Here is a 115,343-nt window from a genome sequence, read left to right on the forward strand (position 1 = left end):
GTCATTTTGAATTGGTCACTCAGTTCATCGATAAATCTTTTTGACTATCAGTTCACGAGTGCCCACACAGATTGCATGGTCAAATTGTTAAAGAACTTTTCTTTCACGTCGCTGGCTTATCTCGCCGTGCTCCGTGTCAGTGAGGCGGCATTATAGAGAGATTAGTTTTCTGCGCAACCCCAATTATCAAAAAAAATGCCCCACACGAACCAACCGAACAAAAAACAATCACACCTACCTTTTTATGCTTATTTTCATCTCATCAGGGCATTCACTTTCGTCAAAAACAGCTTTATGAGCATTTATCATTAGCTAACGCAAACTTCACCGCGAATACCCCAATGCCGAATAACAGAAATGGAATCGCGGCAGCCAAATACTCAACCCACAACTTGTCAGCCAGGCTTTTTGCCAGAATGAGATGCCCAATGACCAGCAGTGCCGCACAAATTAATGAAACCGCAATGAGTTTTACTTCCGACCGTTCGTTTGTTTTTAACATATAGCCATGTCCCTTCTCTTATTAATGAAGGCGCAATTGCAACATGGCACAACACAATGAAGGTAGTACAGAGCAAAGGGTTAACCTCTAGAACAGTGAGGTCTTAATTTGAACTGGATTATTGTTCCAGGCACTGCTGGCGCAAAAACTCAGCCAGAACCAATAAGGCTTGTTCTGTTTTTTCACTCCAAGCGTAAGATCCGTTTATTCGCAGACAGTGACGATATCTGGCATCTGATGAAAATAACGTACCGGGTGCGATACTAATTTGATGTATCTGCAATACAATCGATAAAACCTGTGAGGTATCTACTCGTTGGTTCGGTAACTCGACCCATAAAAAATAACCTCCGCTGGGTTGAGTCACTTGAGTTCCATCGGGAAATGCCGCAACGATGGCCTGACGCATTTGTTTCAGTCGCTGCATCAGTGTACGGCGTAATTGTCTGAGGTGGTTGTCGTACCCGCCATGCTGAACATACTGAGCTAACGCATATTGATTGGGCACCCCGACCGAAAGCGTTGACATAAATTGCAGCTCTTCAATTTGCTTAGCATACCGCCCTGCCGCCACCCACCCGACGCGAAACCCCGGCGCCAGGCATTTAGAAAATGAGGAGCAATGTAAGATCAGCCCTCTGTCATCCAGTGATTTGATGGGAGCTGGTTTTTCTTTCCCAAAATACAGCTCGGCATAAACATCATCTTCTATTAAAGGAACATCATTCTTGGCCAGCAGCTCATAGACAGCTTTTTTCTTTGTTAAAGACAGGCTGGCACCAAGAGGATTCTGAAACTTGCTCATCAGCCAGCAGGCTTTGACTGACTTATCAGAAAGCGCTGCTTCTAGCTCCTTGATCGAAACTCCCGAATAAGGATCTGTCGGCAGCTCAATCGCCGTTAAGCGAAGCCGCTCAATCGTTTGTAACGCGCCGTAAAAAACCGGTGATTCAATCAGCACTGTGTCACCCGGCTGAGTGACGGCCGCCAGACTTAACCCCAATGACTCCATTGCACCAGAAGTGATGACGATATCATCCAGACTTACCGGCACTCCTTCGCGCAAATAACGTTGCGCCAACACCCGTCGTAGCTCTAGGCTGCCAGGCGGTAAGTCCACCAACCCACTGTTAGCAGGTAACCCCTTACAGGACTGACTGAATATTCGGCCCAGTTGTTGAAGCGGAAATAGATTGGGATCAGGGAAGGCGGAACCAAAGGGCATGACATCCGGCTGCTTGCAGGCACGTAAGACATCAAAAACATGTTTATTAATGTTAATGGAGCGGTTTACCCGCTGCGGAATGCTCACATCCGGTGAGGGCAAGCGATTAAAATGAGGTGACACAAAATAGCCAGTCTTGGCTTTGGCATGAATCCAGCCTTCACTTTCGAGATACTCATACGCTTTGAGGACCGTCATTACACTGACCCCGTGCGCTTTACTCATTTCCCGGACAGAAGGAACCCGTTCGCCCGGTCGCCAAATCTTTTGCTGAATTTCAGATTTCACCCGTTCGACAATGCTGCCGTAGCGGCTGTTAGCTAATCGCGAAGACAACGTCCCTGCTCTCTTAAATAATTAAAAAGAAAGATGTATTTTAGCGGGATATTGGTCCGATTCAGAGCTGAAGTAGAATGATCACAGGTTAATTGTGATAAAGAACAAAAATGGGGGAGAAAATGAGGCATGGCAGAAACAACAAAGCCCCGACTTTCGTCGAGGCTTTGTTGTTTGAAATTGGTGCCCGGGGCCGGACTTGAACCGGCACAGTTATTCACCGGCGGATTTTGAATCCGCTGCGTCTACCAATTTCGCCACCCGGGCAGATGGCGCTCATTATACGTATACGGATTTGATATACAATTATTTTTCTCGCATTTCACGCTGCTGCACGTTCAATCGCTGAAATTTTCCGCAACGGGCAACAAAACTCAGCGTAGTCTAAGTTGAGGGGCAAAGTGTTGGGGGCCCCAGAAGCTGGTATCATTGATTTTGCTAATCAATAATTTAACCGCTGATTGGGCCATTTCGCTGAGAGGAAAATACACTTCGGACACTGGAGGATAAAGCCCCTGACACAAATCCACACTGTCAAAGCTAATCAGGGCGACCTGACGAGGGATATCAATCGCGTGCTCATGGAAATACAACACCGCTCCCAGCATCATTTCTTCATTACAGGAAAACAGAGCCGAAAACGTCATCCCGGTCTGATACAGCTCCCGAACCGCCTGATATCCGCTTTCCCGTTTGTAATCACCAAACACAGTCAGCCCTGGGTTAACCGGTAACCCGGCTTCCTGCATAGCCAGTAGGTAGCCCTGGTAACGCTGTTGGCTGCTGATTCTGTCCATCGGGCCGGAAATACAGGCGATATTCCGATGCCCCTGCTGAATCAGATGCTGTACAGCCATTTTCGCGGCCAACGTATGATCAAACGTGATACAACGATCCTCTAACCCTTCGACCAGGCGATCCAGCAATACAAAGGGTGTGGACTCGGCAGCCAGCTCTCTCAGCTCGTCATCACTTAAATAACGGCTGTTAAGCACGTACCCCTCACAGCGCAAAGCGTGGAAGCGATCAATCGCCTCTCTTTCTCCATCAGCACTGTGGTGTCCCTGCGCAGTAATCAGAAATTTTTTGTGCAGATCCAGTTCATTCTGTACCTGCTCCATCATCTCACCAAAAAAGCCACCGGTGTAATAGGTCACCAACAAACCCGTCATGTTCGAAGATGCGGTCGCAAGAGAGCGGGCTATTGCACTGGGACGATAATTTAGCGTCGCCATAGCCTGCTCAACCTTGCGTCTGGTATCAGAACGAAACTTTCCTTCGCCATTAATAATGCGCGACACTGTTGAACGATGCACACCGGCCAGACTGGCCACATCCTGAATACTTGCCATTCTTTACATTTAGCTCCCTGAGACCGCTTGCCACTTATTGCTATGATAGATACCTGTGCCAAAGGGCACTGTTTATTCCCTGACGATGGTATTCAAAACCACACCCGTCCAGCCAAACTTCAGCACTTTACAAAACACGCTCGGCAAAATCGACCCGCCTGCCGTAAAGAACCGCAAAGCCCCCCAAGAAAGGGTAAGCCGCCGGTAACCTGTGCCTGCAAAAGGGGGAAAGGCCGGTACCGGCAGCTTACTTAACCTGACATCATGTCACCAGTTCGACAGCGCCCGATTCAACGGTGATTGTAACGTCAACGCTGATAGTGCCTGTGATCTTGGCGACCATGTTCACGAATAGCTCACAATTTTGCCGCGCTTCTGTTCAGGGCGTTTGCAGAACATTTGCCGTAGCTTGCCACGCCTTACCGTACAAAGGTATCCGCTCCACCCCATTCAGACATCTCTGAGCATCATCGGGGGGGATCAGAATAATGACGAATAATCCGCAACGGTTATTCCCCGCTGCTTCAACAATTCAGGCAAACGAGGATCCGTCAGGACCGCCAGTTCACGGGTACGGGCGATGTTGTACGAGCTCAGCTCGAGCAACGACTGATCAACCAGAGCCGGGTGGGTCATGACTTCCAGCACATCACACCGCCCCTGATGGCCATCAAGCAGTGCCGTCAATCGGGACAAGGTCAGCTCTTCGCCATAAAAACCAGACTCAAAGGCATAACGACACGTACTTCCGGCTAACCCGCTTCCCCTGAGCGGTACCCGATACCCCTGCACCACTTCCTCAATAACCGGCAGCAACTCAGGATGCGTATGCGCATGATGATGGCTGTCAACATGGCTCAACGCTAACCCCTGCGCCAAAAAGTGCTCAATTTGCGCCGTGGTTTCGTCAGCGATTTGCTGCTGGGACATTCCCTGATGCGCCCAAAACGCCGAGTAAGGTAAGAACTTTCCCTGCTCGTTCACCAGGCTGGATGCCGCCGTGAGTGGCGAGCCTGCGGTAAAACGCAGATGCACCCCGACTTTTAATGCCGGTGTGTTGCCCGCCAGCTGCACAGCCTGCTGCTCCGCGGGCATCCCAACCATTAGGGTGGTTGAGCGTACGACCCCGGCAACACATGACTCCACAATGCCTAAGTTCACTCCTAGGGTAAGCCCAAAATCATCGGCATTAAATATGACGTGCATCTTTCCTTTACTCCTTGTGATGGATGGCACCTTGATAGATAGGGTCTTGTAACCCATGGCAACCGCGACACCTTTGCAACACCTTTGCGACACTTAGCTATACCTGACTACTGTGGCATTACATCAGGGCCTTGTTGAACCTAAAACACTAAGCCACGGCCTTGCTCAGCCAGCATGAAACTGAGGTAAATAGTCGTGGTTTTCTCTGAGGATGTCGTCCAGGATTGCTTTGGCACGATGGATATCCGGAACCAGCGGGTTATTCGCCAGTGCCATCAGTCCCTGGTTATAGTTACCATGAACAGCCGCCTCAACCGTTAACTGTTCATAGGCTTTCACCTGACTGATCAAGCCCAATACTGCCGGGCTCAGGCTGCCCACCGTGATTGGTTTGGCTCCCCAGCTCCCGACCACCGCACTGCACTCAATCACGGCAGCATCTGGCAGCGCAGAGATAGTGCCGTTATTGCGGACATTCACCACATGTACGGTTTTACGATCGTTGTAAATCGCATCCACCAAGTTCAGGGAAGCATCCGAATAGTACGCACCTCCCCGGTTTTCCAGCTGAGCTGGTTTTTCTGCCAACGTTTCATCCCGATAGAGGTCAAACAACTCCTGCTCGGTTTTCATCACCTGCTCGGCTCGGGTACCTTCAGTCTGCGCCGTCGCTTTTTCTTCCGCTAACATGGCATCCGGCTGATAAAAATAGCGATGATAAGGGCACGGGATCGCGCCTAATGCATTCAGGAAATCCGGATCCCATGGCTCTTCTGCAATATTCTTCATGGTATAGCCGGCACCATCACCGACTTTTTGCAGCACTTCCGCCGTTACGTCCTTACCGTTCAACCAGGCGCGATGAGCCCACACCAGGTGGTTAAGCCCTGCGCATTCCAAAGATAATTCATCAGGCTCACAATCCATCATTGCCGCGATCATCATCTTCATGGATACCGGCACGTTACACAAACCAATCGCTTTCACCTTGGTGTATTTCAGAACCGCTTCTGTCACCAGACCGGCCGGGTTTGTGAAGTTCAGCATCCAGGCATCAGGAGCCAACTCCTCAATGTCCTTACAAATATCCAGGATCACGGGGATCGTCCGCAATGCCTTGGCAAAACCGCCCGGCCCCGTGGTTTCCTGACCAATAACGTCATACTTCAGCGGGATCCGCTCATCACGGGCTCTGGCTTGTAAGCCGCCCACCCGAAATTGGGTCATCACAAAATCGGCTCCGGCGATGGCTGCCCGGCGATCTAACGATGCCGTTACAGTGATGTCCGCCCCGGCTTTGGCAATCATCCGTCGGGTCAGCGCGGCAATGATCTCCAGCTTTTCCAACCCGGCTTCGACATCCACAAAATGGATTTCACTGACCGGTAACTGCTCCCGTCGTTTCAGCACTCCTTCCACCAACTCCGGGGTATAACTGCTGCCGCCCCCGATAATCGCAAGTTTGATCGGTAACTTTGCCATGCGTCTATCCTCTGTCTGCAGCCATGTTTTCGTACATTGTCACCATTTCCGCTACCAGTTCATGGGCCAGAATGGTGGTCATCAGGTGATCCTGAGCATGTACCATCACCAGGGTCATTTTGACTTTCCCCTCTCCCTGATCCGCTTCAATCAACTGGGTCTGGGTCAAGTGTGCCCGGTTAAGACAAGCTTTGGCCTGCTGCAAGTGCTCCCGGGCAAGCGGGTAATGCTGCTGGCGAGCAGCTGCCAGCGCTTCATAGCACAGGCTTCTTGCTTCACCCGCGTTAACAATAATGTCCATCACGACTGCTTCCTGATCCAGGTCTTGCACCATACTGTTTCTCCTTTAATACAATGCTTAAATGCGATGTCGGCTGCAGCCATCCCGCAGCCGACAAATGTTACAAATGTTATGCCGTTACCCCAGTTCCGGCTGTGGTTTTGGCCTTCGCCGGTGGTTCCGACACCGCGCGCTCTTGTTCCAACAGCTGTTTTTCAAACATGCGGAAAAACGGCAGGTAAATCAGCAGGTCAATGATGAGCAGACCGATCACCAACAGCACCGGGGTCAATGTCCATCCGGCTCCCCAGGAAGCACCAATAATGGCCGGCGTTGTCCACGGAGTGGTTGCGACTCCCATCCCGACAAACCCGACCTGAACGGCAAAATACGCAATTACAGCATTCACTATCGGGGCAAAGACGAACGGGACAAACAGCAGCGGGTTCAACACAATCGGGGCCCCAAAAATAACGGGCTCATTAATCTGGAAAAATCCCGGCACAGCACTCATACGTCCGAGGCTGCGCAAATGAACCGAGCGGCTGAACACCATCAGAATCGCCAGCGCCAGCGTGGCCCCGGAGCCGCCAATGAAAATGTAGAAATCCCAGAACGGCTGGGTGAAAATATTCGGAATCGGCTCACCAGCAACAAAGGCATCAATATTGGCACCGATATTGGTGAGGAAAATCGGCGACAACAGTCCCACCACAATGGCCGCCCCGTGAATACCGGCAAACCACAGCAACTGGGACACCAGTAATGCCCCAATAATTGCCGGCAGTGTATTCGATGCGCTAATCAGCGGGCGGAACATCTCCATCACGGCATCCGGGATCAGCATGTCGTGCTGAGACTGGATATACAGACTCAGGGGATAAAGGGTCATGAACACCACCAAGACCGGGATCAACATTTCAAACGAGCGGGCAATAGCGGGCGGAACCTGCTCAGGCATCCGGATAGTGATGTTGTGCTTTTTCAAAAAGCGGATCAGTTCGACCGAGAAAAAGGCACAGATCACTGCGGTAAAGATCCCCGTTCCGGCCAGATGACCAGTGGGCAGCCCCCCGTCTTTGACTGGCGAAGCCACCAGAAGAAAGCTCATCAGCGCCAAGGCAGCGCTGGTGATCCCATCCATCTGGTAGGATCGGGCCAGGCTGTACGCAACGCCGAGCGAGACAAAAATGGTCATGATCCCCATCGTCATATTGAACGGCATCATGATGGTATCGAAATGGGTGGTCGCAAATGACAGCCAGGCTTTACCAAATCCATTCTGGGTGTCTTCAGCAAAAGGAGGAAAAGCGAAAATAAGAATAAAGCTGCCCACAATAATAAATGGCATCGCGGTAATAAAACCATCACGCATTGCACGAACATGTTTTTGCGAACCCACTTTCGCCGCCATTGGGGCAATATAATGCTCCACAACATGCATGACTCTTTCGTAAATCTTCATAGGTAAATCCTTTTATTTGGCAATAAGGAGCCTTACCCTATTTATGAAAATAAATAGAGAGATGATTTATTTCTTAAAAATGAAAAAACCAACAAATATTCATTTGTTGGTTTCGGAATTATTCGGTCATTAGCGATAGCGCCTGATCAAGCACTTCATCCCCTTTCATCATGCCGTACGCCATTGGGGGAATCGCTTCAACGGGCTTGCCGTAAATTCCTGCAGTTTTACGCAGTTCTTCCAGTTGAAACCGGACTTGGGGCCCCAGCAGGCAGACATCATACTGCTGGATTGTCTCTTCAAACGTACTGACCGGATGCGCGTCTATCTGACAGGCAAGGCCGCGTTCCTGCGCCGCTTTTTGCATTTTCTGAACCAACATACTGGTTGACATTCCGGCACTGCAACATAAAAGAATCTTTTTCATTTTGCTCTCCATTTCTCACATCCATAGACTTTTTACATGACAAAAAAATTCTATATGAACATGGTGAAAACAGAAAGCGCAACCGGTTGCATTAATCGTGAAGAATATCTCAGTTTAAAAAGTAAACAGCGAAAGTTTGATTTGAATTCGGTATTTGTATTTTTCGGAGTAACGTTATTTCATGAAATAATGTCAGCCATAAAATCAAGAGTGAGATCTCACTCGAAAACCACAGTAAATAAAAAAGCCCCAGCTTTTGCTGGGGCCAGGTACTTAAAATTTAATACTTAGTGCTTGATGTCAGGTGCTTAATGTCAAGTGCTTAAGGTTCCCCCGACAATTTAAGTCACGGCATTCGTGCTTTCTTCCTGCTCCTGCTTTTCCTTTTCAACTTCCAGATCCCTCATTTTGAACTTCTGCAGCTTACCGGTCACGGTCATCGGGAAGTTATCCACAAAACGGATCACTTTCGGGATCTTAAAGTGGGTCAATTGCCCCTGACAGAAGGTTTTCAGCTCATCTTCGGTCATTTCTTCTCCCGGATGCAATTGCACCCAAGCCACCACTTCTTCCCCATAAAAGGCATCCGGTACCCCAAACACCGCAACCTGCTGAATTTTGTCATTGGAGTACAGGAATTCTTCAATTTCACGCGGGTAGATGTTCTCACCGCCCCGGATGATCATTTCTTTGATCCGACCGGTAATGCGGACATAACCTTCTTCGTCCATGACCCCAATATCGCCGGAGTGCAGCCAGCCCTGCGGATCAATCGCCTCACGGGTGGCCTCTTCATTCCCGTAATAGCCTCGCATCAGGTTATAGCCGCGGAAACAGACTTCACCCGGTTGCCCTAACGGTACCGTGGCCCCGTTTTCCACATTGATCACTTTGACCTCCTGATGCGGCAGGTTCCTGCCCACCGTTTCTGTCCGGCGCTCCAGGGAATCATCAATTTCCGTCAAATGGCTCAGTGGCGCGGCTTCGGTCTGCCCGTAGCCGATCAGGATTTCACGACAGTTGAGTTCCCCCATCACTCGCATCATTAAGGCTGGCGGACAAGTCGCCCCGGCCATGATCCCGGTGCGCAGTGAACTGACGTCATACTGTTTAAACTCAGGATGATCCAGTTCCGCGATAAACATGGTGGGTACCCCATGCAAGGCGGTACATTTTTCCTGATCCACGGCTTTCAGCACCGACAGCGGGTTGAAATGCTCAGCCGGTATCACGATACAAGCCCCAACCGACAGGCACAGCAGGTTTGCCAGCACCATGCCGAAGCAGTGATAGAAAGGAACCGGCACGCACAGACGGTCATTCTCGGTAAAGTGCATCGCCAGCGCAGAGAAATAGGCATCGTTTAGAATATTAAGATGGCTGAGTACAACGGCTTTCGGAAATCCGGTGGTGCCCGAGGTGTACTGAATATTGATGGGATCATCGCAGTCCAGGCTATCCGTCACGGCCTCCAGCTGCGCATCGGAAATGGCGCGACCGGCTTCGATAATGTCAGACCAGACCGCAAACCCCTGCGCCGGGCGGGCGGTCTGCATCGGTTGCTGCGGGTCGTACACCACCACATTTCGCAGGAAAGGGAAATCCGGGTTGCCCAGCGGTGAGGCCAGATCACACGGTCGGCTTTTCAGTTCAGGCAGTAATTCCGTCAACATCCCGATGTAGTTGCTGTCGCGGAAAGAAGGAATAATAAAAATGCCCTGCACTTCTGAACATTGCAGGGCATAAGCCAGCTCGCGGGTACGGTAGGCCGGGTTGATGTTAACCAGGACAATACCAACACGCGCGGTGGCCATTTGCATCAGGATCCACTCCAGGTTGTTGGTCGACCAGACCCCCACCCGATCACCTTTGCTGAATCCGGCGGCCACTAATCCCTTGGCCAGAAGGTCAATTTCATCAGCCAGCTCGCGATAGGTTACCCGACGCTGCTGGGGAATCGAAACCACCGCTTCGTGATCCGGAAATGCAGCGGCAACTTCCGAAAACTGCTGCGAGATTGTTTTTCCGAGTAACGGCTGGTTTCCGCCACGATGAAAGTAACTTTTAGCTACCATATTATCTCCCTTATTGTGGTAGGCACGTTGTCAGACTTTTGCAGTGCGAATACAGCAAAGCCCCGGCTTCTCTCGCACTCGGGTACATAAGCGGTACGGCTGGTCGAACAGCTTCCATGGGCAAGCCTCCCCTGCTTTGAGTGAGTTTGCTTCTGTTCTGGCAGGCACGCAGACAAGCGGCAGGCATTCGGCAACCGTGTATAGAAAACATAGCCAGCTTCTAACGGGCTGGGAGGTCGGCTCTGGCAGGGAATGTCGAAAATATGAGCCTGATGGCAAACCCGTTATTTTCACAGGAAAAATAAAAAAAACAGGCTACGTTGCCTGCATTGGTCGACAAGATAACTTTGAAAAACAAGACAGTTTGATAGATAAGGCAGGATTGATAAACAAGCGTGCTTTGGCCAACAAGAAAGTTTGAACAAAAACGACAAAAGCCAGAGTGAACACGGCAACGAGATCCGGTTCAGTAGCGAAGGCAAGCAACGCTGAGAAGGTGCAGATACAACAAAGCCCCGACTTTCGTCGAGGCTTTGTTGTTTGAAATTGGTGCCCGGGGCCGGACTTGAACCGGCACAGTTATTCACCGGCGGATTTTGAATCCGCTGCGTCTACCAATTTCGCCACCCGGGCAGTTCGGCCAATTATACGTATCCGCAGAAGCAGCGCAATAGCTGTTCGTGAGCTTTCGATAAAAAGTATCATTGTTGATTTATATTTGACCAACAATGACTTATTTTTCGCTTTCACGGCCATGCCCCACCTCAAGCAACGCAGGCAGCCTCTCATTTCCGGCCCACCGGCCATTTCCCGCCTACCTGGAAGTTGTTACACTGCGCCCAGTCTTTTGTGATTAACTATTGGACGCACTTGTGAAAACGAAAAAACAACAGGACGTTTCTTCTGCCAAACAGTATCCCAGCCTGTTCCGCCGTATTGCCGCCTGGTTGTACGACAGCCTGGTCGTTGCCGCGGTTCTCATGCTGGCCGGAGGCCTGGCAATGGGGATAATGGCGATTCTGCTGTCAACCGGCTTGGTGGACATTACCGGTTACGAAGATGTCAGTGACTACATGACTCGCCATCCGGTGGTGGGGGTGATTTACCCGGCCTACCTGGCAACCGCAGTGATTAGCTTCTACACCTACTTCTGGTGCGTGGGCGGGCAGACACTAGGAATGCGCGCTTGGAAACTGCGGATTCAGAACAAAGACGGTTCAAACATTCGTCCGACTCAGGCTCTGATCCGAATGGCCACATCGGCCTTTGGCCTGGGCAACCTGATTGCGCCATTCAGCAAAGAGAAACAGTCGTTCCAGGACATCATGGCCGAGTGCGAGATGGTGGTCATACCCAAAGTGAAATGACGGCAACACTTCCGCCTGCCATCGTTACGATGCATCTTCTCAGCCTGATACACCAACAAAAAAGGAGCCCGAGGCTCCTTTTTTGTTTAGCTTGTGCAGCGTTCAGACCGACCGCTTTACCGCTTCAGCGACAACTTACAAACCACTTCAGCGACAAACTACAACTTGCGCCGCAGCAGATAAAGGGTGATAAACAGGAACACCAGACTTGGCCCGAGAGCACCGACAATCGGGTGCAGTCGGTAAACAATACTGAGTGGCCCGAACACCTCATTCGAAATGTAGAAACCAAAGCCGAAGATCACCCCGGACAAGACCCGCGCCCCCATCGTAACCGAACGCAGCGGCCCGAAAACAAAGGACAAGGCCAGCAACATCATCACGGCAATAGAGACCGGCTGCAGCGCTTTGCGCCAGAAAGCCAGTTCGTAGCGCGAGGCATCCTGCTTCGAGGCTTTCAGGTAAGATACGTAATCATAAACACCTGACAGCGCCAGCTCTTCCGGCTTCACCGTCACCACCGCCAACTTATCGGGCGTCAGCGTGGTCTGCCACGGCAATTGCTTGAACGTCTCATTACTTTGCTGAGTGGTACTCAGCGTGGTGACCGTGACATCTTCCAGTACCCAGTTCTGGTTCTCATCGAACTTCGCGGTTTCCGCAAAGGTCGAGGTTTTCAGATTGTCCTGCTCATCAAATTCCCAGATGTTGACGCCAAACAGCTTCTTCTGCTCATGCACCCGGCCGATGTAGATAAAGTCGTTGCCATCTTTCGCCCAGACCCCACGCTGTACCGACAGCATGTTCCCCCCGGAGGTCCACAAGGCCCGCAGTTCACGCGCGGCTTTCTGGGCTTCCGGTGCGCCCCACTGGCCCAACAGGGTAACCACAATCATCAGCGGCACCGCGGTTTTGAGCACCGACAGACCAATATCAAGCTTAGAGAAACCCGCCGCCTGCATCACAACCAGCTCAGAGCTGGAAGCCAGCATCCCCAGGCCAATCAGCGCGCCCAACAGTACCGCCATCGGAAAGAACATCTCGATGTCACGCGGCATGCTCAGCAGCACATACACCAGCGCTTTCCACAAATCGTAGGTGCCGTCACCGACTTTACGCAGCTGCTCCACATATTTGATGATGGCCGACAGACCAACCAGCGTGGAGAGTGTCAGGGCCGAAGTCGCGATGATCGTTCGGCCAATGTATAAATCCAGAATCTTAAACATCAGCCGCGTCTCCGAAATTTTTCTCTCAGTTGCCGAACCGGCAGCGTATCCCAGCTGTTGAGCACAATCGCCACCAGCAGCATCGCTGCGTTGATCGACCACAGGCCGATGTACGACGGCAGGCCGCCGTCTTCCACTGCGGATTTCGCGGCACTAATGGCCAGGAAGTACGCCAGATAAATCAAGACCGCCGGAACCAGTTTGGCAAAGCGTCCCTGACGCGGATTAACCGACGACAGCGGCACCACCACCATGGTCAGCAACGGAATACAGATAACCAGCGACATCCGCCACTGGAACTCTGCCTTAGCCGCCAGTTCAGGACGCTGCATCAGCTCCAGAGTCGGCAGTGCGTCCCAGTCACGATCTTTTTCACGTACCGCACGCTGGCCAATCAAAGCCTGATAACCATCAAACTCGGTGATCGAATAATCCAGTCGCGTCGGCAGCCCTTCGTACCGGGTCCCTTCTTTCAACTCCAGGATCTGACGACCATCAGGCAGCTCACTGACATAGCCGCGATCGGCCACCAGCACGCTCGGGCGCAGTGCATCCTGCGCGGATAGCTGAGCGACAAACACTTTATGCAGACGGCTGCCGCTGTCAGTGATGTCATTGACGAACACCACCCCTTTGCCATCCGGGGCCGCCTGAAACTGACCTTTCACCAGCAGCTCCAGGCCGGAATCCGCTTCAACCTGCTCCATCACCCGGGTCTCCTGCTCGGCACTCCAGGGAGACAGCCACAACGCATTAAACGCCGCAATGGAGCCGGTAATGATCGCCAGCCACAATGCGGCCTGGATCAGGAATTTGTTCCCGATCCCGGTCGCGTTCATCACTGTAATTTCACTTTCCGCATACAGACGGCCGAAGGTCAGCAAAATACCGATGTAAAGACTTAAAGGCAGCATCAATAATGCCATTGACGGCATGTACAGCCCCATCAGGGTCAAAATCAGATCGCTGGGGATAGAGCCTTCGGTCGCAGAGGCTAGTATGCGAATAAATTTTTGACTGATAAAGACAAGAAAAAGAACAAAAAGCACCGCAAATTGGCTTTTTAATGTCTCACGTGTCAAATACCGAACAATAATCACGCTTTATTTACCCATAGAAAACTTGTTTTTTTACCGGAATCACTATAATTTTTCGGTTAATTATGTATTTTTTAATCTTTCGGCTATTTGTTAACCCGTACTTTAAATCCTATACCGAATCTGCGGTCCAGCAAGTAAGTGCGGCATTATCTAACATTTAGCTTTAATTGTCTTTATTAGGATGTAGGAGTACGCATGGAGTTCAGTGTTAAAAGTGGTAGCCCCGAGAAACAGCGAAGTGCCTGTATTGTCGTGGGCGTTTTTGAACCACGTCGCCTTTCTCCCATTGCCGAACAGCTAGACAAAATCAGCGAAGGCTATATCAGCTCTTTGCTTCGTCGTGGCGATCTGGAAGGTAAACCTGGCCAAATGCTGCTGCTTCACCATGTACCAAACGTATTATCTGAGCGTGTATTACTGGTTGGTTGTGGTAAAGAGCGCGAACTGGATGAACGCCAGTACAAACAAATCATTAAAAAAACCATCAGTACCCTGAACGAAACCGGTTCAATGGAAGCAGTCTGCTTCCTGACTGAGCTGCACGTTAAGGGCCGCGATACCTACTGGAAAGTGCGTCAGGCAGTGGAAACCACCAAAGACAGCCTGTACACCTTCAACCAGTTTAAGAGTAACAAACCTGAAACCCGTCGCCCACTTCGCAAGCTGGTATTTAATGTACCGACCCGTCGCGAACTGTCACTGGGTGAGCGTGCGATTGCCCACGGTCTGGCTGTCGCCTCTGGCGTCAAAGCCGGTAAAGATTTGGGTAACATGCCGCCAAACGTGGCAAACCCGGCTTACCTCGCATCACAAGCGCGCCGTCTGGCGGATGACTTTGAATCTGTGACCACCAAAATCATTGGTGAGCAGGAAATGAAAGAGCTGGGCATGACGTCGTACCTCGCCGTTGGTCAGGGCTCCAAGAACGAAGCCATGATGTCAGTGATCGAGTACAAGGGGCATCCTGATCCGCAGGCGAAACCTATCGTACTGATCGGTAAAGGACTGACCTTCGATTCGGGCGGTATCTCTATCAAGCCATCGGCCAACATGGACGAAATGAAGTACGACATGTGCGGCGCGGCGACCGTGTTCGGTGCCATGAAAGCGCTGGCCAAACTGAACCTGCCGCTGAACGTGGTTGGTGTTCTGGCAGGCTGTGAAAACATGCCGGGTGGCGGTGCTTACCGTCCGGGTGACATCCTGACAACGATGTCGGGTCAGACAGTAGAAGTGCTGAACACTGATGCGGAAGGTCGTCTGGTACTGTGTGATGCCCTGACTTACGTCGAACGCTTCGAGCCTGAAGCGGTGGTTGACGTGGCAACACTGACCGGTGCTTGTGTCGTGGCACTGGGTAACCACATCAGCGGCCTGATTTCGAACCACAACCCGCTGGCACACGAGCTGATCAATGCATCTGAGCAAGCCGGTGACCGTGCATGGCGTCTGCCAATGAGCGACGAGTACCAGGACCAGCTGGCGAGCCCGTTTGCTGACATGGCGAACCTGGGTACGCCGGGTGCCGGTACGATCACGGCAGGTTGCTTCCTGTCACGCTTTGCCAAGAAATATAACTGGGCGCACCTGGATATCGCCGGGACGGCCTGGGTCGGTGGCAAAGACAAAAGTGCCACCGGTCGTCCGGTTCCATTGCTGGTCCAGTTCCTGCTAAACCGCGCTGGTCAGGACGCCGTCGAATAACAACGACACAAGGGGGCCAGACGGCCCCCTTGCTTTATAGAGTAAACACCATGACTCATGCTACTTTTTATATAATCGATGAGACGCACCTTGCCGCCGATAGTGATTATCAGTGGCATTTTGCCTGCTCACAAGCAGCACTGAGTTATCGCCAGGGCCACAAAGTCTATCTGCTGGCTGACAGTAAAGCGCAGGCAGAACAGATAGATGAGTACCTCTGGCAACAGGACCCGGACAATTTTGTGCCTCACAACCTGATTGGCGAAGGCCCCCGCGGCGGCTCACCGGTTGAAATCGGCTGGCCGGGACGGCGGCACAGCGGCCGACGCGGCGTACTGATCAATTTGGCTCAGGAAGCACCAAATTTTGCCGTTACCTTCTCACAAGTGGTAGACTTCGTCCCTTGCGATGAAAAACTCAAGCAGTTGGCGCGGGAACGCTATAAGCAGTACCGGCAAGCTGGCATCCAGCTGAAAACCGCCGCTGCCCCTGAGACGCCCTAATTCCACATAGATCCTTCTAAGAGCGCTATGGAAAAGACATACAACCCACAATCAATTGAAAAAGCGCTATATCAGCGCTGGGAAGAGGCCGGTTATTTCAAGCCTCACGGTGACACATCAAAAGATGCTTACAGCATCATGATCCCACCGCCAAACGTCACGGGTAGCCTGCACATGGGCCACGCGTTCCAGGATACCATTATGGATACCCTGATCCGCTGTGAGCGTATGAAAGGCAAAAACACGCTGTGGCAAGTCGGTACTGACCACGCGGGTATCGCTACCCAAATGGTTGTGGAGCGTAAGATTGCAGCGGAAGAAGGCAAAACCAAACACGACTACGGCCGTGATGCTTTCATCGATAAAATCTGGGAATGGAAAGGCGAGTCTGGTGGCACCATCACCAAGCAGCTGCGTCGTCTGGGCGCGTCAGTAGACTGGGATCGCGAACGTTTCACCATGGATGACGGCCTGTCGAATGCCGTGAAAGAAGTTTTCGTGCGCCTGTACGAAGATGACCTGATTTACCGTGGTAAGCGCCTGGTAAACTGGGATCCGAAACTGCACACTGCGATTTCCGATCTGGAAGTTGAGAACAAAGACAAGAAAGGCCACATGTGGCACTTCCGCTACCCGCTGGCGGACGGTGTGAAAACGGCTGACGGCAAAGACTACATCGTTGTAGCCACAACCCGTCCGGAAACCATGCTGGGTGATACCGGCGTAGCCGTGAACCCGGAAGATCCACGTTACAAAGATCTGATCGGCAAAGAAATCATCCTGCCAATCGTGGATCGTCGCATCCCAATCGTGGGTGACGAACACGCTGACATGGAAAAAGGCACCGGCTGTGTGAAAATCACACCGGCGCACGACTTCAACGACTACGAAGTTGGTAAGCGCCACAGCCTGCCAATGATCAACATCCTGACGTTCGATGCCGCTATCCGCAGCAGCGCCGAAGTGTTCACCACCAACGGTGAACCTAGTGACGCATACAGCACCGAAATGCCAGCGAAGTACCAAGGTATGGATCGTTTCGATGCGCGTAAAGCCATCGTGGCAGAATTCGACGAGCTGGGTCTGCTGGACGAAATTAAAGATCACGACCTGACCGTGCCTTACGGCGACCGCGGCGGCGTAGTGATCGAGCCAATGCTGACTGACCAATGGTACGTGCGCACTGCCCCTCTGGCAGAAGAAGCCGTGCGTGCCGTTGAAGACGGCGACATCAAGTTTGTCCCTAAGCAGTACGAAAACATGTACTTCTCCTGGATGCGTGATATTCAGGACTGGTGTATTTCCCGTCAGCTATGGTGGGGCCACCGTATTCCGGCATGGTACGACAACAACGGCAATGTATACGTAGGTCGCACCGAAGAAGAAATCCGCGAAAAACACAACCTGGCACCGGTTGTGGTTCTGCGTCAGGACGATGACGTACTGGATACCTGGTTCTCATCTGCCCTGTGGACCTTCGGTACTCAGGGCTGGCCTGAGCAAACAGATGACCTGAAGACCTTCCACCCGTCTGATGTGCTGGTCACCGGTTTCGACATCATCTTCTTCTGGGTTGCGCGCATGATCATGATGACCATGCACTTCTGTAAAGATGAAAACGGCAAGTCTCAGGTTCCGTTCAAAACGGTATACGTCACCGGTCTGATCCGTGATGAGAACGGCGACAAGATGTCGAAATCCAAGGGTAACGTTCTTGACCCAATCGACATGATCGACGGTATCGATCTGGAATCTCTGGTAGAAAAACGTACCGGTAACATGATGCAGCCTCAGCTGGCTGCGAAGATCGAGAAGAACACCCGTAAGACATTTGAAGACGGTATCGAACCATACGGTACTGACGCCCTGCGTTTCACGCTGGCGGCAATGGCTTCAACCGGCCGTGACATCAACTGGGACATGAAGCGCCTGGAAGGTTACCGTAACTTCTGTAACAAGCTGTGGAACGCCAGCCGCTACGTGCTGATGAACACCGAAGAGCAGGACTGCGGCTTTGCGGCAGGGGCGGAACTGGAGTACTCCCTGGCCGACAAATGGATCGAGTCTCAGTTCGAGCTGGCAGCGAAAGAGTTCAATGCGCACATTGAAAACTTCCGTCTGGATATGGCGGCGAACACCATCTATGAGTTCATCTGGAACCAGTTCTGTGACTGGTACCTGGAGCTGACTAAACCGGTTCTGTGGAAAGGCAGCGAAGCGCAGCAACGCGCCACTCGCCGTACCCTGATCACCGTACTGGAAAAGACACTGCGTCTGGCTCACCCGGTTATTCCTTACATCACTGAAACGATCTGGCAGAGCGTGAAGCCGCTGGTAGACGGTGTCGAAGGCGATACCATCATGCTGCAGGCACTGCCTCAGTACGACGAAGCCAACTTCAATGCCGACGCACTGGCTGACATTGAGTGGGTGAAGAACTTCATCACCAGCATCCGTAACCTACGTGCCGAGTACGACATCGCGCCGAGCAAGCCGCTGGATGTGATGCTAAAAGCCGCTGACGAGAAAGACGCAGCGCGTCTGGAAGCCAACAAAGCAGTACTGGTGTCTCTGGCGAAACTGGAAGACATCCGCGTGCTGGCTGCTGGTGAAGAAACACCTGCGTGTGCTACCGCCCTGGTCGGTAAGTCTGAGCTGATGATCCCAATGGCTGGTCTGATTGACAAAGACGCTGAGCTTGACCGCCTGGCGAAAGAAATCCAGAAGACCGAAGGCGAGATCAAACGCATCGAAGGTAAACTGGGTAACCAAGGTTTCGTTGCAAAAGCGCCAGAAGCCGTTGTTGCCAAAGAGCGTGAGAAGCTGGACGGCTACAAAGAAACCCTGACCAAGCTGGCTGAACAGCAAGCGACGATTGCAGCGCTGTAAGCTGTCGTTCGGCAGGTAACTCTGCATTCCTCTCCAAGGCCGGCGTTTATCGCCGGCCTTTTTCTTTTGGCCACTGTGCTGTCTTCGCCATACCTGCCACCATTCAATAGCTATTACCTATTGATATAATAACAACAATCGATTTTAATTATTGATAATCATTCGCAATACTATAGGTATCCAAGTGAGGAGCCTGTTATGAAAAAGACTATCAGTTTTGCTGCCATTCATTTTACCGTTGCGTTTAGTGTCGCTTACCTGCTGACCGACGATATCCTCATCGGTAGCCTGATGGCGATGATTGAACCTATGGTCAACACAGTGGCTTTCTACTTTCACGAAAAAGCATGGCAGACTGCGCCGCTGAAACGTTCCCAGTTCAACCAACCGGGGCGCAAAACCGCGAGTTTCGCCGTGGTACATTTCAGTGTGGCGTTCACGGTTGCTTATCTGCTGACCGGTGACATTCTGATCGGCAGTATTATGGCCATGATTGAACCTGCCATTAATACGCTGGCCTATTACTTTCATGAGCGTGTCTGGCAGCGCCGTGAGCAAACGCACTCAGCATTAAGTATGATGGCTTGCCACCATCACTGAGCGACAGACACTGGCACAAAGCATCCATATCAGCCCGGACGTCAATCACACCCGGGCTGAAACCGTTTTGCTGCCCTGCCTTTTCCTCTTATCCACTTCGACTTCTGGCACAGCGCAGTCCTTCCTCTCTCAAGTAACACGCCTTCTTGCTTTATTCAGTTATCCAGATAACGAGTGTGTATCACCTTGACATGGTTGCGAGTTACAAATACATTAAGTTGCGACACACAACAAGATTATTAAGACAACCGCCGACACAAGGATGCTTCCATGGACGCCCATTCACTTCGCCATCTCTCCCGCCAGCTGGTTCGCCAGCTTGGCATGTTGCACAACCAGTGCGGTGCCATGGCCCTGACACCGGTTCAGGCACACTGCCTGATCGAGCTGGAGCAAGAAAACGCAACGGTCAATGAGATGGCGGTAAGGTTGCGGGTGGATAAGTCCAACGCCAGTCGTACGCTGGCCTGCCTGCAAAATCAGGGGCTGGTTGGCGCTACGCCACACCCTGATGATAAACGCAGTCAGATTTTCCAGCTCACCGCTGATGGCAGAACCAAGCTTGAAGCTCTCCACCAGCAGCTCAATGCCGAGGTCAGTGAGTGGCTCAAACAGCTCGACACTGACGAAATCTGTCAGCTGGAAACCAGCCTGACTCGCTACAGCAAGGCCATTGAGGCCGCTGCCAATCAGAGCAACTATGAAATCCGGCCCCTGACGCCGCTGGACAATGCAGCCATTGCCGCGGTCATTCGCCGGGTGTCCGCAGAATACGGTTTGACGGCCGATAAAGGATACGGGGTGGCCGACCCGACGCTGGATAGCATGAGCGAGGTGTATCAGCCTGCTGGCAGCGCGTACTGGGTGATCGAACATCAACACCGGATTCTGGGCGGCGGAGGCATTGCGCCGCTGTCCGGAGAAGAGGGCGTCTGTGAGTTGCAGAAAATGTACTTCCTGCCCGAACTGAGAGGACGGGGACTGGCCCGCAGGCTGGCCGTTCAGGCCCTGAAGGAAGCCCGCCAACTGGGCTACCGCGCCTGCTATCTGGAAACCACCGCCAACCTGACGGAAGCTATCGGGCTATACCGTTCGCTGGGCTTTGTCCATATTTCGCACGCGATGGGCAATACCGGGCACGATGCGTGTGAAATCCGAATGCTGAAGACTTTCTGAACCCCTATTTCCTGACGATCAACATACCGACCAGCAGGGAATCTGACCGGAAATATGAGCACAAAAAAAGCTGGCCTGAGCCAGCTTTTTTGCAACTAAGAACGGTTTCGCAAGAAGGGATGATCTCACGAGACAATAATCATGACACCAGCATTGGAGCCGGATCGTTATTGATTACTCTTCGTCGTCTTCGAAGTCATCTTCGTCGTCTTCACCAGACTCGAAGTACGTACCCCAACCGTCGTAATCAATGTTGTATTTTTCAGCCAGCTTGATCAGCTTTTCTGCTTGCTCATCAATCACGTCGGCGTTCAGGGCTGATTCCATTACAGCATCAAAGCAGACAACCATGCCGCCACCGTCTTCCGGTGCCAGTTCCAGCTCTTCAGCATCCAGCACTTCAAAGCCCATCTTAAACGCTTCTGCTGCCGCCGCTTCCAGCTCTTCAAATGTATCCGCTGAGAAGTGGTGCTCAATGCTGTAAAGGGCATCAGGATCGCTGCCATCTTCCAATAGCGCAGCAATAATATCGCGTGTTTCTTCCTTCTGCTCTTCAATCAGTTCTGCATAAGACATGGGGTAACTCCACCTATGGAATAAATTCGAAGGCAAATATCGCACGGATTCAGGCAAAATGCCATGTGAAATATTACCCCCGGAGAAAGGGGCAACGCATATGGCTGAAAAGGGAAATTGATATTTATCAAACTAATGTCAGTTTCCTGCTGATACGGGCCAACACGCCAAATTGCATAATATTCCCGGTTATGCGCTTTCATCGAATACTTCTAAAGCGGTAGAAAGCATATTCACCCATTATTTCCAGAGAATTACCCTGCCACGAAAAATTCGGGCTCATCGCTGCCCAATGCAGTCCCGGAAAAGTGTGAACAACCCCAAAGTTAAACCGATGCGGGCAGCATAAAATCCACCTGCAACAAACAAAAAGAGCCGCAGCAATGACTGCAGGACACATAAGCATTAGAGAGATACGATCATGAGTAACTTCTACCAAGGCCTTGAGCCAGGGCGACGGCGCCGCAGTTCGTTGCGTCGTCCCCGTAGAGCACTCACCAACCTGACATCGGCCCTGAGCCACCCGGAATCGGGCGCGGCATCAGTCGGTTATGTGTCGGGCAGTGAGTGTACGGCTATGACACCTCACCCCGCGTTGGCTCCCTTATCCCCCACACAGGGATAACGCCACCCTACCCCAGCCACTTGCCCGGCAATCGCCAGGCCTGACAAACAACCGGAGTTAATGCCGGCGGGTCGTGTCATGCCAATTTCCGGGTCTGGTAGATGAACCCTCTGCCCTGAGCGCAGAGGCAAGGAGAAAAATTATGACAACCGAATCCATCAAACAGGAAGAAAAAGGTGGCTTCTTCGCCAACTTTAAATTCCCATCCGCCTATACCATTTTATTCACCCTTATCGCTTTGGTGGCATTGATGACCTGGATCGTTCCGGCCGGTCAGTATGACCGCGTCATGAACGAAGAACTGGGTAAAGAAGTGCCGGTAACCGGGACCTACCATGCCGTTGAAAGTAACCCTCAGGGTGTGGTCGATGTCCTGCTGGCGCCAATTGACGGTTTCTACGACCACAACAGCTACGAAGCCGCTGCGATTGACGTTTCCCTGTTTATTCTGGTGATCGGTGGTTTCCTGGGCCTGGTAACCAAAACCGGGGCCATTGACGCCGGTATTGAACGGGTAACAGCCCGCTTGCAGGGACGGGAAGAACTGATGATCCCAATCCTGATGGCGCTGTTTGCCGCTGGCGGGACCATTTACGGGATGGCGGAAGAATCGCTGCCGTTCTACACCCTGCTGGTACCTGTCATGATGGCAGCCCGCTTTGACCCTGTGGTAGCAGCAGCGACTGTTCTGCTGGGTGCCGGTATCGGTACTCTGGGCTCCACCATCAACCCGTTTGCGACAGTGATTGCCGCCAACGCCGCCGGTATCCCATTTACTGACGGTATCATGTTGCGCGTTGCCATGCTGGTGATCGGCTGGGTGATCTGCGTGGGCTATGTGATGCGCTATGCCAAAATGGTACGTGCTGACAAAACCAAGTCTATCGTTTACGACAAGTACGAAGAAAACAAAGCCCACTTCCTGGGCAACCAGACTGGCGAAATGCTGGAGTTCACCACCACTCGTAAAATCATTCTGGGTATCTTTGCCGCGTCATTCGGTATCATGATTTACGGTGTGGCGGTAGTCGGTTGGTGGATGGCTGAAATCTCTGCCATGTTCCTGGCTTCAACCATCATCATCGGCCTGATTGCCCGCATGAGCGAAGAAGAGTTTACGTCCAGCTTCATTGACGGTGCCCGTGACTTGCTGGGTGTAGCCCTGATCATCGGTATTGCCCGCGGTATCGTGGTCATTATGGACCGCGGTATGATCACCGATACCATCCTGAACTCGGCCGAACATGCCGTCACCGGTCTGTCTTCTATCGTGTTCATCAACGTGATGTACTGGCTGGAAATCCTGCTGTCATTCCTGGTGCCTTCATCATCCGGTCTAGCAGTACTGACAATGCCAATCATGGCACCTCTGGCTGACTTCGCCGGTGTGGGTCGTGACCTGGTTGTAACCGCTTACCAGTCTGCCTCCGGTATTGTCAACCTGATGACACCAACCTCGGCGGTGGTAATGGGTGGTCTGGCTATTGCCCGCGTCCCTTACGTCCGCTGGGTAAAATGGGTGGCACCACTACTGGGTATTCTGACTGTACTTATCATGGTGATGCTGAGTGTCGGCGCCATCATGGCCTGAGTATCTCACGCTTCCCTTGCATTATCTTCCTAACGAACAAGGCCGCCTGACGCGGCCTTGATTTTTTTACTCGGTAAAGCGCCCGCCACACACCTCACAGATTCGTCCCGTCACACTGTTCGTTTCAGCCTGCATCACTTCAGATTTCCAGCCAATGCCCCACCGATTCACTCCCGCTGCCACGAAGAAACATTGTGCGTATGTTCCGTGGTATCGAACAGCTCCTATCTTCAGGCGAACCGGCATGCTCAGGGAGCGAAATACTGAGAAAATTAAACACTCAGAACTTGGAAACCCGAATAACCAGCAAGAGGAAATCGAGTAAGCAATGAGGATCGGGCCTCGGATCCCAAGCCCCAACCTAGCTCTATAGCAGATAAATCTCTCCAGCATATAAAATGCACTAGCCTCAGGAACGCTCTACCTTCTGCGACCTCTTTCCACCCTTTCCACCAGCTGCCGTGGCACCACGCGACTCACCGGCCTGGGGACATCTCGCCCCCGCAAGTACTCTTGGCATCCGTGCTTCACGATTTGGATGAGAGCCGTGTTGATACAACTGGCTTTTAGCGTTTTCTGCTCGTCGATCTTCTCATCGATCGGCTCGCGATAAGGAAAAACACCTATCCCCAGTCAGACGAGTTGGCATGAAAAAATACGCCCCTCGTTACTTTAAAAATTAAGATCCATATAATTTTTACTGTGATAAAAAGCCAAGAGAAAATCATATATCCACGTTATTTCGCCAAGCCATAAGAACCATAAGAACCATAAGAACCATAAGAACCATAAAAATTAAATCCAAATGACATATAAAATAGAATTTTGACTCTAAAAACCGAAATCAAACAATAAATTAATTGAGTGAAATCGTTGTTCCTAAATTACAAAAAACAATTAAACAAAAAATAAAAGGAAAAATATTTGTTACCAATAAGATAATATTAAGCAAGAATTCATATAGACAAACACATTAAGTGCATAAGATTAGTTTTGTCACATCAAATCAACAAAAATAAATCTGCATAAACTTCCACAAGAAAAACAAAAATCAATATTAAACAGCAACTTAAAATGAATGAAAACCATCCCCACCCAACTAAAGCACATAAAATCCCATTAATGAAAACTAATAACAGCTGAATTAAAAATGTTAATAAATTTAATTAGATAGGTTATAGGAACAATATAAAAAGTGTGATGAAACTCTAAGACTCTGAGGCTTTAAAGCGTAGAATAAAACTCAGAAACCAAAGCGAAGAAATAAATAATAGCTTCGCAAAAAATAAATAAGTCAGGAATCTGACTTCAAATAATAGAGAGATACGATCATGAGTAAGTTCTATGTAGGTTCAGAAATAGGTCAATTACGTCGCGTACTTCTACACCGTCCAGAGCGCGCGCTCACTCACCTGACTCCTTCAAACTGCCATGACTTGCTGTTTGACGATGTACTTGACGTTGAACGTGCAGGCAAAGAGCATGACGTATTTGCCAACACACTGCGTGAGCAGGGCGTTGAAGTTATGCTGCTGAAAGATCTGCTGGCTGAAACTCTGAATGTTCCAGAAGCCAAAGAATGGTTGCTGAACACTCAGCTGTCTGACCACCGTTTCGGTCCGACTTTCGCTAACGATGTACGCTGCTTCCTGAGCGACCTGCCTCACGCTGAGCTGGCATCTATCCTGCTTGGTGGCCTGGCCTACTCTGAGTTCCCTGTACAGTCTTCTTCTATGATGCAAGGCTTCAATGCACCAAACGATTTCATCATTGAACCACTGCCAAACCACCTGTTTACCCGTGACACGTCTTGCTGGGTTTACGGCGGCGTATCAATCAACCCAATGGCGAAAGAAGCCCGTCAACGTGAAACCAACCACGTACGCGCTATCTACAAATGGCACCCAACCTTCGCCCAAGGTGACTTCCACACTTACTACGGTGCGGACAGCAACATCAACTACGACAACGCGACCATTGAAGGCGGTGACGTTCTGGTTATCGGCCGTGGCTCAGTGCTGATTGGTATGTCTGAGCGTACAACTCCACAAGGTGTTGAACAGCTGGCTTCTAACCTGTTCAAAACTGGCCAGGCAAAACAAGTTATCGCGATGGAGCTGCCAAAACACCGCTCTTGCATGCACCTTGACACGGTAATGACGCACATGCGTGAAGACACCTTCTCTGTATACCCAGAAGTGATTCGCAAAGATGTGAAATGCTGGAGCCTGACTGGCGATGAGTCCGGCACAGTGAAAGCCACCGAAGAAAGCTACTTCGTGAATGCCATCGAAAAAGCCCTGGGGGTGGGTCAGCTGAACCTGATCACAACAGGTGGCGACAGCTTCGAAGCTGAACGTGAGCAGTGGAACGATGCTAACAACGTACTGACTGTGAAACCTGGCGTGGTTGTTGGTTACTCTCGCAACACTTACACCAACGAGAAATACGACAAAGCCGGTATCACTGTTCTGCCAATCCCTGGTGATGAACTTGGTCGCGGCCGTGGTGGTGCTCGCTGCATGAGCTGCCCAATCGAGCGTGACGATATCTAACGGGTTACCCACCCGTACTGACGGCCGGTGCTCGGCACCGGCCACACAACAGAAAACCCTCTCAGACTTTACAGGCCAAAGAGCCACTACAAACACAATAACACTGAGAGTTGACCAAGAGAGACGATCACATGACTAAGCAAACTGTCGTAGTAGCACTTGGCGGAAACGCCCTGCTTCGCCGCGGTGAACCGCTGGAAGCAGATACTCAACGCAAAAACATTGCTAAAGCCGCACAGACGATTGCTGAAATCGCCAAAGAATTCAATGTAGTACTGGTTCACGGCAACGGCCCACAAGTTGGTCTGCTGGCGCTGCAAGGACTGGAATACAAAAAAGTTGCGCCCTACCCGCTGGACGTACTGGGTTCAGAAACTCAGGGCATGATCGGCTACATGCTGATGCAAGAGTTGAAAAACCTACTGCCGGAACGCGACGTATCCTGCATGCTGACTCAGATGACAGTGGATCCAAACGACCCAGCCTTCGCTGACCCAACCAAGCCAATCGGTCCGGTATACGAAGAAGCCGAAGCCCGAGAAATGGCAGAAAAATACAACTGGACCGTTAAACCGGATGGTCAGTACTTCCGCCGCGTCGTCCCTAGCCCACTGCCAACCGGGATTGTCGAAAGCGATGCCATCACCACCCTGATCAAACAGGAGCACCTGGTGATCTGTACCGGTGGTGGCGGTATCCCGGTTAAGAAAGAAAACGGCAAGTTGACCGGTGTGGAAGCGGTAATCGATAAAGACATGTCGGCCGCTTACCTGGCGCAGCAACTGCATGCTGATGCCCTGCTTATCCTGACCGATGCCGATGCTGTTTACCTCGACTGGGGCAAACCAACCCAGAAAGCACTGCGCAGCACAACACCACGTGAACTGGCACAGTACGCATTCGACGCCGGCTCCATGGGACCGAAAATTGATGCATCCTGCGAGTTCATCAACAAAGGCGGCAAGCTGGTTGGTATTGGCTCCCTGGAAGATGGCCTGGCCATTCTTAAAGGTGAAGCTGGAACAAATATTATTGCAGAATAACGGAATAGTTATTCACAAACACTTCATAATACGTTAAACAATATAAAAACCCTCCGGCTGCGGTGAGAAGCCTAAAACAGAAGCTTCTTCCCGGTCGGGCAGAGAGATACAGATTCAGAGAGGATAACATCATGGCTTTTAATCTTCGCAACCGTAACTTCCTAAAACTACTTGACTTCACTCCACGTGAAATTCAACACCTGCTGGAGCTGTCTGCTGAGCTGAAAAAAGCGAAGTACAACGGTTACGAGCAACCACGCCTGACTGGCAAAAACATTGCCCTGATCTTTGAAAAAACCTCAACACGTACTCGCTGTGCGTTTGAAGTCGCGGCATTCGACCAAGGCGCACAAGTGTCTTACCTTGGCCCATCTGGCTCTCAAATTGGTCACAAAGAGTCAATGAAAGATACCGCTCGCGTACTGGGTCGTATGTACGACGGTATCGAGTACCGTGGCTTTGGCCAGGAAATCGTGGAAGAGCTGGGCAAATATGCAGGCGTGCCAGTATGGAACGGTCTGACTGACGAATTCCACCCAACTCAAATCCTGGCTGACTTCCTGACAATGCAAGAGCACGGTCGTGGCAAACAACTGCATGAAATGAAGTTCGCTTACCTGGGTGATGCCCGCAACAACATGGGTAACTCTCTGATGGTTGGCGCAGCGAAAATGGGTATGGACATCCGCCTGGTCGCACCAAAAGCTTACTGGCCGGAAGAAACCCTGGTTGCACAATGCCGTGCTATCGCAGAAGAAACCGGCGCGAAAATTACGCTGACTGAAGACGTTCAGGAAGGCGTGAAAGATTGTGACTACCTGTACACTGACGTGTGGGTATCTATGGGTGAAGCGAAAGAAGCATGGGCTGAGCGTATCAACCTGATGCTACCTTACCAAGTCAACATGGACATGCTGAAAGCAACAGGCAACCCACATGTGAAATTCATGCACTGCCTGCCAGCGTTCCACGGTGAAGACACCACAGTAGGTAAAGAACTGGCTCAAGAGTACCCAGTACTGAAAGACGGCGTAGAAGTTACCAACGAAGTGATCGAGTCTGAACACTCTATCGTCTTCGACGAAGCAGAAAACCGTATGCACACCATCAAAGCTGTTATGGTGGCAACCCTGGGTCACTAATGACTCTCTTGGATTCAGGGGCAAGCACTCCGATAGTCCCTGTCTCTCACTTCATACCGGCCTGCGGGCCGGTATTTTTATGCCTGTCTTTCCTCCTTTTTTAGCCTATCCCAGCCCACGACAAAGTCAGCGAAATCACGCAGTTAAAGCTACTAAAAACCCTCGGGAAGTAGCCCGAACTTTACCCCGAAAAATGCATAAACTTCCGGAAAATGAATACTTTAGGCAAACGCTTGCGTTAGCGAAAAATGGGGGTATAATCCTTCGCAATTTGTCCAGAGAGAGATAAAAAATGCGCCGTTTCGTTCAGTCAAACCTGATGAAAATCCGCCGATTTACGGCGAGCGTGCCGTTTTTTGTTTTTCCTGTTTGTATTCAAAAGAGCCTCCTTTTTTAAGGGGGCTTTTTTTTGTCTGCTACTCACAGCAGCAGGCAAGCGTCGTTCATCATAGTGATTTAAGAGGGAAGAGAAGCCATGGCGAATTCGCTGTTCAAAAAGCACATTATTTCCATCCCGGAACTGAGCCGTAATGAGCTTGAGCTGGTTGTTGAAACAGCCGGTAAACTGAAGGCCGAGCCAAATCCGGAGCTGCTGAAAAACAAGGTGGTTGCAAGCTGCTTCTTCGAGCCATCAACCCGTACCCGCCTGTCATTTGAAACCGCTGTTCAGCGCCTGGGTGGCACCGTGATCGGTTTCGACAACGGCGGTAACACATCACTGGCGAAGAAAGGGGAAACGCTGGCGGACTCCGTTCAGGTGATTTCTTCTTACGTTGACGCCTTTGTCATGCGCCACCCTCAGGAAGGTGCAGCGCGTCTGGCTTCTGAGTTCTCGCATGGTGTACCGGTTATCAACGGCGGTGACGGTGCCAACCAGCACCCAACCCAAACCCTGCTTGACCTGTTCTCTATCTACGAAACTCAGGGCCGCCTGGATAACCTGAATGTGGCCTTCGTCGGCGACCTGAAATACGGCCGTACCGTGCACTCCCTGACTCAGGCTCTGTCGAAGTTCAACAATGTGAAGTTCTTCTTCATAGCACCTGAAGCGCTGGCGATGCCGGATTACATCTGTGAGGATCTGGACGAAGCCGGTATCAGCTACAGCCTGCACACCAACATGGAAGAAGTGATTCCTGAGTTGGATATCCTGTACATGACCCGCGTCCAGAAAGAGCGTTTCGACGAGTCGGAATACGCCCACATGAAAGCGGCGTACATTCTGACAGCGACCATGCTGGAAGAAGCGCGTCCGAATCTGAAAGTGCTGCACCCGCTGCCACGTGTGGATGAAATCACGGTCGACGTTGATAAAACCCCATACGCTTACTATTTCCAGCAGGCTGAAAACGGCGTGTACGCCCGTGAAGCCCTACTGGCACTGGTACTGAACGAAACAATCTAAGCAGGAGACGCGATATCATGACTAAAGAAACTCAACTACAGGTCGAAGCGATTAAAAACGGTACGGTAATCGACCACATTCCTGCGAACGTTGGCTTCAAGGTACTGAAACTGTTCAACATGCACCAGACGAACCAACGCGTCACCGTTGGCCTGAACCTGCCGTCATCGGCACTGGGTGCAAAAGACCTGATCAAGATTGAGAATATCTTTATCAACGAAGAGCAGGCAAACCAGCTGGCCCTGTACGCACCAAAAGCGACCGTCAACCAGATTGAAAACTACGAAGTGGTGAAAAAACTGACGTTGTCTCTGCCTGAGCAAATCAACGCGATTTTCAAATGTCCGAACAGCAACTGTATCTCCCACGGTGAGCCGGTCGACAGCAGCTTCAAAGTCATCATCAAGCACGACGACGTGCAACTGAAGTGTAAGTACTGTGAAAAAGTGTTCTCGCGCGAAATCGTGACTGAACACAACTAAAAACGGGCTTTTGCCTGTCTCATTCGGGGAAAACCCTGCCCCGAACCTAAGAAAGCCGGCTCACACCTGAGCGGGCTTTTTTTTTCTCACTTCTAGAGCGGGAAACCGCTTTTTCCCTCACTACCTTTGAATCTATGTTTCGGTATTCGGTACCGGACATACCGGAAACAAGCCCGTCGACTGAGTGTTTGGCTGCGGGTTTCGACGTCTGCGAATTCATCAAAGGTCAGTAGCATGATGTACATTTTTAATTGGTATGCTAACTGTGTCCGTTTTCTTGTCTCCCGACACCCGCGAAGGAACGGGGTGATACTCTGCGCCGCACTGCTGGCCGGGTGTGTCACCAGTAACGGCACCATCAACAACAGCCAGCCAAACAGCGCCAACCAGATGGTGATGATTGGTGTCCCGTTATTGCTCGGCGGGTTTGGCTCCGCAGTGCCGGTCAGTCATGAATACATGCTGACGGCCAAACATGTCGCCCAGCTGTCCTGGGATCTGGATGTTATCTATCACCCCTATTGCGATCTCGCCCTTATCCGGCGCCCCAGTCAGCAAGTCCCGACCTGGGGACTGATCTATCCCGACCAGCCGGTCACGCATCAGGGGCATTCTTTACTTGGAACCAGCATCAGCGGCAACGGCAAATACCTACAGGATATTATCGACACCAACACCGACTGCCTGTATTCACTGAGCGATGCCCCGGTGATGTCCGGCATGAGCGGTGGCCCGGTGTTTAATGCCCGGGGAGAAATCGCCGGGATCACCGTCGCGATCGTCCAGAATCCAGAAGACCTGCGTAACCTGCGCCCGGCAGAACGCTACAGCCAGTTTGTTCCGTCGACTTTGATTTTTGACTGGCTGCATGCGCTCGGCATCCGCGCCGAGTCGGCCAGCCAAGATCTGGCAGCCATTCAAGTAGCAGAATACGTAACCGCGCTGAATCGACATCAAAGGCCTACCCAACAGCCACGGCGGCAATCCACCCAGACGACTCCAACGTCTGCTCCATCCTCTTCCGGACAGAGTACCCTTGTCGCCAACCGCCCGGCTCCCGGGCTCGACAACACCCGTGCCAGCTCACCGCTTGGCCGCTATCGCACCCCGGTCAAAGCGGCTTATCCCGCGGCAGGGGCTCCCGGCAACAGCCGCGGCGGCGATGAAAACGGGTTGACGCCCGATGACGACGAAGGGGCGCTGACAGCACAAAAACGGGACTGGTTAAAACCTCGAACCCTGCTGGATCAATCGGGATTTAATTCGTCATATTAAGCCCCTACTTGGCGTATTGTTTTGGTGATTGGGGTCAATAAATTACGTTGTTTTTGTTGTTATGATGCTCCTGCAAGATTATGCAACAGAAGTATTATCTCTTGCGATCTTCGCCGGCTCATCGCACCCCGTTACCAGGCAATAACCTATTCAATAAACCAGCCTTACGGAGCTGCCTGAGTCGGTATTTGGATACGATCACCTATACCGAATAGAACTACAAGGAGTTGCCCGTGAGTGGATTCAGTATGCACGGCGCGATTGATGCTGTCTGCCATGAAGAAAGCATTACTACGGCCTGTAAGCGGCTGTTGCAACAGCAAAGTTTTTCAACGCAGGACGACATTCGCCATCGTCTGATTGAAATGGGCTTTAATGATGTCAGCCAGTCAACGGTGTCCCGCCTGCTGTCACGCCTTGGCGTGGCGAAGGTGCCGAACGCCTACGGCAAGAAAGTCTACTGCCTGACGGTCGAAAACGAGCCGGTTCAAGTAAGCTCGTCCATTGCCTCCCAGATTGAATACATCACCCATAATCAGCTGGTTGTCGTCGTGAAAACCCACCCGGGTGGCGCCCAACTGGTCGCCCGTCTGATTGATATCCAGCCTCATGCCGAGATCCTGGGCACTGTCGGCGGTAACGACACCGTGATGGTCGCGCCGCGCGATATCACTCGCATCGAAGAGTGCGAGAAAGTCGTCAAAGCCCGGCTGGGAATCGCCGTTTAGCAGGACTGAACCGGCCGCAACGATTACTCTGAGTAATGCGTGGAATGTCATGAATGTGGCATTCCGCAACCTTTTGGCCCGACAAAGCGGAAACTCTTTGACCTAAATCAACTTGGGCTGCAAACTAACTGCTCTGACTTTTCTAGCCCAATCAGTAAGGATTAGTAATGACTCAAGTACTTCACACAGATCAAGCACCTGCAGCTATCGGCCCATATGTACAAGGCGTAGACCTGGGCAATATGGTACTGACTTCAGGTCAGATCCCGGTGAACCCACAAACCGGTGAAGTGGCAGAAGATATCGCAGAGCAAGCGCGTCAGTCTCTGGAAAACGTGAAAGCTGTTGTTGAAGCGTCTGGCCTGAAAGTGGCTGACATTGTGAAAATGACTGTTTTCGTGAAAGATCTGAACGACTTCGGTACTGTTAACGAAGTGTACGGTAAATTTTTCGACGAGCACAACGCACCTTACCCTGCGCGCTCTTGCGTAGAAGTTGCCCGTCTGCCAAAAGATGTGAAGATCGAAATCGAAGCCATCGCGGTTCGTAAATAATTCGACCTGGCAAAATGACCACTGTGGTGGTCATCAGAAACAAGAAGAGCTGCCCCTGGCAGCTCTTTTTTGTGGGGCAAACCCTGGCGGTAAGCCTCAACCAATATGCTGAACAGCATGCGCAAGCACTTGCGGCAACCAGGCTGTAAATTGCGTTGGCTGCTGCGCCACAGCCTGCTCCAGCTCCGCTTCCGGCCACCAGCGATAAGCCATCACCTCATCCGGGTTGGGATGAATTTCCAGCTCAAGGACAGCGGCCACCAGCACATGATCCAGTTCGTGCTCCACCAGCTGGTTATCCAGCTCGGCCCGATACACGAAATGCGCAATATCCTGCAACGCCGCAACACCGGTGATCCCCATCTCTTCGGCCAGACGGCGAATACCCGCCTGTTCCAGAGTTTCGCCCTGACGCGGATGCGAACAACAGGTATTCGTCCACAAGCCGCCGCTGTGATACTTGTCCGTCGCTCGCTGCTGCAGCAGGTACTCACGCCCGGTGCTGCCGTCACGGTACAGCAGTACCGAGAACGCTAAATGGAGAGCCCCCTCGCGGTGCGCCTGCATTTTTTCCTTCACGCCAAGCGCTCTGCCCTGCGAATCGACTAAAATCACCTGTTCTTCAATCATGGCTTTTCTACTGCTCAAATAAAAAGGACACGCCACAGCATGTCCTTATTGTCGGTTCCGGCCAGCGTCCGTTATTTCGCAGAGCGACGCGCTGCCTCTTCGTTCAGGGCATTAAGCTTGCTTTCCATGATGTCGCGGCAACGTTGCGACAACTCTCGTACATCTTCCTTGGTCAGCCCTTCGGTCGATACCGGCGGCATGATTTCCACAATCACGACCCCGTTATCCCAGCGGTTAAGTCTAACATGTTCCGTGCTGCTGCACACGATCGGCACCACCGGCACTTTGGCACTGATGGCCGCGTGAAATGCGCCGGTTTTGAACGGCAGCAGGCCACGACCGCGGGAACGGGTGCCTTCCGGGAACATCCAGACTGACACGTTACGTTCTTTGATCTTTTCTACCACCTGGCCAATCGTTCCGACCGCCTTGCTGCGGTTAGCGCGGTCAATCAAGATATTACCACTCAGCCAGTACAGCTGGCCAAACAGCGGCATCCACGCCAGGCTTTTCTTACCCACGGTCACGGTACGTGGCATCACCGCCCCGGAGATAGTGAACAAATCGTAGTTATTCTGGTGGTTTGCCACATACACACTCGGGCCGACCTCTTCCGCGCCTTCCGGAATACGGATCTCCAGCTTGATCCCGAACACGCGGGACATCTTGCTGAACAGGCGACCGAACGTACAAACGTGTTTCGGGTTACGCGGGCTCAGCAGACAGTAAGCGCAACCAAATACAAACATGACAACAGCAAAAATTGCCACGGCAATCATGCGCAATACAAAAATCATTTACTTCTCCTCAGCGTACAGGCGTGCGCTAGTATACTCAGGATGCCGGAAAAAACATCCCTTATGTGCAGAAATTAGACCACTGAACCAGTGGGTTTCTCGCCACACAGATAAAGAAAAGCCCTCCAAAATGGAGGGCTTGCTGCAGATTATTCTTCTTCTGCCGAGGTTGGCGAGTCAATCTCCAGGCGGGTAACCCGCTGCAGCCCGCGCGGCAGCATACTGCCACGACGACCACGCTCACCCCGGAAGTTTTCCAGATCCGACGGCTTGAGCCCCAGCTTGCGCTTACCGGCATGCAGCGTAATGTGGCTGCCCGGCGGCAAGACCGCCAGGTAGGACAGGAACTCTTCCCGGGCTTTGGCTCGCGCAGCCGGGATATTGATGATCTTGTTACCCTTACCTTTGCCCAGTTGCGGCAGGTCTTTGACCGGGAACAGCAGCATCCGGCCTTCGTTAGTAATAGCCAGAATTTCATCCTGATCCAGATCCTGCACCGGTTGTGGCGCAATCACTTCGGCATTTTCCGGCACCGTCAGCAGCGCTTTACCATTCTTGTTCTTCGACACCATGTCGCTGGCTTTGCAGACAAAGCCGTAACCGGCATCCGAGCCCAGCAGCCACAGCTGATTGTCTTCAGCCATGATCACCTGGCGCATATGGCTGCCCGGTGTCAGGTTCAGGCGGCCGGTGATCGGCTCACCCTGGCTGCGCGCTGACGGCAGGGTATGGGATTCCAGCGCATAGCTGCGCCCATCAGAGCCAAGGAAAATTGCTGGCTGACTGCTCTTACCACGCGCGTGGGCGAGGTAGCTGTCACCGGACTTGTAGCTCAGTGACGACGGATCCACATCATGGCCTTTGGCATGACGGATCCAACCTTTGTCAGACAGCACCACAGTGATAGGTTCAGACGGGATCAGCTCACGCTCAGTCAAGGCTTTCGCCTCTTCCCGCTCGACCAGCGGAGAACGACGGTCATCGCCGTATTTTTCCGCATCGCTCTGAATTTCTTTTTTGATCAGGGTGTTCAGGCGACGCTCCGAGCCCAGCAGTTTTTCCAGCTGTTCACGTTCTTTGGACAACTCGTCCTGCTCACCACGGATCTTGATCTCTTCCAGCTTGGCCAGCTGGCGGAGTTTGATTTCCAGAATCGCATCGGCCTGAATCGTGCTCAGGTCAAAGCGAGCCATCAGCACCGCTTTCGGATCATCTTCAGTACGGATGATCTCAATCACCTCATCGATGTTGAGGTATGCTGCCAGCAAGCCTTCCAGAATGTGCAGCCGGGCGATGACTTTATCCAGTCGGTATTGCAGACGGCGACGCACGGTTTCGCGACGGAAGGTCAGCCATTCAGACAGAATTTCCACCAGCCCCTTGACCTGCGGGCGGCCGTCCAGCCCCAGCATGTTCAGATTCACCCGGTAGCTGCGCTCCAGGTCGGTTGAAGCGAACAGGTGGTTCATCAACTGCTCACAGTCAATCCGGTTCGAACGCGGCACTACCACGATACGGGTCGGGTTTTCATGATCCGACTCGTCACGCAGATCTTCCACCATCGGCAGTTTCTTAGCCCGCATCTGCGCTGCGATCTGCTCCAGCAGTTTGGAGCCCGAGACCTGATGCGGCAGCGCGGTGATCACGATATCACCGTTCTCTTTGTGCCAGACTGCCCGCATTTTGATCGAACCACGCCCGCTGCGGTAGACCTTTTTCATGTCCGCTTTTGAGGTGATGATTTCCGCTTCAGTCGGGTAATCCGGCCCCTGCACAAACGTCATCACCTCATCCATATCCGCTTTTGGGTTGTCGATCAGATGCACCGCCGCGTTTGCCACTTCGCGGGCATTGTGCGGCGGAATGTCCGTCGCCATCCCCACTGCGATACCGGTTACCCCGTTTAGCAGGATATGCGGCAGGCGGGCAGGCAGCATTTTTGGCTCTTTCATGGTGCCGTCAAAGTTCGGCCCCCAGTCCACGGTGCCCTGGCCCAGTTCGTTCAGCAGCACTTCCGAAAAACGCGACAGGCGGGATTCGGTATAACGCATGGCCGCGAACGATTTCGGGTCATCCGGCGCACCCCAGTTACCCTGGCCGTCAATCAGCGGGTAGCGGTAAGAAAACGGCTGCGCCATCAGAACCATGGCTTCGTAACAGGCGGAGTCGCCATGCGGGTGGTATTTACCCAGCACGTCACCCACGGTACGGGCAGACTTTTTGTATTTCGCCGTGGCTGACAGGCCCAGCTCAGACATCGCGTAAATAATACGGCGCTGCACCGGCTTTAAGCCGTCGCCGATAAACGGCAGGGCACGGTCCATGATTACATACATGGAATAATTCAGATAAGCGTCTTCGGTAAACTTCCGTAGCGGAAGCTGCTCTACGCCATCCATTGAGACATCAGTCATCGTCGGGTATTCCGTTCTATCTTGTGCGGTACAGGCCGGCACTATGCTGCCCGCCTGCCCATTGTGTCTTTCTTGTTCAGCAAACGCTTACACGTCCGCTTTATCGCCTTTGCTCTGCAGCCAATGACGACGGTCTTCCGCGCGCTTCTTACCCAGCAGCATGTCCATCATCTGAGTCGTCTGCTCATCGTCATCAATGGTCAGCTGTACCAGACGGCGGGTATTCGGATCCATGGTGGTTTCACGCAGCTGCATCGGGTTCATCTCACCCAGACCTTTAAAGCGCTGTACATTCACTTTACCGCGCTTGCTGCTGAGGCGCTCCAGAATGCCTTCTTTCTCGGCGTCATCCAGGGCGTAGTAGACTTCTTTACCCAAGTCGATACGGTACAGTGGCGGCATCGCGATATACACGTGACCGGCACGCACCAAGGCTTCAAAGTGCTTTACGAACAGGGCGCACAACAGCGTGGCAATGTGCAGACCATCGGAGTCCGCATCGGCAAGCACACAGATCTTACCGTAGCGCAGGCCACTCAGATCGTCGCTGTCCGGATCAATCCCCAGCGCCACCGAAATATCGTGCACTTCCTGAGAAGCCAGTACCTGATCGGCAGAAACTTCCCAGGTGTTCAGGATCTTACCACGCAATGGCATGATGGCCTGGAACAGACGATCGCGCGCCTGCTTGGCTGAACCACCCGCCGAGTCCCCTTCCACCAGAAACAGTTCGGTGCGGTTCAGGTCTTGCTGTGAACAGTCAGCCAGTTTACCCGGCAGCGCCGGACCAGAGGCAATCTTCTTACGCACCACTTTCTTGCTGGCACGCATCCGGCGATGGGCGTTGGCAATACAGACTTCCGCCAGTTGCTCGGCCAGTTGCGGACGCTCGTTCAGCCACAGGCTGAAGGCATCTTTCACCACGCCGGAGACAAACGCCGCACACTGACGCGACGACAGACGCTCTTTGGTTTGCCCGGCAAACTGCGGATCCTGCATTTTCACTGACAGCACGTAGGCACAGCGTTCCCAGATATCATCAGCGGTCAGCTTCACGCCGCGTGGCAGCAAGTTACGAAATTCACAGAACTCACGCATCGCATCCAGCAGGCCCTGACGCAGGCCGTTGACATGGGTACCGCCTTGGGCAGTCGGGATCAGGTTAACGTAACTTTCCCCGACCAAATCACCGCCTTCAGGCAGCCACAACAATGCCCAATCCGCCGCTTCCGTCTGGCCGCTGAACGAACCAGTAAACGGCTCTTCCGGTAGCAAGGTGAAACCTTTTACGCCTTCGGCCAGGTAATCTTTCAGACCGTCTTCGTAACACCAGGTCAGGGTTTCATTGTTCACCTTGTCAGTGAAAACAATTTCCAGCCCCGGACACAGCACAGCTTTGGCTTTCAGGTTGCTCTTGAGGCGAGAAACCGAGAATTTCGGGCTGTCAAAGTACTTGGCATCCGGCCAGAAATGGACGCGTGTCCCGCGGTTACGACGACCACAGGTACCGATCACTTCCAGCTCAGAGACTTTGTCGCCATGTTCAAACGCGATCTGGTAGATCTGCCCATCGCGTTTTACCGTGACTTCCACTCGGTTCGACAAGGCGTTAACGACCGAGATCCCCACCCCGTGCAGACCACCGGAGAACTGGTAGTTCTTGCCTGAGAATTTACCCCCGGCGTGCAGTTTGCAAAGGATCAGTTCGACCCCGGAGACCCCTTCTTCAGGGTGAATATCTACCGGCATCCCCCGGCCATCATCAATGACTTCCAGGGACTGATCCGCATGGAGGATTACCTCCACCTTACGAGCATGGCCAGCCAGGGCTTCATCGACACTGTTGTCGATCACTTCCTGGCCGAGGTGGTTTGGCCGAACCGTATCGGTATACATCCCCGGACGACGGCGGACGGGCTCGAGGCCATTCAGAACCTCAATGGCTCCGGCGTTATAGCTTTGATCTGTCATAATTACGGAAAGTTACGGAAAATTTTTGCCACAATAGTCAGAAACCCCGGCTCGGTTGTCAAGCCAGGGCGATATTTGTGCCCCACATTTTACGTAGGGGATGAATCCAATTGGAGCTTACAGCTCAAGAAATCGGATGATTTGGGCAGGATAGCGGTCAAATCCGACAAAACTATGATCCCCCAGCGGTTCTACCGTCTGACGGCATGCCGCGTACTTGTCCACGGCCTGGCGGTAATCCAGCACTTCGTCACCTTCCTGCTGCAACAGCCAGAACTGTTCCGGCCGGGCTAGCTGAGCCACATCCAGCTGGCAAAGTTCCGCCATGTGTTTCGGCTCCAGCAGGTAACGCTGGCCGGTATACGGGTTTTCCTGCTCGCCAAGATAATCCTGCAGCAGCTCATACGGTTTAACGGCCGGGTTCACCAGCACCGCCGGCAACTGGTGCCGGGCATTCACCCAGGTCGCCAGATATCCACCTAGAGAGCTGCCGACCAGCCCAATGCGATACTCATGTTTAAGCGACTGGATCAGCGTCTCAATAAAATCTGCGGCATCCGCCGGGTAACACGGCAGCTGCGGAATTTCGACCCGGATATCCGGGCGCGCCTGACGGCAGTAATCCGCCATCAGCGTGGCTTTGAGTGATTTAGGTGAACTGTTGAATCCGTGAAGATAAAGTAACAGCGGCTGCATTTAATACCCTGCTGCATCAAACTGGGGCGTGAACTGACGCCCGGTCAGACGATAAACCTGTGTGTCAATCTGCCCGTCCGCCAGCAACTCAAGGATACGCCACCCTGGATTATTGTTATCCAGGGCAAAATCGTGCGAATCCGGCTGGAACTGAATGCAAGTTGAAGGCGTGGCCATAACACGTACCCCTTGGTACAAACAATCCAGCTCCTGATGAATGTGGCCGCACAGCACCGCTTTAGCCTGCGGATGACGCGCCAGCACCGCCCAGAACGCGTCGGCATTATGGAGCTGATGCTGATCAAGCCAGGTGCTGCCCGCAGGCAGCGGATGGTGGTGCAATAATACCAGCGCGTGACGCTGAGGGTGCGCGGCCAACGCCTGCTCCAGCATGGCGAGCTGACTGTCACTCAGCTCGCCGTGCGGCACGCCTTTGACCTGGCTGTCGAGCAGGATAACCTGCCAGTGCTCACCGGCCAGCACCTGATGACACGACTTAATTTGCGGGGACGGCAGCACAGACTGCATGCTCGGCTGATAATCATGGTTTCCCGGCAGCCAGAAACACGGCTGCGGCCAGCGGGCAATGCCGTCGCAAAAACGCTGATAGGAGGCTTCCGTGTGATCCTGAGAAATGTCCCCGGTTGCGACAATGGCTTCAAACGGGCGCGCAGCTGCCTCTACCGCATCCAGCACGGCATGAAAACTGTCTTTCGTCGCGACGCCCAGCAAGCTTCCGCCATCATCGGCAAATAAGTGGGTGTCGGTAATTTGAAGAAGAACCACGCGATCCGGATCCTTCTGTGGCAGATCAAACTTCTGCAAAACGTCAAAAACCTTGATATCTGTTATTGTTAACAAACCGACTGTCTGCTGATTCCATTCTTCAGGCAATGAGCCAACCAGTCTCCCAGAAAGCGGTTTACCTGATGTTTTTCGTCTTTCTGGTACATCCGCAAATTGGGGTAATCATAGCGTGGCTTCCAGCGGGAAGTCTGTTGAGCGGCACACACTTCTGCCACCCTGGCGTCATGGTAAAGCCGGATGGTCATGCGTGGGATCAGGTATTCCGGCATGGCGTTCTCAGCCAGCAGGCGTAACTCAACCACCGTGGTATAACGGGTGGATTCGGTGATGGTCAGGCAGTATTCCTGCTCTGACACGGCGTATACACACTGGTCACCGACCTGATCGCTTTTTGGCAACAATGGAAGCAACTTCGCATAGTTGGTCTCGTAAAGCCGCATAATGTCTGCCAAATCAACAGTGTATCTTTTATTCAATCGGTATCCTTAGCGCCGGTGCATGGATGATGTTCGGGGTTACAGGCGTTTATGGTTAAGTTGCAACCATTGTAGCGCAATGATAGAGGCCGCATTTTCAATTTTACCAGATTCTACCCACTGGTAGGCCTCTTCCCTGGACACCACCCGTACCCGGATATCTTCACCCTCATCGGCCAGACCGTGAATGCCACCAGCCTGCGTGCTGTCCACCAGCCCGACAAAGATATCCAGGGTTTCCGAGCAGCCGCCTGAACTGGACAGATAGCGGGTGATCTTATGCAGCTCCCCCACCTCCAGTCCGGCTTCTTCCACGGCTTCGCGACGAACGACCTCGTCCGCCGATTCACCCGGCTCAATAATGCCGGCCACGATTTCCAACTGCCACGGGGTACACTCGGCGGCCAGGGCGCCAATTCGGAACTGCTCGACCATCACCACACTGTCGGTGGCCGGGTCATACGGCAGCAGTGCCGCCGCATGGCCACGCTCAAACATCTCGCGATCCATCGGTGCGCTCCAGCCACCGGCGAACAGACGATGGCGAAAACGGTACTTCACCATCCGGAAAAATCCTTGGTAGAGCGTGTCCTTGGCCAGCACCTCTACATCCTGAGCCGAAAATACGACCGGCTCATTGCCTTTGGTGTGTGACTTTGTCATGCAATTTTTTATCCCTGAATCCGTCCACAAAATAGGACAATGGCTGACAAAACATGTCATGTGCCTATTTTTCCATCTTCTTCAAGGCACAACAATGACGTGATTCAACAATTATGACAATTATTGTTAATTAATTTAAGTCAAAATTTAAATCTGTTTAGATTACAATCACACATACAACAGTAAACATCGTAAAATAAGGTAAAACTGTTGAATGATCAGTTTCACGCAAGGAAACATACGTTAAACTGGAGCCTTGCTCATATTTTTGTCAGGACCAGGAAAGGCATACATGAAAAAATTGCTTCCGCTTATTATTAGCGTTGCGCTTGGCGGCCTCAGCCAGTCAGCAATGGCCGATGACCTCGCCGAGATCTACGAACAAGCCAAACAGAATGACCCGCAGCTGCTGCGTGCCGCTGCTGATAAAGATGCTGCTTTTGAAGCAATCAACTCAAGCCGAAGCGCGTTACTGCCTCAAATTAACCTCACCGCCGGCTACAATGTCCTGCGCTTGGACGGCGATACTGAGGGCTTCAATGGTGGTGTCACCCTGGATCAATCCATCTACAACCGCTCAAGCTGGGTAAGCCTGGACATCAGTGAGAAGCAGGCGCGCCAGAGCGATGCGGCCTATGCATCGACTCAGCAGAACCTGATCCTGCGCGTCTCTACAGCTTACTTCGATGTACTGCGTGCTATCGATAACCTGGAATTTGTCCGCGCCGAGAAAGCCGCCGTGGGCCGCCAGCTGGAGCAAACCAAGCAGCGTTTTGAAGTCGGTCTGTCCGCAATTACCGACGTACACGATGCTCAGGCACAGTATGACAGCGTACTGGCTGATGAGATTCTGGCGCAGAACACCCTGACAAACAGCTACGAAGGTCTGCGCGAGATCACTGGCCAAGAGCACACTAACCTTAACATTCTGGATACCAAACGTTTCTCAGCCAGTGCGCCACAAGCCCGTGTGCTGGATCTGATCCAGGATGCCGAAAACGAAAACCTGAGCCTGCTGACGTCTCGCATTACCCAGGATATCTCCCGCGATCAAATCGCCCTGGCGGAATCCGGTCACCTGCCGACGCTGTCGTTCAACGCCGGTTATGAATATGACGATAAACAGTCCTTCACTGACGAAGGTACACTGAACGCCGGTATCAACCTGAAACTGCCGGTTTACACCGGTGGCCGTACGACCTCGGAAGTGAAACAGGCTCAGTTCGCGTATGTTTCCGCAAGCGAAGGGCTGGAAGCCAGCTACCGCGGCGTGGTACGTGACGTGCGTGCGTTCTACAATAACATCAACTCTTCAATCGGTGCCATTCGTGCATACCAGCAGGCCGTAGTCTCTGCCCGCTCAGCACTGGAAGCGACCGAAGCTGGTTTCGATGTGGGTACCCGTACTATCGTTGACGTGCTGGATGCGACCCGTCGTCTGTACGATGCTAACCGTCAGCTGTCGAATGCCCGTTACGATTACATCATCAGCCAGCTTCAGCTGAAACAGGCTGTTGGTTCGCTGAACGAGCAGGATGTACTGGATATCAACGCCGGTCTGGTAAAGGCTCGCTGATTCAGGCCTGACCGCAAGCCAATAAAAAAGCGCCATCCTTGATGGCGCTTTTTGTTTATCCGCAGGCTGAGTAATTAACCGCCACCGTGTAAGTCCCGTCGATGACGATCTCGGACAACTTATCCTCGTCCGCCGCGGATCGCTTCGATGATTTCCGTGGTTGAGCAGCCATCTTCAAAGTTCAGCACCCGAACTTCCCCGCCCGCGGCAATCACTTCCTGTCCACCAGCGATCTGCTCAGGTTTGTAGTCACCACCTTTGACCAGCAGCGACGGCAGAATCTCGCTGATCAGACGCTGCGGCGTTTCTTCACTGAAGGACACCACCCAATCAACGGCGCCCAACCCGGCCAGCACTGCCATCCGGCGATCTTCCGGGTTCACCGGACGCCCCGGCCCCTTCAGCGCGCGAACCGAGCTGTCAGAATTCACCGCCACAATCAGGCGATCGCCCAATTTGGCCGCCTCATTGAGGTAAGCCACATGGCCGGCATGCAGAATATCAAAACAGCCGTTGGTCATGACCACTTTCTCCCCGCGGGCACGAGCAGCCTGTACCGCCAGCTTCAGCTGCGCTTCGCTGATCACCCCAAAACCACTGTCCTGGCTGCCGTGAATCGCTTCGGTCAGCTCAATGGTCGACAAGGTCGAAGTGCCCAGCTTGCCAACCACTACACCGGCCGCGGCATTCGCCAGTTTACAGGAATCCGACAGGGACTTACCGGCTGCCAGCGAGGCTGCCAGTACCGAAATCACCGTATCACCAGCACCGGTCACGTCGTACACTTCTTTGGCCTGGGTTGGCATGTGCAGTGGTGCCTGGCCTTTTTGCAACAGGGTCATCCCGTGCTCACTACGCGTCACCAACAAAGCTTCAAGCTCAAACTGCTCAATCAGCGCCATGCCTTTGGTTTCCAGCTCTTCATCGGTGCGCGCACGGCCAACCACCGTCTCAAACTCTGACAGGTTCGGGGTCAACAGCGTGGCACCGCGGTAACGTTCAAAATCAGCCCCTTTCGGGTCAACCATCACCGGCAGACCGGCATCACGCGCCGCCCGGATCATCACCTGAACGTGTTCCAGCGCCCCTTTGGCGTAATCAGACAGTACTACCACTTTGGCTGAGGGCAATGCCTGCGCCATGCGTGGCAGAATCATGTCCACCGGGACATCGTGGAAACCTTCCTCAAAGTCCAGACGAATCATTTGCTGACCACGGCTCATGACCCGCAGTTTAGTGATGGTCGGATACTCCGCCAGAGTCACAAAATCACAGCGTACATCCAGTGACGTCAGTTTTTCGGTCAGCGCTTTGGCTGGCTCATCAATCCCGGTCAAGCCAATCAGGCGGGCATGGCCCCCTAGCGCCGCGATGTTCATCGCCACGTTTGCCGCGCCGCCCGGGCGCTCTTCGACCTGATCAACCTTCACGACTGGCACTGGCGCCTCTGGCGATATACGCCCGGTTGGGCCATACCAGTAGCGATCCAGCATGACATCGCCTACAACCAGCACGCCTGCTTGATCATAATCAGGAAGGGTCAGTTTCATTTTTTTCTCCGGGATTGTGATAACCCCCAAATCTTAACACAAAGCCAATTTCTCGTGCATCTGACCTGGGGGCTCAGTTCTGGTATTCCGTGGTTCCGGTTTAATAGGGAACTCAATTTTAAGGGCTAAGGGGCTATGACTCAGCCGCTGTAACCAAGCAGCTATAACTAAACCGCTATAACTAAACAGCTATGGATAAACCGCTATGACTTAACCTCAGGCTCCAGCCATTGTTGCCACAAAGCTTCCACCGCCTGACGTTCGGCATGACAGGCTTGCTCATCAACATAAGCAGGCAGCCCCAGCAAGCTGAGACGGTGGATTTCATCACGCAGGGTACAATAGGCCTGCTTGAGCAGCATCGCCTCTTGTGGCGAAAGAATGTCGTAATCCGCCATGGTTTCAAAAATCCGGACATTGTCCGACCAGCGGGTCAGCGCCGGCTCTTCGGCTGAGTGACGCAGCACCAGATACTGGGCCAGAAATTCTATGTCGGTGATCCCGCCTTTGTCCTGCTTGAGGCCAAACAGACCGGGTTTCTTGCTCCCGAGGTGCTGACGCATTTTATGGCGCATAGCGACCACTTCCTCACGCAGCGTGTGCTCGTCGCGAGGACGGGTCAGGATCTGATGCCGCACCTGGGCAAATGCCTGTTGTAACTGGCTGTCACCGTAAATCATCCGGGCACGCACCAGCGCCTGGTGTTCCCAGGTCCAGGCTTCCTTCTCCTGGTATTCCGCGAAAGCCGCAATGGGGCTGACCAGTAGGCCGGATGCACCGGACGGACGCAGCCGGACGTCAACCTCGTAAAGCACCCCGGTTGCGGTGCGGGTAGAAAACAGGTGGACAATACGCTGCACCAGCCGCAGATAGAACTGGCGCCCGTCAATCTCTTTCGGGCCGTTGGTGTAGACGTTGTCCGGACAGTCATGAAGGAAAACCAGGTCGAGATCAGAGCCATAGCCCAGCTCCCAGCCTCCGACTTTGCCGTACCCCAGAATCCCGAAGCCACGGCCGCCCCGCTCCGCCAGATGAGTCGGCTCGCCGTATTTTTCGACCATTTGCAACCAGGCCTGATTGACCACCGCAGCGACTATCGCTTCAGCCAGATAGGTCAAGTGGTCGCTGACCTTCATCAGCGGCAGGGCACCGGCAATGTCCGCGGCGGCGATACGCAGCAACTGGGTCTGTTTGAACTGACGAATGGCTTCCATCTGCTGCTCCATGTCCTCTTCCGGGATACGGGCAAGGTACTCACGCAGCTCGTCAGCGTAGTTCTCCAGTGGCGTCGGGTTATACAGGTGTTGCGGGTCAATCAGTTCATCAAGCAAGATCGGGTACTGTGCCAGCTGTCCCGCGACCATAGGGCTGGCGGCACACAGCCGGATCAACTGCTCCAGTGCCGCCGGGTGTTCGCCCAGCAGCTCCAGATACGTGGTACGGGTGGCAATGCGCACGATCAGTTTACTGATCCGCTCCATCACCGCGACCGCATCATCCCGGGTCACCACCAAGGCCAGCACCGCCGGCATCAGTCTGCTCAGCACTTCCCGGCCACGCGGACCGAGGGTACGTTTGGACAGTTCAGACTTCATGTTTTCCAGTACGCCCGCCAGCGCCGACACATCCGGTGTGGCCAGTTCGGTCAGAATATCGCGCAGCACCTCCGGCTCTTTGAGCATCTCCCACAATTCCTGGTACTGCACCGGTACATCATTGTGCGGCTCATCCTCTTCCGAGCCGACGATAGTGGCAAACACCGCATGGACGGCGCTCATCTGCTCATGCACCGCCTGTGACAAAGCTGGCCAGTCCGCATAACCCATTGCCAGTGCCAAACGACACTGATCCAGCGGCTTGTCCGGCAAGGTCTGGGTCTGTTTGTCATCAATTGCCTGCAGCAGATTCTCCAGCCGCCGCAGGAAACCATAACCCTGTTCCAGCACAGCGACCTGATCCGGCGGCAATAAGCCATGTTCGCGAATTGCCGCCAGGGTTTCCCGCAGACCGCGACAACGCAGATCCGGTGTTCGCCCACCCCGAATCAGCTGGAAGGACTGGGCGATAAACTCGACCTCGCGGATCCCGCCCGGCCCCAGCTTGATGTTATTGTTCAGTCCGCGACGACGCACTTCGGTGCTGATCATCGATTTCATCCGCCGCAGCGACTGAATGGCGCTGAAATCAATATAGCGGCGGAACACGAACGGACGCAGCATCTGACGCAGCTCATGGTACTGGGCATAGCTCTCCCGCCCCATGACCCGCGCTTTGATCATCGCGTACCGTTCCCAATCACGTCCCTGCTCCTGATAGTAGTCTTCCAGTGCCGCAAAGCTCATCACCAGCGGGCCGCTGTCGCCAAACGGCCGCAGTCGCATGTCCACCCGATAGCAGAAGCCATCGAAGGTCTGTTGATCCAGCGCCTTGATCAGCCGCTGACCTAACCGGGTAAAAAACTGGGCATTGGCCAGACTCCGGCGACCGCCCTGGGTCTCGCCGTTTTCCGGATAGGTGAAAATCAGATCGATGTCGGAGGAGAAATTAAGTTCGCCGCCACCCAGCTTACCCATTCCCAAGATCAGCATCGGCTGTGGGTCGCCGTCCGCATTACAGGGGGTTCCCCACTCTTCGCAACAGCGGGCATACAGCCAGTTATAGGTTTCCACTATCATGGCTTCGGCCAACAGAGAAAGGTGAGACAGAGTCTGGTCGAGCGTTGCCGCGCCGGTAAAATCACGCCAGGCAATCCACACCATTTCCCGGCAGCGGAAATGACGCAGCACCCGCATCAGCCCGTTATCGTCGATCACGCCGGCCAGCAACTCCGCCAAGGCCGGGCGATAGCTGTCGCTCCGCGTCTCCTGCTCAAGGTGCTCGGCCAGCCACGGCAGCAGGGTGGCATCCCGGACAATCGAGGCGGTGATAAAGTCGCTGTAACCCAGCACTTGCTTCAGCGCGGCAGCCAGCGGAGCAGGCCATTGCGCCAGCGCATCCGGATGCGCCTGTGCGACCTTCTCCCAGGCCAGTTCCGAAGCGGCGTTGATGTGATCTTGCGGAGTCATAATATGTCCTTGTCTGTCTCTGCTGCGGTGACGATGAAAAATCACCTTACGATAGCACAACGCCCGCAAATGCGGGCGTTGAAATCAAGTGAAAGTTATTGTCGGATCACACCGTAAATGCCTGGATTTTTTTCTCCAAATCAGTGGCATGGTTCTGCATCACATCGGCGGTTTCCGTCAGCTCCGTCACCACGTTCACGGATGCCTGAACCAGCTCCCGGACATTGGTCAGGTTCTGGTTCATTTCATCCGCAACGGCACTCTGCTGCTCCGCCGCCGACGCAATCTGGAAGTTCATGTCATTGATCAGACGCACCTGCTCGACAATCTTATCCAGCTCGCCGCCAGCACTGGTGACCTGCTCGACCCCTTCTGCCGCTTCCACCACACTTTGCTCCATCAGTTGCACCGCTTGCTGCGCACTTCCCTGCAGCTGGCTGATCATTTCCTGAATCTCAATGGTCGCGGTCTGGGTACGCTGCGCCAGGTTGCGCACTTCATCCGCCACAACCGCAAAGCCACGTCCCGCTTCACCGGCCCGGGCCGCTTCAATGGCCGCATTCAGTGCCAGCAGGTTAGTTTGCTCTGAAATTCCCTGGATGGTCACAATCACGCTGCCGATCTGCTCGACCCGCTCTTCTACCTGATTAACCGCATGGGCGGACTGGGTGATGTCCTGCGACAGCAAGTTGATGATGTTAATCGTCTGGGACACAAACTGCTGACCCTGCTCTGCCTGAGCCGAGCTGCCTTCCGTTGCCGCCGACGCTTCACGGGCATGCTCTGCCACCGTTTGCACTGTGGAGCTCATTTCACTCATGGCTGAAGCCAGCTGATCAATTTCGTTGAACTCTTCCTGCGCCGATGCCTTGGTTTCCATCATGCTGACTGACATCACTTCCGCCAGCTCAGACAGCTCACTTGCCGCCTCGCGCTGATTGCAAATAACCTCACGCAGCTGGCGCCGGGTCTTCTCCAGCTCACGGGCCAGATCGCCGTACTCATCCCGGCATTCCATCTGGATCGGCTGTGACATGTCACGTGCCGCCAGGCGCTGAATGTTGTCCGCCAGGTAACGGGTCTGGCGCAGCATTACACTGGAGCCCCCCAGCAGAATAACCATAAAAGAGACAATCATCAGTCCGGTCTGCCAGGCCACCTGCATCAGATACTGCTGGTAATACGTTTCAGCTTCCGAAGCCGGCTGAGACGCCACCACCACCCAGTTCAGCGCCGGCAGCTCAACGGCGTATTCGAACCGTGACTGGTCAGCCAGAATCAGACTGGCCGCACCGCGGTGCTGCTGCAGTTGCTGACTAAGGCTGGTACCGTTTTCCACCTGCGCGGTCAGATCCGTGAGACGACGAGCCTGCGGATGCCCCAGCACCTTCTTGGCGTCGCGCTCGACCAGATACACGTAGGCACCCGCATTCATCGCCTTGGCCTGAGCCGTTACCAGTTGCTCGACCAGCAGACTGTCACGGGTATTGTCACTGAGGATACTCCGAATCCCGGCCGCAGTAGCTTCGGCTTGTTCTTTGGCCCGATCCTGCTGGATCTCCACCACAGAGTGATAAAACGTATTGGCGTCCCAGAGCTGCTTGCATACCAGCAAGACGGTACTGAATACCATCAACAGCACCAGCTTGGGGACCAGCTTAATATTGGTTAACCCTTGTTCCCATGGTTTGAAAACCATTTTGGTCATGTGGAATCTCCATATATAGTTCTACCTTCCTTCGACTCGGCATCTGAGCCTTCAGGAGAGCGTTTTTTTATTCTTGCCGCGCTTTAGATGAGTTATTTTTTGCACTAAAACAATATGAGTCATTGTATCTATCGACTGGGGACCATAAAAATTTAATGAAGAAAAAGCACGAAGCCATCAAATATGAACTCAACCCCATGAGCCTGATGGCGCTGGTACTGTCCTTCGCGTCACTGACGATTGTGACCACCATGATTTTTGTGCCACGCCAGAGCAACAGTTACCACCTGCTGCTGGCCATCGATACCATGATTTGCCTGGTGTTCTGGCTCCAGCTGCTGACAGATCTGGTTCGTTCTGATAATAAACGCGCCTACCTGAAGGCCCACTGGCTGGACTTTCTCGCCAGCATCCCGGTGATCGAACCTTTCCGCTTTGGCCGGCTGCTCCAAATTTTCCGCGTCATACGCCTGATCCGCTCCAGCCGCCACGTTATAAACCAAATCCGCAGTCACCGGCGGGAAGCCACCCTAGCCAGTATTTTCCTGCTGCTTACCGTGTTGATCTCGGTCGGTTCTGCGATGATGCTAATCATTGAGGGGAACGTGCCGGAGTCAAACATCAAAGATGCCTTCGATGCCCTGTGGTGGGTTATTGTGACTATCTCAACGGTCGGCTACGGCGACCATTACCCGGTGACTCTGCTGGGCAAAATGCTGGCAACGGTGATGATCATTTGTGGGGTGGGTCTGTTTGGTATGGTCGCCGGTCTGGTGACGTCCTTTATTTCTGATCCAGAGCACAGCCAGCAACGGAATGCCGAACGCCATGAAAAAGAGTGGCAGCAAATGCTCAGACATCAGGAAATGCTGCTGAACCGGCTGGAAGCACTGGAACAGCGCCTGAGCCAGCGAGAACAGCAGGATAAGCAGGACAATTAAAAATGCCCGGCTACATGCCGGGCATTTTTTACGCATTAAATCTTACGTATTAAAGCGCTGCGTCACACCGCGCATTAAGGCCAGTAAGGCGTCAAGTCAATGCCAATCTGGCGAGTCTGATCCATGGCATGGATCAGCGAGTCTTCCTGACGGGACAGCCATTTTTCAACCTGACGACGATCTTCTTCATCGTCCTGCAGGGCAGCCAGTTCACGTACCGGCTCCAGCTGACGCAGGTCTTCAATCCCTTGCAGCAAATCAAGCCAAGGCATCCGGAACATCCGGCGTTTTTCCTCGTCATACAACGCCGCAAAGCTCAGGCCGCTCAGCAAATTGCGGGTCAGGCGCGGCTGCTGATCGAGGTAGTCAACCCGGTTGAGCTGACGCTCGGCCGGAAACACATCCAGCAATTCCTGCCAGGAGCGGGACAGGGTTAGATCGGCAAAGCCTTTCAGCGGGCTACTCAGCCGGGCACGGGCTTTGTCGTCCAGAAACGGCTGCCAACCCCGACTCAGAATCCAGCGGCTCAGGTCAAGCAACAGGCCACAATAACGTGACGACTGGATCAGCTGCAGCATCTCCCATTCATCCGGCAGATCGGCCTGACGGGCTTCTAACTGCTTCATCAGCGCTTTACGGGCATTGAGTTTTTTCAGGGCGTAACCTTTTTCGGCCAGCAGGTAATCAATGCCGGAAGCCTCGGTCAGCCACTCCAGCTCACCTTCCAGCCATTGCACTTCCTGGCGCACCAATGCACTGGCACGACGCGGGATCATCCCGCCAAACACCACCAGCGACTGCCGCAGCAGTCCCAAAGCCTGCTGAATCTGGATCAGTGCCGCGCGTTCCTGACGCTCGGCGTAAATCTGCTCATGGTAATGCCAGTGTCCCAACGCGTGTTCAAGGGTTTTGACAAACGCGCTTTCCACATTGTCTTCATCTGTGACCGGCACGTGGTCGAGCGGTTTGACGTCATCCCCCTGGTAACCGGCGGCAAGGCGGTAGCCACGGGCCGCCTTGCTCAGGTTACCCAGGCGCATCCCACCTAAGGCACACAGCTCTCGGGCCAGAATAAACAGGGCATCGGTCTGACCGGATTTCAGCTCCAGCTCGACTTCGCAAATCGGATCGGTATTGCCGTTCGCTTTGACTTCGCCTTGGTCGAAAGCCAGCTCAATCTGGCTGCCGTCCGGCATCGCGATCAGCCATTGCTGGCGGACAAAGTCCGTTGAGAATATGGGGGTCAGTTGCTGCTGTACCTGGCTGACGTTCAGCGTCTCCGGCCAGGCATCCGCAGGATGCAGGGAAAGATCAGGATCGGTACCATTGGTTTCAGCATTGTATTCCGGGCGCTGGTGCAGTCCTGCGACCACGCGACCTGCTGTCTTCAATGTCTGAACAAAAACATCATCAAAACGACGAACCCGAAGGCCGATGTCGTGCTGGCGAAGAATTTGGTCTGGCGTGTCGAAGTAGATGTTGCCTAACTCACGACGACTTTGCTGCAGAATTTTCGCTTCGGCGATTTTAGCCAGTAATTGGTTCGAAAATTCTGGTGAGACGAAAAACTTCAGTTCTATCTCGGTTTCCATAGTCCTACCTATAAACAGTGGCAAACCAAGGATATTGGCAATTTCCTTTAGGGGCAAGCACGAAATATAAACAAAACCTTGATCAAAATTAGTTCCCCTATACTTACTTATGCGTTACCATGCGCGCCTTAATGACCATCGAACAAGAATTCGCCAATATCGGCTCTTTCTAGGTTATTCGGCTATGCCAGTAAATACGATTATGGGGCTCTTTGCTAAATCCCCGATTAAACCGCTGCAACGTCACGTTACTCGTGTAAATGAATGTTGCGATCTACTTGTCCCGTTCTTTGAGGCTTGTAAAGCCGGAGATTGGGAGCAGGCTACGGTCGTGCGCGAGCAAATTTCCCAGCTTGAAAAAGATGCGGATGTGCTCAAACGCGAAATTCGCCTGAAACTTCCTCGTGGTCTGTTTATGCCAGTCGACCGGACTGACATGCTCGACCTCCTCACTCAGCAGGACAAACTTGCCAACCTGGCCAAAGATATCGCAGGCCGTGTGTTGGGACGCCAGCTGCAAATTCCTACCGAAATGTATCCTGACTTCCTCGCTTATGTTCAGCGTTGTCTCGATTCCGCCAGTCAGGCGAACCGCGTGATCAACGAACTGGACGAGCTGCTGGAAACCGGCTTTAAAGGCCGTGAAGTCACCCTTGTGGCCGAAATGATCAACCAGCTTGACGTTATCGAAGACGATACCGACAGCATGCAGATCAGACTACGGCAACAGCTCATGTCCATCGAAGACCAGCACAGTCCGGTGGATGTCATGTTCCTATACAAAATCCTCGAGTGGATTGGCGCAATTGCTGACCAAGCACAACGCGTCGGCTCGCGCCTGGAAATCATGCTATCGCGTTCTTAAGCGAAGGTAACAAAAACAAGGTTTTACAATGGAAATCCTGGCTAACTACGGCACCATGATCATCTTGGTGGCGGCTTTCTTTGGTTTTTTAATGGCTATCGGTATTGGTGCGAACGACGTTGCCAACGCCATGGGTACCTCTGTAGGTTCGAAAGCGCTGACCGTTAAGCAAGCAATCATCATTGCGATGATTTTCGAATTTGCCGGTGCTTACCTGGCGGGTGGTGAGGTAACAGACACTATCCGTAAAGGGGTCATCGAAACTTCCCATTATGCCGCCAATCCGGAAATCCTGGTGTACGGTATGATGTCAGCTCTGCTGGCGGCTGGTACTTGGCTGCTGGTTGCTTCTTACATGGGCTGGCCGGTTTCAACCACTCACTCAATCATTGGTGCCATCATTGGTTTTGCCTGTGTGTCAGTGGGTACTGAAGCCGTTGACTGGAGTTCGGTACAAGGCATCGTCGGCAGCTGGATCATTACTCCGCTGATCTCCGGCTTCTTTGCCTACGCCATTTTCATCAGTGCCCAGCGCCTGATCTTCGATACTGATAACCCGCTGATCAACGCCAAGCGTTTCGTCCCGGTTTACATGTTCATCACCTCAATGGTGATTGCACTGGTAACCATTAAGAAAGGTCTGAAGCACGTTGGTCTTCACCTGTCTAACGGCGAAGCCTGGCTGGCAGCAATAGCGGTTTCAGCTGTCGTCATGATCTTCGGCTACATCTACATCAGCCGTAAGTACACTGACGATGGTTCTTCTATCGACAGTAACGGTTACGCGGGTGTTGAGCGAGTATTCAGCCTGCTGATGGTTGTGACAGCCTGTGCGATGGCTTTTGCACACGGTTCGAATGACGTAGCTAACGCCATTGGTCCTCTGTCTGCCGTTGTGTCAACAGTTGATCACCTGGGCCAAATTGCAGAGAAAAGTGAAATTGCTTGGTGGATCCTGCCACTGGGTGGCATTGGTATCGTTGTCGGTCTGGCCACCATGGGCCACAAAGTAATGGCAACTGTCGGTACCGGTATCACTGAACTGACCCCAAGCCGCGGCTTTGCTGCTCAGCTGGCTACTGCGTCTACCGTAGTACTGGCTTCAGGTACGGGTCTGCCGATTTCTACCACGCAAACTCTGGTCGGTGCAGTATTGGGGGTGGGCTTTGCCCGCGGTATTGCCGCCCTGAACTTGGGTGTAGTACGTAACATCGTGGCTTCTTGGGTCGTTACCCTGCCAGCCGGTGCTCTGCTATCCGTCATATTCTTCTATGTGATGCAAGCCCTGTTCAGTTAAAACCTGTCAAACCGGAGTCTGGTTCACAAAAGAGGGAGGCTATGCCTCCCTCTTTTCTTGCACCGGGAAGCCAAAGTTTTTAGTATTTGTGCTCCCAAGAAAACAGGCTCCCGCAAGGAATCAAATTGTGAAGCAACTAATCAGCTTACTTGTACTGGCTTTTGCGGTAATTACGCTGCCAGCCAAAGCCGAACAGACTCGCTATATCTCGGATGATCTGTTCACATACATGCACACGGGCCCTAGTACCCAATACCGTATTATGGGCAGTGTGAACGCAGGCACGAAAGTGGACCTGCTAGAAGTAAACCGCGAAACCGGCTACAGTAAAGTCCGCGATGACCGAGGCCGCACCGGCTGGGTGAGCAACGACTTCATTTCCAAGCAGGTGGGTCTGAAAGAGCGTGTTCCTGCGCTGGAAAAAGAGCTGACTCAAGTGAAAGCCTCACTAGCAGATGCATTGCAGTCAACGGATGAGAAAACCGCAGGCATGCAGAAAACTCTGCAACTGCGCGCCAAGCAGGTAACCGATCTGGAAACCCAGAACAGTCAGCTCAATGAGCAACTGATGGCGTCGCAAACGGAAATCCGCGAACTGCGTGCCAAGCTGGATACTCAGAAAGATGACCTGCTGATGAAGTGGTTCACATACGGCGGCATGGTGGCCGGCGGTGGTCTGCTGTTTGGTCTGATCCTGCCGCACCTGATCCCACGTCGTCGTAAGCGTAACAACGGCTGGGCTTAATTGTCGCGCGAGCCATCAGCGCTGGCGGAGTACTAAAGCATTGTCCCCCGTCAGAACAACACGATAAAAAAGCAGCCTGTTGGCTGCTTTTTTATTTGGGCGCTGGGCCGACTTACCAGTCGGCTCGATTATCGTTTACTGGCGTGACGTCGTGCTCGACAAAACAAATTTGCAAACCAGCAAACCAGCAAACCAACTACCATTCCGACAGCGCTGGCATAGCCACCAGGTAGGCGTCAAAATCGAACACCACCTGACGCGGTTCGATCCGGCGCAGTACCACTCCCGGCGCAATCTCATCCCCTTCATAGGCTTCACGACCATTCACTTTGACCCAACGGCTGTTCGCCGTGGAGGCGTAGATATGGGTCTGGAAATTCAACGTCGGGATCCGTTTTTGTACCGAAGCCGGTAAATCGCCAATTGCGATCGGCTCAGGCTCAGTTTTTACCGGGGCCGGTGCCACCTCATCAACCACCATTTTCTGTGCATACCCAGCGGATGTTTCATCGCCACGGGTCGCAGCAATCGCCGATCGCAGATGGGCAGCCAGCTCAGGAGAGACATCGGAATAATCCAGGCCATCCAGATCCCAGCTGTCCGCGGCTGGCTCCGCCTGGGACAGGGTGTCATCGGCAGGCAGCGCTTCCGCATACGGATCAACATACGGGTTGTCAGCATCAGCCTGGGACGAGGCGCTTGGCGCGTACCGATACGATTCGTCAGCAGCCAGGCTCAGGCGAGGCAGCGGCTCCGTATAAAACTCCGGGTAAGGTAAGCGTTCAATGCCTGCGGGATACGTTCGGCTCCCTGCCCCTTCCAACATTGCCCCGGCGACGGTGTCATCCGGGGCAGACAATGCTGGTGCTGGCTCCGTTGCTTGCGTCATTGGCGAAGACACATCAGCGGCAAGCTGAGGCACACCGCCAGCCAGCCAGCCCTGCGTATACCCGGTATAAACCAGCATCCCCGCTACCGGGAGCAGAAAGCTCAGCAGCGGCAGACCCCAGCGTCGTACCGGCGGTTCAGTGACGACCGAACCGCTCGTGCGGGCCCGGCTGAGTGACGGTGAACGCGGCTGGCGCTGGGCTTCGGACTGGGCAATGGCAGATAATAACTTGGACATTAACTTCTCTCCGGTTGCAGCGTCGGGCCCGGTAAATTCAGAGCGGCATCAATCACCATCAGAGTCCGGGGACCGGCGATGCCGTCGGCAGACAAATCCTGTGCGCGCTGGAACCGGCGCAGTTTATCCAGCAACCTCTGCTCGAAGGTATCCTGCCCGCTCTGCGCCTCACCCAGAATACTGCTCAGCTGACGATCCAGCCAGCGGACTCTCGGCCCCTGTTGGCCATAGCGGATCGCACTCTTATCCCCCAGCGGCGGCCGCCATAACAGGGTGTACTCCCCGTTCCAACGAGCATTCAGCCAGTTCGGGCTGACCGCAATGCGCTCCCCCGCCAGCAACAACTCAACCTGATCACGCCCGATAGCGTATAAGGTGGCGTAATACGCGGGGCCAGCTGGATCGCTGAGCGACAAAATGGCCGGGCGATTGGTAATCCCCAACTGCTCCAAATCACCTTTGCCGCGGAAACAGCTCATGGCAATCAGGCTGCCGGATTCACAGTTCGCCTGATTCAGGTTGGTCTCATAGCCCCACAGGCGAAACAGCTCCTGCATCGCCTGACGCTCTGAATCAGCCAGGCGGATCAGGTGCTGCCAGCGGGCGTCAGCGGTGGCTGTCTGCATCGCAAGCGACGTTGACGACGTCTGCTGTGCGGTCACCGGTATTGCCGTTTCTGTCACGGCTCCTGTCGATATCACTGGCTGCCCGGCAGACACAGACGTTGCCGGTTTGGCCATGGATGCGGATAGCAGCTTCGGAAACGGCGCACTGACGCCCGGAATAGCGCCGAGCAGATACGCGCCGCCCAGCGCCACAGCCAAGCCAGCGGCCAACGCCAAGCTGGCCGGACGACCTGTGGGTTTGGCCGCGCCTGACATCGCTTCTGCCGGTTGTGAGGGCAATTGCCAGCTCAAAACCTCATCGCACGCTTTCGCAACCACATCACGGCTGAGCTGGTGCATACTGTGCTGGTGTCCCAGCTGCATCGCTTTGTCACACACCAGGTTAATCAAGCGCGGGATGCCACCGGTCGCCTTGGCAATTTGCTGGGCCTGCGCTGGCGCAAACACCTGATGTAAACAATCCACCGCCCGCAGGCGGTAATTAATGTATTCGCACACTTCCTCACCGGTCAGCGGCAACAGGTGGTAACGGGTGGTGATCCGTTGTGCCAGCTGACGCAATCTTTCCTGTTGGAGCAACTGTTGCAGCTCCGGCTGGCCGACCAGCACCACCTTAAGCAATTTGGTACTGTCCGTTTCCAGGTTAGTAAGCAACCGCAGTTGTTCCAGCACATCTGGCATCAGATGCTGCGCTTCATCAATCAACAGCAGGGTCTGCCGACCGTTGCGGTGGTTTTCCAACAGATGCTGATAAATAGCGTCAGTCAGCTGCTTGAGATTGGCATCAGCCGGATAGCTGATAGCCAGCTCATCGCACAGGCTGGCCAGCAGATCACGGGTCGACAGCGAAGGGTTCAGTACGACGGCCACCTGAGTTTCCTGCGGCAACCGAGCCACCAGGGAACGCAGCACCGTGGTTTTGCCGGTACCGACCTCACCGGTTAGCAGGCCAAAACCGCCGCCTCCGTTCAGGCTGGCCAGCATATGCGTCAGTGCTTCACGGTGGCGCTCGCTCAGATACAAAAAGCGTGCGCTCGGCACAATTGAAAACGGCGATTCCGATATGCCGTAGAATTCCTGGTACATGCCATCAGCTCTCATCAATGGGCGTAAGGGGAAATAGGGTTACGTTACCTGTACCCTGCCTGAATGTATAGCCCCGACCCCCTGTGATCGCCGTCATTTCATAACGGATCACAATCAGTTAAGCCATTCGTGTTCAGTGCCCGGTTTGATATACTTGAAAATAAAAAGTTCAGCGCAATTCGCGTTTCAGTCCGCGAAACAAGAGGAAAAGACATTGCAGACATATTTGGTTGGCGGGGCCGTTCGAGATGCCTTACTCGGATTGGCAGTGAAAGACAAAGACTGGGTGGTGGTCGGTGCCACTCCGGCACAAATGCTGGAGCGGGGCTATACCCAGGTCGGCAGCGACTTTCCGGTCTTCCTGCACCCGAAAACCAAAGAGGAGCACGCCCTGGCCCGCACCGAGCGGAAATCCGGCAAAGGCTATACCGGTTTTGTCTGCTACTCCTCCCCCGATGTGACCCTTGAACAGGATCTGATGCGGCGCGATCTGACCATCAATGCCATTGCGCAGGCCCAGGACGGCAGCCTGATTGACCCTTACCACGGCCAGCAGGATCTGGCGCAACGGCTTCTGCGCCATGTTTCTCCGGCCTTTGTTGAAGACCCGCTGCGCGTGCTGCGGGTGGCCCGCTTTGCTGCCCGGTTTGCGCATCTGGGCTTCAGCGTTGCCCCGGATACCATGGCACTGATGCAAGAAATGGTGGTGGCCGGCGAGCTGGAAGCGCTGACCCCTGAGCGGGTCTGGATGGAATGGGAAAAGTCACTACAGACTCCGAACCCGGAAGTTTTCCTCAAAGTCCTGCGCCAGTGCGGGGCTCTGGCGGTGATCATGCCGGAGATTCACAACCTGTTTGGCGTTCCGCAGCCGGAAAAATGGCACCCGGAAATTGACTGTGGGATCCATACCATAATGGTGGCCAAGCAGGCCGCGCTCCTCAGCGAGTCGCTGCAGGTGCGTTTTGCCGCTCAGGTACACGATCTGGGTAAGGCACTGACTCCGCCGGCGGAGTGGCCAAGCCATAAGATGCACTGCCAGACAGGACTGGGCGCAATCAAGCAACTGTGCCAGCGCCTCCGGGTTCCGAACGAATATCGGGACACCGCCCTGTTTGTCTGTGCCCAACACACGAAAGTGCACCACGCCAACGAACTGCGTCCGGCCACCTTCGTCACTTTGTTTGATCAGATCGATGCCTGGCGCAAACCGGAGCGGGTCGAGCAACTGGCGCAATGCTGCCGCGCAGATATCCGCGGCCGCACCGGGTTCGAGCAGGATCCGTACCCGCAGGCTGACTGGCTGCTGGCCGCTTTTTCGGCGGCACAGGCGGTCGAGGTCAAACCGATTGTAGAAGCAGGTTTTCAGGGTAAGGCGATCAAAGAGCAACTGGCACTGCGCCGGGCCGAAGCGATAAAAGCCGTTCTGGCCCCGCTCCGGGGATAACTCCAGACAGGCAGTTCATCGCCAAACTGTCCGCCGCACCCGCATAAACAAAAAGCCCGGCAAGATGCCGAGCTTTTGCAATGTTGTGATCTGTCGTTTGTAACTTGTCTTGGTACGTTGTGACGACGCGATAGCGTGCCTAATCAAACAAGCCTCAGTTACTCATCAAGAAGGCCAGCAGACCCACACCCAGCAGCAGGCGGTAAATCACAAACGGGAACATCCCTAAACGCGTCACCAGCTTCAAGAACACGTGAATACACGCGTAAGCACTGACAAACGACACAGCGAAGCCAATCCCCAGCGCGCCGACCTGAATAGGCGCACCGCTGGTCACCAGTTTGGTACCCAGGTAGCTGCCCGCCAGCAGAATGATCGGAATCGACATCAGGAACGAAAAGCGCGCTGCCGCTTCACGGGTAAAGCCCAGGTACAGCGCCGCAGTCATGGTCGCCCCAGAACGCGAAGTGCCCGGGATCATCGCTGCGGCCTGTGCTAGGCCAATAAACAGTGAACGTTTCCAGTCAGCCGCGTACTCGTCAACCTGCTGGCTGGCACGCTTATCCACCCACCACAACAGCAGGCCAAATACGATGGTGGTGATCGCAATCACCCAGGCCGAGCGCAGGTAGAGTTCAATAAAGTCTTTCATCATCAGGCCGAAAATACAGGCCGGAATCGTCGCCAGCACAATCATCCATGCCAGCTGAGATTCCGCCGTATGCTTGCGGCGGAAGATCGAACCCACCCAGGCACTGAGCAGGGTCACCACTTCCTTACGGAAATAACCGATCACCGCCGCCAGCGTCCCGACATGCACAGCCACATCAAAAGCCAGTCCCTGATCTTCCCAGCCCAGTACGGCCGACGGCAAAATCAGGTGAGCAGAACTTGAGATCGGCAAAAATTCCGTCAACCCCTGGATCAGGGCCAACACAAAGGCTTCAAAATGACTCATTAACTGTCCTTAAAATACAAAATCTTCCACAGGCCACAACGCCTGCTCAAACGTGCTTACCTGCCACAGCTGAGCAATGGTCCGACCGTCACCGGGGATTGTCAGCTCAGGGCTCAGCTCTGCCAGCGGCTGTAAGACAAACGCAAACCGAAAAATATCCGTACGCGGTAAAATTGGTTGGCTTTGTTGAATGGTGTCGCCGTACATCAGCAGATCCAAATCCAGCGTCCGGCTCTGGTATTTGGCCGCCTCCGGTGAGCGGCCATACTTAATTTCCAGTTGCTTGAGCGTCTGGTGCAGCTTATCCAACGATAACGACGTTTTCATGGCAACCACACAATTGTAAAAGTTCGGTCCGGAGAAACCGACCGGCTCAGCCTCGAACACGGTCGAAACCTGAAAATCCGCACCGAGTTTTTGCAATTCCGCGATCGCAGCCTGAATATGGTATTCCCGCTCGATATTCGAGCCCAGGCTGATATACACAGTGGTCACTTAGTGCCTCGTTCAATCACCACACCGACACCACGGGCATTAGCAACCGCGCCAGGTTTGGTCACTCGTACCCGAAGCCAGGGCACGGAAAATTGGGTCATGATCAAGCCGGCAATTTCCTCTGCCACTCGCTCCACCAGCAAGAAACGGCCATTCTGAATATGGTCGGTAACCGCCTGGCTAACCGCCGCATAATCCAGGGCATAGGCCACATCGTCACTGTCTGCTGCCGGACGGTTATCGTGAGCCATCTCCAGATCTAGCACCAGCTTCTGTTTGATTTCCTGCTCCCAGTCATACACTCCAATAGTGGCAATGACTTCAAGATGTTCGATAAATACTGAATCCATGTTCAATCGCTAATTTTGTTAGAGGTCGGATACCTAATTTGAGCTAAAACGCGTATTATCGGGTCGAAATCGTCGATATAATACGTTGTTGATTTCAAGCTCACCCAGTTGCCTATGTGAGGCGGGCTAGCACTATACCATAGGCCGGCCAATGAGTGAGTAAGGATTTAATCAGCGCGGCGCGCTGGCAAACGGAGCCCTGCATGACCCCACTTGTTCTCTTGATCATTATCGGCGCCTATCTGCTTGGCTCAATATCCAGTGCGGTATTGATCTGCCGACTGTACGGCCTGCCCGATCCGCGAGAATCAGGCTCCGGCAACCCCGGTGCAACCAATGTGTTACGGCTGGGCGGTCGCGGTGCGGCGGCAATGGTGCTGCTGTGCGATATCCTCAAAGGTATGCTTCCGGTCTGGCTGAGTTACCTCATCGGGGTGAATCCGTTTCTGCTGGGTTTCATCGGCATCGCGGCCTGTCTGGGCCACATCTACCCTATCTTTTTTCATTTTCGCGGCGGGAAAGGGGTGGCGACGGCGTTTGGTGCCCTCGCGCCAATCGGCTGGGATCTGAGCGGGATGCTGGCTGGCACCTGGCTGCTGACGGTACTGGTCACCGGTTATTCATCCATGGGGTCAATGGTCACGGCACTGGCAGCGCCGCTGTTTACCTGGTGGGTCAAACCGGAGTACACCATGCCGGTAGCAATGCTGTCGTGCCTGATTGTATTTCGTCATCACGACAATGTCCGGCGCTTGCTAGATGGCAAAGAATCGAAGATCTGGAAAAAATTCAGCCGCACCGGTAAAACCACGCCCCCTCAGGAATAACCGCTTCCCGGATAGCGCCGCTTACTCAGTACGGCCGTTTGGTCACTGCCGTGGCAGGTACACGCGACAGCGCAACTCAGTTGTCGATGGGCTTTAGCTGATCAATCGGCCAACGCGGATGAGCTTTCACGCTCAGATCAGAGCTTTCCTGATTTTTCAGACGCTGCATCCCCGCATACGCAATCATCGCACCGTTGTCGGTACAAAACTCAGTCCGCGGGTAGAACACTTCCCCGTTCATTTTGGTCATCATGGCTTCCAGCTGCTCACGCAGGTGCTTATTCGCACTGACCCCACCGGCAATCACCAGACGCTTAAAGCCTGTCTGCTTCAGAGCACGCTTGCATTTGATTGCCAGAGTATCCACCACGGCCTCCTGGAACGCGTAAGCGATGTCAGCACGTGTCTGCTCATCGTCACCGTTGGCACGGATGGTGTTGGCAGCAAATGTTTTCAGGCCAGAAAAGCTAAAGTCCAGCCCCGGACGGTCGGTCATAGGACGCGGGAAGGTGAAACGCCCCGGCATGCCTTTCTCTGCCAGACGAGACAGCAGCGGGCCCCCCGGATAATCCAGTCCCATCAGCTTCGCCGTCTTATCGAACGCTTCACCGGCCGCATCATCAATTGATTCACCCAGAATCTGATACTCACCGATAGCACGTACTTCCACCATCATGGTGTGTCCGCCGGAAACCAGCAGTGCCACAAACGGAAAGGCTGGCGGATTGTCTTCCAGCATCGGGGCCAACAGGTGGCCTTCCATATGGTGAACCGCAACCGCAGGCAGGTTCCACGCATACGCCAGGCTGCGCCCGATGGTTGCGCCAACCAGCAGTGCACCGACCAGGCCCGGCCCCGCGGTGTACGCCACACCATCCAGATCAGCCGGTGTCAGGCCAGCGTTTTTCAGCGCTTCTTTGATCAGCGGAATGGTCTTTTTGACATGGTCACGCGAAGCCAGCTCAGGCACCACACCACCGTAGTCAGCATGCAGTTTTACCTGGCTGTACAGCTCGTGGGCCAACAGGCCTTTTTCATCATCGAAAATCGCTACACCTGTTTCGTCACAGGAGGTTTCGATGCCCAGTATACGCATAACAACCTCTATACTTATGGTAATTGGAGGCCATACTACCGCTGTTGACAGAAATTAACCAGTTCAGGGTTGTAGAATGCTTTACAAACGCCCCCAGATCAGATTAGAATTTCGCACCATTTTTAATCAGCTGACACTTTATTGAACGTCAGCGTTAACCGAATCACTCTGAGGTGAGTATTACATGCCAGTAATCAAAGTACGTGAAAACGAACCGTTTGACGTAGCACTACGTCGTTTCAAGCGCTCTTGCGAAAAAGCAGGTATCCTTTCTGAAGTTCGTCGTCGTGAGCACTTCGAAAAGCCTACTACAGTACGTAAGCGCGCTAAAGCAGCGGCTGTTAAGCGTCACCTGAAGAAATTGGCTCGCGAAAACGCGCGTCGCGTTCGTCTGTACTAATCTCTGAGATTAACAGAAGGAACGTGTTATGACCCTGATTGAGCGTCTTAAAGACGAACAAAAGGCGGCAATGAAGGCGAAAGACAAACCTCGCCTTGGTGCCATCCGTCTTGCTATGGCTGCCATTAAGCAGCGTGAAGTTGACGAGAAGATCACTCTTTCCGATGACGACGTGCTGGCAGTGCTGACTAAGATGGTCAAGCAACGCCGTGACTCTGCAGCTCAATACGAAGCTGCCGAGCGCCAAGATCTTGCTGATGCCGAGCTTGCTGAAATTAAAGTACTGGAAGAATTCATGCCTCAACCACTGAGCGAAGACGAAGTCGTTGCTCTGTTGGATGCGGCAATTGCTGAAACCGGTGCTGCCAGCATGCAGGACATGGGCAAACTGATGGCTGTGCTGAAGCCTCAGATTCAGGGTCGTGCCGATATGGGTAAAGTTAGCCAACTGGTGAAAGCCAAGCTCGGTTAATCCCTCTACCCAGTTTCTGCAGCAAGCCGTGCTATCCGGTTTTTCGGAATGCGCGGCTTGTTTGTATATTTCAGTCAGGCTTTTCCCTGACATCAATTCAAAGCGCTGTTGCCCCCTCTCCACGCTGGTGCGAACGTTTTGACTTGATTCTGTTCCATTGAATCTCAGGTAACACGCACTCTATGGCAGGAAAAATCCCACGTACATTTATCGATGATCTCATCGCCAGACATGACATCGTAGATATTGTGGATGCCAGGGTGAAGCTGAAGAAACAAGGCAAAAACTTCGGTGCCTGTTGCCCTTTCCACAACGAGAAAACCCCTTCATTTTCAGTCAGCCAGGAAAAGCAGTTTTATCACTGTTTCGGCTGTGGCGCGCACGGTAATGTCCTTGATTTCGTTATGGCGTTTGACCGCCTGGAGTTTGTCGAGGCCATTGAAGAACTCGCGTCCCAGGTCGGGCTAGAAGTACCTCGCGAACAGGGCAGCGGCGGTGGCCGTCCCGGTGCACGCAGCCAAGAAAAGCTCAGCCTGTACGAGATGATGGGGCAAATCAGCCAGTTTTATCAAACCCAACTGCGCGGCAGCGAAGGCAAAGTTGCCATCGACTACCTGAAAAACCGCGGGCTGTCCGGCGATATCGTGCAGAAGTACGGGATTGGTTTTGTACCGGATCAGTGGGACCAGGTTCGTAACCGTTTTGGCCGTGACATGGAAAGCCAGCAGGCGCTGGTCACAGCCGGAATGCTCATTGAGAACGACAACGGACGCCGCTACGACCGCTTCCGCGGCCGGGTTATGTTCCCAATCCGCGACCGCCGTGGCCGGGTGATCGGCTTTGGTGGTCGGGTACTGGGTGATGGCACCCCGAAATACCTGAACTCACCGGAAACCCCGATTTTCCATAAAGGGCGCGAGCTGTACGGCCTTTACGAAGTGCTTCAAGCACATCGCGAGCCGGAAAAACTGCTGGTCGTAGAAGGTTATATGGATGTGGTGGCGCTGGCACAGTTCGGCGTCGACTACGCTGTGGCTTCACTGGGTACTTCTACCACGGGTGACCATATCCAGACCCTGTTCCGCCAGACCGGCACCGTGGTGTGCTGTTATGACGGTGACCGGGCCGGCCGCGAGGCCGCTTGGCGGGCAATGGAGCAGGCGCTGCCGTACCTCAACGATGGCCGTCAGCTGAAATTTATGTTCCTGCCGGATGGCGAGGACCCAGATACCTATATCCGCCAGTACGGCAAAGACGGGTTTGAGCAGCAGATTCAGCAAGCCATGACCCTGTCCGAGTTCATGTTCAGTACCCTACTGCTGCAAGTTGATACCAGCAGCCGGGAAGGACAGGCTAAACTCAGTACGTTGGCCGTGCCGCTGATCGACAAAGTGCCGGGCGGTACCCTGCGGCTGTACCTGCGTGAAGTCCTGGGACAGAAGCTGGGTCTGCCGGATGAGGCGCAGCTGCAACAGCTCATCTCCCGTCAGGGAAATGAGTCTCAGAAGAAGCTCGGCCAGCCGGAGATTAAGCGAACCCCGATGCGGGAAGTGATCGCCCTGCTGATCCAGAATCCAAACTTTGTGGACAGCCTGGAATTTGATGCTGCTGCATTTGAAGGGATTGACATCCCTGGGCTAAATTTATTATTGGCCATAGTTGAAAAATGTCGAACTAATCCCAATATCAGAACAGGCCAGCTCCTCGAAAGCTGGCGTGGAAGCAAGAGCGAAGCCATGCTGGCCCGTCTGGCCGCCTGGGAGCTTCCCCTCACTCCAGATGAGGACAACACCCTGGACGTATTTCTCGACGCAATGGACAAAGTGATTGACCAGTGCGTCAAACAACAAATCGAAAAGTTGCAGGCTAAGTCAAGAAGCGTCGGCTTATCAGTCGAAGAGAAGCGGGATTTGCAGTTGTTGTTGCTCAACCGTCCCGGCTAATAAGTAGTCATCAATTAAGAAATTTGTTATAATCGCTGGTTTGCATCTCTGCATACTATATTCTCAATCAGACCCTAAGTTGGATATCGTCTATGGAGCAAAATCCGCAGTCACAGCTGAAGTTACTTGTTGCTAAGGGCAAGGAACAAGGCTATCTGACCTACGCCGAAGTAAATGACCACCTTCCGGAAGACATTGTCGATTCTGATCAGGTGGAAGACATCATTCAGATGATTAATGACATGGGTATTAAGGTAGTTGAAACTGCCCCTGATGCCGATGATCTGATGATGACAGAAGACAATGCGGACGAAGATGCGATTGAAGCCGCGGCTCAGGCCCTTTCCAGCGTGGAAAGCGAAATTGGCCGTACAACCGACCCTGTGCGTATGTACATGCGCGAAATGGGTACTGTTGAGCTGCTGACGCGCGAAGGCGAAATCGACATCGCAAAACGTATTGAAGAGGGTATCAACCAGGTACAGTGCTCCGTAGCCGAATACCCGACCGCAATTGCTCACCTGCTTGAGCAGTTTGATAAAGTCGAAGCCGACGAACTACGCCTGACTGATATTATCTCAGGCTTCGTTGATCCTAACGAAGAAGAAACAACCGCTCCAACAGCAACGCACATCGGTTCTGAACTGAGTGAAGCAGATCTTGAAGACGAAGACAAAGATCTTGAAGACGATGACGACGACGATGACAGCTCTGATACTGAGGAAGACTCAGGTATCGACCCTGAAGTAGCGCGTGAGAAGTTTAATGAGCTGCGTCTTGCTTATGAAAAAATGGCCGTTGCCATTGATTCTAAAGGCCGTAACGACGCGGAAACTATTCAGGCTATCGATGAACTGTCTGAAATCTTCAAGCAGTTCCGTCTGATCCCGAAACAGTTCGACAAGCTGGTCAGCTCGCTGCGTGATGCCATGGATCGAGTGCGCACTAACGAGCGCCTGATCATGCGTATGTGTGTCGACAACAGTAAAATGCCGAAGAAAACTTTCGTAAACCTGTTTGCCGGCAACGAAGCATCAACCGCGTGGATCGATGAAGCGCTGAATTCAGGCAAGCCTTACGCTGAGCGTCTGAAGAACTACGAAGAAGAACTGCGTCGTTGTGCGACCAAACTGCGCATGCTGGAAGAAGAAACCGGCCTGAGCGTTGAGCGTATCAAAGACATCAGCCGTCGTATGTCCATCGGTGAAGCGAAAGCGCGCCGTGCGAAGAAAGAAATGGTTGAAGCCAACCTGCGTCTGGTTATCTCGATCGCGAAAAAGTACACCAACCGTGGTCTGCAATTCCTGGATCTGATTCAGGAAGGTAACATCGGTCTGATGAAAGCGGTTGATAAGTTCGAATACCGTCGTGGTTACAAGTTCTCGACTTACGCAACATGGTGGATCCGTCAGGCAATCACCCGCTCTATCGCCGACCAGGCACGTACGATCCGTATTCCGGTTCACATGATTGAAACCATCAACAAACTGAACCGTATCTCACGTCAGATGCTTCAGGAGATGGGTCGTGAGCCACTGCCGGAAGAGCTGGCAGAGCGCATGCAGATGCCGGAAGACAAGATCCGTAAAGTGCTGAAGATCGCGAAAGAGCCGATCTCGATGGAAACCCCAATCGGTGATGATGAAGATTCACATCTGGGTGATTTCATTGAAGATACCACGCTGCAGCTACCAATGGATGCAGCAACCGCGACCAACCTGCGCGCTGCAACTAACGAAGTGCTGGCTGGTCTGACGCCGCGTGAAGCGAAAGTGCTGCGTATGCGTTTTGGTATCGACATGAACACCGATCACACCCTGGAAGAGGTCGGTAAGCAGTTTGACGTTACCCGTGAGCGTATCCGTCAGATTGAAGCCAAAGCTCTGCGTAAGCTGCGCCACCCAAGCCGTTCAGACGTGCTGCGCAGCTTCCTGGACGAGTAATCGTCAGGTACAGATGCGATATATGAAAACGGGCCTATGGCCCGTTTTTTATTCACTTTTTTCTGCTACACCCTACCAGCCTTTCAACCAATTGCGTATTTTGCAACGCCAGCCAAAAACCCGCCTTAACTGTCTAAAAAGCAAACAAAACCACCACTTTAATCGCTAGACAAGATCCCCCCCTTCCCATATAATTTCCCGCACTTGGCCCCTTAGCTCAGTGGTTAGAGCAGGCGACTCATAATCGCTTGGTCGACAGTTCAAGTCTGTCAGGGGCCACCAACATTCCAGAAGGCTTGTGGAGAAATCCACCAGCCTTTTTTCGTTTTAGCCGGTTGGGATACCAGTGCAAAACGCTATCTCTCAGTTTATTGCGCGGCAATGCGCAACAAAGTACTGAACGTATCAGTGCGCAAAATGAAAGAGTTCTCCTCCACCGCTCATCACAACCTCAGCCGGTATCACTCACCTCGCCACAGACGTTTTAGCCATCGGGACGTTCCGTGGAATTTGATACCGGTGGAATGACAACCCCCTCCTTTCTTTGCACAGCCGGAGTAAAGTATCGTCCGACGCCTGTGACAACCCACCGTCCAAGATCCCAATTCAGGACGTCCTGAATCGTGTTTCAGGTCGTTCAAAGCCCATTAATTCGGATAATGACCTCACATTCATCAACTCAGAGGTCACCCATGCAACAACTCCGGTTCACCCTGATCGCTCTCCTGCTGATCAGCGGTTCTGCTGCGGCGTCAAATGAAGCGCGCGTAGCAAATCACGTCCAAACATCCGAGCTACACGCAGCCCCAGAAAACGACATCGGCTTCCAGCAAATCCGCCTGCACGATGACCAGCGGCCACTGACCGTCAGCCTCTGGTACCCGGCCCAGCGCCATTCCGGCACGCCCACCCGGCTGGGTGACAATCCGGTGTTCCACGGTGTTCCGGTTCTGAAGGAAGCCCGGCTCTCAGCCTCCAAACCGCTGCCGCTGATCGTGATGTCGCACGGTTACCGGGGTAACTGGCGTAACCTAAACTGGCTGGCGGCCACCATTGCCCGACAAGGCTATTTGGTTGCAGCCCCCGATCACCCAGGCACCACAACGTTCGACACTGACCCGGAGCAAGCCGCCCAGTGGTGGCAACGCCCGAGGGATCTCTCGCGCACCCTTGACTGGCTGCTCGCTAGCCCGGCATACGGCAGCCATATAGATCCCCGCCGCATCGGTGCCATTGGCCACTCTCAGGGCGGCTGGACGGTGGTCAGTCTCGCCGGTGGTCAAGTCAGCAGTTCCCATCTGGCCCACCAGTGCCGGGAGCCTAGACTGAGTAATGGTTGCGGCTTAATCACGGAATTGGGGCTGTCGCAGGATAGCGACTTACAAGGGCGAAGCCGGAATCTCGGGCTGCACGACCCGCGGGTCACCGCCATCATCAGTTTAGATTTGGGCCTTGCCAACAGCTTCACGCCGCAGAGCCTGGCAGCCATCACGGTGCCGACCCTGCTCCTGGCCGCCGGAGTCAATAACCACAACCTGCCGCAGGCGCTAGAGTCCGGCTATCTGGCCAGGCATTTAGATCCGCGCCTCACCGATTACCAGGTGCTGGCCAACGCGACCCACTCAACTTTTATGGGCCGCTGCAAGCCCGGCGGCAAAGCCATTGTCGAGGAAGAAGCGCCTGGTGAGGGCAAAGTGTGTGATTCCGTACCGGGTACCACCCGCGCACGTGAACATCAGGCCATTGCACGGCATGTGACGGATTTTCTCGCCCGACACCTGTAAGGCTCTCAATCTGTCGAGCGGCGATAGGCGCTCGGCGTCATCGTCGTGATACGGGAAAATTCACGGTTAAAGTTAGATTTGGTGTTGAACCCGGCCATACCGTAAATCTCGGTAATGCTGAAATCCGTCTCTTTCAGCAATTGCCGGGCTTTTTCAATGCGGTACTGATTAATCAGCTGCGAGACATTGAGCCCGGTTTGTCGGTTCACTGCGGCAGACAACTGCCGGTTCGGGACCCCGGTTTTTCGGGCCAGCACAGCCAGCGTCAGATTCGGGTCCAGATAGAGAGCCTGCTCCTGTAGCAATGTCGTCAGAGCCTGCATAACCCGGGCGTCTTGCGCCTCAGCTTGCACCTCTACTTGAGCCTCCAAATGGCGAGCAGCATCATCTGGCGAGTCTTCAACGCCTTCATCAGGCGCAGAAACAGACGCAGCCGCGTGCACCTTCGGGACTAAGATTGGATTAGAAAATGGAAGTGTCCCTATCGTCGAGTCCTGTGTCTGCGTCACGGGCAGCTCAGCCCCGCCGCTGATCCGGCTGACAACTACCACAGCATAACTCAGCCCGGTGACAACCAGGCATTGCGATATCGTCAGGATCCAGATGAGCGACTGACCCTGTCCCAGCCAAGCATCCAGAGCGATCGCAAGATCGGTCAGCACCGAAAACAACAAAAACAGCCCGGCCCCGAGACACAACCGCGGCACAGTATGGGACTGGCTGAACGTCACCTGAGAATACTCATCGCTCGAGCGGTGGGAAAGCCGGAACAGCAGTGCGGCATGACCGAGATAGCTGAGGCTAATCAACACATCCAGTCCCAGTCGCCAATCGACCGGCCCAAGCAACAGCACCGGCACCAGCCCCACCGGCAGCCAGCTGAGCAGCCGCCAAGGTGCCGCATAGCCAAGGGTTCGGGTAAAACAGAGCCACAGCAGCGAGGGCAGCGTCACGGCCAACATGGGTTGAATCATCGCCATCGCGGACCACTGATAATGCCAGCGCAGCCCGACGCAGGAGACCACTAAGGCACAGAAACTCAAAAAGACGACGGCTAGCTTAGCCGACTTTCCCCGCTCACGGGGTAACTGCGCGGCCAGGAGGATTAGGAGCAGCGCTATCACAAAAGGCAGCGGGATCGCAGGCATCACGTTCTCATCATTCCCTTGATATCAATCAGGTTGCAATCATAAGCAATCGGCTCGCGACCGCCAAGGTGATTGCGCTACCGCAGTACCGTCGAGTGAGATGAAAAACGGGCACCAAAGTACGGACCGGATCCAAAATTGCGCCACCTGGTGTAAACACTGAATTTACAGGAAGAAACAAAGAGCTAACCTTTCTTTGTTTTCCGGCCAGAAATAAACCAACTATTGATACACAACAAGAAAAATCTGTGAAAGATGTAGATAATTTCAACCTCTGGCTTATTAGCAGAGGAAAAAGTTGCTCGTTATCACAAGGTGATTAAAGAGTTGGACTATGCTAGTATACAGCGCTTGTATGTCAGGGTGATTTATGCCTAGTCACCATGAAAACGTCATGCAACTGCCTTACACTTCGTAATACCTGAAACGGTACTGAAACCGCATAAGCAAGGTGTTGCCTTACAAAAGCAAGCAGATGCTTTTGTAAGGCAAAATTTTTGACATTTATTTGTATTACCACCGTAACCTGTGGGATGAAAGTTACAAATGTTTGACCAAGGCCTCATTTTGCAGGCTTTTTTCAACATTATTGGAGCATCATTTTCGGGTATAACACTGTGATTAAAATTTCCCTTGGGTAAAAGTTCGTCCGGAGACCATCCTCAATGAAAAAGACCAAGATCGTATGTACGATTGGACCGAAAACTGAATCAAAAGAAATGCTGACCAAACTGGCTAACGCTGGTATGAACGTGATGCGTCTGAACTTCTCGCACGGTGACTTCGCTGAGCACGGCCAGCGTATCCAGAACCTGCGTGACGTGATGGCAGAAACAGGTAAGCAACTGGCGATTCTGCTGGACACCAAAGGTCCTGAAATTCGTACAACCAAACTGGAAAACGGTCAAGACGTGTCTCTGGTCGCTGGCCAGGAGTTCACATTCACGACTGATACGTCAGTTGTAGGTAACCACGAGCGTGTTGCCGTGACTTACCCTGGTTTCGCGAAAGACCTGAACAAAGGCAATACCGTTCTGGTTGACGACGGCCTGATCGAAATGGAAGTGTTGGAAACCACAGACACTGAAGTGAAGTGTAAAGTCCTGAACAATGGTGACCTGGGTGAAAACAAAGGTGTTAACCTGCCAGGCGTTTCTGTAAAACTGCCAGCACTGGCTGAAAAAGACAAAGCTGACCTGAAATTCGGTTGTGAGCAAGGCGTAGACTTCGTTGCGGCTTCTTTCATCCGTAAAGCAGAAGATGTAAAAGAAATCCGTGAGCTGCTGAATGCAAACGGCGGCGAGAAAATCCAGATCATCTCGAAAATCGAGAACCAGGAAGGCGTAGACAACTTCGACGCTATTCTGGAAGCTTCTGACGGTATCATGGTTGCTCGTGGTGACCTGGGTGTAGAAATCCCGGTTGAAGAAGTTATCTTCGCGCAGAAGATGATGATTGAGAAATGTAACCGTGCCCGTAAAGTCGTTATTACTGCGACTCAGATGCTGGATTCTATGATCAAGAACCCTCGTCCGACACGTGCGGAAGCGGGTGACGTGGCTAACGCCATCATGGACGGTACTGACGCTGTTATGCTGTCTGGTGAGTCAGCAAAAGGTAAATACCCTATCGAAGCTGTGACTATCATGGCGCAAATCTGTGAGCGTACCGATGGTGCCCTGAAGGCCGAGCTGGGTTCTCGTCTGGACAGCTCACGTCTGCGTATCACCGAAGCGGTATGTAAAGGTGCAGTAGACACGTCTGAGAAACTGGGTGCACCACTGATCGTTGTTGCCACTGAAGCTGGTAAATCTGCCCGTTCAGTTCGCAAATACTTCCCAACAGCTAACATTCTGGCTGTGACCACCAATCCAAAGACAGCGGCTCAGCTGACTCTGACGAAAGGTGTTACGCCGGTTATCATTGATGAAATCGAAAGCACTGACGCTTTCTACGCACGCGGTAAAGAGCTGGCGCTGGAAACGGGTCTGGGCGCGAAAGGCGATATCGTAGTGATGGTATCTGGTGCACTGGTTCCATCGGGTACCACTAACACCGCATCAGTACACGTACTGTAATCTGCGATTACCACATATCGTTTCAAACGGGAGCCTCTGGGTTCCCGTTTTTTTATCCGTTAATTATCGCTCCTGTGACTTGGGCTTGTCCCGTCATACGCGGTTGGTCAGGGAGCACTCTTCCCGCCACCCTTTTCCCCAGCCAAGCCAATACCTACTCAAAAAGGCAAGGGATTCATCTCTCTAGCCACAGAGAAAGCGTGGTAATGACTCACACTTCTGACATCGAACAATCGCGGTAAACTTTCACTCTCAGTATACTCAACGCGCAATTCATCCCCTTTAAGAATATTAAAAGACACTGCCGTAACTGAGTGAGGAGTACCGTGCCCAGCCCAACCCTTTCCGATAAAGTCATGACGCTTATCCGTCAGGATATTTTGACCGGCGATCTGCCTCCCGGCCATAAGCTGGTTGTGGCTGACCTGAAAGCCCGTTATAACGTTGGCGCCTCTCCGATTCGTGAAGCCCTGGTGCAGTTGTCCTGGCATAAATACGTGCATTTCGCGCCGCAGAAAGGTTGCTGGGTGGCACCGGTCTCAGCCAGTGAACTGGAGGATCTGTTTGATACCAGTCTGGAGCTGTCCAGAATTTTGCTTCAGCGAGCCATCAAATATGGTGATGAGGCTTGGGAGTTGAACGTACTGACTAGCTACCACAAACTCAAACGCCTCAATCCGGCGGATCCGAAATCCGACTTTACCGAATGGGAACAGCGTCACGGCGAATTTCATCAGGCATTGCTGGCTGGCAGCCGCTCACCCAGTTTGCTGGCGCTTCACCGTCAGGTGTATGAGCAGGTGGAACGCTATCGCCACATCTGGGTCAACCGCCACCGTCAATACGAAGAGCGCTACCATGAAAATGGGGAACATGAGGCCATCATGAATGCCGTGCTGGGACGTAACAGCCAGCAGGCCCTGAGCTTGCTAAATACCCATTCTCAACGGGCGATCGACATGATTAAGCGCTACCTGTAGCCGACTGGCTACCAGAATATTTCTTTGTGGTGGGTATTGAGCAACAGGACTGCCAGCAGAAAATAAATGGCATTGATATTAAAGCCGAGCAATAGCAGGCTCAGCACGGTTAACCGTGGCAGAAACTTTGCGTTCATTGTCTGTCCCCCACATCTTTCCTACGGGCGAGTTCGACCATCTATTAGACTTTAGTCTAATACCGGAAAAATGCCGTTCGGCAGCAAGACAAAAACGGGACAAAAAAACCGGCGCATGAAGCGCCGGTTGATGTTCTGAACTGTATTTTAAAACTGCATTAGTGCATTAGAATGACTTCAGGCTTTCAGGGCTCTTTCACCACGAGCCATGCCGACTACCCCGCTACGTGCCACTTCGACAATGTCCGTCGCCTCGCCTACTGCAGCAATAAAGGCGTCCAGCTTCTCACTGGTACCGGCCAGCTGAATGGTATAAATCTGGCTGGTAACATCGACGATCTGACCGCGGAAAATATCTGCCGTGCGCTTAACTTCCGCGCGGGCAAAGCCGGAGGCTTTCACCTTCACTAACATCAGTTCACGTTCAACATGATCACTTTCAGTCACATTGCTGACCTTAAGGATATCAATCAGCTTGTGCAGTTGCTTTTCAATCTGCTCGAGCGCCGCTTCATCCTCAACATTGGTGGTGATATTGAGGCGAGACAGGGTCGCATCATCGGTCGGTGCCACGGTCAGTGACTCAATGTTGTAACCACGCTGAGAAAACAGGCCAACTACCCGGGATAATGCGCCTGGTTCATTTTCTAGAAGTACTGATACAATCCTGCGCATTAGGTTCTCTCCGTTTTGCTTAGCCACATTTCACTCATTGAGCCACCCCGGATCAGCATCGGGTACACGTGCTCAGTTTCATCCACACTGATATCAATAAACACCAGACGATCTTTCATCGCCAGCGCACGCTCCAGTTCACTGTCCAGCTTCGCCGGATCCGAAATTCGGATCCCGACGTGGCCATACGCTTCCGCAATGGCAGCAAAGTCCGGTACCGAATCCATGTAGGAGTGGGAGTGGCGCCCCTGGTAAATCATGTCCTGCCACTGCTTCACCATCCCCAGGAAACGGTTGTTGAGGTTGATAATCTTAACCGGGATGTCATATTGCAGCGCGGTGGACAGCTCTTGGATATTCATCTGGATACTGCCGTCACCAGTCACACATACCACTTCGGCATCCGGCAGGGCAAACTTGACGCCCATCGCGGCTGGCAGGCCAAAGCCCATGGTGCCCAGGCCTCCGGAGTTAATCCAGCGACGCGGCTTGTTGAACGGGTAATACAATGCTGCAAACATTTGGTGCTGGCCGACATCAGAGGCAACATACGCGTCGCCATCGGTCAGGCGGTACAGCGACTCAATTACCTGCTGTGGCTTGATGCGCTCGTTATCCGAGGCATAGCTCAGGCATTTGCGGGCACGCCAGGATTCAATTTCACTCCACCAGCTGTCCAGCGCATCGGCATCATTGTGGCCGTCCTGATCATCCAGCATTTTCAGCATAGTATTCAGTACCGTTTCAGCCGAGCCAACAATCGGGATGTCCGCGGCTATTGTCTTGGAGATTGAAGACGGATCGATATCGATATGCAGTACCGTCGCATCCGGGCAGTACTTGGCTACGTTGTTGGTGGTGCGATCATCAAACCGGACACCGACCGCAAAGATCAGATCCGAGTTATGCATGGTCATGTTGGCTTCATAGGTGCCGTGCATGCCCAGCATCCCCAGACTGTGGTGGTGATCGCCCGGGAAAGCGCCCAGCCCCATCAGGGTGCTGACGACCGGCAGCTTCAGCCGCTCCGCCAGGTTCAGCAACTGCTCGTGGCAGGCAGACATAATAGCGCCGCCCCCCACATACAACACCGGCTTTTTCGCCGTCAGCAGCGCTTTCAGGCCACGCTTGATCTGCCCTTTATGACCATTGGTTGTCGGGTTATACGAACGCATAGCGATCGCTTCCGGATACTGGTAGGCGTACTTTTCAGCCGGGTTCAGCATGTCTTTCGGAATGTCGATCACCACCGGCCCGGGACGACCACTGGATGCGATGTAAAAGGCTTTTTTGATGATTTCAGGGATCTGCTCCGGCTTGGTCACCAGAAAACTGTGTTTAACCACCGGGCGGGAGATACCGACCATGTCGCATTCCTGGAATGCATCATTGCCAATCAGGTTACTCATAACCTGGCCAGAGAGGATGACGAGCGGAATGGAGTCCATGTAAGCGGTCGCTATGCCGGTAATCGCATTGGTTGCTCCCGGACCCGAGGTCACCAGGACAACACCTACATCACCGGTGGCACGGGCATAACCATCTGCCATGTGCACAGCTGCTTGTTCGTGACGGACGAGGACGTGTTCGATATCGCTTTTCTCATGCAGCGCATCGTAAATATCCAGTACCGAACCGCCAGGGTATCCGAAGATATGTTTTACGCCTTGATCGATCATCGAGCGGACGATCATCTCAGCGCCGGACAACATTTCCATATTTCTGCCTCCAGGTCTTGTATACCATCCCGTATAGCTAATTCAACGTAACTGCGGTGACTGTGGCCTGAGGTATTGCCAATCTGACTGGAGGGCAGACGGGCAACACACGCAGCATGGGTAGTACAGTCACTGAGCCAAGTAGACGGCAGACCTTATTACAGGCTTCTGCCTCAATTAGCTATACAGGCTGATATCACATAGTTAGGGCTTATTTTTAGCCTAAGAATGAATCCAATCATGTGTGTTCACGCTATGTTGCCTGTAGCGGGTCATAACCCGTTACAGTAAGCGTTAATCAATGTAACGTTTTTTTATCAATCAAGTCTATCGCCCGGCGGCAGTTAACAAGATTCCTCTAAAATGGATAAAAAACCACCACAATCATGATTTCATCCCCTCCGCGTATAACATCTTCCACCATGAAGATTCCAATTTGCAGAGCATCTCACTTTACCTTTGCAACAGTGTGCGTGACTTACATAGCAAAAAGGGAAGCTTGCGCTTCCCTTTTGTTTTCCGTTTTCAGGCTGTCTCACCGCCCTGCCCGAATCACTTGCGGGAGCGGGCGGCCTTATGGCTTTCTTCATACATGCGCTCAATTTCCTCATGGTAACGGTCGAGGATAACCTTGCGACGCAGTTTCTGAGTCGGGGTCAGCTCACCGTGATCCATCGAGAACGCACGCGGCAGCAGGGTGAACTTCTTCACCTGCTCGAAACGCGCCAGATCCTTTTGCAGTTCGCCCAGGCGCTTCTCAATCAGTTCCACGATCTGGGTGTGCTTGATCAGCTCAAGACGGTCTTTGTACTTGATGTTCAGCTCGCGCGCATGTTCTTCCAGGGTTTCAAAACACGGGACGATCAGCGCGGAGACAAACTTGCGGGTATCGGCAATCACCGCAATCTGCTCAATAAAATGATCTTTGCCGATGGCACCTTCAATCACCTGCGGCGCGATGTATTTCCCGCCGGAGGTTTTCATTAACTCTTTGATGCGATCGGTAATAAACAGGTTGCCATCTTGATCAATATGGCCGGCATCCCCGGTTTTCAGGAACCCATCATTGGTGAAGTTGGCTGCCGTTTCTTCTGGCATGTTGTAGTAGCCCCGCATGACCATCGGCCCGCGTACCAGAATCTCGTTATTGGCACCGATTTTTACTTCCGCGCCCGGCATCGGCATCCCGATGGAGTCAGGATTGAAGCACTTATCATCCCAGCAGGAAACGGTCGCGGTTGTTTCCGTCATGCCATAGCCCAGCTTGACGTTGATCCCGATAGCGTGGAAAAACCGGCCGATACTTTCATCCAGTTTGGCTCCACCGCACGGCATGAACTTGATGTTACCGCCTAACAAGGCACGCAGCTTGGACAACACCAGCTTGTCGGCCAGCGCATGACTGCGCTTGAGCAGCCAGGACGGCTCACGACACTCCTGTCGCGCCAGTGCCATGCGGGCACCCATGTTCACCGCCCAGGTAAACATCACTTTGCGGTGCACAGGCGCACGCGCCACCTTGTCGTGCACCCCGGAATAAATTTTTTCGTACACCCGCGGCACCGCTGACATCACATTCGGCTTCACTTCCGCCAGCGCGTCTTTCAGCAGATTGGTATCCGACAAGTAGCAGTTCACACCGCCACGGTGCAGGACATAGAAAGTCCATGCCCGCTCGAACACGTGGGAAAGCGGCAGGAAACACAGGGATACATCGCCTTCAGCCAGCGCCAGCTTCTGATCGTGCCCTTCGATCTGTGAGGCAATGTTGGCATAATCCAGCATTACCCCTTTGGGCGTTCCTGTGGTCCCAGAGGTGTAAATCAGGGTCAGCAGGTCATCCATGGTGGTTTCATCCAGACGACGGGCCAGTTCGGCCTTCGCATCCCCTTCGGACTCTGTACTGACCCCGCTCAACGCGACAAACGCGTCATAGCTGATCACTTTCGGGTGATCCGGCAAAGTTGCCGCTGGTGACATCACGATGATGTGTTCCAGCCCCGGGCATTCTTCCGCCAGCTCCAGGGCTGCGTCCAGCTGCGCCTGCTCGCCGACAAACAACATCCGGATACCGGCATCATTGACGATATAGGCAGCCTGCTGCGGGGTATTGGTCGGGTAGATAGGCACGGTCACAGCGCGGTTGTACAAGGTGGCAAAGTCCGCCACGCTCCAGCGAGGCATGTTATTGGAGAAGATGCCGACTTTATCCTGCACGTTCAGACCGCGCGTCAGCATCGCCAACGCTAACTGATGAATTTGCTCACCGAACTCCGTCCAGCTGACAGACAGCCACTGGCCATCGACCCGGTGGCGCAATGCCGTCCGCTCCCCCAGACGGGAGATCTGGGAACGAATGCGGTTGACGATGTGATACTCTCGTTTTGCCATAACTACTCTACCGTTAAGCTTACACCTGTAAGCTATCGTGCAAGGGAGTCTACCTGCGACACTGAAAAAGGCAACTCTGCGAAATCACAAAACCATCATTATTCTGGTATGACCAGAATAACTTTGCTCACATCATGTACGGATTATTCAGGATATCACAGGGTTGCGTCAGCAATGTGGCAGACCGCCACGGGCGGCAACAGACGTAAAAAAGCCAGCACAAAAGCTGGCTTAACCTTGAATCACAGAGTGCGCGCCGGCTCAGTACTCACCGGAACCACAGATTGCCAGCAGCTGATCCCGCATCCAGAGATGGCCTTTGTCTTTTTGCGAAGATTCGTGCCAGCTCAGGTAACCGCTGACCGCGCCGGATTCAAACGGCAGCGGCAGGATTTTCAGGGATTGCTGCTGGGCCGCAGCCGTTGCCAGCCAGCGAGGTACCACGGCAATCAGCTCAGACTGACTGGTCACATACAGCACGTTGCTCAGACTGGTTCCCTGATAGGCAGGCGCGTAGTGACTTTTCTCGTGATAAACCGTTTCGGCAAAAGGTTTCACGCCCGGTACGGTCTTCAGCACTGCATGTTTTTCCGCTTCAAATTCTGCAGTGGAAAGGGTATCCCCCAGACGCGGATGATTACCGGCGGCGACAACCACCAGCTCATCATGAAACAGTGCCGTGCTGCACATACCCGGTTCATCGAAGCGCGCATAATCAATCACAAAATCGATATTCTGGTACTGCATCTTCTCTGCCATCGCCGCATCAGATTCGGTTTCTATCTGTACCCGGACATTTGGAGCCTGCTCAGCCAAGGTGCGCAAAATCGCCGGAACAAAGCGAATATCCGACGGGCTGCTGATCGCCAGCTTAAAAGTGCGGTTGGAGGTTTGCGGACAGAACACGGAAGCAGGCAACTCATTTTTCACCAGCTGCAGTGCCTGGCGCAGCGGGCCGAACAGCTGCTTGGCACGCTGAGTGGGCTGGATCCCGCGACCATGACGGATAAACAGCTCATCATTGAACATGACTTTCAGGCGCGCCACGGCATTACTGACCGCGGGTTGAGACATCCCCAGGTTGTGTGCCGCCCGGGTGATGTTCTGCTCTTGCATCACAGCGTCGAACACTGTCAGCAGATTCAGATCAACACTGCGTAAGTTGGTCTCCATAGTGTAACCATCAACAGAGTGAATTGTTGCGCTCTTGCGTGCCATTTTTGCCTCTAGTGAATACCTGTTCCGGGAGCTAACAGGCGCGCTGACAGCACGATACTTGTTGTATCACGCCAGAACCCCGCCTGCTGTACGGCAAGTATCATGCAAATGAATATATGAAATAAATAGAGGATGCCGTGCAAATCGGTCAGCACATCCAAACTGCCGCCAAAAATCACAACAAATTCATATATATCATAAAGATACAAGAACCTAAAACATTCTAAAAAGATTGTAAATAACATAAAGCCACAATGGGTTGATACCATTGTGGCTTAACAGGCAGGGAGGTTGGGTCAGCATGAGGTCAGGAAAAGCCATGACTTAACGCCATGACCTAAAGCAATGACTTAACAACCGTGACTCACAAACGTCTTTGTACGAGGACTTTCACACATCACGCTCGAGCCATCACGGCCAAGACGTACTCCGGGCAACCATCACCCGGAAACAACTAGCAGGTTGGGCTGATTGACAGCTTACGCCGGCTCGGCACCTTTGGGGAATAGAGTTCCACCAGCGCTTCCTCAACCACCTCGGGAAACTCAACTTGCTCCCACAGCCGGTGCCAGAGTGCTTCGCCTTTGTGCCAATCCCCTTCCGCTATCCAGCCGGCAATCAGCATGGCCACGTCCGGCAGGTGCACCCGACCGGCACCCTCGCTATCAAGCCAGCCGCGCAAGGCAGACGGGTCCAGATAACTCATCGACTGCGCCAGCCCCATGATCTCTAAAGTCATCACATTGCTCTGCTGCTCATACTGGCCATGCAGCGGCTTAAGCAGCAGCTTTTTGCCAAGGCTGATCGCTTCAGACGGCAGCTCAAACCCGCCATTGGCAATCACACCGTGACAGCAATGCATCTGATGATGAAAAGTCGCGCGGTTGAGTTTTCGGAGACTGACGTTTTCGTATTCGTGGTCCTGTTCGACCTCGGGATGAAAACAGAAAAAATGTACCTGAGTAAAACGGGTCAACAGATCAAGCACCGCGCTGAGGTTCTCAAACGGCAAGTAGACCAACACGGAGCCATCGTTGGTGATCGGCTGGATCGAGGGCGGCACGATCGGCGGCAGAATAAACTGGTTAAAGTGGTACCAGTGCAGACCCACTTGCTGCGCCGTCGGGGCAAAAAACCGAGTGATCAGCTTATCCAGACTACTTTGCCCCTGTTTGGGAATATCCTGCAGGAACGCGTTCTGGTGACTCAGGCCAATGCTGTGGACGTTTTGCCGGCGCGCGGCCCAGGCCGAGACCGGCTCAAAGTCATTGAGCACCAGGTCATAGCGGGTTAAATCCAGCGCGTTCACATCGCGCAGGAAAGTACGCGGCTGATTATGGGTCAGGGTTTTCCACTGATTCAGCTGACCGTTTTCCGTCACAAACGTCAGCCCGGCCCGGGTCTGGTAATCACCGAACTCAGCCATGTCGAAATACTGCGTCTGCTCGCGGCCGGTAAACAGGTAGTCCACCTCAACCTCCAGCAGAGAAAATGCCCGAGCCATCTCTCTGGCGCGGGAAATGTGCCCGTTTCCGGTCCCCTGTACTCCATAAAGGATCTTCATTCACAGCCCTCTACATATTCACCAGCTGGAAGCACAGGAGACCCAGCGCCGCACCAGCTGCAATATCAGTAATATAGTGTACGCCCAGCAATACCCTCGACAGCCCGATCGCCATCGCCCAGGGCCAGATAAACCAAGCGGTATCCGGGTAATACGTGGTGATCAGCGAAGCCATCACAAACGCGGCCGCAGTATGGCCGGACGGCAGACTGTATTTGTCTGACGGCTTGATAAAACTTGGCAGGGAAACTGGGCGTGCCCGTTTGAAACTGTTTTTCAGAAGAAGGTAAACGGGCAACTCCAACGCAAAAGCCTGCAAGCCGATCAGCACCACTTCCGTGCCTTTGACAGTGTCCAGCAGCCAGACCAGCAAGGCAAACAGAAGGTATAAGTGGCCATCCCCGGTGTGTGATACCGCCCGGCTGACCTGTGCGACCTGAACATTAAAGCGGTGGCACAGGCAGCGTGATGAAACGGCATAATCGAGGCGCTGTAAGGGTGTCAGTATGGTCATCCTCGCATCCTTATCTGATTAAATCGCCACCAGAGTAAGAAAGGGATATGACAGCGCAGTGACGCTTTGACGGAAGCTCAATGACAATCTTCACGCCCGCGTTGCCCGTTGTTTTCACTTGGCACCCGGAGATGGGTTTATGCTGGTTTGACCGGATCCGCGTCGGCAAAAACCAGTGAACTCCACTGGTTTTTGCAAACCAAACAGAACTATTCACTGAATCGAACTGAACATAAAATAAACATGAAATTAGTAGTTGACGCTCAGCCTGTCTGTTTGGTATTCATTTGTTAACCAATTACTCGGATAATATTGCAAACATGAAAATGCGTTTCTCATCAATTCTCCTAAGCCTCCTCCTTATCGTGACCAGTTCGCGCGGGTAGCTTATGGGTGAGAAACAACACCACTAAGAATTCACAAAACCCGCGCAATATGCGCGGGTTTTTCGTATATGAGGCCGGCGCAAGCGGATGCAGACCAAGCCATTACAGGCAGGCCAATAAAAGGAAGCAGCTATGAACAATCAGGTCATCATTTTCGATACCACTTTGCGTGACGGCGAACAGGCGTTGTCCGCCAGTCTGACGGTCAGGGAAAAACTGCAAATCGCTTACGCACTGGAGCGCTTGGGGGTCGATGTTATTGAGGCCGGGTTCCCCGTTTCCTCGCCGGGTGATTTTGAATCGGTGCAGACCATTGCCAAGCACATCAAAAACAGCCGGGTCTGCGCCTTGTCCCGCGCCGTCGCCAACGACATTGATGTGGCCGCCGAATCCCTGAAAGTGGCCGAAGCCTTCCGAATTCATACCTTTATTTCTACGTCAACCATCCACGTACAAGACAAACTGCGCCGCAGCTACGATGACGTCATCGAGATGGGCGTCGCAGCAGTGAAGCGTGCCCGCAAGTACACTGATGATGTCGAGTTTTCCTGTGAAGATGCTGGCCGTACACCTATCGATAACCTGTGCCGGATGGTGGAAGCAGCCATCAATGCCGGGGCCACGACAGTGAACATCCCGGACACCGTCGGCTATACCCTGCCTAACGAATTTGGCGGCATCATCACTCAGCTATTCAACCGCGTGCCGAATATCGATAAAGCCGTGATTTCTGTGCACTGTCACGACGATCTGGGCATGTCAGTAGCCAACTCCATGGCTGCGGTGCAGGCAGGTGCCCGCCAGGTTGAAGGGACCATTAACGGTATTGGTGAACGGGCCGGTAACTGTGCGCTGGAAGAGATTGCGATGATCATCAAGACCCGCGCCGAGTTTCTGGGGGTCGATACCGGTATCAAACATGACGAGATCTCACGGACCAGCAAGCTGGTCAGCCAGCTGTGCAACATGCCGATTCAGGCCAACAAAGCGATTGTCGGTGCCAATGCCTTCAGCCACTCGTCCGGTATCCATCAGGACGGCATGCTGAAGAACAAGAACACTTACGAAATCATGACGCCGGAATCCATCGGCCTGAAAAACCAGGCGCTGAACCTGACATCCCGCTCCGGCCGTGCCGCCGTGAAAAGCCACATGGACACCATGGGCTACAACGAGAACGAATACGATCTGGATACCCTGTACGCCGACTTCCTGAAACTGGCAGACCGCAAGGGTCAGGTGTTCGACTACGATCTGGAAGCGTTGATGTATTTTGCCAACCTGCGTGAAGAAGACGATTTCTACAAGCTGAACTACCTGAGCGTTCAGTCCGGCAGCGTGATGGCGACCACCAGTATCAAACTGCAGTGCGGGGATGAAGAAAAATGTGAGGCCGCGGTCGGTAACGGCCCGGTCGACGCCCTGTACCAATGTATTTACCGCCTGACCGGCTACGAGATCGTGCTGGATAAATTCGACCTGACCGCCAAAGGTGAAGGGGAAGATGGCCTGGGCCAGGCCGATATTATTGCCAACTACAAAGGCCGTAAGTACCACGGTACCGGCCTGGCTACCGACATTGTCGAGGCCTCAGGTCAGGCATTGCTGCATGTGATCAACAGCATCCACCGCGCAGAGCAAATCGAACAAATCAAACAAAAATCCCATATGGAGACAGTATAACCATGGCAGGTACTTACAATATCGCCGTTTTACCGGGTGACGGCATTGGCCCGGAAGTCATGCAGCAAGCCCACAAAGTGTTGGATGCCGCGCAGGAAAAATTCGGCTTTACCCTGAATTGCAAAGAATACGATGTCGGTGGCATTGCCATCGACAACCACGGCTGTCCGTTACCAGAAGCGACCCTGAAAGGCTGTGAAGCGGCAGACGCGATCTTGTTTGGCTCAGTCGGCGGCCCGAAATGGGAACACCTGCCACCCAATGATCAGCCGGAGCGCGGCGCGTTGCTGCCACTGCGCAAGCATTTCCAGCTGTTTTGCAACCTGCGTCCGGCGCAAATTCATGCGGGTCTGGAGCGTTTTTCCCCGCTGCGAGCTGACATTTCCGAGCGTGGTTTTGACATCGTGGTGGTGCGCGAGCTGACCGGCGGCATTTACTTTGGCCAGCCAAAAGGGCGCGAAGGGTCAGGGCCGGAAGAAAAAGCCTTTGATACTGAGATCTACCACCGCTACGAGATTGAGCGCATTGCCCGGATCGCGTTTGAATCAGCCAAGCTGCGCGGCAAAAAAGTGTGCTCGATTGATAAAGCGAACGTGCTGCAAAGCTCAATTCTGTGGCGTGAAGTGGTGGAAGAGATTGCCAAAGACTACCCGGACGTGAGCCTGAGCCACATGTACATCGACAACGCGACCATGCAGCTGATCAAAGACCCGGCGCAATTTGACGTCATGCTGTGCTCCAACATTTTCGGTGACATCATTTCCGATGAATGCGCCATGATCACCGGCTCAATGGGGATGCTGCCTTCTGCCAGCCTGAACCAGGACAAGTTCGGCATGTACGAGCCAGCAGGCGGCTCAGCACCGGATATTGCCGGTAAAAACATCGCCAACCCGGTAGCACAAATTCTGTCGGCAGCACTGATGCTGCGTTACAGCCTGGGCGAAGAGCAGGCAGCTCGCGCGATTGAACAGGCCGTTTCACAGGCGCTGGAAGCCGGCGAGCTGACCGCCGATCTGGCCGGTAACAGCCCGGCGCTGAGCACCAGCGAAATGGGTGACCGCATCGCCCACTATATTCGCCAGGCCTGAATCGCCCGGACATTATAAAAACAGGGAGCAAACCACAATGTCGACAACTAACGCGCCAGAGACACAAGCGCCAAGGACGCTTTACCAGAAAGTTTACGATGCCCATGTCGCCGTCGCGGCCGAAGGCGAAACCCCGATCCTGTATATCGACCGTCACCTGGTGCATGAAGTCACCTCACCGCAGGCCTTTGACGGCCTGCGCGAAAAAGGCCGTCCGGTACGCCAGGTCGGCAAAACCTTTGCCACCATGGATCATAACGTCTCAACCCAGACCAAAGACATCAAAGCCTCCGGCGAGATGGCCCGGATCCAGATGGAAACGCTGGCCAAGAACTGTGAAGAGTTCGGGGTCACTCTGTACGACCTCAACCACAAATATCAGGGTATCGTGCACGTGATGGGGCCGGAGCTGGGGATTACCCTGCCGGGGATGACCATCGTGTGTGGCGATTCCCACACCGCCACTCACGGCGCCTTCGGCTCGCTGGCTTTCGGCATCGGCACCTCCGAAGTTGAGCACGTTTTGGCGACTCAGACCCTCAAGCAGGCTCGCGCCAAGACCATGAAAATCGAGGTCAAAGGCAAAGTGGCACCGGGTATCACCGCGAAAGATATCGTGCTGGCGATCATCGGCAAAACCACCGCCGCGGGCGGAACCGGTTATGTGGTCGAATTCTGTGGCGAGGCGATCACCGACCTGTCGATGGAAGGGCGGATGACAGTATGTAACATGGCGATTGAGCTGGGTGCCAAAGCCGGCCTGATCGCGCCAGACCAGACCACGTTCGACTACGTCAAGGGCCGACACTTTGCCCCGACCGGCGCTGACTGGGATGCTGCAATCACCTACTGGCAGACCCTGAAAACCGATGCCGAAGCCACATACGACGCCGTGGTCACTCTGAATGCCAAAGACATCAAACCGCAGATCACCTGGGGAACCAACCCGGGCCAGGTAATTGCCGTGGACGAGCCAATTCCGTCTCCGGCTGACTTCAGCGACCCGGTTGAAAAAGCCTCCGCGGAAAAAGCACTGGCCTACATGGGGCTGGAAGCCGGCAAAAAGCTGTCTGATTTTTCAATCGACAAAGTCTTTATCGGTTCATGCACCAACTCACGCATTGAAGACATGCGCGCTGCCGCGGCCATTGCTAAAGGCCGTAAAGTCGCCCCGAACGTTCAGGCCCTGGTGGTACCGGGTTCAGAGCAGGTGAAAGCGCAGGCCGAGCAAGAAGGGCTGGATAAGATCTTTATTGAAGCCGGTTTTGAATGGCGTCTGCCGGGCTGCTCGATGTGTCTGGCGATGAACAACGACCGCCTGGGCCCGGGAGAGCGCTGCGCATCCACCAGCAACCGTAACTTCGAAGGCCGTCAGGGCCGTGATGGCCGCACGCACCTGGTCAGCCCGGCCATGGCTGCCGCCGCGGCGTGTGCCGGCCACTTTGTCGATATCCGCGAACTGGAACCAGAAGCTGCGACAGTATAATCAGAAGGAACGAAAGTAATGACAGGATTTAAACAACATACCGGCCTGGTAGTTCCTCTGGATGCTGCCAACGTGGATACCGATGCCATTATCCCGAAGCAGTTTTTGCAGAAAGTCACCCGTACCGGTTTCGGCAAGCACCTGTTTCATGACTGGCGTTTTCTGGATGATGCCGGTGAACAGCCGAACCCGGGCTTTGTCATGAACGCGCCGCGCTATCAGGGTGCCAGCATTCTGCTGGCGCGGGAAAACTTCGGGTGCGGTTCATCCCGTGAGCACGCCCCGTGGGCGCTGGCCGATTACGGCATCAAAGTGATGATTGCACCGAGCTTTGCTGACATTTTCTACGGTAACTCGATCAACAACCAGATGGTACCGGTTCGCCTGAGCGAAGCAGAAGTCGACGAACTGTTCCAGTTTGTGGCTGCGACCGAAGGGGCAGAAATCACAGTGGATCTGGAAACCATGACCGTCAGCGCGAACGGCAAACAATATCACTTTGAGATTGACGAGTTCCGCCGTCACTGCCTGCTGAACGGCCTGGATAATATCGGCCTGACGCTGCAGCACGAAGACAAGATCGCCGAGTATGAAAGCCGAATTCCGGCCTTCCTGGCGTAACCTTCAGGAACATCACACACCGCCTCATCAGCCCCGAGCTTGCTCGGGGCTGTTTCGTTCCGGCCCCTGTTCGCGGTGTCAGCCGGTATCACCAGGGAGCGGGCATGCCACAACGTTCGAGCCCTGAACAGCCATACGCAAACAGAGCGTACAAACAGACAACACAAACAAGAACAAGAACAGGAACAGTGGAAAAACGTCGGGAACGTGGAAAGATATCAGCGATTCGCCGGTCATCTACACTTGATCACGTCACATCTGTATACAAGGACATCCCATGCGTTTGCTCATTGCCTTAGCCCTGCTCCTGCTGTCGAACGGCAGTATGGCCGCCCCCAAAGCCGACCTCTGGCCGTACTGGCAGGCCAGCCAACCCACCAGCAGCACCGCCATCGACCACAGCCGCTGGCAGCAACTGTTGGATAAGTATCTGGTGGTTTCCCCCCAACAAACCCTGTTCCGCTACCGTCAGGTCAACGATACCGATCGCTATGAACTGGGCCACTACCTGCGTGATTTGGCAGGGCAGGATCCCCGTCGGCTGAACCGGAATGAGCAGTTCGCCTACTGGGTCAATCTCTATAACGCCATGACCGTGAAGCTGATTCTGGATAACTACCCGGTCTCTTCCATCACCAAGCTGGGCGGCTTGTTCAGCTTCGGACCGTGGGACGAGACGCTGATTACCATTGCCGGTCAAAAGCTGACCCTCAATGACATTGAGCACCGGATCCTGCGCCCTATCTGGCGCGATCCACGCATTCATTACGTGGTCAACTGCGCCAGTCTGGGCTGCCCGGATCTCCAGCCGCAAGCCTTCACCGCCGCCAACCATGACGCGCTGCTGGAACAATCCGCCAAGCGTTTTATCAACAGTCGCAAGGGCGTGGCAGTTGAACAGGATAAGGTGCGCCTGTCCTCAATTTATGACTGGTACGCCAGCGATTTCGGCAATCTGAGCCAGCTGCAGGCACACCTCAATCAATACCGCCAACAACCGGTGCAACTCAATCACGTTCGCTATGACTACAACTGGGCGCTGAACGAAGCCCGCTGAGGCCCTCTTATGCCCCTCGCGGCAACCACGGCGAGTGAGCGGAGGCTCCCAGCAGTATCAGGGGTAGCAACCGGGCGCAGCGCAGATTACAATAGCGCCTTGTTCTCATGGGGTGTCTGGCACCGTTCCGGACTGAGATTGCGGCAGCAAAACCCACAGAACCTGATCCAGTTAGCACTGGCGTAGGAATTGAGACCCCGATAGTTTGCCTTATCACGGCAGCATGAGGCTGCCAGCTCTCAACCCTGTGCCCCTAATTTCCCCTCTCTTGCCGGATGCAAGCGTATCAGGAGCGTACAGTGAATAAGCTACTACCTATTTTGACCCTTTCTCTCGCCGCGGGCACCGCCTGGGCCGATGACAACACCCTGACGGTATACACCTACAGCTCCTTTGCTTCGGAGTGGGGACCGGGACCGGCTGTGGAAAAAGCCTTTGAAGCCGAATGCGGCTGTAACCTGGAATTCGTGGCCCTGGATGACGGAGTATCAATCCTGAACCGGGTGCGTCTGGAAGGAAAAAACACCAAGGCCGATATTCTGCTGGGTCTGGATAACAACCTGATCAGCGAAGCCAAAAAAACCGGCCTGCTAGCCGAGCATCACCTGACCATGCCGGCACTGGCGCTGCCAACTGGCTGGCAAGACAGCACATTCGTGCCTTTTGATTATGGGTATTTTGCCTTTATCTACGACAGCAGCAAGCTGAAGAATCCGCCGAAAAGCCTTGATGAACTGGTTAAGCGTGACGATCTGAAGATCATCTATCAAGATCCACGCACCTCCACGCCGGGCCAGGGTCTGATGCTGTGGGTGAAATCAGTCTACGGTGACAAAGCCGGTGAAGCCTGGCAGCAGCTTGCCAAGAAAACCGTCACAGTCACCAAAGGCTGGTCAGAAGCCTACAGCATGTTCCTGAAAGGGGAATCTGATATGGTGCTGTCCTACACCACCTCGCCGGCTTATCACCTGATCGCGGAAAACGACGCCAAATACAAGGCCGCGGATTTCAGCGAAGGCCATTACATGCAAGTTGAAGTTGCCGCCAAGCTGAAGGGTAGCGATAACCAGAAGCTGGCCGATCAGTTCCTGGCCTTCATGCTGAGCGACACCTTCCAGCAGGTGATCCCAACCGGTAACTGGATGTACCCGGTCACCCAGCAAGCCCTGCCAGCAGGTTTTGAGCAGCTGACGCTGCCCGCTAAAGCGCTGGAATTCACGGCCGATGAGATCGCGACCCAGCGCCGCAGCTGGATCCGTGAATGGCAACACGCTCTGACTCAGTAAACAGGCACGTAATCTTGACACATCGCACCACCCCAATGCCCGGCCTGATCACGGCCGGGTTGATCAGCCTGTTAGTACTGGGCGCGCTGGGCGCCCTGATCAGCCAGGCCAGCGACCTGCAATTCACCAGCCTGTGGCAGGATCCGTATCTGCGCCATGTCACCCGCTTCTCCTTTTGGCAGGCGTTCCTGTCGACCCTGTTCAGCGTGCTGCCGGCCATTCCGGTCGCCTACGCCCTGTCCCGTCGCCGTTTTCCCGGCAAGGCTATGCTGCTCAGGCTATTTGCCATGACGCTGGTGTTGCCGGTATTGGTGGCGGTCTTTGGCCTGCTGGCGATTTACGGCAACAACGGCCTGCTCACCCAGTGGCTGGTGTCGCTGACCGGTGACAAGCCGTTCTCCATTTATGGTTTGCAGGGCATCCTGCTGGCCCACGTCTTCCTCAACCTACCGCTGGCCACCCGCCTGCTGCACCAGTGTCTGGAAGGCATTCCCTATGAACAGCATCAGCTGGCCAGCCACCTTGGCCTGTCGAGCTGGCAGAGTTTCCGTTTCGTTGCCTGGCCGCGTTTGCGCCAGCAGCTCCCCCATGCTGCCGGGCTGGTCTTTATGCTGTGCTTTACCAGTTTTGCGGTCATCATGGCACTGGGTGGCGGCCCCAAGGCCACAACCATTGAGCTGGCGATCTATCAGGCGCTGCGTTATGACTTCGATCTGGCTGGCGGAGCCCTGCTGGCACTGTGGCAAATGCTGCTGTGCTGCAGCCTGGTGCTGCTAACCCAGCGTCTGGCCAAGCCGCTGGCGACCTCCAGCCAGTCCACCGGAAAACCGCGTCCAGATGAGTTCGACAGCCTGGCCAGCAAGGTCTGGGACTGGTTCTGGCTCAGCCTGGTGTTGCTGCTGGTACTGCCACCGCTGCTGGCGGTGATCAGTGCCGGGCTGAACCCGCAAACCCTGACGTTGCTCCAGGATCCCTCACTGTGGCAGGCGATCAGCCACTCGCTGCAAATCGCCCTTGGCTCTTGCCTGCTGGCCCTGCTTGGCGGGATCGCCATTCTGCTGACCAGCCGCCAATGGCGATTGCATCGCGCCCGATGGCGGGCGGATGGCCTAGAGCTGATCGGCACCGTGATCTTGGTTACCCCGGGGCTGGTGATCAGCACCGGCCTGTTCCTGCTGCTGCGCCAGTTTACCGATGCCTTCGGGGCGGCATTCTGGGTGGTGGTTGCGGTCAACGCCCTGATGGCGCTACCGTATGTGCTGAAAACCCTGAGCCAGCCGATGCTTCATGTCGCCCTGCAGTATGATCCGCTGTGCCACAGCCTAGGCATGCACGGCCTGCGCCGTCTGCAGTTGGTCGAATGGCGCGCGCTGAAAAAACCGTTGTCGCAGGCAATGGCAATCGGCTTTGTCCTGTCGCTCGGTGATCTGAGCGCCATCGCCCTGTTCGGCAGTCAGGATTTCCAGACCCTGCCTCTCTATTTGCTGCACCTGCTGGGCAGCTACCAGATGGATGCTGCTGCGGTAGCAGCCCTGATCCTGTTACTCCTGAGCCTCGGGCTCTTTACGCTGGTTGAAAAACTGCTGATTCGGACACCTTCATGCTGACCCTGACCCAACTGAGCCACGCTTACACTGACCCGATGCACCGCGATCGCACGACCCAACTGTGCTTTGACTTGCAGGCTGACAAGGGAGATATCGTCGCCCTGCTCGGTCCGAGCGGGGCTGGCAAAAGTACCCTGCTGGCGATGGTTGCCGGTTTTCTTGAACCGGACAGCGGCAGCCTGACCATCGACGGCCAACCGGTTATCGGCGTCCCTCCAGCCCGGCGTCCGTTGTCGATCCTGTTTCAGGAGCACAACCTGTTCCCGCATCTGACGGTCTTTGAAAATATCGGTCTTGGCCTGCATCCCGGCCTTCAGCTCAGCCGAGAGGAAAAAGAGCAGGTCGTGATCGCGGCGGCCCGGGTCGGGTTACAGAGCTATCTCGATCGCCTGCCGGAACAGCTGTCCGGTGGCCAGCGCCAGCGGGTTGCGCTGGCACGCTGCCTGATCCGCCAACGGCCGCTGCTGCTGTTGGATGAGCCTTTCTCCGCCCTCGACCCGGCACTGCGCAACGACATGCTCCAGCTGGTCCAGAAACTGGCACGCGAGCAGCTCACCACCGTACTGATGGTCACGCACAGTCCGGAGGACGCACTGAAAATCGCGGATAAATGTGCCTTTATCGAACAGGGGGAAGTGCGGGTGTTTGGGCCTGCCCAACAAGTGCTGGGCAGGCCGGAAGATAAAAAACTGAAGCAGTATCTGGGCGTTTAGCCCATGCTGTGATGCTGGTTGCGGCCAGTAAGATCCGGCTGACAGGAGAACCGGTTTTCTCTGTGATATTCGCTCATAACCGGTTCATCCTTCGCTGTCAGGCAGCCAGCCCCTGCCACCGGCTCAGAGGTTTTCCTCAGCAAATTCAGCCAGGCGGCTACGGACAACGCCATTCAGATAAATGTTGGCACTGCCCTCAAAATTCTTGAATCGTTCAACGATATACGTCAGCCCTGAGGTCACGGGCGACAGGTAACTGGAGTCAATCTGTGCCAGGTTGCCCGAGCACACCAACTTGGTTCCTTCCCCACAACGGGTAATGATGGTCTTGATTTGTGAGGCGGAAAGGTTCTGGCACTCATCCAGCAGCACAAATGCATTCTGGATAGAGCGTCCCCGCATGAAGTTAATCGATTTAAACTGGATGTTGGCTTTGTCGTAGATGTATTTCATCGACCCATCGGTACAGACGTCGTTTTTATGCAACGCTTCCATGGTATCGGTGACCGCCGCCAGCCAAGGCAGCATTTTTTCTTCTTCGGTACCCGGCAGATAACCTATCGATTCGGCGATCTCCGGCGTGTTGCGGGTGACGATGATTTTGTCGTACATCCCTTTTTCAATGACCTGCTCCAGCGCAGAAGCTAGCGCCAGAATGGTTTTCCCGCAGCCCGCCGGGCCAGTCAGGATCACCAGATCAATACTCGGATCCATCAGTGCATCGAGCGCCATGCCCTGGTAGATGTTTTTCGGATGGATCCCCCACGCCTGACGGTGCATCAAGCGCTCACGGCCAATGTCTTTGAGGGTCACGCTGCCGTCTTCAATTTCCTGTACCCGTCCCGCAAAGTCGCTGTCCTTGTCCAGCAGATACTGATTGATAAATGGCGCTTCAAACAACTCGGCAGGTAAGGTATGCAGCGTCGAGCGGCCGCTTTTTTCCGAGTAGCACTCGCCCACTCGCTCCCAGAAGCTGCCGGGGAACTCATAGAACCCTTTGGTCAGCATCCGCACATCATCAATCAGTTGGTCTGAGCGGTAGTCGTCGACGAAATAAACCCCGGCACCTTTGGCCCGCAGCCGCATGTTGATGTCTTTGGTGATCAGTACCACTTCCCGTGGCGCGTAGTGGGATTGCAGGAACAGCACCCCGTTGAGAATCCGGTTGTCACCGGCCTTGTCGGCAAAGGCATGCACCGTTTCCGTGACTTCATAGTCGGCGAAGATAGCGATTTTGCCCAACGACTCGCCATGGCGGCTGATCGGGATCCCCTCGGCGATTTGTTCGGGGGTGGCATCGTGGAAAATGTCTTCCAGCGCCCGGATGGCGACTCGGGCGTCACGGGACACATCACGTTTGGTATCTTTGATCCGATCCAGTTCTTCCAGCACTGTCATCGGAATGACGACATCGTGTTCTTTGAATGAATAGATGGCGAGGGGTTCATGAAGCAGAATATTGGTATCAAGTACAAAGACTTTCCTTTCAACTTCATCCATAAGTACCTCCTTGGTAACAAATCGGCGGCAGTGATGCCGCATTGCGTCAGTCTCAGCCAAACAGCCTCTGACACTATTAAAGACCGGAGATAATGAAATAAATGTGACAGCCTCCTTATCCTCTTTTCTTCGAACTTTGACCGTGACCTTGCTCACGGCTTGCAGTAACATTACTCGCCTTTTTTACCGGTGCAGATTCTGGCTACACTTATATACCGATTGGCCGCGTTCGACAGCCGGCGTGTCACTTCATGGTTATTATATCTTTGAGTGTAGTCTATAAATGCTGAGGCATCGGCTTCGCATTCTCCTTAATTTCAAATAATTAGAAGGTTTTAACCACTATGCCATTTGCTTTGGGTCAACGTTGGATCAGTGATACTGAAAGTGATTTGGGTTTGGGAACCGTTGTTGCCCTGGATGCAAGAACGGTCACCCTGATGTTCTCGGCCAGCGAAGAGAACCGCCTCTACGCCCGCAGTGACGCCCCAGTGACCCGCGTAATGTTCAATGTCGGTGATGTGGTAGAAAGCCATGAGGGCTGGTCCCTTAATGTAACGCAGGTAGAGGAAGACCAGGGAGTCTTCACCTACGTGGGTACGCGCACCGATACCGGCGAAGAAAACGTCCAGCTGCGTGAGCTCCTCCTCAGCCACCAGATCCGTTTTAACAAACCGCAGGATAAACTGTTTGCCGGTCAGATTGACCGTATGGACCGTTTTGCCCTGCGTTACCGCGCCCTGAAAAACCAGTACGAACAGCACAAGAGCCCTTTGCGTGGCCTGTGCGGCATGCGTGCCGGTCTGATCCCGCATCAGCTGTACATTGCCCATGAAGTCGGCCGCCGTTACGCGCCGCGTGTCTTGCTGGCCGATGAAGTAGGTCTGGGTAAAACCATTGAAGCCGGGATGATCATCCACCAGCAAGTGCTGTCTGGCCGTGCCGAGCGTGTCCTGATTCTGGTACCGGAAACCCTGCAGCACCAGTGGCTGGTCGAGATGATGCGCCGGTTCAACCTGCATTTTTCCATTTTTGACGAAGAGCGCTGTGTCGAAGCCTTTGCCGATTCGGCTAACCCTTTTGATACGGCACAGCTGGTTCTTTGTTCTCTGGATTTTCTGCGCAAAAGCCGTCGCCGTTTCGAGCAGGCGCTGGACGCCAGCTGGGATCTGATGGTAGTCGATGAAGCGCACCACCTGGAGTGGAGCGAAGACAAGCCAAGCCGCCAGTACCAAGTGGTTGAAGCGCTGGCCGACAATACCCCTGGGGTACTGCTGCTGACCGCGACCCCGGAGCAACTGGGTCACGAAAGCCACTTTGCCCGTCTGCGCCTGCTGGATCCGGATCGCTTCTACGATTATGAATCTTTCGTGGAAGAAGAGCGCCAGTACGCCCCGGTGGCGGACGCAGTCTCGCGCCTGCTGTCGGGTGAGAAACTGGACAATGACGCCAAAAATGCCTTGGTCGAGCTGCTGCCGGAACAGGATATCGAGCCGATGCTGCGCATTCTGGAAGCCGGTGATATTGATGCCGAGCAACAGAACGTGGCCCGCCGCGAGCTGATCGACAACCTGATGGACCGTCACGGCACCGGCCGGGTTCTGTTCCGTAACACCCGTGCCGCCATCAAAGGCTTCCCGCAGCGTCACCTGAACATGTACCCGCTTGCGCTGCCGACCCAGTACCAGACGGCAATGCGCGTAGCCAGCATGATGGGCGGTGCCATGACCGACGAGCAGAAGGTCGCCAAGCTGCTGTACCCGGAAGATATCTATCAGGAGTTCGAAGGCGATTCGGCGACCTGGTGGCAGTTTGACCCACGGGTGAATTGGCTGCTGGACATGCTTAAAGCGAACCGTCAGGAGAAAGTCCTGGTGATCTGCTCCCGCGCCCAGACGGCACTGACACTGGAGCAGGCGCTGCGTGAGCGGGAAGGCATCCGTGCCACCGTGTTCCACGAAGGCATGTCGATCATTGAGCGTGACAAAGCCGCCGCCTACTTTGCTCAGGAAGAAGACGGGGCTCAGGTTCTGCTGTGTTCAGAAATCGGCTCGGAAGGCCGTAACTTCCAGTTTGCCAACCAACTGGTGATGTTCGACCTTCCGGGCAACCCGGATCTGCTGGAGCAGCGTATCGGTCGTCTTGACCGTATCGGGCAAAAACGCGATATCGAGATTCATATCCCGCACCTGCAGGGCACCTCGCAGGCACTGCTGGCACGCTGGTACAACGAAGGCCTGAATGCCTTTGAAGAAACCTGTCCGACCGGCCGGGCGATCTACGATGCCTTCAGCAACGATCTGATCACCCTGCTGGCCAGCGACAAGCCGGATGGCGAAGCCCTGGAAGCGCTGATTGAAAAGAGCGCCACCATGCACCAGACCCTGAAAGCCAAGCTGGAGCAAGGCCGCGACCGCCTGCTGGAAATCCACTCGAACGGCGGCGACAAAGCCCATGCGCTGGTTGACGAAATTGCTGCCAAAGACGGCGACACCAATCTGGTGACTTTCGCGCTTGGCCTGTTCGACACCATCGGCCTGAATCAGGAAGACAAGGGCGAAAATGCCATCGTGGTCACCCCATCAGAACACATGATGGTGGCGAGCTACCCGGGCCTGCCGTACGACGGTTGCACCATCACGTTTGACCGTGACACGGCTCTGGCACGTGAAGACATGCACTTCATCAGCTGGGAGCACCCGATGATTCAGGGCGGTATCGACCTGCTGCTGTCTGAAGGTGTCGGCACCACCGCCGTCTCGCTGCTGAAGAACAAAGCCCTGCCGGCCGGTACCCTGCTGCTGGAACTGGTCTACGTGGTGGATGCACAGGCACCGAAACAGTCCGGTATCGGCCGCTTCCTGCCACAAACTCCGATCCGTATCCTGCTGGATGCCAAGGGCAACAACCTGGCCGCCAACGTGGCGTTTGAAGGCTTTAACCGTCAGCTGAGCCCGGTCAACCGTCATTTGGGCAGCAAGCTGGTGAATTCAGTGCAAAAAGAGATCCACACCCTGATCGAATTTGCAGAGAAAGCCGTGGTGCAGGAGCTGGAAACCATCCGCCGTGATGCCCAGACCGACATGGAAACCCGTCTGCGCAGCGAACTGGATCGTCTGCAGGCCCTGAAAGCTGTCAACCCGAACATCCGTGACGACGAGCTGGACCAGATTGACAGCCAGATCAACGATCTGACCGGCTACATTGCCAAGGCTCAGGTACAGCTGGACTCGCTGCGCCTGATCGTGGTCAGCCACGGCTAATCTCAGCCGATTTCGTTCCCAGGCCGCCGGTGACCCCGGCGGCTTTTTTGTCTCCGCTCGACAACCATTGGGCGCACTCATCAAGTGTGCTATCATCGCCGCCCTTCTCCATCCCGATTGACCATAACACCAGGTTTCCGATGAGCAAACTGCCAGAGCTTGATTACAATCCGCCTAAAGATCCGTGGCTGGATATTCTCTACCTCGATGACGACATTATTGCGGTCAACAAGCCGTCTGGCCTGCTGTCCAATCCGGGACGAGATCCGGCCTTTCACGACAGCATTTATGCCCGGGTGCTGGCGGATTATCCGGACTCGCATATTATTCACCGGCTCGACATGGCCACCTCCGGCCTGATTGTACTGGCACTGAACAAGCACAGCGAACGTCAGCTCAAAGCCCAGTTCCGCGAGCGTCAGACCGAGAAGGTCTACTACGCCCGTACCTGGGGAGAAATTGCCCAGGACGAAGGCACCATTGATCTGCCGCTGATTTGTGACTGGCCAAACCGCCCGAAGCAGAAGGTCTGTTTTGAGGACGGCAAGCCGTCAGTCACCCATTATCAGGTGCTCCAGCGCAGCAATAACAGTTCACTGGTACGCCTGCGTCCGATAACCGGTCGCTCACACCAGCTGCGGGTTCACCTGCTGGCTATCGGCCACCCGATACTGGGCGACCGTTTTTATGCCGAGGAAGAAGCCCAGGCCATGGCCAACCGCCTGCAGCTCCACGCAGCCGAGCTGAACTTTTTCCATCCGCGCAGCGGCGAGCCGATGCACCTGTTCGCGCCATGTGATTTCTACCCGGACGCACCGCAGCGCACCCTTGCGCCGCTATCGTTTGATATCTGACGTTTGATATCTGACGTCTGATATCTGGCGTCGGGTATCTAACCGTCTGAGATCTGATTTCGGCACACAGGACTTGAGCCTGACGGGGAGGTTAGTGTTAACTAGCAGACACTAACCTCATTGGAAAAAGCCGAACGTATGGAAACCATAGTCTTTCTCGACAGGGATACGATTCCTGCCCACATTCATTTGCCACAACCCGTTTTTACCCATCTGTGGCAGGCTTTTCCAGCCACAGCCCCCGAGCAGGTGGTGCACCGGCTGCAAGACGCCACCATCGCCATCACCAACAAAGTCGTCCTCAGTGCCGATATCCTGCGCCAGCTGCCGCAACTGAAAATGATTGCAATCGCAGCGACCGGAACCAACAACGTCGATCTCGACTACTGCCGCGAGCATGGCATCGTAGTCAGCAATATCCGCGACTATGCCACCGATTCCGTCCCTGAACATGTTATTGCCCTGATGTTTGCCCTACGCCGAAACCTGCTGGGCTACCACCGTGATGTCCAGAACGGCGTCTGGCAGGAAAAGGGACAATTCTGCTTTTTTACCCATCCCATCGGCGATATCCGGGGTGCCACGCTGGGCGTGATTGGTGCCGGCAGCCTGGGTAAAACGGTGGCCGGGCTGGCGAAAAGTCTGGGCATGAAAGTGCTGTTTGCCGAGCACAAAGGTGCCGCGCAGTGCCGTCCCGGCTACACCCCTTTTCACGACGTACTGGCACAAGCCGATGTCATTACCCTGCACTGCCCGCTGAGCGATCACACCCGCAACCTGATCGGCCAGCCGGAACTGACACAGATGAAGCCCAGTGCCCTGCTGATCAATACCGGACGAGGTGGACTGGTTGACGAGCAGGCGCTGGTTGAGGCGCTGCAGGACGGGAAACTGGCCGGTGCCGGTATCGATGTCTTCACACAGGAACCAGCTCCGGCTGATAACCCACTAGTAGTAAGCAGCCACTTACCAAATCTGATTCTGACCCCGCATGTTGCCTGGGGATCCGACAGTGCGATTCAGACGCTGGCGAACCAGCTGATCGACAACATCACGGCCTTTGTTGAAGGTCGGCCACAGAATCAGGTGTAATTCAGGCGCCCACATGATCAAGAGGCCTATCGCGTCAGAAGCATTTCGCCTCGGGAGTGTCGGGCACCTTAATCAGCGGCACCAAACGTAAAGGACATCCAGCGCAACGGCCAGAACGGACAAGTAATCACAGCGGGAAACGAATCAGAATAAAGGAAAGGAAATCAGGCCGAACAACGGCGAAACGCACACGCAGCACTGCAGGAACAGCAGGGAAAGGTGAGCAGGTACTTACCATTGCAGTAAGTCCTGCTCAGACAGAGATGGCGACTATTTAAAGCCTTTGACCTTGCGGATCAAATCGTATGCCGCCTGCAGTTCCTGCGTCTTTTGCTTGGCCAGTTCCATCATCTCAGGCGGCAGCCCCTTGGCAGCCAGCTTATCCGGGTGATGTTCATTCATCAGTTTACGGTAAGCGCGTTTAAGCTCCTGCGATGTGGCCGTGTCTTTGACACCGAGCAGCTCGTAAGCATCTGCCAGCTGATCGCGGCTGGGTGCCTGCCGGAAACCGCCCTGCTGATACTGATGCTGGTATTGCCCCTGCTGAAAGCGGAACGCCGCTTCTTGCATGTGCAGACGTTGTTCCAACTGCTGCGGCGAGAACCCCAGCAGACGGGCGATAGTATGCAGCAACTGACGCTCGCTCGGATGCAGGTTACCGTCCGCAAACGCGGCCTGAATTTGTAACTCCAGGAAAAACTGCAGCAGATCAGCGCGGCCACCACTGCCCTGGCGTACCCGCATCAGGATGTCTTCCAGCGGGAAGTCTTCGGATTTCCCTTCGCGGAAGGCATCCTGAGCCTGACGGCGGGACTCGCCATGCAGTCCCATGCGGTCCATCAGCAGGCTGGCTACCCGGATTTCATCTTCTGTGACCCGGCCTTTGGCTTTGGCCACATGGCCCATAACCGCAAACGCGGCATGGAAGAACGCGGCCTGACGTTGGGTATTGCTGCCCTGACCGGCACCGAAACCACCAAAACCGCTGCCGTAATAAACATTTGCGCGAGCTTTATCGAACTTATGGCCTAAAAAAAGACCTAACAACAGACCAAACGGCCCACCAAGGAGGAAACCAAAAAATGCCCCTAAGATTTTGCCCCAAACCTGCATTCGCTACTCTCTGGTAATTTGCTAAATTTTTTATACTTGACCCGATACAATAACGCCAAAAGATGCTGTCGGGTAGAATTTGCATTATCATAGCTGGCATTTACCGGGAATGCTTGCCCAAACCCGGCCAGTAATCATCAATGCGCTAAAAACTTTTAATTACAGGAACGTTTAGTTAGATGTCATCCAACTCCCGCAGCTTATTGGCGACTCTGATCAGCCTGGCACTCTTCGGCCCGTCGATGACGTATGCCGACCCAGCGACTCATTCCGACACCAACGACAAATCTGCGGTCAGTGATGAAAACGATGAGCTGGCGATGGTACGTGGCGTTTGTCTGGACCCGAGCCAACGACCGGCAGACCCGAATAACGAACCGATCCGCGTCACGGCCGATCGGGCCGAGGCGGTCAACGAAGCCAGTGTCACCTACTCCGGTGATGTGGTCGTGCGCCAGGGCAACCGAACCGTCGCCGCCGACGTCGCGACGCTGCACCAGCCTGAAAACAAAGTCATCGCCGAGGGTAACGTCTACTTCCACGACGGTGCCATCGAAGTATATTCCGATCGGATCGAGAGCAACCTTGATACCGAAGACTCCCAGATGGACAACGCGGTCTACAACATGACCTGCGAAGCCGGTCGCGGTGAGGCCGAGCGTGTCACCAAAAACGGCATTTCCTACTACCGTCTTAAAAACGGCACTTACACCACCTGTCCGCCGGGCGACAAAAGTTGGCAGTTCTCCGCGACCAGTATCGAGCACGAAAATGACTCGCCGTTTGCCGATTTGTACAACGCCCGTTTTGAAGTCGCCGAAATTCCGGTGTTCTACCTGCCGTACCTACGTGTGCCTGTCGGCAAAGAGCGTCTGACCGGTTTCCTTTATCCGTCGGTCAGCTACGGCTCACGGGACGGTTTCGAGGTTGAGACGCCGTTCTACTGGAACATCGCGCCCAACTACGACATGACGATCACGCCGAAGTACATGATGAACCGTGGCCTGCAGCTCAATTCCAAGTTCCGTTACCTGACAGAACTGGGCTCCGGCAGCCTGAGCGGGGAATACCTTGGCGACGATAAAGACGCTCAGGATAACGATCACCGCTGGGCCTTTAACTGGTCGCATACCGGCATGTACAACGCCCACTGGCTGTTTAAGGTGGACTACAGCAAGGTCAGCGACCCGACTTATTTCTCGGATATCGATTCCAGTATCGGTAAACGTGAAGACAACAACCTGCTGCAGACGGGTGAAGTGTCGTACCGCGACTACAACTGGGATTCCACCCTGCGGGTGCGTAACTTCCAGCCGTTGACGCTTGGCGTGTCATCGAACTACAAGCTGATGCCACAACTGGAAGCTAACTACTACCAGACAGATATGCCATACGGTCTGGACTTCCACCTCAACGGCCATATCAGCCGCTTCGACAACGATGACCCGGATAAGCCAACGGCAGATCGGGTTCACCTCGAACCGACGCTGACCCTGCCGTACGCCACGCCGTGGTGGTCGGTGACCTCAGAAGCCAAACTGATGTACACCTATTACAATCAGGAATTCGACCCGAGCAGCCAGGAACTGATTGATAAAGGGCTGGAGCTGGAAGAAAGTGTGTCCCGCACCATCCCGAGTATCCGTCTGCACTCCGGCTTGTATCTGGAGCGCGATACCAGCTTCTGGGGCGATGGCTACACCCAGAGCCTGGAGCCGCAGGTACAGTACCTGTATGTGAAGGACGTGGATCAGTCCGGCATCTACGATGCGTATGACACCACCCTGATGCAGACCGACTTCTACGGCCTGTTCCGTGACAAGCGCTACTCGAGCGTGGACCGTATTGCTGCCGCGAACCAGTTCACGGTGGGGGCGAGTTCCCGCTTCTTTGACAGCGACTACGTCGAGCGCTTCAACATTTCCGTCGGCCAGATCTTCTACCTCAACAATGCCGGCCGGAACCTGCAGAGCAGCAATGAGTCATCACCGAACTACTCCGCCACCGCGTTGGAGTCCGATTTCAACTATGACGACTGGCTGTTCTTCCACGGTGGCCTGCAATACGATGCCAGCAAGAAAGATCTTCAGTTTGCCAACGGGGCAATCGAATACCGTGAAGGCGCGGTCTTCAGCCAGCTGAACTACCGCTTCATCTCGAAAGAGTACCTGCTGGATAACATCCTGGATGAAGATCAGCTGAACCGCTACACCAAAGACGGTATCTCCCAGCTGGGCTTCTCCACCGGGTTCCCGATTTATGATGGCGTGACGCTGCGCGGTGACTACTACCACGACCTGAACGAAAACCAGATGCTGGAAGGCCAGATCAGCCTGAACTTCCGCACCGCCTGCTGGATGATCAGCCTGGGTTACAACGAGTACCTGAAAACCCGTGCTGACGTGACCCGCGATGCCGCGGAATACGAGCAGAACTTCAGTATTTCGTTCAGCCTGATCGGCTTGGCCGGTGCGCCGGCGCTGGGCTCTGTTGGTAACAGCAACGCCATCAGCTATGGCCGCCCTTTCTATCTGAATAATTAAGAGACCAGCACCGGAAAGCCCGCTTTCCGGTGCCCAGACAACGCGCCCCGGCGCAACATGGATAAGATTATGAAAAATTGGAAGTCTAGCCTGCTAGGAATGGCGCTATTGGGCCTTTCGGCAGGCAGTTTTGCTGCCCCTCAGGAGCTTGACCGGGTAGTGACCATCGTCAACAACAACGTGATCCTGCAGAGCGATGTCAACAGCATGCTCAAAACCGTGCGCATGAATGCCGCCGGCCAGAATCAGCCGCTGCCGTCAGACACGGTTCTGAAAGATCAGATCATGGAAAAACTGATCATCGAAACCCTGCAGCTGCAACAGGCCGATCAGTTCGGGATCCGTATCGACGATACCCGCCTGGATCAGGCGATTGCCCAGCTGGCAGCCGAGCGTCAGATGAGCATTCCGCAACTACAACAGGAACTGGCCAGCTTCGGGATCAGCTACCCGGAATTTCGCGAGCAGATGCGCCGCGACCTGACAGCCAGCGAGGCTCGCACCATTCAGGTACGCCGCCGCATCAATATCCTGCCGCAGGAAGTCGATACCCTGGCAGAGCAGTTGAGCCAGCATGAACAACAGGGTACCCGCTATAATATCAGTCATATCCAGCTGCGCCTTGAAGAAGGGGCCAGTGCGGCCGAGCGCGACCAAGTCGCCAAAGCGGCTCAGGATCTGGTCAACCAACTCAAGAGCGGAGCCGACTTTGCCAACCTCGCTTACAGCTACTCCAAAGGGCCAAAAGCCCTGCAGGGCGGTGCCTGGGGCTGGATGCGCAAAGAAGAGATGCCGACGATCTTTGCCGATCAGATCGACTCTCAGGGCAACGGAGCCATTATCGGTCCGTTCCGCAGCGGAGTGGGCTACCACATCCTGAAAGTGAATCAGGTTGAAGGGCTGGAGACAGTGTCCGTCACCGAAGTGAATGCCCGCCATATTCTGGTCAAAACGTCAGTGATCCTGAGTGACGATGCCGCGAAGAAACAGCTGATGGAAGCCCGTCGTGCCATCATGGCCGGCGAGCGCAACTTTGCTGATGTGGCACAGTCAATGAGTGCTGACCCGGGCTCAGCGGTGAACGGCGGCGATCTGGGCTGGCAAACGCCGGATGTCTATGTCCCTGAGTTTAAAGACAAGGTTGAGAACCTGCCAAAAGGCAACATCAGTGAGCCGTTCAAAACCGTCCATGGCTGGCACATTGTCGAGGTACTGGATCGCCGTAATGTCGACCGTACTGACGCTGCGGTGAAGAACCGTGCATACCGCATCCTGTTCAGCCGCAAGTTTAATGAAGAAGCTCAGGCCTGGCTGCAGGAACTGCGTGCCGGTGCCTTTATCGAAAAACCGGAATACGCTAATGACCAAGGTTAAACGCATTGCCATCACGCCCGGCGAACCCGCTGGGATTGGCCCGGATCTGGTACTGGCGCTGGTTCAGCAGAACTGGCCCCACCAGCTTGTCATTTGTGCTAACGCCCAGCTTATGGTAGAACGTGCAGCCCAGCTTGGCCTGCCGGTGTCCGTGATTGATTATGATCCGGCACAGACGCCAGTGCCGCATCAGGCGGGTACCATCGTGGTGGCTAACCACGACCTGGCCGCGCCGGTCGTGGCTGGGCAACTGGACGAGCGCAATGGTCACTATGTCCTGAATACCCTGACCCAGGCCGCCGAAGGCTGCCTGAGCGGTGAGTTTGCCGCGGTCGTCACCGGCCCGGTGCACAAGGGGGTGATTAACCGTGCAGGAGTCTCCTTCAGCGGTCACACCGAGTTTTTTGCGCAGCAGGCTGACACCGCACAGGTTGTCATGATGCTGGCAACAGAAGGACTGCGAGTTGCTCTGGTGACGACGCATATACCTCTGTCCTGCGTGTCGAAAGCCATCACCGCAGAGCGCCTGCAGCAGGTCATCCGGATTCTGCATGCCGATCTGGTCAGCAAATTCGGTATCGACCAGCCGAAAATTTACGTATGCGGCCTGAACCCGCATGCCGGTGAAGACGGCTGTCTGGGCACCGAGGAGATCGATGTGATCAACCCGGCGCTGGAGCAACTTCGCCAACATGAAGGCATGGATCTGATCGGCCCGTTACCGGCTGACACCATCTTTCAGGAAAAATATCTGGCCGATGCCGACACGGTGCTGGCCATGTATCACGATCAAGGGCTGCCAGTGCTGAAATACAAAGGCTTTGGTAAATCTGTCAACATTACGTTAGGCCTGCCCTTCATCAGAACTTCAGTAGATCATGGTACCGCACTGGAACTTGCCGGTACCGGACAGGCGGACACCGGTAGCCTTTGGACAGCGCTATCGCACGCCCTTGAATTGGTAGAAAAGAACAAACATGAGCAGCGATAATGTTCACCTAGGCCACCGCGCCCGAAAACGCTTTGGTCAGAACTTCCTGAACGACCCTTACATCATTGACGGCATTGTGTCGGCCATTAACCCACTTCCGGGGCAGAACCTGGTTGAGATCGGCCCGGGTCTGGGCGCCCTGACAGAGCCAGTTGGCAAGCAGGTGGACAAGTTCACTGTCATTGAGCTTGACCGCGACTTGGCGGAGCGTCTGCGCCACCATCCGGATCTGGCCGCTAAGCTGACCATCCATGAAGGCGATGCCATGCGCTTCGACTTCACTCAGCTGATCAAAGAAAACAACAAGCTGCGTATTTTCGGTAACCTGCCGTACAACATCTCCACGCCGCTGATGTTCCACCTGTTCACTTTCCACCAGCATGTGCAGGATATGCACTTCATGCTGCAGAAAGAAGTAGTCAACCGTCTGGCTGCCGGACCGGGCAGCAAAGCTTATGGCCGCCTGACCGTCATGGCGCAGTACTACTGTAGAGTGATGCCGGTACTGGAAGTACCACCGTCAGCCTTTAAACCGGCCCCGAAAGTGGATTCTGCTGTTGTCCGCCTGACACCGTACGAAACACTGCCACATCCGTGTACTAACCTTAAATGGCTGGACCGTGTCTGCCGTGAAGGGTTCAACCAGCGACGTAAGACCGTGCGTAACTGTTACAAAGCACTGCTGACAGAAGAGCAACTGGTCGAGCTGGGTGTCAATCCGGGCACACGCCCTGAAAACCTGACTCTGGAACAATTTGTTGCCATGGCCAACTGGCTGGATGCCAATCACAAGGCCAGTTAAGCCACTGCCTACCACATGTTGATCGCTCGGGGAAGCAGGCGCTGCGTCTGCTCCCCCGCCAAGAAAGGATGCATTACCATGACAACGAATGTGACCCCAACCATAAAATGCCGGGTAGTGACGCACTACATCGAAGATCAGTCAGAGCCGGACAATCAGCGCTACGTTTTCTCCTACACCATCACCATTGCCAACCTTGGCCAGAGCGAAGCCCAACTGCTCAGCCGCCGCTGGCTGATCACCGATGCCAACGGCAAAAAGCTGGTGATCGAGGGGGAAGGAGTGGTCGGTGAACAGCCGGTTATCGCCGCTCACGATGAATACACCTACACCAGCGGGACCATCATCGAAACCCCACTGGGTGTCATGCAGGGCCACTACGTGATGGCTGATGAAAACGGGGATGAATTCCTGGCAGAAATCGCGCCGTTCCGTCTCTCTGTGCCCAATATTCTCCACTGAGGAAACTATGTCGACATATCTGGTCGGAGACATCCAGGGCTGCTTTGATGACCTGACGCAGCTGCTGGATCAGGCCGGTTTCAATCCTGCCCGCGACGAACTCTGGCTGACCGGTGATCTGGTCGCCCGCGGGCCACAGTCGCTCGAAACCCTGCGGTTTGTGAAATCGTTAGGCGATCGCGCCACCACGGTGCTGGGCAACCATGATCTGCACCTGCTGGCGGTCGCTGAGGGCATTGCCAAAAACAAGCCCAAAGACAAGCTACAGCCACTGCTGGACGCGCCGGATCGCGATGAGCTGCTGCACTGGCTGCGCCACCAGCCGTTGCTGGCTGAGCACCCGCACCACGATTTTGTGATGAGCCATGCCGGAATCCCACCGCAGTGGGATCTGAGCCAGTCCCGTGATGCCGCTCGCGAAGTGGAGCAATGCCTGCAGAGCGACCGCTATTTATGGTTGCTAGAAAACATGTACGGCAACGGCCCGGACACCTGGCAGCCGACGCTGCACGGTATCGAGCGTTACCGCTACATCATCAACGCTTTTACCCGCATGCGGTTCTGCTACCCGGACGGGCGGCTTGACATGGCATGCAAGCTAGCACCAGTGCAGATCGATCATCATGAGCTCCTGCCCTGGTTCAGCCTGCCACGTCAGGCCATCGGCAAAACCATGATCTTTGGTCACTGGGCGGCACTGATGGGTCACCAGGACGAGCAAGTGATCGGACTGGACACCGGCTGCGTCTGGGGCAACAGCCTGACTCTGTTGCGCTGGGACGACGGTGCACAATTTTCCCATGCCTGCCCGGTTCACGCGTAAGCAACACACCTTGAACGCGGTATGAAAGTGGCAGGCACAAAAGTAAAAAGGCTGGTGCGCTAAGCGACCAGCCTTTTCTTTATGGGTATGATTGAGTGACGTTTTATCTGTTAACGTTCCAGAATAACAAAACGCATGGCGTGGGCATTCTTCTCGTCAGCCGCGTAGGACTCGCTGTGCACTTCCTGCCAGGTGTCATCCCAGGCCGGGAAGCAGGTGTCCCCTGCAACCGTCAGGTCAATAAACGTCAGGTACAGTCGGTCGGCCAACGGCAGGCACGCTTCATAAATACTGCCGCCCCCGATGATCATCAGCTCTTCCACATCACCGGCCGCAGACTGGGCAGCCGCGATATCCGATACTACCGTGACACCTTCCGCCGTAAAATCCGGATTGCGGCTGATCACGATGTTCTGACGTCCCGGCAACGGACGACCAATCGACTCAAAGGTTTTCCGCCCCATCACAATTGGCTTACCCATGGTGACTTTTTTGAACCAGGCGAAATCGGCTGGCAAATGCCAGGGCATTGCATTATCTTTGCCAATTACCCGATCCTTGGCCATTGCGGCTATCATGCTGATCTTCATCTTTGCTCCTTGGAATTCAGTTACCGTGCCGAGTTATACCACAGGTCGGCGACGGTAAAACAGTAATCCCGGCATTGCCAGGCCAATCGCCAGTGACGCAACGATAAATGTCGCCTTGAGCAGGTTCTCGATCAGCATGCCCCACAACTCCGGCGAAAATCCCCGGTGGTTAAGCTCCACCAGCGCAATCATCGCCTTAAAGGCAAACACGCCCGGCACCATCGGAATCATCGCCGCGACCGTAAACACCTTCGGGTGAGCCAGAAAACGGTGTGACCAGTGAACGCCAATCATCCCGACCAAAGTGGCCGCACACAGGGTGGCCCACTCAATCGAGAGCCCCCAGTGCATCAACACAAACCGGCAACCATGGCCCAGCGCGCCACCAATGGCGCAGTACTTCAGGGCGCGGGGCGGGACGTTAAATACCAGTGCAAACCCGACCGCCGGGATCAGGGCAAAAAACATGTCGTTGAGCAAGGCCAACAGAAATTCCAGAACCGTCATTACAACCACCCCCATACACCCAGAACATTCATCGCCGCCACAATGCCCATACTGGTGGCCAGCGTCAGCAGGCTGGCAAGGGTCCAACGGGCGATCCCCATGTTGGCAAAGCCTTTCACCATATCCGACACCGCATTGATCAACGGGAACCCCGGCACCAGCATCAGCACCGAGGAAGCCATGGCAATAAACGGGGTTTCCCCGATCTGATAAACCTGGCCGAACCCGGAAATCAGGGTGGTGACAAAGGCGGTAATACCGAAGTTCAGCAGCGGATTAAAATGGCAGTGGGCAATTTCCTGACGCACAAACATGCCGACAGAAGAAGCGATGAAGGTCAGTAAAAACACCGGCCAGTCGCCCCCGGCAAGACGGCTGAACGACGCGCAGGACAGGCCGATCATCACGATCACCAGAAATCGGTTGTAGCGCAGCGGCTTGATGCGATCCAGCCGTTGCTGGACACCGTGTACATCGAGCATCCCCCGCTCGGCCATGATGCAGACCCGCTGGATCTCTGTGACCACCTGCATGTTGATCCCGCGATCCTGACAACGCCGGGTAGTGGTGATGCATCTCCCCTGATGCAAGGTCGTCAAAACCATGGAGCTGGCTGACAGCGAGACTTCTACACTTTCGACCCCTAACGCCAGCCCCAGACGGCGGGTCACATCCATCACCAGCATGCTCTCTGCACCGTGCTGCAACAAACGCTGCCCGGCCAAGACCGCCAGCCGGGAAATGTCCCGCTGTATCGGTTCTGTTAATGGTCTTTTCTCTCCCTGCATTGCGACTCCTTTACCCCAATCGGTGAATTTACGCCAAACTGTGAAGTTGATGCTGAATTATTATCCATAATGCGAGCCTCAGGGTTGATTCGGCACAAAAAAAGCCGCTCAGTTGAGCGGCTTTTTTTCATCAGGGCATTAAATCAAGGCAATTACGGCTTGTAGATGATCTCTACATCGTAGTCGTCTTCATTCCAGTCATCCCAGTCATCGTCGTCGTCATCAACGTTAGCTTTCTTAACTTGCTGCTCGTGATAATCGTCCCACTTGAACTCGACTTTCTTCTCGTCGCCTTCTTCCTCTTCTTCTTCGAAGACAGGGGCAGGCATCGACTCGATCTGCTTCATCAGATCGTAAGTCAGCTCTTTGGTTCCCATACGATTCAGGGCTGAAATGCAGTAGTAGTCACCTTCCCAGGCCAGTGCATCCAGAACTTCATCAATCTTTTCCTGAGCCTCATCTTCCGGCATCAGATCAACCTTGTTGAAGACCAACCAGCGTGGCTTATGAGCCAGCTTGTCGCTGTATTTTTCCAGCTCGTTCAGGATGATGAACGCATTTTCCACCGGATCAGAACCATCAGCAGGCAGCAGATCAATCATATGCAGCAGCACACGACAACGCTCAAGGTGCTTCAGGAAGCGGATACCCAGACCGGCACCGTCCGACGCCCCTTCGATCAGCCCTGGAATATCAGCGACAACAAAGCTACGGTCGCTGTCGACACGTACGACACCCAGACTTGGTACCAGAGTCGTAAACGGGTAGTCAGCCACTTTCGGCTTCGCAGCAGATACCGAACGGATGAACGTCGACTTACCGGCATTCGGCAGACCCAGCATACCCACATCCGCCAGCAGCAGCAGCTCCAGGCGCAGGTGACGAATCTCACCTTTGGTACCCATGGTCTTCTGGCGAGGAGCACGGTTAACCGATGATTTAAAGCGGGTGTTACCCAAGCCGTGGAAGCCCCCTTTGGCAACCATGATCTTCATGCCATGCTTGGTCAGATCCGCAATCACTTCGCCGGTTTCTTCATCAATCGCACGGGTACCAACCGGTACACTCAGGACACAGTCTTCACCGCGCTTACCGGTACAGTTACCGCCGCGGCCATTTTCGCCACGCTGTGCAGCATGGAAACGTTCAAAGCGGTAATCGATTAGCGTATTAAGGTTCTCATCAGCCAGCAGGTAAACGTCACCGCCGTCACCGCCATCACCCCCGTCCGGGCCACCTTTCGGCACATACTTTTCACGACGGAAGCTTACTGTTCCGTTGCCGCCATCACCGGCGTCAACACGAATTACCGCTTCATCTACAAACTTCATCTCTTACTCCGCACTGTGGCGTTAAACTCTGTCATCCCGACGTCGCGGGATACTATTAACCTATTGTACTACCAAACACCGCGCTATTCCGGCTTTTCCCAAAGCGGGTTGTCATCCGTTTTAACGGCGACCGAGCAAACGGTGTCCAATCGCACTGAACATCGCACCACTCACAACCACGAACGCTCCGATATAACCCAGCGTATTCAACGCGGCTGGCGCAACATGATCCGGCCAGATCAAACTGGCAAGATCCACAAATATGATCGTAAACAACGGCGTCAGCGTGATCACGGCACTGACTTTAGATGCCTGCCAGCGGGCCATTGCCTCGGCAAAAGCGCCATAGCCAACCAGCGTATTCAGGCAGCAGAAAACCAGCATACCGAGCTGCCGGTTGTCCATCAGCTGGAGCTGGGCCGGGCTGGCTAACGGGGTCAGCATCAGAGCGCAGATCAAATAGATCATCAGCAGGATCTGCGGTGAGGTATAGTACTTCAGCATGCTCTTTTGTGCCAAGGCATATACCACCCAGATCAGGGCTGCGGCTACAGCCAACAAGACCCCGGTCGTGTAACTGCTCAGGCTGGTAAACAGCTCTGCCAGCCGTTCGTTGAAAAACAGCAGCAGGCCAGCTAACAAGCCAATGACACCGATGATCTGGTGCCGACCGAGCGCTTCTTTAAAGATCCAGGCGCTGCTGAGCAGCAGCAGTACCGGAGCCAGCTGAATAATGACCTGTACAACAGGCGGACTCAAATACTCCAACGCACTGTTGAACAACACAAAATTACCAGCCAGGCCTATGCTGGCCAACACCAGCAATCCCCCGACCGAAGCGCCGACACGGGAAACCGCAGGCAGCTGACGCCGAAATCCAAGCCACAACCCCAAGCCCAGCGACGCTGCCATAAAGCGATACCAGACGATGGTAAAGGGGTCCATGACCTCCACCGCCTGCTTCATAGCGATGGGCAACGCCCCCCAGAACACGGCGGTCACTAACGCCAGTGATATCCCTACCATAGGGCTTTGCTGCGGCATAGCGCCTCCCATAACAAAAAGCCCCGCCTAATCGGCAGGGCTTTATCATTCGTTACGAGACTGAATTATTCAGCTTCGATAGAAACGAATTTACGGTTCTTAGGACCTTTAACTTCGAATTTCACTTTGCCGTCAGACAGAGCGAAAAGAGTGTGGTCTTTACCGCAACCTACGTTGTTACCAGCGTGGAATTTAGTACCACGTTGACGAACGATGATGTTACCTGCTAGTACAGATTCGCCACCGAAACGCTTAACACCTAGGCGTTTGCTTTCTGAATCACGGCCGTTACGAGTAGAACCGCCAGCTTTTTTGTGTGCCATCTTTAAATTCTCCTGTTATTAAGCGCTGATGCCAGTAATTTTGACTTCAGTGAACCACTGACGGTGGCCCATTTGCTTACGAGAGTGCTTACGACGACGGAACTTAACGATTTTAACTTTATCGCCACGACCGTGAGTAACTACTTCTGCAGTTACTTTACCGCCAGCTACGAAAGGTGCGCCTACAGTTACTTCTTCGCCGTTAGCTACAAGAAGAACTGAATCAAATTCAACGCTTGCGCCAGTTTCAGCGTCTAGTTTTTCTAAGCGAATTGTTTGGCCTTCGCTTACACGGTGTTGTTTACCACCACTTTGGAAAACAGCGTACATGTCTTACTCCGCTAGTCCGCATAGGCCATCTGCCGGGATAAAAATCGGGCAATGGGTATGCGCTTAATCTTGTCATCAATAGGGCGCGAATGTTACGCGAAAACGGGGCTACTGGCAAGCGCTTGTGCAAAGAAAATTGGCGAAAAGCTGCACAAAGATAAAACTCACTGATTTAAACACAATCGAGGTTATGAAGATCGGCGCCATTTGGTGTAGTATTCGAAAAACAATTTTCGCTGCTGATGATTCATGCCTGACTATGCAACTTATTGTGTTGCAGGTATTTATGGCCGCGCTGGCCATAGCTAAATCGCGATTACCGGGCGCTCCGACCCAATGTTGTCGGTATGTCTGAAAAATCAGCTGGCAGGCTTAACAATCCGCGCTTAAGCGGCACTCATTTTTGCTGGATGTACAATGGATTTTAAAGCTATCCAAGCGCTCACTGCCACCGACATGGCAGAGGTCGACGCGAAGATACTGGCGCAACTGAACTCAGAAGTCGCCCTCATCAATCAACTTGGTTTTTACATTGTCAGTGGCGGCGGTAAACGCCTGCGTCCGATGCTGGCAGTGCTGGCGGCCCGTGCGCTGGGTTACGAGGGTGAAAAACACACCACCGCCGCGGCATTCATTGAATTTACCCATACCGCGACCCTGCTGCATGACGACGTGGTTGATGAATCCGACATGCGCCGTGGTAAAGCGACCGCCAATGCCACCTTCGGTAACGCCGCCAGCGTACTGGTAGGTGACTACATCTACACCCGCTCATTTCAGATGATGACCAGCCTGCGATCGCTGCGGATCCTCGACATCATGAGTGAGGCCGTGAATGTGATCGCGGAAGGTGAAGTGCAGCAGCTAATGAACTGCAACGATCCTGATACCACCGAAGACAACTACATGCAGGTGATCTACTCCAAGACTGCCCGCCTGTTTGAAGCCGCTACCCAGATCGCCGCGATCCTGGTTGATGCGCCGGCAGAGATCGAAACCGCGTTGCAGGATTACGGCCGCTACCTGGGTACCGCATTCCAGCTGGTTGACGATGTGATGGATTACACCGCCGACGGTGAGGAAATGGGCAAGAATGTCGGTGACGACCTGGCGGAAGGCAAACCTACCCTGCCGCTGCTGCACGCGATGCGCCACGGTGATCCTGAACAAACGGCGATGATCCGTGAAGCGATTGAACAAGGAAACGGCCTGGATAAACTGGAGCCGATTCTGGCGTGCATGAAAGAGCACGGCTCGCTGGCATACACCCAGCAACGCGCTGAAGAAGAGGCTGAGAAAGCGATTGCCAGCCTGACGGTGATCCCAGACAGTGAATACAAAGCCGCTCTGATTGCACTGGCGCACCTGGCTGTGCACCGCAGCAAGTAATTCGCCTGTTCGGCGAACAGCATTCAAAGCCTGCCTGCGGCAGGCTTTTTTGTTACTTGCCACATGGCGATGCTAAAACGCCAGATCAATCCCAGCCGGTTAGTGTTGCATCCAATCCTCACCCCTAAACCACAACTCTTGATGCGCCTCTAAGGCCGTGTAAGCGCTTTTGTGGCCATTCCCGTAACTTGTCCCCCACCTTCACATCACCGCCTCATGCGGACCTCTACAGCGGTTTTATCACCCTTCCCCTTATGCGTTAGCGCTATAGACGTCAGCTCCGTAGACGTTAGAGTCATAGATATCAGCCTGTAGCCGTTAAGGCCGTATGCGTGAGGCCCATACGCTATAGTTAGTGAGACAAGGATCATTAGGATCCTTGCGGGAGGACACTATGCAAGCCAAAGATCTCAAACCGGGAATGTGGGTCGAATACCAGCAAGGGGTGGCCGAAGTGGTCGATGTGGATCTGGAGCACAACACCGCGATCATTGAAAATATGAGCGATCATCGCCGGATCAATATTAACTGCGGCGATCTGGCTGAACAGCCTCAGCTTCACACCGGTTGCGACAGCTATTATTAAGAGGCTGATAAGACTAAATCAGCGTTCAGAACAAGCGTGTATAGCCCGATAGACAAACGGCCTAAAACCTAAGCCAATGTAGCTTAAACCTTTGTATCGTAAACCTTTGTCGCGAAAACCAAGCGATTTACCGCGTCGCTTCGCCCGGTTCTTTACCTGATTGGATGTCTTGTCATTCTGACAGGTTCCAGCATCTCGCTACGGCCTCTGTGGCGGACTCTCCCACAATAATGTCACAACCGGCTTTGCTCCTGACGACCATTCCTTTTTCCAATAAAAAAGCGGCCATGATGGCCGCTTTCGCGTGTTTTATTATAAGACGGGGATTATTTCGCTGCGAACTCTTCACCAATCTTGATATCGCCTTCCAGCGTCGCCAGCATACCTTCCAGCGCTTCTTGCTCGAATGTGCTCAACGTGCCGTAATCCATCACTTCTTCTACGCCGTTTTTGCCCAGCAGAACGGGTTGTGCGAAGAAGCGAGCGTGTTTACCGTCGCCTTCAACGTATGCACATTCAACAACACCTTGTTCGCCTTGCAGTGCGCGTACCAGAGACAGACCAAAGCGGCATGCAGCCTGGCCCATAGACAGTGTCGCAGAACCGCCGCCCGCTTTCGCTTCAACCACTTCAGTACCAGCGTTCTGGATGCGAGGAGTCAGGGCTTTGATTTCTTCTTCGCTGAACTCTACACCTTCAACCTGAGACAGCAGAGGAAGAATGGTTACGCCAGAGTGACCGCCGATAACAGGCACTTTCACTTGTGTTGGATCCAGGTTCTTCAGCTCAGCCACAAACGTTTCAGAGCGGATCACGTCCAGTGTTGTGATACCGAACAGTTTATTCTTGTCGTATACGCCCGCTTTTTTCAGAACGTCAGCAGCGATAGCAACTGTAGTATTCACAGGGTTAGTGATGATACCCACACACGCGTTCGGACAAACCACGGCAATTTTCTCAGCCAGTGACTTCACGATACCCGCGTTCACGTTGAACAGGTCAGCACGGTCCATACCAGGCTTACGCGCCACACCCGCAGAGATCAGTACTACATCGGCACCTTCCAGTGCTGGAGACGGATCTTCACCGCTATAACCTTTGATCGAAACCGGCGTCGGGATATGGCTAAGATCAACGGCTACACCAGGGGTAACAGGTGCAATGTCGTACAGAGCCAGATCTGAGCCCGCTGGCAGGTGGTTTTTCAGCAATAGCGCCAGAGCCTGACCGATACCACCGGCCGCACCAATTACAGCAACTTTCATGTTCGTTCTCCTTTACGATAGAAGTGTATGATCTTCAGACCTAATCATATGAAATCACACTCGAAAGCCGATTGTGATTTCATATCAAAGGTTATGCAGAAGTTATAGCAAGCTACACCTAAATACAATCAGATGCCACTCGCTTTGCGATATTGCGCAAGCGGAAGAACAAAATGTGCTACATCTGTATAACATTTATTAATTGATGATTGACGAGACGGGTGATAAAAAAGCCGGATACCAGTCAATAATTATGCATATATTTGGCTTATAATGGTGATACATGCACCAATTTGCCTGAACACTGTTTGCTTGCAGCTCAATGGTTGTGCCAAAATACAGCACCCTCGTCCCTGTACATGAACTTTACTTATGCGAAATTCAGATAAACAAGAACGTTTAGTGAAGGCGTTCAAATCGATTCTTAAAGAAGAAAAATTCAGCTCGCAAGGCGAAATTGTTGACGCGCTGAAAGCTCAGGGGTTCGATAACATCAACCAGTCGAAAGTTTCGCGTATGCTGACCAAGTTCGGCGCGGTACGTACCCGCAACGCGAAAATGGAAATGGTCTACTGTCTGCCTGTCGAGCTGGGCGTACCAACCACCAGCAGCCCACTGAAAGAGCTGGTAATGGAAATTGGCTATAACAGCGCGCTGGTCGTTATCCACACCGGCCCGGGTGCTGCGCAAGTTATTGCCCGTCTGCTGGACTCTCTGGGCAAAGCAGAAGGTATTCTGGGTGTGGTTGCCGGTGACGATACCATCTTCATCACACCGACCAAT

101 protein-coding genes, 3 tRNA genes and 1 riboswitch (1 of these 105 running past the window's edge) are annotated in these 115,343 nt (G+C 53.9%); of the genes, 51 read left to right on the forward strand and 53 right to left on the reverse strand.

The features are described from left to right. Positions 1–292: 292 nt before the first annotated feature. The 10 genes from C9I92_RS21990 to C9I92_RS22035 all read right to left on the reverse strand — a co-directional run bounded on the left by C9I92_RS21990 (position 293) and on the right by C9I92_RS22035 (position 10,350). A complete protein-coding gene (locus tag C9I92_RS21990) occupies positions 293–502 on the reverse strand; it encodes a hypothetical protein (RefSeq protein WP_047883760.1) in 210 nt (69 codons plus the stop codon). 118 nt (positions 503–620) lie between these two features. After that, a complete protein-coding gene (locus C9I92_RS21995) occupies positions 621–2,063 on the reverse strand; it encodes an aminotransferase-like domain-containing protein (protein WP_047883759.1) in 1,443 nt (480 codons plus the stop codon). Between the two features lie 181 nt (positions 2,064–2,244). Beyond that, positions 2,245–2,330 (reverse strand) — tRNA-Leu (locus C9I92_RS22000). A gap of 107 nt (positions 2,331–2,437) precedes the next feature. Next, positions 2,438–3,415, reverse strand: coding sequence for a LacI family DNA-binding transcriptional regulator (locus C9I92_RS22005; protein ID WP_047883758.1), 978 nt, complete (start codon positions 3,413–3,415; stop codon positions 2,438–2,440). A 480-nt stretch (positions 3,416–3,895) separates the two neighbouring features. Next, positions 3,896–4,621 (reverse strand): chitin disaccharide deacetylase, encoded by a 726-nt coding sequence (gene chbG / locus C9I92_RS22010; RefSeq protein ID WP_047883757.1) that lies wholly within the window; start codon positions 4,619–4,621, stop codon positions 3,896–3,898. Positions 4,622–4,786: 165 nt separating this feature from the next. Next, a complete protein-coding gene (locus C9I92_RS22015) occupies positions 4,787–6,103 on the reverse strand; it encodes a 6-phospho-beta-glucosidase (RefSeq protein ID WP_047883756.1) in 1,317 nt (438 codons plus the stop codon). 4 nt (positions 6,104–6,107) lie between these two features. Next, positions 6,108–6,425, reverse strand: coding sequence for a PTS lactose/cellobiose transporter subunit IIA (locus C9I92_RS22020; RefSeq protein WP_047883769.1), 318 nt, complete (start codon positions 6,423–6,425; stop codon positions 6,108–6,110). A gap of 88 nt (positions 6,426–6,513) precedes the next feature. Beyond that, the gene (locus C9I92_RS22025) at positions 6,514–7,848 is read right to left on the reverse strand and encodes a PTS sugar transporter subunit IIC (protein WP_047883755.1); all 1,335 of its coding nucleotides are present in this window, start codon (positions 7,846–7,848) and stop codon (positions 6,514–6,516) included. 118 nt (positions 7,849–7,966) lie between these two features. Then, complete coding sequence (locus tag C9I92_RS22030) at positions 7,967–8,275, reverse strand: PTS sugar transporter subunit IIB (RefSeq protein ID WP_047883754.1); 309 nt, start codon at positions 8,273–8,275, stop codon at positions 7,967–7,969. A 341-nt stretch (positions 8,276–8,616) separates the two neighbouring features. After that, a complete protein-coding gene (locus C9I92_RS22035; protein WP_047883753.1) occupies positions 8,617–10,350 on the reverse strand; it encodes an AMP-binding protein in 1,734 nt (577 codons plus the stop codon). Between the two features lie 136 nt (positions 10,351–10,486). Here C9I92_RS22035 and C9I92_RS22040 point away from each other — a divergent pair, with 136 nt between their 5' ends. Then, the gene (locus C9I92_RS22040; protein ID WP_146149718.1) at positions 10,487–10,771 is read left to right on the forward strand and encodes a hypothetical protein; all 285 of its coding nucleotides are present in this window, start codon (positions 10,487–10,489) and stop codon (positions 10,769–10,771) included. A 126-nt stretch (positions 10,772–10,897) separates the two neighbouring features. Here the strand turns inward: C9I92_RS22040 and C9I92_RS22045 are convergent. Next, positions 10,898–10,983 (reverse strand) — tRNA-Leu (locus C9I92_RS22045). A gap of 239 nt (positions 10,984–11,222) precedes the next feature. Here C9I92_RS22045 and C9I92_RS22050 point away from each other — a divergent pair. Beyond that, positions 11,223–11,717: an RDD family protein gene (locus C9I92_RS22050; protein WP_047883751.1), complete on the forward strand. Its 495-nt coding sequence runs from the start codon at positions 11,223–11,225 to the stop codon at positions 11,715–11,717. A 158-nt stretch (positions 11,718–11,875) separates the two neighbouring features. Here the strand turns inward: C9I92_RS22050 and lptG are convergent, their stop codons facing one another. Both lptG and lptF read right to left on the reverse strand, forming a co-directional pair. Continuing rightward, complete coding sequence (gene lptG, locus C9I92_RS22055; RefSeq protein ID WP_047883750.1) at positions 11,876–12,946, reverse strand: LPS export ABC transporter permease LptG; 1,071 nt, start codon at positions 12,944–12,946, stop codon at positions 11,876–11,878. Further along, positions 12,946–14,046, reverse strand: coding sequence for an LPS export ABC transporter permease LptF (gene lptF, locus C9I92_RS22060; protein ID WP_047883749.1), 1,101 nt, complete (start codon positions 14,044–14,046; stop codon positions 12,946–12,948). The genes lptG and lptF overlap by 1 nt, the downstream gene beginning before the upstream one ends. A 195-nt stretch (positions 14,047–14,241) precedes the next feature. On the opposite strand from lptF, the gene pepA reads away from it, so the two are divergent. From pepA to C9I92_RS22085, 5 genes are all read left to right on the forward strand, one after another. Continuing rightward, on the forward strand, positions 14,242–15,750 hold the full coding sequence (gene pepA, locus C9I92_RS22065; RefSeq protein ID WP_047883748.1) for a leucyl aminopeptidase: 1,509 nt from the start codon (positions 14,242–14,244) through the stop codon (positions 15,748–15,750). Positions 15,751–15,800: 50 nt separating this feature from the next. Continuing rightward, entirely contained in the window at positions 15,801–16,253 is a 453-nt protein-coding gene (locus C9I92_RS22070) for a DNA polymerase III subunit chi (protein WP_047883747.1), read from the forward strand. A 27-nt stretch (positions 16,254–16,280) separates the two neighbouring features. Beyond that, positions 16,281–19,142, forward strand: a complete 2,862-nt coding sequence (locus tag C9I92_RS22075; protein ID WP_047883746.1) for a valine--tRNA ligase — start codon at positions 16,281–16,283, stop codon at positions 19,140–19,142. A gap of 198 nt (positions 19,143–19,340) precedes the next feature. Next, entirely contained in the window at positions 19,341–19,742 is a 402-nt protein-coding gene (locus C9I92_RS22080; protein ID WP_047883745.1) for a DUF2061 domain-containing protein, read from the forward strand. A gap of 270 nt (positions 19,743–20,012) precedes the next feature. Then, a complete protein-coding gene (locus C9I92_RS22085) occupies positions 20,013–20,918 on the forward strand; it encodes a bifunctional helix-turn-helix transcriptional regulator/GNAT family N-acetyltransferase (RefSeq protein WP_047883744.1) in 906 nt (301 codons plus the stop codon). Between the two features lie 174 nt (positions 20,919–21,092). Here the strand turns inward: C9I92_RS22085 and rraB are convergent, their stop codons facing one another. Further along, positions 21,093–21,494, reverse strand: a complete 402-nt coding sequence (rraB, locus tag C9I92_RS22090; protein ID WP_047883743.1) for a ribonuclease E inhibitor RraB — start codon at positions 21,492–21,494, stop codon at positions 21,093–21,095. Positions 21,495–22,261: 767 nt separating this feature from the next. On the opposite strand from rraB, the gene C9I92_RS22095 reads away from it, so the two are divergent. The 9 genes from C9I92_RS22095 to C9I92_RS22135 all read left to right on the forward strand — a co-directional run bounded on the left by C9I92_RS22095 (position 22,262) and on the right by C9I92_RS22135 (position 32,894). After that, positions 22,262–23,710 (forward strand): YfcC family protein, encoded by a 1,449-nt coding sequence (locus C9I92_RS22095; protein WP_047883742.1) that lies wholly within the window; start codon positions 22,262–22,264, stop codon positions 23,708–23,710. A gap of 1,331 nt (positions 23,711–25,041) precedes the next feature. Further along, complete coding sequence (gene arcA, locus C9I92_RS22100) at positions 25,042–26,265, forward strand: arginine deiminase (protein WP_047883741.1); 1,224 nt, start codon at positions 25,042–25,044, stop codon at positions 26,263–26,265. 131 nt (positions 26,266–26,396) lie between these two features. Then, complete coding sequence (arcC, locus tag C9I92_RS22105) at positions 26,397–27,308, forward strand: carbamate kinase (protein ID WP_047883740.1); 912 nt, start codon at positions 26,397–26,399, stop codon at positions 27,306–27,308. Positions 27,309–27,439: 131 nt separating this feature from the next. Then, positions 27,440–28,450: an ornithine carbamoyltransferase gene (locus tag C9I92_RS22110; protein ID WP_047883739.1), complete on the forward strand. Its 1,011-nt coding sequence runs from the start codon at positions 27,440–27,442 to the stop codon at positions 28,448–28,450. Between the two features lie 475 nt (positions 28,451–28,925). Further along, entirely contained in the window at positions 28,926–29,855 is a 930-nt protein-coding gene (pyrB, locus tag C9I92_RS22115) for an aspartate carbamoyltransferase (RefSeq protein ID WP_047883738.1), read from the forward strand. A gap of 17 nt (positions 29,856–29,872) precedes the next feature. Next, positions 29,873–30,337 carry an aspartate carbamoyltransferase regulatory subunit gene (gene pyrI / locus C9I92_RS22120; protein WP_047883737.1) on the forward strand — a complete coding sequence of 155 codons (465 nt, stop codon included), beginning with the start codon at positions 29,873–29,875 and terminating at the stop codon, positions 30,335–30,337. A gap of 234 nt (positions 30,338–30,571) precedes the next feature. Further along, positions 30,572–31,612, forward strand: coding sequence for a serine protease (locus C9I92_RS22125; RefSeq protein ID WP_157038302.1), 1,041 nt, complete (start codon positions 30,572–30,574; stop codon positions 31,610–31,612). A 248-nt stretch (positions 31,613–31,860) separates the two neighbouring features. Beyond that, positions 31,861–32,340 (forward strand): arginine repressor, encoded by a 480-nt coding sequence (locus C9I92_RS22130; protein WP_047883736.1) that lies wholly within the window; start codon positions 31,861–31,863, stop codon positions 32,338–32,340. Between the two features lie 167 nt (positions 32,341–32,507). Next, positions 32,508–32,894, forward strand: a complete 387-nt coding sequence (locus tag C9I92_RS22135; protein WP_047883735.1) for an enamine/imine deaminase — start codon at positions 32,508–32,510, stop codon at positions 32,892–32,894. Between the two features lie 96 nt (positions 32,895–32,990). Here C9I92_RS22135 and idi read toward each other — a convergent pair whose 3' ends face one another. The 8 genes from idi to nudF all read right to left on the reverse strand — a co-directional run bounded on the left by idi (position 32,991) and on the right by nudF (position 41,348). After that, on the reverse strand, positions 32,991–33,524 hold the full coding sequence (gene idi / locus C9I92_RS22140) for an isopentenyl-diphosphate Delta-isomerase (RefSeq protein ID WP_047883734.1): 534 nt from the start codon (positions 33,522–33,524) through the stop codon (positions 32,991–32,993). Positions 33,525–33,595: 71 nt separating this feature from the next. Further along, positions 33,596–34,321: a 1-acylglycerol-3-phosphate O-acyltransferase gene (locus tag C9I92_RS22145; protein ID WP_047883733.1), complete on the reverse strand. Its 726-nt coding sequence runs from the start codon at positions 34,319–34,321 to the stop codon at positions 33,596–33,598. Between the two features lie 149 nt (positions 34,322–34,470). After that, positions 34,471–36,735, reverse strand: coding sequence for a DNA topoisomerase IV subunit A (gene parC, locus C9I92_RS22150; protein ID WP_047883732.1), 2,265 nt, complete (start codon positions 36,733–36,735; stop codon positions 34,471–34,473). A gap of 87 nt (positions 36,736–36,822) precedes the next feature. Further along, positions 36,823–38,706: a DNA topoisomerase IV subunit B gene (gene parE / locus C9I92_RS22155; protein WP_047883731.1), complete on the reverse strand. Its 1,884-nt coding sequence runs from the start codon at positions 38,704–38,706 to the stop codon at positions 36,823–36,825. Between the two features lie 117 nt (positions 38,707–38,823). Then, positions 38,824–39,402 (reverse strand): esterase YqiA, encoded by a 579-nt coding sequence (gene yqiA / locus C9I92_RS22160; RefSeq protein WP_047883730.1) that lies wholly within the window; start codon positions 39,400–39,402, stop codon positions 38,824–38,826. Beyond that, complete coding sequence (cpdA, locus tag C9I92_RS22165) at positions 39,403–40,227, reverse strand: 3',5'-cyclic-AMP phosphodiesterase (protein ID WP_047883767.1); 825 nt, start codon at positions 40,225–40,227, stop codon at positions 39,403–39,405. It lies immediately after the preceding gene. A 29-nt stretch (positions 40,228–40,256) separates the two neighbouring features. Beyond that, positions 40,257–40,685, reverse strand: a complete 429-nt coding sequence (locus C9I92_RS22170) for a DUF1249 family protein (protein WP_084712448.1) — start codon at positions 40,683–40,685, stop codon at positions 40,257–40,259. Between the two features lie 39 nt (positions 40,686–40,724). Continuing rightward, entirely contained in the window at positions 40,725–41,348 is a 624-nt protein-coding gene (gene nudF, locus C9I92_RS22175; protein WP_047883729.1) for an ADP-ribose diphosphatase, read from the reverse strand. Positions 41,349–41,640: 292 nt separating this feature from the next. On the opposite strand from nudF, the gene tolC reads away from it, so the two are divergent. After that, positions 41,641–42,924: an outer membrane channel protein TolC gene (gene tolC, locus C9I92_RS22180; protein ID WP_047883728.1), complete on the forward strand. Its 1,284-nt coding sequence runs from the start codon at positions 41,641–41,643 to the stop codon at positions 42,922–42,924. 119 nt (positions 42,925–43,043) lie between these two features. On the opposite strand, the gene hldE is transcribed toward tolC, so the two are convergent. The 3 genes from hldE to C9I92_RS22195 form a co-directional block, all read right to left on the reverse strand. Continuing rightward, complete coding sequence (gene hldE, locus C9I92_RS22185; RefSeq protein ID WP_047883727.1) at positions 43,044–44,474, reverse strand: bifunctional D-glycero-beta-D-manno-heptose-7-phosphate kinase/D-glycero-beta-D-manno-heptose 1-phosphate adenylyltransferase HldE; 1,431 nt, start codon at positions 44,472–44,474, stop codon at positions 43,044–43,046. 203 nt (positions 44,475–44,677) lie between these two features. Next, positions 44,678–47,539, reverse strand: coding sequence for a bifunctional [glutamate--ammonia ligase]-adenylyl-L-tyrosine phosphorylase/[glutamate--ammonia-ligase] adenylyltransferase (glnE, locus tag C9I92_RS22190; protein ID WP_047883726.1), 2,862 nt, complete (start codon positions 47,537–47,539; stop codon positions 44,678–44,680). Positions 47,540–47,645: 106 nt separating this feature from the next. Then, positions 47,646–49,247, reverse strand: a complete 1,602-nt coding sequence (locus tag C9I92_RS22195; protein WP_047883725.1) for a methyl-accepting chemotaxis protein — start codon at positions 49,245–49,247, stop codon at positions 47,646–47,648. A 155-nt stretch (positions 49,248–49,402) separates the two neighbouring features. Here C9I92_RS22195 and C9I92_RS22200 point away from each other — a divergent pair, with 155 nt between their 5' ends. After that, the gene (locus C9I92_RS22200; protein ID WP_047883724.1) at positions 49,403–50,188 is read left to right on the forward strand and encodes a potassium channel family protein; all 786 of its coding nucleotides are present in this window, start codon (positions 49,403–49,405) and stop codon (positions 50,186–50,188) included. A gap of 74 nt (positions 50,189–50,262) precedes the next feature. Here the strand turns inward: C9I92_RS22200 and C9I92_RS22205 are convergent, their stop codons facing one another. After that, positions 50,263–51,780 (reverse strand): CYTH and CHAD domain-containing protein, encoded by a 1,518-nt coding sequence (locus tag C9I92_RS22205; RefSeq protein ID WP_047883723.1) that lies wholly within the window; start codon positions 51,778–51,780, stop codon positions 50,263–50,265. A 184-nt stretch (positions 51,781–51,964) separates the two neighbouring features. Here C9I92_RS22205 and C9I92_RS22210 point away from each other — a divergent pair, with 184 nt between their 5' ends. The 3 genes from C9I92_RS22210 (at position 51,965) to C9I92_RS22220 (ending at position 54,687) form a co-directional block, all read left to right on the forward strand. Beyond that, positions 51,965–52,645 (forward strand): TIGR00153 family protein, encoded by a 681-nt coding sequence (locus C9I92_RS22210; protein ID WP_047883722.1) that lies wholly within the window; start codon positions 51,965–51,967, stop codon positions 52,643–52,645. A gap of 28 nt (positions 52,646–52,673) precedes the next feature. Then, positions 52,674–53,942: an inorganic phosphate transporter gene (locus tag C9I92_RS22215; RefSeq protein WP_047883721.1), complete on the forward strand. Its 1,269-nt coding sequence runs from the start codon at positions 52,674–52,676 to the stop codon at positions 53,940–53,942. A 127-nt stretch (positions 53,943–54,069) separates the two neighbouring features. Continuing rightward, positions 54,070–54,687 carry a TIGR04211 family SH3 domain-containing protein gene (locus C9I92_RS22220; protein WP_047883720.1) on the forward strand — a complete coding sequence of 206 codons (618 nt, stop codon included), beginning with the start codon at positions 54,070–54,072 and terminating at the stop codon, positions 54,685–54,687. A 196-nt stretch (positions 54,688–54,883) separates the two neighbouring features. Here the strand turns inward: C9I92_RS22220 and C9I92_RS22225 are convergent, their stop codons facing one another. Together C9I92_RS22225 and C9I92_RS25815 are read right to left on the reverse strand one after the other, a co-directional pair. Then, positions 54,884–55,813: a general secretion pathway protein GspB gene (locus C9I92_RS22225; protein ID WP_053061715.1), complete on the reverse strand. Its 930-nt coding sequence runs from the start codon at positions 55,811–55,813 to the stop codon at positions 54,884–54,886. Further along, positions 55,813–57,525: an ExeA family protein gene (locus C9I92_RS25815; protein ID WP_047883719.1), complete on the reverse strand. Its 1,713-nt coding sequence runs from the start codon at positions 57,523–57,525 to the stop codon at positions 55,813–55,815. Before C9I92_RS25815 ends, C9I92_RS22225 begins: the two co-directional genes overlap by 1 nt. Before the next feature lie 214 nt (positions 57,526–57,739). Here C9I92_RS25815 and C9I92_RS22235 point away from each other — a divergent pair, with 214 nt between their 5' ends. Next, positions 57,740–58,969: a multifunctional CCA addition/repair protein gene (locus C9I92_RS22235; RefSeq protein ID WP_047883718.1), complete on the forward strand. Its 1,230-nt coding sequence runs from the start codon at positions 57,740–57,742 to the stop codon at positions 58,967–58,969. A 154-nt stretch (positions 58,970–59,123) separates the two neighbouring features. Here C9I92_RS22235 and C9I92_RS22240 read toward each other — a convergent pair whose 3' ends face one another. From C9I92_RS22240 to folB, 3 genes are read right to left on the reverse strand one after another with little or no spacing between them, the layout of a single operon-like run. Further along, the gene (locus C9I92_RS22240; RefSeq protein WP_047883717.1) at positions 59,124–59,927 is read right to left on the reverse strand and encodes an undecaprenyl-diphosphate phosphatase; all 804 of its coding nucleotides are present in this window, start codon (positions 59,925–59,927) and stop codon (positions 59,124–59,126) included. Between the two features lie 9 nt (positions 59,928–59,936). Beyond that, on the reverse strand, positions 59,937–60,422 hold the full coding sequence (gene folK / locus C9I92_RS22245; protein WP_047883716.1) for a 2-amino-4-hydroxy-6-hydroxymethyldihydropteridine diphosphokinase: 486 nt from the start codon (positions 60,420–60,422) through the stop codon (positions 59,937–59,939). Then, a complete protein-coding gene (gene folB / locus C9I92_RS22250) occupies positions 60,419–60,772 on the reverse strand; it encodes a dihydroneopterin aldolase (RefSeq protein WP_047883715.1) in 354 nt (117 codons plus the stop codon). Before folB ends, folK begins: the two co-directional genes overlap by 4 nt. A 203-nt stretch (positions 60,773–60,975) precedes the next feature. Between folB and plsY the strand changes: the two genes are divergently transcribed. Further along, on the forward strand, positions 60,976–61,599 hold the full coding sequence (plsY, locus tag C9I92_RS22255) for a glycerol-3-phosphate 1-O-acyltransferase PlsY (RefSeq protein ID WP_047883714.1): 624 nt from the start codon (positions 60,976–60,978) through the stop codon (positions 61,597–61,599). 76 nt (positions 61,600–61,675) lie between these two features. On the opposite strand, the gene tsaD is transcribed toward plsY, so the two are convergent. After that, positions 61,676–62,695 (reverse strand): tRNA (adenosine(37)-N6)-threonylcarbamoyltransferase complex transferase subunit TsaD, encoded by a 1,020-nt coding sequence (gene tsaD, locus C9I92_RS22260; protein ID WP_047883713.1) that lies wholly within the window; start codon positions 62,693–62,695, stop codon positions 61,676–61,678. 184 nt (positions 62,696–62,879) lie between these two features. Between tsaD and rpsU the strand changes: the two genes are divergently transcribed. From rpsU to C9I92_RS22285, 5 genes are all read left to right on the forward strand, one after another. Then, positions 62,880–63,095 carry a 30S ribosomal protein S21 gene (rpsU, locus tag C9I92_RS22265; RefSeq protein ID WP_005301411.1) on the forward strand — a complete coding sequence of 72 codons (216 nt, stop codon included), beginning with the start codon at positions 62,880–62,882 and terminating at the stop codon, positions 63,093–63,095. A 28-nt stretch (positions 63,096–63,123) separates the two neighbouring features. Continuing rightward, complete coding sequence (locus C9I92_RS22270; RefSeq protein ID WP_047883712.1) at positions 63,124–63,567, forward strand: GatB/YqeY domain-containing protein; 444 nt, start codon at positions 63,124–63,126, stop codon at positions 63,565–63,567. Positions 63,568–63,749: 182 nt separating this feature from the next. After that, positions 63,750–65,510, forward strand: a complete 1,761-nt coding sequence (gene dnaG / locus C9I92_RS22275) for a DNA primase (protein ID WP_047883711.1) — start codon at positions 63,750–63,752, stop codon at positions 65,508–65,510. 92 nt (positions 65,511–65,602) lie between these two features. Continuing rightward, on the forward strand, positions 65,603–67,453 hold the full coding sequence (gene rpoD, locus C9I92_RS22280; protein ID WP_047883710.1) for an RNA polymerase sigma factor RpoD: 1,851 nt from the start codon (positions 65,603–65,605) through the stop codon (positions 67,451–67,453). A gap of 206 nt (positions 67,454–67,659) precedes the next feature. Further along, positions 67,660–67,735: transfer RNA gene (locus C9I92_RS22285), tRNA-Ile, on the forward strand. Between the two features lie 512 nt (positions 67,736–68,247). Here the strand turns inward: C9I92_RS22285 and C9I92_RS25740 are convergent. Then, positions 68,248–68,391: a hypothetical protein gene (locus C9I92_RS25740; protein WP_242551835.1), complete on the reverse strand. Its 144-nt coding sequence runs from the start codon at positions 68,389–68,391 to the stop codon at positions 68,248–68,250. On the opposite strand from C9I92_RS25740, the gene C9I92_RS22290 reads away from it, so the two are divergent. Continuing rightward, positions 68,383–69,237, forward strand: a complete 855-nt coding sequence (locus C9I92_RS22290; RefSeq protein WP_242551836.1) for an alpha/beta hydrolase family protein — start codon at positions 68,383–68,385, stop codon at positions 69,235–69,237. The genes C9I92_RS25740 and C9I92_RS22290 overlap by 9 nt on opposite strands. A 5-nt stretch (positions 69,238–69,242) precedes the next feature. Here C9I92_RS22290 and C9I92_RS22295 read toward each other — a convergent pair whose 3' ends face one another. Further along, a complete protein-coding gene (locus C9I92_RS22295) occupies positions 69,243–70,385 on the reverse strand; it encodes a helix-turn-helix domain-containing protein (protein WP_047883709.1) in 1,143 nt (380 codons plus the stop codon). A 665-nt stretch (positions 70,386–71,050) separates the two neighbouring features. Between C9I92_RS22295 and pykF the strand changes: the two genes are divergently transcribed. Both pykF and C9I92_RS22305 read left to right on the forward strand, forming a co-directional pair. Then, complete coding sequence (pykF, locus tag C9I92_RS22300; protein ID WP_047883708.1) at positions 71,051–72,463, forward strand: pyruvate kinase PykF; 1,413 nt, start codon at positions 71,051–71,053, stop codon at positions 72,461–72,463. A gap of 356 nt (positions 72,464–72,819) precedes the next feature. Then, positions 72,820–73,443, forward strand: coding sequence for a GntR family transcriptional regulator (locus C9I92_RS22305; protein ID WP_047883707.1), 624 nt, complete (start codon positions 72,820–72,822; stop codon positions 73,441–73,443). Between the two features lie 8 nt (positions 73,444–73,451). Here the strand turns inward: C9I92_RS22305 and C9I92_RS25820 are convergent, their stop codons facing one another. From C9I92_RS25820 to C9I92_RS22340, 8 genes are all read right to left on the reverse strand, one after another. Further along, positions 73,452–73,580: a hypothetical protein gene (locus C9I92_RS25820; RefSeq protein WP_047883706.1), complete on the reverse strand. Its 129-nt coding sequence runs from the start codon at positions 73,578–73,580 to the stop codon at positions 73,452–73,454. Between the two features lie 177 nt (positions 73,581–73,757). Further along, positions 73,758–74,255 carry an acetolactate synthase small subunit gene (gene ilvN, locus C9I92_RS22310; RefSeq protein ID WP_047883705.1) on the reverse strand — a complete coding sequence of 166 codons (498 nt, stop codon included), beginning with the start codon at positions 74,253–74,255 and terminating at the stop codon, positions 73,758–73,760. Then, positions 74,255–75,973 (reverse strand): acetolactate synthase 3 large subunit, encoded by a 1,719-nt coding sequence (locus tag C9I92_RS22315; RefSeq protein ID WP_047883704.1) that lies wholly within the window; start codon positions 75,971–75,973, stop codon positions 74,255–74,257. The genes ilvN and C9I92_RS22315 overlap by 1 nt, the downstream gene beginning before the upstream one ends. A 552-nt stretch (positions 75,974–76,525) precedes the next feature. After that, positions 76,526–78,364 (reverse strand): AMP-dependent synthetase/ligase, encoded by a 1,839-nt coding sequence (locus C9I92_RS22320; protein WP_047883703.1) that lies wholly within the window; start codon positions 78,362–78,364, stop codon positions 76,526–76,528. 261 nt (positions 78,365–78,625) lie between these two features. Then, positions 78,626–79,582 (reverse strand): transcriptional regulator LeuO, encoded by a 957-nt coding sequence (leuO, locus tag C9I92_RS22325; RefSeq protein WP_047883702.1) that lies wholly within the window; start codon positions 79,580–79,582, stop codon positions 78,626–78,628. An 8-nt stretch (positions 79,583–79,590) separates the two neighbouring features. Next, complete coding sequence (locus C9I92_RS22330) at positions 79,591–79,827, reverse strand: hypothetical protein (RefSeq protein WP_047883701.1); 237 nt, start codon at positions 79,825–79,827, stop codon at positions 79,591–79,593. 209 nt (positions 79,828–80,036) lie between these two features. Beyond that, a complete protein-coding gene (locus C9I92_RS22335; protein WP_047883700.1) occupies positions 80,037–81,146 on the reverse strand; it encodes an MJ1255/VC2487 family glycosyltransferase in 1,110 nt (369 codons plus the stop codon). A 10-nt stretch (positions 81,147–81,156) separates the two neighbouring features. Beyond that, complete coding sequence (locus C9I92_RS22340; RefSeq protein ID WP_047883699.1) at positions 81,157–81,660, reverse strand: phosphatase PAP2 family protein; 504 nt, start codon at positions 81,658–81,660, stop codon at positions 81,157–81,159. 518 nt (positions 81,661–82,178) lie between these two features. On the opposite strand from C9I92_RS22340, the gene leuA reads away from it, so the two are divergent. From leuA to thiQ, 8 genes are all read left to right on the forward strand, one after another. Continuing rightward, positions 82,179–83,729, forward strand: a complete 1,551-nt coding sequence (leuA, locus tag C9I92_RS22345; RefSeq protein ID WP_047883698.1) for a 2-isopropylmalate synthase — start codon at positions 82,179–82,181, stop codon at positions 83,727–83,729. Between the two features lie 2 nt (positions 83,730–83,731). Next, positions 83,732–84,820 carry a 3-isopropylmalate dehydrogenase gene (gene leuB / locus C9I92_RS22350; protein ID WP_047883697.1) on the forward strand — a complete coding sequence of 363 codons (1,089 nt, stop codon included), beginning with the start codon at positions 83,732–83,734 and terminating at the stop codon, positions 84,818–84,820. 37 nt (positions 84,821–84,857) lie between these two features. Next, the gene (gene leuC, locus C9I92_RS22355) at positions 84,858–86,306 is read left to right on the forward strand and encodes a 3-isopropylmalate dehydratase large subunit (RefSeq protein ID WP_047883696.1); all 1,449 of its coding nucleotides are present in this window, start codon (positions 84,858–84,860) and stop codon (positions 86,304–86,306) included. An 18-nt stretch (positions 86,307–86,324) separates the two neighbouring features. Then, positions 86,325–86,927 (forward strand): 3-isopropylmalate dehydratase small subunit, encoded by a 603-nt coding sequence (leuD, locus tag C9I92_RS22360; RefSeq protein ID WP_047883695.1) that lies wholly within the window; start codon positions 86,325–86,327, stop codon positions 86,925–86,927. 277 nt (positions 86,928–87,204) lie between these two features. Continuing rightward, positions 87,205–87,984, forward strand: coding sequence for a DUF547 domain-containing protein (locus C9I92_RS22365; protein WP_047883694.1), 780 nt, complete (start codon positions 87,205–87,207; stop codon positions 87,982–87,984). Between the two features lie 98 nt (positions 87,985–88,082). Continuing rightward, positions 88,083–88,191, forward strand: a riboswitch (TPP riboswitch). 68 nt (positions 88,192–88,259) lie between these two features. After that, positions 88,260–89,270 (forward strand): thiamine ABC transporter substrate binding subunit, encoded by a 1,011-nt coding sequence (thiB, locus tag C9I92_RS22370; RefSeq protein ID WP_047883693.1) that lies wholly within the window; start codon positions 88,260–88,262, stop codon positions 89,268–89,270. Between the two features lie 35 nt (positions 89,271–89,305). Next, on the forward strand, positions 89,306–90,877 hold the full coding sequence (gene thiP, locus C9I92_RS22375; protein WP_211263817.1) for a thiamine/thiamine pyrophosphate ABC transporter permease ThiP: 1,572 nt from the start codon (positions 89,306–89,308) through the stop codon (positions 90,875–90,877). Then, on the forward strand, positions 90,871–91,590 hold the full coding sequence (thiQ, locus tag C9I92_RS22380; RefSeq protein ID WP_084712447.1) for a thiamine ABC transporter ATP-binding protein: 720 nt from the start codon (positions 90,871–90,873) through the stop codon (positions 91,588–91,590). The genes thiP and thiQ overlap by 7 nt, the downstream gene beginning before the upstream one ends. A gap of 123 nt (positions 91,591–91,713) precedes the next feature. Here the strand turns inward: thiQ and C9I92_RS22385 are convergent, their stop codons facing one another. Continuing rightward, positions 91,714–93,090 carry a PhoH family protein gene (locus C9I92_RS22385; protein ID WP_047883691.1) on the reverse strand — a complete coding sequence of 459 codons (1,377 nt, stop codon included), beginning with the start codon at positions 93,088–93,090 and terminating at the stop codon, positions 91,714–91,716. A gap of 344 nt (positions 93,091–93,434) precedes the next feature. Between C9I92_RS22385 and rapA the strand changes: the two genes are divergently transcribed. After that, the gene (gene rapA / locus C9I92_RS22390; RefSeq protein ID WP_047883690.1) at positions 93,435–96,353 is read left to right on the forward strand and encodes an RNA polymerase-associated protein RapA; all 2,919 of its coding nucleotides are present in this window, start codon (positions 93,435–93,437) and stop codon (positions 96,351–96,353) included. On the opposite strand, the gene C9I92_RS25495 is transcribed toward rapA, so the two are convergent. After that, on the reverse strand, positions 96,340–96,483 hold the full coding sequence (locus C9I92_RS25495; RefSeq protein WP_157038301.1) for a hypothetical protein: 144 nt from the start codon (positions 96,481–96,483) through the stop codon (positions 96,340–96,342). The genes rapA and C9I92_RS25495 overlap by 14 nt on opposite strands. Positions 96,484–96,493: 10 nt before the next feature. On the opposite strand from C9I92_RS25495, the gene rluA reads away from it, so the two are divergent. Next, on the forward strand, positions 96,494–97,207 hold the full coding sequence (gene rluA, locus C9I92_RS22395) for a bifunctional tRNA pseudouridine(32) synthase/23S rRNA pseudouridine(746) synthase RluA (protein ID WP_047883689.1): 714 nt from the start codon (positions 96,494–96,496) through the stop codon (positions 97,205–97,207). 138 nt (positions 97,208–97,345) lie between these two features. Then, positions 97,346–98,299, forward strand: a complete 954-nt coding sequence (locus C9I92_RS22400) for a D-2-hydroxyacid dehydrogenase (RefSeq protein ID WP_047883688.1) — start codon at positions 97,346–97,348, stop codon at positions 98,297–98,299. A 270-nt stretch (positions 98,300–98,569) separates the two neighbouring features. Here C9I92_RS22400 and djlA read toward each other — a convergent pair whose 3' ends face one another. After that, positions 98,570–99,412 (reverse strand): co-chaperone DjlA, encoded by an 843-nt coding sequence (gene djlA, locus C9I92_RS22405; RefSeq protein ID WP_047883687.1) that lies wholly within the window; start codon positions 99,410–99,412, stop codon positions 98,570–98,572. 179 nt (positions 99,413–99,591) lie between these two features. Here djlA and lptD point away from each other — a divergent pair, with 179 nt between their 5' ends. The 6 genes from lptD (at position 99,592) to apaH (ending at position 106,407) form a co-directional block, all read left to right on the forward strand. After that, complete coding sequence (gene lptD, locus C9I92_RS22410; protein ID WP_047883686.1) at positions 99,592–101,955, forward strand: LPS assembly protein LptD; 2,364 nt, start codon at positions 99,592–99,594, stop codon at positions 101,953–101,955. Positions 101,956–102,024: 69 nt separating this feature from the next. Next, positions 102,025–103,329 carry a peptidylprolyl isomerase SurA gene (gene surA / locus C9I92_RS22415; protein WP_047883685.1) on the forward strand — a complete coding sequence of 435 codons (1,305 nt, stop codon included), beginning with the start codon at positions 102,025–102,027 and terminating at the stop codon, positions 103,327–103,329. Next, positions 103,316–104,320, forward strand: coding sequence for a 4-hydroxythreonine-4-phosphate dehydrogenase PdxA (gene pdxA, locus C9I92_RS22420; RefSeq protein ID WP_047883684.1), 1,005 nt, complete (start codon positions 103,316–103,318; stop codon positions 104,318–104,320). The genes surA and pdxA overlap by 14 nt, the downstream gene beginning before the upstream one ends. Then, positions 104,307–105,122, forward strand: a complete 816-nt coding sequence (rsmA, locus tag C9I92_RS22425; protein ID WP_047883683.1) for a 16S rRNA (adenine(1518)-N(6)/adenine(1519)-N(6))-dimethyltransferase RsmA — start codon at positions 104,307–104,309, stop codon at positions 105,120–105,122. Before pdxA ends, rsmA begins: the two co-directional genes overlap by 14 nt. A 78-nt stretch (positions 105,123–105,200) precedes the next feature. After that, positions 105,201–105,584, forward strand: coding sequence for a Co2+/Mg2+ efflux protein ApaG (gene apaG / locus C9I92_RS22430; protein ID WP_047883682.1), 384 nt, complete (start codon positions 105,201–105,203; stop codon positions 105,582–105,584). 7 nt (positions 105,585–105,591) lie between these two features. Next, complete coding sequence (gene apaH / locus C9I92_RS22435) at positions 105,592–106,407, forward strand: bis(5'-nucleosyl)-tetraphosphatase (symmetrical) ApaH (protein WP_047883681.1); 816 nt, start codon at positions 105,592–105,594, stop codon at positions 106,405–106,407. 110 nt (positions 106,408–106,517) lie between these two features. Here apaH and folA read toward each other — a convergent pair whose 3' ends face one another. The 7 genes from folA to rplU form a co-directional block, all read right to left on the reverse strand. Beyond that, positions 106,518–106,997: a type 3 dihydrofolate reductase gene (gene folA / locus C9I92_RS22440; RefSeq protein WP_047883680.1), complete on the reverse strand. Its 480-nt coding sequence runs from the start codon at positions 106,995–106,997 to the stop codon at positions 106,518–106,520. A 33-nt stretch (positions 106,998–107,030) separates the two neighbouring features. Then, on the reverse strand, positions 107,031–107,504 hold the full coding sequence (locus C9I92_RS22445; RefSeq protein WP_047883762.1) for a threonine/serine exporter family protein: 474 nt from the start codon (positions 107,502–107,504) through the stop codon (positions 107,031–107,033). Continuing rightward, positions 107,504–108,292, reverse strand: a complete 789-nt coding sequence (locus C9I92_RS22450; protein ID WP_047883679.1) for a threonine/serine exporter family protein — start codon at positions 108,290–108,292, stop codon at positions 107,504–107,506. Before C9I92_RS22450 ends, C9I92_RS22445 begins: the two co-directional genes overlap by 1 nt. A 152-nt stretch (positions 108,293–108,444) precedes the next feature. Continuing rightward, on the reverse strand, positions 108,445–109,623 hold the full coding sequence (cgtA, locus tag C9I92_RS22455; protein ID WP_047883678.1) for an Obg family GTPase CgtA: 1,179 nt from the start codon (positions 109,621–109,623) through the stop codon (positions 108,445–108,447). Between the two features lie 120 nt (positions 109,624–109,743). Further along, complete coding sequence (locus C9I92_RS22460; protein WP_047883677.1) at positions 109,744–110,667, reverse strand: DMT family transporter; 924 nt, start codon at positions 110,665–110,667, stop codon at positions 109,744–109,746. Positions 110,668–110,732: 65 nt separating this feature from the next. Further along, entirely contained in the window at positions 110,733–110,990 is a 258-nt protein-coding gene (gene rpmA, locus C9I92_RS22465) for a 50S ribosomal protein L27 (RefSeq protein WP_036750185.1), read from the reverse strand. Positions 110,991–111,008: 18 nt separating this feature from the next. Further along, the gene (gene rplU, locus C9I92_RS22470; RefSeq protein WP_047880949.1) at positions 111,009–111,320 is read right to left on the reverse strand and encodes a 50S ribosomal protein L21; all 312 of its coding nucleotides are present in this window, start codon (positions 111,318–111,320) and stop codon (positions 111,009–111,011) included. Between the two features lie 417 nt (positions 111,321–111,737). Here rplU and ispB point away from each other — a divergent pair, with 417 nt between their 5' ends. Next, on the forward strand, positions 111,738–112,709 hold the full coding sequence (gene ispB / locus C9I92_RS22475) for an octaprenyl diphosphate synthase (protein ID WP_047883676.1): 972 nt from the start codon (positions 111,738–111,740) through the stop codon (positions 112,707–112,709). Between the two features lie 394 nt (positions 112,710–113,103). Beyond that, positions 113,104–113,295, forward strand: a complete 192-nt coding sequence (locus tag C9I92_RS22480) for a hypothetical protein (RefSeq protein WP_047883675.1) — start codon at positions 113,104–113,106, stop codon at positions 113,293–113,295. A 326-nt stretch (positions 113,296–113,621) separates the two neighbouring features. Here the strand turns inward: C9I92_RS22480 and mdh are convergent, their stop codons facing one another. Next, positions 113,622–114,560: a malate dehydrogenase gene (mdh, locus tag C9I92_RS22485; protein ID WP_047883674.1), complete on the reverse strand. Its 939-nt coding sequence runs from the start codon at positions 114,558–114,560 to the stop codon at positions 113,622–113,624. A 372-nt stretch (positions 114,561–114,932) separates the two neighbouring features. Between mdh and argR the strand changes: the two genes are divergently transcribed. Then, positions 114,933–115,343, forward strand: partial view of a transcriptional regulator ArgR gene (gene argR, locus C9I92_RS22490; RefSeq protein WP_047883673.1) — the 5' portion only. It continues 60 nt past the right edge of the window; the window shows 411 of its 471 coding nt (coding positions 1–411); it begins with the start codon at positions 114,933–114,935; the stop codon falls past the right edge of the window.

The organism is Photobacterium ganghwense (assembly GCF_003025595.1).
In the GTDB taxonomy this organism is placed as follows: domain Bacteria; phylum Pseudomonadota; class Gammaproteobacteria; order Enterobacterales; family Vibrionaceae; genus Photobacterium; species Photobacterium ganghwense.

Bases quoted from the DNA above. Each gene is read 5' to 3' on its own strand.
- C9I92_RS22240 (WP_047883717.1), bottom strand. From the start codon at position 59,927: ATGAGTCATTTTGAAGCCTTTGTGTTGGCCCTGATCCAGGGGTTGACG.
- glnE (WP_047883726.1), bottom strand. From the start codon at position 47,539: ATGACTCCGCAAGATCACATCAACGCCGCTTCGGAACTGGCCTGGGAG.
- C9I92_RS22225 (WP_053061715.1), bottom strand. From the start codon at position 55,813: ATGTCCAAGTTATTATCTGCCATTGCCCAGTCCGAAGCCCAGCGCCAG.
- C9I92_RS22385 (WP_047883691.1), bottom strand. From the start codon at position 93,090: ATGGATGAAGTTGAAAGGAAAGTCTTTGTACTTGATACCAATATTCTG.
- apaG (WP_047883682.1), top strand. From the start codon at position 105,201: ATGACAACGAATGTGACCCCAACCATAAAATGCCGGGTAGTGACGCAC.
- C9I92_RS22025 (WP_047883755.1), bottom strand. From the start codon at position 7,848: ATGAAGATTTACGAAAGAGTCATGCATGTTGTGGAGCATTATATTGCC.
- C9I92_RS22270 (WP_047883712.1), top strand. From the start codon at position 63,124: ATGACCCTGATTGAGCGTCTTAAAGACGAACAAAAGGCGGCAATGAAG.
- thiQ (WP_084712447.1), top strand. From the start codon at position 90,871: ATGCTGACCCTGACCCAACTGAGCCACGCTTACACTGACCCGATGCAC.
- rpmA (WP_036750185.1), bottom strand. From the start codon at position 110,990: ATGGCACACAAAAAAGCTGGCGGTTCTACTCGTAACGGCCGTGATTCA.
- chbG (WP_047883757.1), bottom strand. From the start codon at position 4,621: ATGCACGTCATATTTAATGCCGATGATTTTGGGCTTACCCTAGGAGTG.
- dnaG (WP_047883711.1), top strand. From the start codon at position 63,750: ATGGCAGGAAAAATCCCACGTACATTTATCGATGATCTCATCGCCAGA.
- lptD (WP_047883686.1), top strand. From the start codon at position 99,592: ATGTCATCCAACTCCCGCAGCTTATTGGCGACTCTGATCAGCCTGGCA.
- C9I92_RS22335 (WP_047883700.1), bottom strand. From the start codon at position 81,146: ATGAAGATCCTTTATGGAGTACAGGGGACCGGAAACGGGCACATTTCC.
- C9I92_RS22075 (WP_047883746.1), top strand. From the start codon at position 16,281: ATGGAAAAGACATACAACCCACAATCAATTGAAAAAGCGCTATATCAG.
- C9I92_RS25815 (WP_047883719.1), bottom strand. From the start codon at position 57,525: ATGTACCAGGAATTCTACGGCATATCGGAATCGCCGTTTTCAATTGTG.
- leuD (WP_047883695.1), top strand. From the start codon at position 86,325: ATGACAGGATTTAAACAACATACCGGCCTGGTAGTTCCTCTGGATGCT.
- C9I92_RS22125 (WP_157038302.1), top strand. From the start codon at position 30,572: ATGATGTACATTTTTAATTGGTATGCTAACTGTGTCCGTTTTCTTGTC.
- C9I92_RS22305 (WP_047883707.1), top strand. From the start codon at position 72,820: ATGACGCTTATCCGTCAGGATATTTTGACCGGCGATCTGCCTCCCGGC.
- C9I92_RS21990 (WP_047883760.1), bottom strand. From the start codon at position 502: ATGTTAAAAACAAACGAACGGTCGGAAGTAAAACTCATTGCGGTTTCA.
- ilvN (WP_047883705.1), bottom strand. From the start codon at position 74,255: ATGCGCAGGATTGTATCAGTACTTCTAGAAAATGAACCAGGCGCATTA.
- cgtA (WP_047883678.1), bottom strand. From the start codon at position 109,623: ATGAAGTTTGTAGATGAAGCGGTAATTCGTGTTGACGCCGGTGATGGC.
- C9I92_RS22330 (WP_047883701.1), bottom strand. From the start codon at position 79,827: ATGTTATTTACAATCTTTTTAGAATGTTTTAGGTTCTTGTATCTTTAT.
- parC (WP_047883732.1), bottom strand. From the start codon at position 36,735: ATGACTGATGTCTCAATGGATGGCGTAGAGCAGCTTCCGCTACGGAAG.
- C9I92_RS22085 (WP_047883744.1), top strand. From the start codon at position 20,013: ATGGACGCCCATTCACTTCGCCATCTCTCCCGCCAGCTGGTTCGCCAG.
- leuB (WP_047883697.1), top strand. From the start codon at position 83,732: ATGGCAGGTACTTACAATATCGCCGTTTTACCGGGTGACGGCATTGGC.
- C9I92_RS22015 (WP_047883756.1), bottom strand. From the start codon at position 6,103: ATGGCAAAGTTACCGATCAAACTTGCGATTATCGGGGGCGGCAGCAGT.
- C9I92_RS22365 (WP_047883694.1), top strand. From the start codon at position 87,205: ATGCGTTTGCTCATTGCCTTAGCCCTGCTCCTGCTGTCGAACGGCAGT.
- rsmA (WP_047883683.1), top strand. From the start codon at position 104,307: ATGAGCAGCGATAATGTTCACCTAGGCCACCGCGCCCGAAAACGCTTT.
- apaH (WP_047883681.1), top strand. From the start codon at position 105,592: ATGTCGACATATCTGGTCGGAGACATCCAGGGCTGCTTTGATGACCTG.
- rluA (WP_047883689.1), top strand. From the start codon at position 96,494: ATGAGCAAACTGCCAGAGCTTGATTACAATCCGCCTAAAGATCCGTGG.
- folA (WP_047883680.1), bottom strand. From the start codon at position 106,997: ATGAAGATCAGCATGATAGCCGCAATGGCCAAGGATCGGGTAATTGGC.
- lptG (WP_047883750.1), bottom strand. From the start codon at position 12,946: ATGTTTAAGATTCTGGATTTATACATTGGCCGAACGATCATCGCGACT.
- pdxA (WP_047883684.1), top strand. From the start codon at position 103,316: ATGACCAAGGTTAAACGCATTGCCATCACGCCCGGCGAACCCGCTGGG.
- C9I92_RS22295 (WP_047883709.1), bottom strand. From the start codon at position 70,385: ATGCCTGCGATCCCGCTGCCTTTTGTGATAGCGCTGCTCCTAATCCTC.
- C9I92_RS22460 (WP_047883677.1), bottom strand. From the start codon at position 110,667: ATGCCGCAGCAAAGCCCTATGGTAGGGATATCACTGGCGTTAGTGACC.
- folB (WP_047883715.1), bottom strand. From the start codon at position 60,772: ATGGATTCAGTATTTATCGAACATCTTGAAGTCATTGCCACTATTGGA.
- idi (WP_047883734.1), bottom strand. From the start codon at position 33,524: ATGATTGAAGAACAGGTGATTTTAGTCGATTCGCAGGGCAGAGCGCTT.
- leuA (WP_047883698.1), top strand. From the start codon at position 82,179: ATGAACAATCAGGTCATCATTTTCGATACCACTTTGCGTGACGGCGAA.
- C9I92_RS22135 (WP_047883735.1), top strand. From the start codon at position 32,508: ATGACTCAAGTACTTCACACAGATCAAGCACCTGCAGCTATCGGCCCA.
- mdh (WP_047883674.1), bottom strand. From the start codon at position 114,560: ATGAAAGTTGCTGTAATTGGTGCGGCCGGTGGTATCGGTCAGGCTCTG.
- rpoD (WP_047883710.1), top strand. From the start codon at position 65,603: ATGGAGCAAAATCCGCAGTCACAGCTGAAGTTACTTGTTGCTAAGGGC.
- C9I92_RS22480 (WP_047883675.1), top strand. From the start codon at position 113,104: ATGCAAGCCAAAGATCTCAAACCGGGAATGTGGGTCGAATACCAGCAA.
- C9I92_RS22200 (WP_047883724.1), top strand. From the start codon at position 49,403: ATGAAGAAAAAGCACGAAGCCATCAAATATGAACTCAACCCCATGAGC.
- C9I92_RS22340 (WP_047883699.1), bottom strand. From the start codon at position 81,660: ATGACCATACTGACACCCTTACAGCGCCTCGATTATGCCGTTTCATCA.
- pykF (WP_047883708.1), top strand. From the start codon at position 71,051: ATGAAAAAGACCAAGATCGTATGTACGATTGGACCGAAAACTGAATCA.
- C9I92_RS22205 (WP_047883723.1), bottom strand. From the start codon at position 51,780: ATGGAAACCGAGATAGAACTGAAGTTTTTCGTCTCACCAGAATTTTCG.
- yqiA (WP_047883730.1), bottom strand. From the start codon at position 39,402: ATGCAGCCGCTGTTACTTTATCTTCACGGATTCAACAGTTCACCTAAA.
- pepA (WP_047883748.1), top strand. From the start codon at position 14,242: ATGGAGTTCAGTGTTAAAAGTGGTAGCCCCGAGAAACAGCGAAGTGCC.
- C9I92_RS22450 (WP_047883679.1), bottom strand. From the start codon at position 108,292: ATGCAGGGAGAGAAAAGACCATTAACAGAACCGATACAGCGGGACATT.
- rraB (WP_047883743.1), bottom strand. From the start codon at position 21,494: ATGTCTTATGCAGAACTGATTGAAGAGCAGAAGGAAGAAACACGCGAT.
- arcA (WP_047883741.1), top strand. From the start codon at position 25,042: ATGAGTAAGTTCTATGTAGGTTCAGAAATAGGTCAATTACGTCGCGTA.
- C9I92_RS22195 (WP_047883725.1), bottom strand. From the start codon at position 49,247: ATGACCAAAATGGTTTTCAAACCATGGGAACAAGGGTTAACCAATATT.
- C9I92_RS22005 (WP_047883758.1), bottom strand. From the start codon at position 3,415: ATGGCAAGTATTCAGGATGTGGCCAGTCTGGCCGGTGTGCATCGTTCA.
- thiP (WP_211263817.1), top strand. From the start codon at position 89,306: ATGCCCGGCCTGATCACGGCCGGGTTGATCAGCCTGTTAGTACTGGGC.
- pyrB (WP_047883738.1), top strand. From the start codon at position 28,926: ATGGCGAATTCGCTGTTCAAAAAGCACATTATTTCCATCCCGGAACTG.
- C9I92_RS22210 (WP_047883722.1), top strand. From the start codon at position 51,965: ATGCCAGTAAATACGATTATGGGGCTCTTTGCTAAATCCCCGATTAAA.
- djlA (WP_047883687.1), bottom strand. From the start codon at position 99,412: ATGCAGGTTTGGGGCAAAATCTTAGGGGCATTTTTTGGTTTCCTCCTT.
- leuO (WP_047883702.1), bottom strand. From the start codon at position 79,582: ATGGCACGCAAGAGCGCAACAATTCACTCTGTTGATGGTTACACTATG.
- ispB (WP_047883676.1), top strand. From the start codon at position 111,738: ATGGATTTTAAAGCTATCCAAGCGCTCACTGCCACCGACATGGCAGAG.
- tsaD (WP_047883713.1), bottom strand. From the start codon at position 62,695: ATGCGTATACTGGGCATCGAAACCTCCTGTGACGAAACAGGTGTAGCG.
- parE (WP_047883731.1), bottom strand. From the start codon at position 38,706: ATGACAGATCAAAGCTATAACGCCGGAGCCATTGAGGTTCTGAATGGC.
- C9I92_RS22095 (WP_047883742.1), top strand. From the start codon at position 22,262: ATGACAACCGAATCCATCAAACAGGAAGAAAAAGGTGGCTTCTTCGCC.
- C9I92_RS22215 (WP_047883721.1), top strand. From the start codon at position 52,674: ATGGAAATCCTGGCTAACTACGGCACCATGATCATCTTGGTGGCGGCT.
- nudF (WP_047883729.1), bottom strand. From the start codon at position 41,348: ATGACAAAGTCACACACCAAAGGCAATGAGCCGGTCGTATTTTCGGCT.
- pyrI (WP_047883737.1), top strand. From the start codon at position 29,873: ATGACTAAAGAAACTCAACTACAGGTCGAAGCGATTAAAAACGGTACG.
- C9I92_RS22315 (WP_047883704.1), bottom strand. From the start codon at position 75,973: ATGGAAATGTTGTCCGGCGCTGAGATGATCGTCCGCTCGATGATCGAT.
- C9I92_RS22035 (WP_047883753.1), bottom strand. From the start codon at position 10,350: ATGGTAGCTAAAAGTTACTTTCATCGTGGCGGAAACCAGCCGTTACTC.
- C9I92_RS22400 (WP_047883688.1), top strand. From the start codon at position 97,346: ATGGAAACCATAGTCTTTCTCGACAGGGATACGATTCCTGCCCACATT.
- tolC (WP_047883728.1), top strand. From the start codon at position 41,641: ATGAAAAAATTGCTTCCGCTTATTATTAGCGTTGCGCTTGGCGGCCTC.
- rapA (WP_047883690.1), top strand. From the start codon at position 93,435: ATGCCATTTGCTTTGGGTCAACGTTGGATCAGTGATACTGAAAGTGAT.
- leuC (WP_047883696.1), top strand. From the start codon at position 84,858: ATGTCGACAACTAACGCGCCAGAGACACAAGCGCCAAGGACGCTTTAC.
- plsY (WP_047883714.1), top strand. From the start codon at position 60,976: ATGACCCCACTTGTTCTCTTGATCATTATCGGCGCCTATCTGCTTGGC.
- C9I92_RS25820 (WP_047883706.1), bottom strand. From the start codon at position 73,580: ATGAACGCAAAGTTTCTGCCACGGTTAACCGTGCTGAGCCTGCTATTG.
- C9I92_RS22110 (WP_047883739.1), top strand. From the start codon at position 27,440: ATGGCTTTTAATCTTCGCAACCGTAACTTCCTAAAACTACTTGACTTC.
- C9I92_RS22445 (WP_047883762.1), bottom strand. From the start codon at position 107,504: ATGACGGTTCTGGAATTTCTGTTGGCCTTGCTCAACGACATGTTTTTT.
- C9I92_RS22070 (WP_047883747.1), top strand. From the start codon at position 15,801: ATGACTCATGCTACTTTTTATATAATCGATGAGACGCACCTTGCCGCC.
- arcC (WP_047883740.1), top strand. From the start codon at position 26,397: ATGACTAAGCAAACTGTCGTAGTAGCACTTGGCGGAAACGCCCTGCTT.
- C9I92_RS22130 (WP_047883736.1), top strand. From the start codon at position 31,861: ATGCACGGCGCGATTGATGCTGTCTGCCATGAAGAAAGCATTACTACG.
- rpsU (WP_005301411.1), top strand. From the start codon at position 62,880: ATGCCAGTAATCAAAGTACGTGAAAACGAACCGTTTGACGTAGCACTA.
- C9I92_RS22080 (WP_047883745.1), top strand. From the start codon at position 19,341: ATGAAAAAGACTATCAGTTTTGCTGCCATTCATTTTACCGTTGCGTTT.
- C9I92_RS22030 (WP_047883754.1), bottom strand. From the start codon at position 8,275: ATGAAAAAGATTCTTTTATGTTGCAGTGCCGGAATGTCAACCAGTATG.
- thiB (WP_047883693.1), top strand. From the start codon at position 88,260: ATGCAAGCGTATCAGGAGCGTACAGTGAATAAGCTACTACCTATTTTG.
- rplU (WP_047880949.1), bottom strand. From the start codon at position 111,320: ATGTACGCTGTTTTCCAAAGTGGTGGTAAACAACACCGTGTAAGCGAA.
- hldE (WP_047883727.1), bottom strand. From the start codon at position 44,474: ATGAAACTGACCCTTCCTGATTATGATCAAGCAGGCGTGCTGGTTGTA.
- C9I92_RS22145 (WP_047883733.1), bottom strand. From the start codon at position 34,321: ATGATTTTTGTATTGCGCATGATTGCCGTGGCAATTTTTGCTGTTGTC.
- C9I92_RS22320 (WP_047883703.1), bottom strand. From the start codon at position 78,364: ATGGCAAAACGAGAGTATCACATCGTCAACCGCATTCGTTCCCAGATC.
- surA (WP_047883685.1), top strand. From the start codon at position 102,025: ATGAAAAATTGGAAGTCTAGCCTGCTAGGAATGGCGCTATTGGGCCTT.